Genomic DNA, 115343 nt, shown 5'->3' on the forward strand with positions numbered 1-115343 from the left:
TCGAGTTCTTTCAGCGCATTGATGGTGTCGACGATGTAGTCGCAGGTGCGGTCGAACTCTTTTTCCGAGTCCTTGAGGTTCTTGCCGATCTCCCACATCAGCAGTTTCACCACGGCGTCGCGTTGCTGGCGCATGCGCCCGAGGAAAGCTTCGACGTGTTGGATGCGTTCGGCCACGCGCAGGGTTGGCCACAGGCCCTGGCCTCGATCGTAAGCGCGCACGGCCGCATCCAAAGCGGTGAGGGCGGTGTCGGCGTCCAGCAGCGGTGTGCTGCCGAGGATCACTTGTTCGTCGCCGTTATCGCCGTGCAGATAGACCGGGCTGCGCACGGTGGCGAGCGGGCCGTCCCAGCGGCGCAACTGGCCATCGACCAGGTATTCGCGTTGCTCGACCTGACCGTCGAGGCGGTATTTTTCCGGGATGTCGCTGACAGAAGGGAACAGGTTGCCAAGGATGTTTGCTGTGGTCATGTCGCTACCCCGCGTCATTGAAAAAGTCTGTAACGGTTATACGCCTGAATGCGCCGAAATTTAAACCCGCAAATGTCACGCGAATGTCACCCAAAGGCGCAGGGCAGAGGGGATGACACCGCGGCTCCCACAGGTTTTCAGGAATACCCGATTCTTCAGGGAACCCGACTGGCCCCGGATGCCCCCCTCACTGTCCCGCAATGCCCTCAACCCGCCGCCGTTGCTGCCTTAAGGTGGGATCACAACAATAAGCGGCACCTCACGCGAGGATCTTTATGCGGGCATCCCGATTCACCTGGCTGCTGATGCTGGCCGTTGCACTGGCCGGTTGCGGCGAAGACGCCAAACCCCCGACCTCATCCGGCATCGCCCCTGGTGCCATGCCCTCCGACCCGGCGCTGGCGCAGATCTACGCCAACAGCTGCCAGCTCTGCCACGCCAACCCCGCCGCCAATGCGCCGCTGACCGGCGACCGCAAGGCCTGGGAACCGCGCATCCAGCAGGGCGCCGACACGCTGCTCGACCACGCCATCAATGGCTACAACGGCATGCCGCCGATGGGCCAGTGCGTCGAGTGCTCGGAAGAACAATTCCTTCAGCTGATCGGCTTCATGGCCGATCAGCCGCTCCCAAAATAAGGATCCTGGCATGCCGATAGATCTGACACGCCGGCAGTTATTGCAACGGGCAAGCATCGTCGGCGCGTTCAGCGCGCTGGCCTGCAATCCGGCGCTGGGCCAGTTGATGCGCGCACCTCGGCTGATTCCCTGGCGCAACTGGTCGGGCGGGCAGAGTTGCCTGCCGGCGGCGCGAGTGGCACCGAAAAATCTGGATGAACTGACCGCAGTGATTCAGCAGGCACCGGGCAAGATTCGCCCGGTCGGTTCGGCGCATTCCTTCAGTGCTTTGGTGCCCACCGACGGCACGTTGCTGTCGCTGAGCTACTTCAACGGTCTGCTCGATCACGACCCGAAAACCCTGCAAGCCGAATTCGCTGCCGGCACGCCGATGTCACGCATGGGCACGCCGCTCAAGGACGTCGGCCAGGCCCTGCAGAACATGGCCGACATCGATTACCAGACCCTCGCCGGGGCCATTTCCACCTCCACCCATGGCACCGGCAAAACCTTCCAGTCCTACTCGGCCCACGTCTGCGGGATGCAACTGGTGACCGCCCGTGGCGAGGTGCTGGATTGCGACAGCCAGCGACATCCCGAAGTATTCAACGCCGCCCGGGTATCCCTCGGCGCGTTGGGCGTAGCCACCAAAATCCGCCTGCAAAACCGTCCGGCCTATCGCCTGCGGGAGCGCCAGTGGATCGCCAAAACCGAAGAACTGCTGGAAGACCTGGACAAGAACACCCGCGAAAACCAGCACTGGGAGATGCTCGTCGTCACCCATTCCGACTACGCCTTGTCGATTGCCCTCAACGAAACCACCGACCCGCCCACGCTGCCGATTCCGCCCGAAGAGGAGGGCGGCAACGAGTTCGTGACCCTGATCGAGAAGATCGACAAGTACGGCAGCGATTTCCCGAACCTGCGCAGTTCGCTGCTCAACAGCCTGCGGCATCTGGCGAGTTTCGACGACCGGGTCGGCGACTCGTTCGAGATCTACGCCAACGTGCGCACCGTGCGTTTCAACGAAATGGAATATTCGGTGCCCGCCGAACACGGCCCGGCCTGCCTGCGGGAGATTCTCAAACTGATTCGCGACAAGGACCTGCGCACCTGGTTTCCCATCGAGTACCGCTACGTCAAGGCCGACGACATTCCGCTGAGCATGTTCGAAGGCCGTGACAGCTGTTCGATCTCGGTCCACCAGCATTACCAGATGGACCACCACAACTTCTTCGCCGCCGTCGAGCCGATCTTCTGGAAGTACAACGGCCGCCCGCACTGGGGCAAATTGCACACGCTCAATGCCCGTACGTTGCAAACGCTCTATCCGCGCTGGCAGGAATTCATTCAGGTACGCCAGGCGGTGGACCCGAGCGGCAAGTTTCTCAACGGGCATCTGTCGTCGATTCTGGGGGTGAGCTGATGGCGGTCAATCGACGTAATTTCGTGCTCGGAACTTTGGGTGTTGGCGCTTTGCTGGTGGGCGTGGGTGCGTTGTTAAGGCCGGGGGATCGCGGCGGGCCTTACAGTGACTATTTTCGGGCGCTGAACAACGAACTCAAGACCAAAGGCCCGATGCGCCCGGTGTTGCTGATCGATCTGGATCGGCTGGATCACAACATCGACGTGGTGATGCGCTCGGTCAAACGCGCGGGCAAGCAGTTGCGGCTGGTAGAGAAGTCATTGCCATCGCCGGGCTTGCTCCGCTACATCGGCCAACGGGCGGGGACGCAGCGGCTGATGTCGTTCCATCAGCCGTTTCTCAATCACGATGCGGTGACGTTTCCGCAGTCCGACATTCTGCTCGGCAAACCGCTGCCGGTGCGCTCGGCCGAGATTTTCTACCAGACTCACAAAGGCCCCTTCGACCCGACGAAACAACTGCAATGGCTGATCGACAACCCCGAACGCTTGCAGCAATACCTCGCACTGGCCCAGGGATTTGGCACGCGGATGCGGATCAACATCGAGCTGGACGTCGGCCTGCATCGAGGCGGCGTCAGTGACGTGAACGTGCTCGGGCAGATGCTCGCGCTGATCGCCGCCAACCCGCAGCATCTGGCGTTCGCCGGCTTCATGGGCTACGACCCGTTCGTGGGCATGGGCGTGCCGGGGATTCTCGGTTCGCCCGAGGAACTGTTCGCCAAGGTGATGGTGATTTATCAGCGCTGCGTCGACTTCACCCGGCAGCAATATCCGGCGCTGTGGCATGACGGCTTGTGCCTGAATACGGCCGGCAGCCCGAGTTATCGCATGCATGAAAACGAACACCTGAGCAGTGAGGTGTCGGTGGGGACGGCGATGCTCAAGCCGACTCATTACGATCTGCCGTCGCTGGTCGAACATGAACCTGCCGCGTACATCGCCACGCCGGTGTTGAAAAGCACGGGTGCGGTGAACATCCCGGCGCTGGATGACAAGTCGAAACTGTTTTCGTGGTGGGACACCAACCAGCGCCAGACCTTCTTCATCTACGGTGGCAACTGGATGGCCGAATTCGAATCGCCGCCCGGATTGCAGAGCAATGGTGTTTACGGCCGTAGCTCGAATCAGGAGATGGTCAATGGCTCGAATGCCGTGGGGCTGACGGTGGAGGATCAGGTGTTCTTGCGCCCGACCCAGACCGAAGCCGTCCTTCTGCAATTCGGCGACTTGCTGGCGGTGCGTGGCGGCAAGATCGTCGATACCTGGCCGGTGTATACCTGATCTGCTGACTTCTTCAACACAACGCAAAACCTTCAGCAATTTCCGTAATGAAGCTTTTATGACAAAAGTTCGGTAGCACATCGCCAGTCCGGTCATGCCTATGTAACGCGCTTGAGGGGCCCTGAGGGGCGCTTTTCACAAGCCGAGGCGGGACGCCGGGAGTGAGGCAATGGGGACTATGGAACGCTACTCGAAAGTGGGCATGCAGGAACTCGATCAACGCCTGTCGAAGATCGTCGAAGCCGCGCGCAAGAAGCCGGTTTCGGTGTATCGCTACGGCGCGCCGTGGGTCTGGATCGTCTCGCAGGATGACTGGCAGGGCGCCTTGAAGGAGGTCTCCAGCTACATTCCGCCGGGGCATTCGCTGGTGCTGCTGCGCCCGCAGATCGATGACTTGCTCGACGCCCACCGCGATCTCCTGCACGACCTCAATGCCCAACCCGGCATGCTGATCGCCCCGCAGACGGTCATGCACATCCTGCTGCTGCAACTGCTGTATTCGGTGCCCAGCGAGCAGCAGCTCTACGAACAGCTCAATTACAACCTGCTGTTTCGCTGGTTCGTCGGCCTTGGCCTGAACCAGAAAGTCTGGAGCTTCAACGTCCTCAGTCGCGACATCGCCACGCTGCTCAACGAGCCGCGTGCGGTGCAGCTCATCCAGAAAATCATCGGTGAAGTGTTCTGCGGCGCGCTGCTGCAAATGCCCGAGTTCTCCTTGAACTTCGCGCTGCTGCACACCTGGCTGGGCAAGCACACCGGGGCCTGCACTTCAGCAATCAAGAACGCCAGTAACTGACGCACACGCAAGGCGCATGAGCGCCAACAGGTCATCGCGAAATTCAGGGGGTAGTGTGGAGCAGATTTTCACGTCACGGCTGGCGCTGTGGGGCTGGCTGCTGGTGACGGCCGGCGCGCAGCCGGCGTTCGCCGATGAGGCCGGGAACGCAGCGGCGCAGCGTCTGGTGGACGTCAACGAATACTTCGTGCGCGGCAACACCGTGCTCGATGCGCGGGCGATCGAAGAAGCGGTGTACCCGTTCCTCGGCCCGCAAAAAGCCTTGAGCGATATCGAAGGCGCGCGGGATGCCCTGCAAAAGGCCTATCAGGAGCGCGGTTATCAATCGGTGTTCGTCGAACTGCCGGAGCAGGCGGTGGCCGACGGCATCGTCTACCTGCAAGTCAGCGAAACCAAGGTCGGCCGGGTGCGTGTGGTTGGCGCCAAACACTATTCGCCGCTGGATATTCGCGACAACGTCCCAGCTCTCAAAGAAGGCGAGGTGCCGGACTTCGCCAAGGTCCAGGGCGAACTGGCCCAACTCAACAAGACCCCGGGCCGCCAAGTGATGCCGCTGGTGCGTGAAGGTCAGCGCCCCGGCACCATGGACGTGGACCTGCAGGTCGAAGACCAGAACCCGTGGACCGCCAGCGTCGGGCTGAACAACGACTACAGCGCCGACACCGAAAAACTGCGCACCGTCACCAGCCTCGGCTACAACAATCTTTGGCAGTTGGGGCACAGCGTCAACCTGACGTTCTTCACCGCACCCCAGGAGACTGACAACGCCAAGGTCTGGTCCGGCTCGTACACCGCGCCATTGACCGAGCGCTGGAGTGTGCAGTTCTCCGGTTACCAGTCCGACAGCAACGTCGCCACCATCGGCGGCAGCAACGTGCTCGGCAAGGGCCACTCCTACGGCGTAGCGGCGATCTACACGATCCCGTCCAGCGGCAACTGGTCGAACTCGCTGTCGGTGGGCATCGATTTCAAGGACTTCGACGAACGCCTGACCCTGTCCGGTGAGAGCGACAAGGTGCCGCTCAAGTACGCGCCGTTCACCTTCGCCTACAACGGCTATCGCTACAGCGAAAAGAGCCAGCTCGGCCTCGGCCTGAGCCTGGTCGCGGCCACTCGCAGCATCTTCGGCTACGGCAGTTCCGACGAAGACTTCGACTACAAACGCTACCGCGCCAACCCGAGTTTCGCCGTGCTCAAGGGCGATACCAACTTCACCTGGACCTTCGACAGCGACTGGCAGAGCGCAAGCAAAGCCGCGTTCCAGCTGGCATCGGGACCGCTGGTTTCCAACGAGCAATTCTCCGCCGGCGGCGCGACTTCGGTGCGCGGTTATCTGGCCGCCGAACGCACCGCCGATGACGGCTTCCTGCTGAGCGAAGAACTGCGCACACCGTCACTGGCCAAGTACGCCGGCACCTGGATGCAGGACTGGCGCTTCTACGCCTTCGCCGAAGGTGCGCAACTCTATCTGCGCGACGAACTGCCGGACCAGGACGCCAATTACGCCCTGGCCAGCGTCGGCCTCGGCACCCGCGCCAGCCTGAGCAAATGGCTGTCCGGCAGCCTCGACTGGGGCTACCCGCTACTCGAAGGGCCGAACACCTCGAAACAGGAATCGCGCCTGCACTTCAACCTTCAGGCCACTTTCTAACAGGAGCACTTTTCATGCAGCGCCTATTCCTTTCGTTGTTGATCTGCCTGGGCTTCGTGCTCCCGGCCACGGCTCAAGCCTGGTGGCAGGACGACTGGCATTACCGCAAACAGATCGCCGTCGACACCACGCCGCAAGGCGCCGCGATCAATCAGGCCCTGGGCCGCACCGCGCTGCTGGTGCGCCTGCACACCGGCAACTTCACCTTCGACGGCGTGAAAGAGGACGGCTCGGACCTGCGCTTCGTCGCCGCGGATGACAAGACCGTGCTCAACCATCAGATCGAAAGCTTCGACGCGCTGATGGGCATGGCGCAGATCTGGGTCGATGTGCCGAATGTCGAGGGCGGTCAGCGTCAGGACATCTGGATGTACTACGGCAACCAGAAGGCCCCGGCGACCGGCAACGGCCAACTGACGTTCGATCCGAATTACACCGCGCTCTATCACTTCGACGGCGCCACCGGTACTCCGGCCAAAGACACCACCGCTTACGGCAACACCGCGCAGAGCGCGACCGGCGCCGCGATTGACGGCGTAGTCGGGCGTGCCTTGCAGTTCAGCGGCCAGCCGCTGCTGCTACCGGCCAGTCCGTCGTTGCAGCACAACGCTGGCAGCGCGTTCACCTTCAGTGCCTGGCTGCGACTGGATCAGGCCAATGGCGAGCAACTGATCCTGGCTCGCCGCGAAGGCGCCAACAGCCTGCTGGTCGGTGTGAATCAGGGCGTACCGTTCGTGGAAATCGACGGCCAGCGTGCCGTCGCCACGCAGCCGTTGAATCCCGGCCAATGGCAGCACATCGCGCTGACCGCTGAAGGCGCGAAAGTGACGCTGTACATCAACGGTCGCGAAAGTGCGGCACTGGCCCAGGCGATGCCGGCGTTCAACTCGGTCATGGCCATTGGTGCTGATCTTTCCCCGAGCGCGTTCCAGCCATTCGTGGGCGCCATTGATGAACTGCGCCTGTCGAAAGTCGCCCGTCCGGCACCGCTGTTGCTGGCCGATGCCACTTCCCAAGGCGCCGAGTCGAAACTGGTCGCCTATGGCGTTGATGAAGAACAGTCCGGTTTCGGTTTCGGCAGCCTCGGCTTCCTGCTCAACGCGGTGCCGGTGGACGCCTGGGTGATCATCGCGGTGCTGGTGCTGATGATGTTCCAGTCGTGGATCATCATGCTGCGCAAGAACCGCACCCTCAGCCGCGTCACCGCCGCCAACGAAGACTTCCGCGTGCAATTCGCCAAGGTTGGCACTCGCCTGGAAATGTTCGCCGACGACACCCAGCTCGCCCAGCGTTTGCAGCATTCGCCGCTGTGGCGCCTGTATCTGGTGGCCGTGAAAGAAATCCGCACCCGCCGCGAGCAGGGCGCCGATACCTCGTCGGTTTCCGCCGCAACCATCGAAGCGATCCGCTGCTCCATGGACGGCGTCCGCACCCGTGAAAACCAGCAACTGAGCTCGAAACTCTCGACCCTGTCCAACGCCATCGCCGGCGGCCCGTACATCGGCCTGCTCGGCACGGTGCTGGGGATCATGGTGGTGTTCCTCGGCACCGCCATGGCCGGCGACGTCAACATCAACGCCATCGCGCCGGGCATGGCGGCCGCGTTGCTGGCCACGGCCATGGGTCTGTTCGTCGCGATCCCGGCGCTGTTTGGCTACAACCGCCTGATCACCCGCAACAAGGAAGTCAGCGCCGACATGCGCGTGTTCGTCGACGAGTTCATCACCCGTCTGGCGGAGATGCATGGCGAAGGCCAGTCCAGTGAAGCGGCGCATCAGCGCGGCCATCACGCCAACCACTCCGTACCGGCCTGAGGAGCACTGACATGGCGTCCGTAAATGCCTCCCACGACGATGATGAAGATGCAGCGGTAGACAGCATCAACATCACGCCACTGGTGGACGTGCTGATGGTGGTGCTGGTGATGTTCATCCTCACCGCCACCGCGCAGGTCTCCGGGATCCAGATCAACCTGCCCAAGGCCAGCGCCGCGGTGTCGTTGTCCGAAGCCAAGACCAAGGCGATTTCGGTCAACGACGGCGGCCAGGTGTTCCTCGACGCCTATCCGGTGACCCTGCCGGAGCTGGAAGAACGCCTGCGGATCGAGAAGGCGCAGAACCCGGACTTCCCGGTGATCGTGCGCGGCGACGCCACGGTGCAGTACCAGAAGGTCATCGAAGTGCTGGACCTGCTGCGCCGGCTCGAACTGTCCCAGGTCGGTCTCGTTACCGGCAAACCGACGCAGGGCTGAGTGATGACTGCACAACTGCCAATCGAGCCTTTGCCGGTGAAGAAGTCGCCACTGCGTTACGTGAAGTGGGGCGCCGGGCTGCTGCTGGGTGCCGTCGCGGCATTCCTGTTGTGGCAGTGGGCCAACGACATGAGCGGCATCCGCCGGGAAGCGCCGAAGGTGCCGACGATCATTCCGTTGCCGCCACCGCCACCTCCGCCGCCGGAAAAACCGCCGGAGCCGGAAACCCCGGTGGAAGAAAAAATCGTCGAGCCCGAGCCGACGCCCGAGCCGCAGGAAGTGAAACCCGAGGAAGAGGCGCCGCCATCGCCGGCGGACGATCTGGCCAACCCGATGCAAATCGACGGCGACGCGCAGAGCGGCAGCGACGCGTTCAACATCGGCGCGGGGAAGGGCGGCGGCATGGCCGGATCCGGCGGTGGGCGACTGGGCAACGGCACCTATAGCCAGTTCCTCGCGTTCACTTTCCAGAAGCTGCTGCGCGAGAACCCCGACCTGCGCAACCTCGCGTTTTCGCTGCAGGCCGATGTGTGGCTGAGCAGCGTCGGCGAGATCACCCGGGTCGAGCTGATCAAGTCCAGCGGCAACCCCGAAATCGATACGCAAGTGCTCGCCGCGCTGCGCAATGCGCCTGCTTTAAGCGAGCGGCCACCGGCCTCCATCACCTTGCCTGTGCGCATGTCCCTGCAAGGGCGGCGTCCGGGTTAACCGAATTCATAAAGCTGTATGAAAAGGAGTTGTGTGCAGATGATTTCCAACGTGAATCGATTGTCCCTGGCGGTCGGCATGGTCATCGCGACCCTGGTCGGTCAGGCCGCGGCAGCGCCTGCGCCCTCGGAGAACGCCACGATCAATCTGATCCGCTTGCTGGTCGAGCAGGGCATTCTGAAACAGGACAAGGCCGACGCGCTGATCGCCCAGGCCCAGAACGAAGCGGCCCAGGCCAAGCAGGCTGCGGCGTCCACTGCCGTGACGGCCGGGCCGGTCACCGCACCGGGCGATGTGCGGGTGCAATACGTGCCGGCCGCGGTGCGCGACCAGATCCGCGATCAGGTCAAGGCTGAAGTCATGGCCACCGCCAAGCAGGAAAACTGGGCCGCGCCCAACACCTTCCCGGACTGGGCGTCGCGCATCAGCTTCGACGGCGACATCCGTCTGCGTGACGAATCACGCTACTACTCGGGCAGCAACAGCAACGAAATCGTCGACTTCGCCAAACTCAACAACAACGGCCCGTACGACGTGAACCCCAACAGCAGCACCGCGTTGCCGCCGTTGCTCAACACCCGCGAAGACCGCGAAAACCTGTTCCGCCTGCGCGCCCGCCTGGGCATGAAAGCGGAGATTTCGCCGCAATGGACCGCCGGCATCCGCATCGGCACCGGCTCGGACAACAACCCGGTGTCGACCACCCAGAACCTCGGCGGCGGTTTCTCGAAAAAGGACATCTGGCTCGATCAGGGTTACCTGACCTGGAAGCCGTCGGAGGAGCTGACGCTGACCGGTGGCCGCTTCGCCAACCCGTTCATGTCCACCGACATGCTGTATTCCAACGACCTGAACTTCGACGGCGTGGCGGCGATTTTCGACCACAAGCTCAGCCGCGACTGGGGCGTGTTCGGCACTGTCGGCGCGTTCCCGGTGGACTACACCAACGACACCACCACCAGCAACGGCTTCGACAAGGAAGAAAGCGACAACAAATGGCTGTACGGCGCGCAGATCGGCGCCAAATGGGCGATCAACAGCAACAACCGCTTGAAAGGCGCGCTGGCCTACTACCGCTTCGACGACATCGAAGGCCAGCGCTCCAGCCCTTGCGAACCGTGGGCCGGCGCGCCGGGCTGCGACAGCGACGGCACCCGCGCAGCATTCATGCAGAAGGGCAACAGCGTGTTCCTGCTGCGTGACATCACGCCGAACCCGCTCAACCCGACCACCACGCCGCAACCGCAATTCGTTGGCCTGGCGTCCGAATTCAACCTGTTGGACCTCAACGTGGTGTGGGACGCCGACCTGCCGGAAGACTTCAAACTGCGCAGCCAGGGCAACTACATCCACAACCTCGGTTACGACGAAGGCGACATGCGCAAGCGTTCGGCCGGACAACTGGTCAACAACCTCGACAGCAACGGCAACATCGAAAGCGGCGCCAATGCGTGGATGGTCCAGTTCACCCTCGGCAACGCGCTGGAGCTGAAGAAGCAGGGCGACTGGAACCTGTTCGCCGGCTACAAGTACATCCAGCCGGATGCCTTGCCGGACGGCTTCAACGATTCGTCGTTCCACCTCGGCGGCACCAACGCCAAGGGTTACTTTCTGGGGGGCAATTACGGTCTTGCGAAGAACGTCTACGCCACCGGCCGCTGGCTGAGTTCGGAGGCGGTGTATGGCGCGCCGTTCGACATCGACGTCATGCAGCTTGAGATCAACACGCGCTTCTAAGGCGCCGGGAGAGGGTTATGAAAATCCGCTGTTTATGGCTTGGGCTCGGCATGTTGATCGCCACCGGGGCGAGCGCCGAAGGCATGGAGGAACGCCTGCGCACCCAGTTGCGCAGCACCACCCAGCAACTGCAAACCCTGCAAAGCCAGCAGGCCCAGGCCAGCGCCGCGCAACTGGCGGCGCAGAACGAAGCCAAGGCTGCGCAGGCACAAATCAAGCAATTGACCGCCGAACTGGCCAAGGCCAAAGGCCTCGCCGAGCAACTGGCCGGGCAGCAGCAAGCCCTGCACAGCCAGGCCCAGGCGCAAGTCGCGGCCAGCAACGAGCAGACCGGCAAATTCAAGAAAGCCTATGACGAGTTGTTGGTCATGGCCCGTGCCAAAGAGGCAGAACGGTCTAAGCTTCAAGCGCAATTGACTGAACGTGACACACAAGTGCAGCAATGTTCGGTCAAGAATCAGCAGATGTACGGCGTGGCCAAGCAGATTCTCACCGCCTACGAAAACATCGATGTGGCCGAGGTGATGAAAATCCGCCAGCCCTTCGCCGGCAGCGCCCGGGTCAAGTTTGATGAACTGGCTCAGGGCTTTGGCGACGAACTGTACAAGACTCAATTCGATGCGCCGCAAGCTGCGATCGCGCACTGATTAAAAGACTCATGGACAAGGAAGAAGTAATGACTCAATTGATCTCCCACGTATCCCCGCAATCCCTGACCGACGTTCTGCAAGCCGCCGGTTACCGCGTCAACCAGACCGAACAGAACGGCATTGTCCAGTTGCTCAGCGCCAGCCAGGGCATCGGTTATGCCGTGCGTTTCGGCAACCCGGCGGTGGCGGAGCAGGGCAGCTACGTCGACTTCACCTTCAGCTGCGCCTTGCGCGTGCAGGGCGAGTTGCCGGCCGGTGTGGCCGAGCAGTGGAACGCAACCCGCCGGTTTGCCCGGTTGTCGTTGCAGGGCGAATTTCTGGTGATGGAAATGGACGTGGTGGTGGCCGCTGGCGTGAGCAGCGATTACCTGCGCGGCAACCTGGAGCTGTGGGATCGCCTGCTTCAGGAGTTCATCGTGTACCTGCGTGATTTCACCCAGAACGCTGCCGCCGCCCAGGCTCCAAAGGTTGAGCAAGAGGAAGTCGCGCTGTGACAAAACCTGCCATGGTAATCAGCGCCGCTGCGGTGGCGCTGTTGGTGGTGGCCGTGGCGCTGGTGGTGCGGCCGGGCAATGACCCGGTCGCCGCCCAGCAACCGGCGCCGGTCATTGCGGCGAACAGTGGGCCTGCGGTGGCGCGGTTGGGCAATCAGCAGGTTTCACCGGAGGAGTTGCAGGCGTTGCTGGCGGCTGTTCCACCGCAAACCCGCGAGCAACTGCGCGGTAATCGTGAGGCGCTGGAGCGCTGGATTCGTTCACGCCTGGCTGAAAAAGCCGTGTTGGAGCAGGCCGACGCCCAGGGTTGGGCGCAGCGTCCGGACGTGGTTCGGCAAACCCGTGCCGCCACCGAACAGATCGTGTTCCGCGACTATTTGCAGTCGGTGAGCCAAGTGCCGGCCGATTATCCGAGCGCTGCAGAGTTGCAGCAGGCGTATGACGCGGGCAAGGCCAATTGGCAGACGCCGGCGCTGTATCGGGTCAGTCAGATTTTCCTCGGGGTCAACGAACCACAGAATCTTGAGGCGGTGCGCAAGCAGGCGACGGAGTTGAGCAAGAAAGCCCAGGCAACCTCGGCGGACTTTGCAGGCCTGGCCAAAGAGTTTTCCCAGGATCGGCTCACCGCTGAGCGCGGCGGCGACACCGGCCTGCAACCGTTGCAGCAACTGGTGCCGGAAGTGCGTGGTGTCGTGGCGCGGCTCAAGGTTGGCGCGGTTTCCGATCCCGTTCAAAGCAGCGGCGGCTTCCACGTGATCAAACTCACTGAGCAACAACCGGCCCGCACCGCGACCCTCGACGAATTGCGTGACCAACTGACCCAGGCCTTGCGGGCACAGCGTCAGGAACAGATCGCCCAGGCCTATCTGGACGGCATGCTCAACACCGCAACGCTGAGTATCGACGGGGCCGAGCTCAATAAGGTGCTGGAGACCAAACCCTAAGCGCGGCACACCAAAACAAAGATCGACAGGGAGTCATCGATGTCATTCACCGAACCCGCAGCACGACCGAGCAGCGCCGATTTCCGCTGGCCCCGGGACAAGGAAGAATCCTGGCTGGCGCAAGCGGCGACCCTCGACGGCGACGTCGCGCAATATTTTCTGGTCAGCGCCCGTTGCGGCTGCTTCATGCAAGCCGCCCGCAGCCTCAACGTGCGCTCGACCCTGCTGCGCAAACAACTGGCGCAACTCGAACAGCAACTGCAATGTGCGCTGTTCAGCTTTCAGGGCAGCGCCTTGAGCCTGACCCGTGAAGGCCAGCAATTGCAGGCGCAACTGATCGCCCTGGCTCACGAGCGCAAACTCCCGGTGATCGAGCAACCCCTGATAAGGCTGGCCGTCGCCGAATCGATCCTGCATGACATCCTCGGACGCGACCTCATCGCACTGTTGCGCCGCAACGCCAGCGTGCGCCTCGAGATCATCGCCCTCGACAGCGAACTGGCCCTGCGCGCCGTCAGCGCCGACATCGTGCTGTGGCTCGCCCACGGCGATACCCCGCACCCCGGCCCGACCTTCGCCACCAGCGAACCGCAACGCCTCGCGCAACTGGAATACCAGCCACACATTGCCAAGCGTTACTCCCGCGTGACTGCACGCCCGGAAAGCCCCGACGACCTCGCCGATTTCATGCTGGTGCAATGGCAGCATGACCGGCAGATCGACAGCTTTCGACCGTGGAATGAACTGGTCGCACAGCGGTTGGCCGGGGTAGTGCAGATGCAGTCTTATGAACTGATGCTGGAGATGATCCGGTGCAGCGCGTGTATTGGTTTGCTGCCGATGTACATGAGCCGGTTTGATCGCGGGTTGGTGGCGTTGCCGGGGTTGTTTGACGAGGCGATGCGGTTGCAGGCCTGGTTGGCGGTGAACAGTGAATCGCAGGAGGCTGGCGAGGTGCGGACGTTGGTTGAGTTGATTCAACGCACTTTCAATGAGCGGCAGGAGTGGTTCGAGTAATTTTTCTTAGATCGTTCCCACGTCGAAAGCGTCCGCGTGGGAATGCCTCAAGGGACGCTCCGCGTTCCAGCTCCGGGAGGGACGCGGAGCGTCCCGGGCTGCATTCCCACGCGGACGGTTCGACGCCTCGACGTGGGAACGATCAGGCGATCAGGCTATAGCGGCGCCTCGGCCTTCAACTCCAGATTATCCAGCGCCCGATTTACCGCCAGTTCACCCAGCATGATCAGTTGCGCAATGCCCAGCAGCACATGCCGATGCGAGCCGTCCACCAGCCCGGCGAAGTCGGTGGCCATGGTTTTGGCCGAAGTCAGGGTTTCGCAGGCGTCGGCCAGCAGTTCTTCGCTGTCGATGCCGGGAGCGATGAGGTAGCGGGTGTTGGGTTTGAGCAGGGGTTTTCTGGGGAGTAGAGGATTGAAGTAGTGATCGAGGGCGCGTTCGGCGGCTTCGTGGAAGGTCTTTGAATCGAGGGATTCGTAGGGCGAGGTGGTGTCGGTTTCGGGTGGGTTGGGTGTTGGTTTGATCATGGTGAAGCTCCTTGAGAAATGGAGCCGTCATCCACCGCTGCTAAACGAATGGGGTGGCGGCTGTACGCGGGTTAGCAGACCAGGCTCAAGGATCCCGGCGCACCGAAGTGCCCCACGCAAGCCGCCATAAAACAGAAATGGCGAAACCAGCGTGCCTTGAGAATTGCCGAGCTGCTAAACCCGATCGCTGATTCATCAGCGACCCGGAAACGATAGAGCCCGCCCTCAAGGCGCACAAGCCGGCGGATTCTGGCGGATGCGTAGGCAATGGCGCAAGCCGTTGTGGCTTGCCGGACGTTTCGGTCAACGGCTTTAAACAGTCATGGCGAATCCGTGAAGAAGCGGTTTACAGTGACCGGCCACGCACTGATCCAGGAGGGATCTTTCATGCCTGAGCACAACCCCGCCATTCACCTCGAACGCTTCAGCGAGTCCCACGTCGAAAGCGTCACCGCGCTTTACAACGACCCGGCCGTGACCCGGCAGGTGCTGCAGATGCCGTTTCAGTCTGCCGAGATCTGGCGCCAGCGGCTGATGCCCGAAAACGAACGGATGGTGAAACTGGTGGCGCTGCATCAAGGTGCGGTGATCGGGCATCTCGGGCTGGAGGCTTTTTCGCGAATTCGCCGTAGCCACGCCGGCAGTGTCGGCATGGCTGTTGCGGTGGCGTGGCAGGGCAAGGGTGTGGGTTCGAAGCTGTTGTCGGCGGCGCTGGACGTCGCCGACAACTGGATGAACCTGCACCGGGTCGAGCTTTCGGTGTATGCCGATAACGAGGCGGCCATCGGTCTTTACCGCAAGTTCGGCTTCGAGACTGAAGGCCTGTTCCGGGATTACGCCGTGCGTGACGGGCAATGGGTCGACACCCTGAGCATGGCGCGGCTGCGTCGGGTTACGGCTTGACCAGTTGGTCCGCATCGACGTACTGGAACGTTGCCTCGGTGGCAGGTGTGGCCGGCGGAAACAGGCGGATCACTGGCACCCAGATCTTCGGGTTTGTGGAGTCGTAAAAATCCTTTTGATTGCCCTGTGCTTCGGCAAGACCAGTATTGGTGCCGCCGGCCACGAAAAAGAACGCCATGAGCGGGAGTGTGTTTTGCAGGTTCTGTGGCCAGGTCTTGATCACGATTTCATTCTGCTCGGAGAAATGCGCGGGCATCTGGCTCAGCATTCCCCTTGCTCGTACAGATTGATAGAAGGGCACTCCCGCCGGTTTGCCGGTGGCTTCGGAAACGTCAAATCCGCATTGTCGAATGTGATGACTGTCGGGTGAGGTGTCCCATACGTTTTTCCATTGTTCGGCGGTGGAAACCCCGGCACTCTGGCAGCGCTGGCTTGTTGCGGGAAACGAGGCATGAGCACCGCAGGGTGTCGTCCGGTTCCAGGTCCAGCCATCAATCGGGAAGGAGCACAGTACATCAAGGTCGATCTTGTCGATGGGAGCGCCAAAGATGGGGTACAGCATGAAGCCGTTGCCTTTTCCCCATGCCAGGCGGCCGAATTTTGAGTCGGCCCTGAGATAGGAAAACGAAACACCGCCGTTTTTCACTGAGGTCGGGCTTGGGTTCCAGACATGGTGCGTGTCGCCGGGGTTCTTGTCAGTGACTCGAAAGATGATCCCGGAACAAAGAAAAGCAGGTCGATTGTTGTTTTGATCGCAGTTCGGAAATTTACGGTTGTAGAGCGTGTTCAACAACTCGATCACCTTAGGTCCGCTCATTTCGGCGTGAGGGTTGTTGCTCACGACCGGCAACGGTGGATTGGTGTCGACTTGAGTACAACCCAGAAGCGTTGCAAACAAAATCCCAAGGAAGATGTTTTTTGTATTCATTGCGCCCTTACTGTTCATGGCCCCGTTGCCTGCGCTCAGGGCGCGTCTTCAAGTAACGGCGTTTCGTGGTTACAGCCTTCTGCCACTGTTTTTGAAAGTCCAACGTCAGGGCGCCAGGGCTCCAGGTACCACTCAGGTTTGTTCCGGGCAACCATCAGATGACAGATCAACTGGTGGCGCAGGCCATGAGTGTTTGTCCAGTAACGGCTGTTGGAATAATCACGGGTGAGTTCATCCCATAAATAGGCCGTGCCTTCCGGTGGCGTTTGTCTGGCGCAGTCGGTCGGCTTGATGGAAAGTGCCCACTCGTAGTTCCGGTAGATCCATTGCGCGCTCGCGATGTAACTCTTACAGCGCTCCACTTTCTGGATGTAGCTGTCTGCGTTTGCGAGCTCGGATGCGCGCACGTCGTCCGGCGGAGTTGCCGCTTGCGCGCAAACAGCCGGCAGAGTCACCAACATTGCGCCAATTATTCTGTGCATGATGTGTACTCAGGTTTTTTACAGGCAAGTTGTGGAATTGTTGTGGCCAACAATGGTGTCCTTAAAAGGGTAAGTCTCAAAAACCAGGGAAAGATGATTTGATCTCCACTGTGCTTGTTGAAGAGAAACCAGAGTCCTTTCGACGTCTCGCTCGCAGTGGGGCCGATCCGGGTGACCTGCACTTTGATTTCATTGGGGCCATTCATTTCAGAACTCCAGAGTTCCATGTCGTGCAACTTGAAAAACGACTGCACTTATCAAAGCTCATGGAGTGGACGCTGCCTACTGTCAGATCTGACAGGTGAATACCGAAAAAAGCAGCCTTTCGTCGAATTTCATGAAGAGTCGTCGAGCAACTCGTCCGAGCTTGGTCGTACGTCCTGAGGCTGAACCTGCCATGATCGTCCTTCGCGGTATCGCTACTCTACGAGGGCAATCAGATGGACGACGTACAGCAACTGGGCGAAATGCTTCGCCACTATGCCGACAGCGAAGCGCACAAGAAGCAATTGTTCGAGACGCAGTCAGCGACCTGGGCCACCCGGATTACCGAGTTGTTCGGGCGGATCCAGCAATGGCTGGAACCGGTGCAGGCGTCGGGTTTGCTGGAGGTCAGTCGCGAGGCTTATGTGGCGTTCGGGCCGAGCATTCCGGTTGAGACCTCAACCTTCAAGACTGAAAAATTGAGCATCGTGATTGCCGGCAAACCGGTGGAGTTTGTACCGGATGTGATGGGCAGTGGCGGGCAGATTTCGCTGGCGGTGATGGGGTTGACGGCGGCGCGGTACGGGAGTGTTTCGTTGGTGGGGCTGCCCGATGGTGATTGGCAGTGGCGCAAGACCAATGGGTTGAAGGATCCGGATACCTTTGCCTTCGATGCGAATTTTCTCGCGCAGCAGTTACAGAGTTTGATTCCGCGTGACCGCACCTAAGATCAAGAGCAACCCCCTCACCCCAGCCCTCTCCCCCAAGGGGGCGAGGGGGAAAGGGAGCAGATTTGTGTCGTTTTCAATATTGAGTTCGACGGAAAGGGAGCAGATCGGGGGCTTTTCAATTTTTGAGTTCGGCTCGATATTTCAGGTCGGCGTAACTCGAAAAAACAACCCGGTCAGTTCCCTCTCCCTATGGGCGGTCCGACGTTTCGGGAGGGCTAGGGTGAGGGGCCGCTCGGCTGACACACCTCACATCTCAAGATTGACCCACCCCGGCTTCGCCACCTCCGGCGCCACCGCTTTCACGGTTTTACCAGTAGCCATCTCAACTCGCCGCGCCACTTCCGGATCATCGGCAAACGGCGTCAGACTCGCCTCATCCAGGCTCTCGCTCGTCTCATGGCGCAAGCAATACTCCACCGCCAGCCACAGAAACAGCACACCCAACACATTCAACAAAACATCGAACATGGCCAAGCTCCCTTGATCAGGCGATCTGCGCTTCACGGTGGGCGAGTGCAACGTCGGCAATCCGCACGGTGCGCCACACGTTATAGGCCATCAGCAACATGCCGCTGAGGAAGAACACCCCGCCGGCAAACCGCACGACAAACCCTGGATGACTGGCCTGTAGCGCCTCGACGAACGAGTAGGTCAGCGTGCCGTCCTCGTTGATCGCCCGCCACATCAAGCCTTGGGTAATCCCGTTGACCCACATCGAGGCGATATACAACACCGTGCCGATGGTCGCCAGCCAGAAGTGCAGGTTGATCAGCGGCGTGCTGTGCATCCGCTCGCGGCCGAAGACCTTGGGCACCATGTGATAGGTCGCGCCGAAGGTGATCATTGCCACCCAGCCGAGTGCGCCGGCGTGTACGTGGCCGATGGTCCAGTCGGTGTAGTGGGAGAGGGCATTGACGGTCTTGATCGCCATCATCGGCCCTTCGAACGTCGACATGCCGTAGAACGCCAGCGACAGAACCAGGAAGCGCAGGATCGGGTCGGTGCGCAATTTATGCCAGGCGCCCGACAGGGTCATCATCCCGTTGATCATCCCGCCCCAGCTCGGTGCCAGCAGGATCAGCGACATCGCCATGCCCAGCGACTGCGCCCAGTCCGGTAGCGCGGTGTAATGCAAATGGTGCGGGCCGGCCCAGATGTACAGGGTGATCAGCGCCCAGAAGTGCACGATCGACAACCGGTACGAATACACCGGCCGATTCACTTGCTTGGGCACGAAGTAATACATCATCCCGAGGAACCCGGTGGTCAGGAAGAACCCCACCGCGTTGTGCCCGTACCACCACTGCACCATGGCGTCGGTGGCGCCGGAGTACACCGGATAAGACTTGAACCAGTCCACCGGGATCGACAGGTGATTGACCACGTGGAGCATGGCGATCACCAGAATGAACGCGCCGAAGAACCAGTTGCCGACATAGATGTGCTTGGTTTTGCGCTGCACCACGGTGGTGAAGAACACGATGGCGTACGCGACCCAGACCACCGCCATCCAAACGGCGCCGGAGAATTCGATCTCGGCGTATTCCTTGGTGGTGGTGTAGCCCATCGGCAGGGTGACCAGCATGATCACGATCACCGATTGCCAGCCCCAGAAGGTGAAGGCGGCGAGCTTGTCCGAGTACAGCCGCACCTGGCAGGTACGCTGCACGGCGTAGTAACTGGCGGCGAATTGCGCGCTGCCGGCGAAACCGAAAATCACCAGGCTGGTGTGCAACGGTCGCAAGCGGCCGAAGGTGGTCCACGGCAAGTCCAGATTCATCTCCGGCCATACCAGTTGCGAGGCGATCCATACCCCCATCGCCATGCCCACGACACCCCAGAAAACAGTCGCGATGACGAATTGGCGGACGACCTTGTAGTTATAAGCCTGTCCGATTGTTGCTGTGCTCATGGTCAGTTCATCCACGGTTGCAAAGTCTTGCCAGGCCACCCGGTCTGGCACGAGCTGCACTGTAGAAACCCCACCGGAAACAAAACAGGCTCAGGAATTGTTCATTTATGCGGATCAGATTCAGGCGCTGCCTGCGGCCATCTGCCGCGCCCTGATACGGTTTTTATGCGTTCAGGTGAATCTGTTGCGTGCTGCGCCGCTCGTCCATAGTCGTAAAAAAATCCTGTGGGAGCGGGCTTGCTCGCGAATGCGGTGTGTCAGGCAACTGAATTGTTGGCTGACACACCGCATTCGCGAGCAAGCCCGCTCCCACAGTTTTGACCGTGATCAAAACTGATGAGGTAGCCGCTGCATGTATCAATACGATGATTACGACCGGGCGCTGGTGTTCGAGCGCGTTGCGCAATTTCGCGATCAGGTCGAGCGCTTCATGGCCGGGGAGTTGAGCGAAGAGGAATTCCTGCCGTTGCGCCTGCAAAACGGCCTGTACATGCAAAAGCACGCTTACATGCTGCGGGTGGCCATTCCTTACGGCACGCTGAGCGCCGAACAAATACGCACACTGGCAAGCATTGCCCGGGACTACGACCGTGGCTACGGCCACTTCACCACCCGGCAGAACATGCAGTTCAACTGGATCGAGCTGCACGAGGTGCCGGACATTCTCGAACGCCTGGCGCAGGTCAACATGCATGCGATCCAGACCTCGGGCAACTGCGTGCGCAACATCACCACCGAAGCCTTTGCCGGGGTCGCGGCAGACGAGCTGATCGATCCGCGTCCGCTGGCCGAAATCCTGCGGCAATGGTCAACGATCAACCCGGAATTCCTGTTCCTGCCGCGCAAGTTCAAGATCGCCATCTGCTCGGCGACGCAGGATCGCGCGGCGATCATGATGCATGACATCGGCCTCTACCTTTATCCCGGACGTGACGGCCAGATGCTGCTGCGGGTGATCGTCGGCGGCGGTCTGGGGCGCACGCCGATTCTCGGTCTGCAAATTCGCGATGGCCTGCCGTGGCAGCATTTGCTGTCCTATGTCGAGGCGGTGTTGCGGGTCTACAATCGCCACGGCCGGCGCGACAACAAGTACAAGGCGCGGATCAAGATTCTGGTCAAGGCGCTGGGCATCGAAGCGTTCGCCAAGGAAGTCGAGGAGGAATGGCAACACCTCAAGGACGGCCCGGCGCAATTGACCGAGGATGAATACCAGCGCGTCGCCAGTGCCTTCGTGCCGCCGAGCTATCGCACATTGGCGGGCACCGATCTGGATTTCGGCACGCATCTGGCGGAGAACCCGGCGTTCGCCCGCTGGGTTGCGCGCAACGTTCAGCCGCACAAGGTGCCGGGCTACACCAGCGTGGTGCTGTCGACCAAACCGGGCCTGGCCGCGCCGCCGGGGGACGTCACCGATGCGCAGATGCAGGCCGTGGCCGACTGGTCCGAGCGTTTCGGTTTCGGCGAAATCCGCATCGCCCACGAGCAGAACATCGTCCTGCCCGACGTGCCCAAGTCCGAGCTGTTTGCGCTGTGGCAGCAGGCGAAAGAGCAGGGGCTGGGCGCCGCCAATGTCGGCCTGCTGACCGACATCATTGCCTGCCCCGGCGGTGATTTCTGTGCGCTGGCCAATGCCAAATCGATCCCGATTGCCCAGGCGATTCAGGCGCGTTTCGACAACCTCGATTACCTGCATGATCTGGGCGACATCAGCCTGAACATCTCCGGCTGCATGAACGCCTGCGGCCACCATCACATTGGCAATATCGGGATTCTCGGCGTCGATAAAAACGGCAGCGAGTGGTACCAGATCACCCTCGGCGGCGCGCAGGGCAAAAACAGCGCACTGGGCAAGGTCATCGGCCCGTCGTTCAGCGCCGCCGAAGTGCCGCAGGTGATCGAGCGGATCATCGGCACCTTCGTCCGTTATCGCGAGGCCGAAGAACAGTTCGTCGAGACCGTGGCGCGCATCGGACTGGAGCCGTTCAAGGAGCGGGTCTACCCGAAAGCGCTGGAGGTGTCGGCATGAACAATCTGTTGCGCATTGAGGCGAGTGGGGCGCGGATCGTGCTCGATGATCCGTGGACGCTGATCCGCACGCCCGAAACGGCTGACAGCACTGAAATGTTGATTCTGCCGCTGGCCCACTGGCTCGAATCACCCTCGACTCACGCGGTCTGGCTGGGTCCGGACGACGGCGTCGAAAGCCTGCTGCCATGGCTGGCCTCGCTGCCCCTGATCGCCCTCGACTTCCCGAGCTTTCGCGACGGCCGCGCCTACAGCCAGGCCTATCTGCTGCGCAGTCGTTTCGGCTGGAAAGGCGAGTTGCGCGCCATCGGCGATGTGCTGCGCGACCAGCTCAGCCACATGCGCCAGTGCGGTTTCGACAGCTTCGCCGTGCGCGAGGACAAATCCGCCGAGGATGCGCTCAAGGGCCTGGCGGGGATGAGCGTGTTGTACGGGCGCTCGGTGATCGAGCCGCGACCGTTGTTCCGGCGCCGGTGATGCAGGGGAAACCCTTAGAACCCTGATGAATCGGGGATTTTTCCTTGGGTCGATGGTGGCCTTTTGGTAGAGTCCCCGTCGCCAGCGGGTTTTCGGCTGGACGACGGAACGAAGAAGGGAGTCTGATCAGTGAGTCCGGGAAAAAAAATTCTGGGCATCACCGCGTTGCTGTTGATGGTGACGCTGTGGGCCGGTTACATCTATGTGTTCAACGAAAACCGTGGCGGTCAGCTCGGCGGTGTCGGCGAAAGCACCGCGTGGTGCGGCACGCCGCCGAACACCGAAGCGGCGCTGCTGGGCAAGGATCAACTGACCCTGCGCATCACCAACAACCTGCGCGGCGAGTTCATGCTCAGCGGCGCGGTAGTGGTCTCCGAACGCACCTTCAACCGCTATGACCTGGGCCGCAACGAACTGCGTCTGCGCCTGGAACCGTTGCAGTGGTCGTTCGGCGTCACGCCGATCTTCCTCGAACAGGTGAAAGTCCTGCCCCTGAGCCGCAACCTCGCCTCGACCGACAAGAGCGCCTTTGCCGAACTTGAATCGCGGCCGATCAGCGTCCAGGGCCGGGTCACCGAATTTCCTTTCGACACCTATCGCTACGGCTACAAGCCAGTCCTGTATTACCTCAAGGGCAGCGAGCGCATCGACCTGCGCTTCAAGAACATCACCACGCTGATGGAGATGTCCAACACCTTCACGCCGATCCAGAAATACAACCGCGCCGACTACATCAACGAGAAAAACTCGATGATCCGCGACGAGGACTACAAGGCCTACGGCCCCCACGAATGTGCATTCAGCGTCGAGCGCAAAGGCTCGTTCAAGGTCGTGGTGCTGTTGATGCTGCTGGTGCTGTGCCTGCCGTTGCTGCTGGTGTTCTACCGCGATGAACCGGGGATCGACTTCCTCGCCACGCTGGTGGGAATCGGCGTGGTGCGCACGGTGCTGGTGGGGCCGGTGCAGGATTTCCAGCTGTACAACATTGATTTTCTGTTCGGTGCGGCGATTCTGCTGGTGGGGACGGTGTCGCTGATCAAGGCGATGCGGGCCAACAGCCGGCGGGAGATGGCGTTGAGAAGTGGCGAGACTTCGAGCTGGTAGAAGAAAGCCTTGAGCACCGGTGATGGTCCGGACCTTTCAAAGGTCCGGACCCGACGTTGTGCAATGTTCGGGTTTCTGATCGCAAACGGCGCGAATTTAGCTATACCTGTAACTCCCCCGACGCAATAAATTCGGCCTTCCGACAGGAGTTACAGCATGAAGCTAGCCGTAATGATGAGCACCCTGTGCATTGCCACGCTGGGCGTGGTGGGTTGCTCCAGCAAAACCGTCGCACCCGACGAGTACTCAGGCTTCCTCAAGGACTACAGCCAGCTGAGGGAGGCCAAATCCCCGTCGGGGGCCGAAGTGATGCGCTGGATCGACCCGAAAGTCGACATCGGCAAATTCACCAGCTTTTACGTCGAACCGACCCAGCTCTATCCCAAACCGCAACCCACCGTGAAGATTCCACAGCAGACCCTCAACGGCATCACCAGCTACTACGATCAGGCGCTCAAGCGTGAACTGGGCAAATCCCTGCCGCTGGCCTCGGGCCCCGGGCCGGGCGTGATTGTGGTGCGCGCGGCCATCACTGCCGTCAGCAGCAAGACCGAAGGCCTGCATGCTTATGAGGTGATTCCGGTGGCGTTGGTGGCGGCAGCGGTCAGCACCGCCAGCGGTATTCGCGATCAGGAAACCACGCTGGCGACCGAAGCGGTGTTCCTCGATGGCGGCACCAACAAGGTGGCGGCGCAGGTGGTGCGCAAGGGCACTGGCAAACCGCTGGAAAATGATTCGCAGGTGATGAAGGCCGATGACGTGAAAGGCGTGATCGACGGCTGGGCCTCGGATCTGCATCAGTCCTACCTCAAGCTCAAGGCCAAGTAAGACCGACACGCCGGGTCGTCCCTGAGGGCGATCCGGCGTGCGCACGGCGTCAGAAGCTGGCGCGCGCCAGTCGGTTGTAATGGCTGAGCAAACCGTCGTAACGGCGGGTCACGGCGTAGTAGTCCTCGCTCAAACGTTCGGGCTTGGCGTGGTTGTGCCAGTCGGCTTGCAGAGTGTTCAATGCCTCAAGATAGTTTTGCCCCGGCTCGCCAATACGCAGCCACAGGTCCCGTGCGGCATCGGTCTTGTTCTGGAATCCACCCGTACGTGGTGCGAGCCAGGGTTCGCGACGGTTCCACGTCTGTTGCAGCTTTGCGGTGGTGTCGGCCAGCAACTTCGGGGTCAGGGTGCGGTTTTTCATCGCTTCGTCGAGCATGTCGATGGTCTCCCGCGCCTGAATCATGTACGCCAGCAAGTCCCAGTGAATGTCCCTGCCCAGACGCGCTTCGATCAGCTTGAGCTGTTCGGCACGTTGCGTGGTGTCGATGGGCAGCAGGCTTTGCCGGAGAGCTGTCGAGGCGCCGATGTACTCCTGTGAAACGCGCTCGATCGCCGCCAGCTCTCCAGGGGAGGGCTGTTGCGAGCTGGAGACGAAACTCGCCTCTCGGTAAAACCGCGTGGGTGCAATGGTGGTCGTGACGTGAGTCAGTGCCTGGACATACTCGTTGGCCTGTCGCGCCAGTTCAGGCTGCCAGGCCAACAGTTCGAGTTTTTCCGTGAGGCCCTGACCGCAGACATCGCGCTGAATGTCTCGCACATTGAATGCGTCGCTGTCGTCGAAATCATTGAGGCTCTTCAACCAGCGCTGGTCGCGGGGCAAGGGCGGTTGAGGGTTCTGGTAGCGGTCGTAGGCCACTCGCCATTGCACGTCGATCCGGTTGATGCAGGCAATCACCGGGCTCATCGCATTGGCCTGGGCGGTGACCGGCGCATCGCGCCCGTCCAGCCAGAGATCGAGTTGCAGGAAAGGACGGGTCGCACTCGTCAGCGCCATTATCACCAGCGCGAAGAAAATACCGAGGCAAAACATCATTCTCGAGCTCATGGGCGGGCCTCCTTGCCGTACCACTGTTCGACGGTGGCCGGTGCGCTGCATTCGGCGGTGGTGGCCGGCAAGCGACTGCACAGGCGTTCGGTCCAGGGTTGCAGGCCCTGATTGCGATTGACCGTGCCTTGGCTGGCGACCACTTTGAATACGCCGAGCACGAGGGCCAGCACCAGAATGCCGAAGATCGTCACGCCGACCTTCATGGCCGGACGGCTCTCTTCCCAGGACACCCGGGGCCTGGACTGCCAGCGGCGCACCAGTCCGAAGGTCGCCAGGGTCGCGGCGTACACCACGCCGGCAATCGGGCCGAAAAACCAGCCGAGCCCGGCCACCATCAGCGCGCCGGGCATGAAGTCGCGCAGTACGCCGAATGGCGGCGAGTCTTTGAGGAAGCGCGGGCAGAGGCCAGCGCTGAGCCGGTCATCCAGCCGCCATACGCGATGGGCAACGTTGTGCACCAGCCAATTGAGCCCGGCCACAATCACGCCGAACACCACGGTCGAGATCATGACGATATTGATCAGCCCGCTGAGGCGAATGCCCAGCGGAATGTAATGGGTGAACGCGCCGATCAGGCAGGCCAGCACCACGCCCACGTAGGTCGGCCAGTCATTGAAGCTCAGTTCCCAGTCACGCCAGAAAAACGCTGTGCCGCCGGGCATCTGCGCGCAGATCTTGGGGTGATTGGCGTACAACTCCGAACTCAACTTGCGGCATTGAGCCCAGTCGTCCTCGCGCAGGCGCCGGGCCAGCGCGCGGCGGGCGCTGAACGAGCCGGTGCCGAGCAGCAGGCGGGCGGCGCGGTGTTCGGAGGTGACGGCGGGCTCCGTAGCCAGTTGTTGCTGGTGAGCCAGGAAAAGCGGCGCATTTTGTCGAGCCAGCAGGCGTTGCCATTCGCCGTCAGGGCAGAGATTCCCCGTGCTGCCGTGCCAGCCTTGACCAGTGCGCACCCGTTCGAAAATCTCGGGAGACCAGACTGGCGCATCCAGCAGCAAATGGCTCAGGGCACGGTTGAACCATTGCCGATGTTGTTCAATCGTCAGCCAATTGAAATCGGCACAACGGGCGTAGGCCTGGAAAAATCCGTCGACGTCTTCCCGTTCGAGGGCATCGCGCATCGGTTGCGCAATGCGCGCGCGTTGCTGATCCAGCAACAGGTCAATCGATATCTCGTCCAGCTCCAGGCGTTGCCAGGCGCTGAACCAGAAGAAGGTCGGTATGGCCCAGTCCACCAGCGTCTGCGAAGTCTCAGGGTGTTCAATGCAATGATGCAGCACCGTGTCTTCGAAGAAATGCGCGCAACCCTGTTTGAGGGTGACGGCATGGCGATGATTCAGCTCTTCAACGCTGAGCCCGTCCAGCGAGCGGGTCGCCAGTTGCAGGGCATCGACCTCAACCACTGTCAGGCCACTCAGATCCCAGGATTCTTCAATGCCCGGATCCTGCGCTTGTTCTTCATCCTGCTCGTGATACTGCTGCCATTCCTTGTACGCCAGCGCCTGCTCATAGGCATCGCGCAGCCGCTGGAAGCCCTCGGGGTCATCGTCGGGGCGGGTTTGTTTGAGCAGGACGGCATATTGGCGTTTGATAGCGCGCACATCGGCGTCGGCCGACAGGCCAAGGACGGTCCAGCAACTCATTGCGATGACAACTCCATGAAAACCGCGACGCGATCCAGTGGTGGCATTGTGATGTTGCGCACCCTACCTGTTTCGCGTCGAAAAGTCCTCGTGTCTCGCTCAGTCGTCACCGGCCTTACGGAAAATGCTGACGTGCTCGATTCGGGGCTTCAGTGTTTTTTGGCTTGCTCGCGTATGCGTTCTTCCTGCTCACGCAGTTCCGGGGTGAACTCGGTGCCGAAATCTTCCGCGCTGAACACCTGGCGAATCTCGATTTCCGATTCAGTGCCCGGCATGGGATTCGGGCAGCGCTTGACCCATTCGATGGCCTCTTCTTTGGATTTCACGTCCCAGATCCAGTAACCGGCGATCAGCTCTTTGGTCTCGGCAAACGGGCCGTCGATCACGCTGCGGTTTTCGCCACTGAAGCGTACGCGGGCGCCTTTGCTGCTGGGATGCAGGCCGTCGGCAGAAACCAGGATGCCGGCCTTGGCCAGTTGTTCGTTGTAGTTACCCATGTCGGTCAGCAACTGTTCGCTGGGCATCACGCCGGCTTCGGAGTCGTGGCTGGCTTTGACAATGATCATGAAGCGCATGGTGTTTCTCCGCAGGTGAGTGAGGGATTCATGGCCTAGTCGAACGGCCGGGATCTGAATCGACAGGTCGTTAAAGAAAAGATGCAGACTCGCGTTTTAACAAGCATCACCCTCTTTTAGAGCGGGGATGTGTGGGGGTACTGGAGAATGTGTATCCAGTTTTGCGTGCCAGAACATGACAATTTCAGTCCAGGCATAGGTCGTCGGACAATTTCGTGGTTAACTTCCGCCTCTTGCATGCTTTCCCAACAACGTTAAGAAGGACTCCGTTCATGGCTCAAGTCACGCTCAAAGGCAACCCGGTTCAAGTCAACGGCCAACTGCCACAAGCCGGTTCCAAGGCGCCAGCCTTTTCCCTGGTAGCCGGCAATCTGTCCGACGTCACCCTGAAAGACTTCGCCGGCAAGCGCAAAGTGCTGAACATCTTCCCAAGCGTCGACACCCCGACCTGCGCCACTTCCGTGCGCAAGTTCAACGCTCAGGCCAACGACATCAGCAACACCGTGGTGCTGTGCATCTCGGCTGACCTGCCGTTCGCCCAGGCTCGCTTCTGCGGCGCCGAAGGCCTGGAAAACGTACAAAACCTGTCGACCCTGCGCGGCACCGAGTTCCTCGAGAACTACGGCGTGGCCATCGCTGACGGCCCGCTGAAAGGCCTGACCGCCCGTGCGGTGGTTGTTCTGGACGAAAACGACAACGTCCTGCACAGCGAACTGGTCAAGGAAATTGCAGAAGAGCCTAACTACGAAGCGGCACTGTCCGTTCTGAAATAAGCGCTTTTACAATTGTTAACGGCCTGGCCCTGTCCAGGCCGTTTTCATTTGTGTATCAGTGTTTTGCCTCACACCTTGAAACGTAAGTGGAAGGTAAATTGCCGGTAAAGCTGCTTTGCTAAATCCCCACCAGTGCTTATCGTTCAGCCTCCCGTAAAAGAAGCCCACGCGCCCAATGGTTAATCAGTCCATGCAATCGTCTTCCCGAAACTCCCGTCGCTGGCTGTTGAGCCTGCTTGTCCTGCTGGTCATTGCCGGTCTGTGCTGGAAATTCTGGCCGTCCGGTTCGACCCACAAGGAGGGCGGCGAGAAGGCGCAGGCCGGCCACACCGGTCGTTCGGGGATGATGCGTCCGGGCTTCGGCGGCGCTGCAGGGCCGATTCCGGTGCGCGTGGCGCCGGCAGTCACCGGGGACTTCCCGCTGTACTACAAGGCCCTGGGCACGGTGACGGCGCTCAACACCATCAATGTGCGCAGTCGGGTTGGTGGCGAACTGGTGAAGATTTATTTCGAGGAAGGGCAAATGGTCAAGGCCGGTGACCTGCTGGCGGAGATCGATCCGCGTCCGTACCAGAACGCCTTGCTCCAGGCGGAAGGCACCTTGCTGCAGAATCAGGCGCAGTTGAAGAACGCCCAGGTCGATGTCGAGCGCTATCGCGGCCTGTACAAGGAAGACAGCATCGCCAAGCAGACGCTGGACACCGCTGAAGCGCTGGTCGGCCAATACCTCGGCACCGTGAAAACCAATCAGGCGGCAGTCAACGACGCCAAGCTCAATCTCGAATTCACCAAGATCCGTGCACCGATCGCCGGTCGCGTCGGCCTGCGTCAGCTCGACGTCGGCAACCTCGTGGCGGCCAACGACACGACCTCCCTGGCGGTGATCACCCAGACCCAACCGATCAGTGTCGCCTTCACCCTGCCGGAAAACAGTCTGGACACCGTGCTCGCCCGCTATCGCAGCGGCGCCAAACTGCCGGCCGAAGCCTGGGATCGCGGCGACACCAAACTGCAGGCCACTGGCGTGCTGCAAAGCCTCGACAACCAGATCGACGTGACCACCGGCACCCTGAAATTCAAGGCGCGCTACGAGAACCGCGATCAGTCGCTGTTCCCCAACCAGTTCGTCAACGTTCACTTGCTGGCTGACACCTTGAAAGGTGTAGTGCTGGCGCCGTCGGCGGCCATTCAGTTCGGCACCAACGGCACCTTCGTTTACGCGCTGGACGGCGACAAGAAAGTCACCATCCGCCAGTTGAAGATCGGTGCCAGCGACGGCGAAAACACGGTGGTCACCGAAGGCCTGGCCGCCGGCGACCGGGTGGTGCTGGAAGGCACCGACCGTCTGAAGGAAGGCAGTGAAGTGGAAGTGGTCAACGACAGCAAGGATGTGCCGACCACCCCGACCGAACACCTGCAAGGCAAGTCCGCCGCCACCGCGCCTGACGCCGCCGTCACCGACAAGGCCAAGAAGGGCGCATGAACATTTCGCGTCTGTTCATCCTCCGTCCGGTCGCCACCACGCTGAGCATGCTGGCCATCGTGTTGGCCGGTCTGATCGCCTATCGCCTGCTGCCGGTTTCGGCGTTGCCGCAGGTCGATTACCCGACCATCCGGGTCATGACCCTGTATCCGGGCGCCAGTCCGGACGTGATGACCAGCGCCGTCACCGCGCCGCTGGAACGCCAGTTCGGGCAGATGCCGGGCCTCACGCAAATGGCCTCGACCAGTTCCGGCGGCGCGTCGGTGCTGACCCTGCGGTTCAGTCTCGACATCAACATGGACGTCGCCGAACAGCAGGTGCAGGCCGCGATCAACGCCGCGACCAACCTGTTGCCGACCGACTTGCCCGCGCCGCCGGTGTACAACAAGGTCAACCCGGCGGACACCCCGGTGCTGACCCTGGCCATCACCTCGAAAACCATGTTGCTGCCCAAGCTCAATGATCTGGTCGATACGCGCATGGCGCAGAAAATCGCCCAGATCAGCGGCGTCGGCATGGTCAGCATCGCCGGCGGCCAGCGTCAGGCGGTGAGGATCAAGGTCAATCCGGAGGCGCTTGCGGCCAACGGCCTGAACCTGTCGGACGTGCGCACGCTGATCAGCGCGTCCAACGTCAATCAGCCCAAGGGTAACTTCGACGGCCCGACCCGGGTGTCGATGCTCGACGCCAACGACCAGCTGACGTCGCCCAAGGATTACGCCAACCTGATCCTGGCCTACGCCAACGGCGCGCCGCTGCGGCTCAAGGATGTCGCGCAGATCGTCGACGGCGCCGAGAACGAGCGTCTGGCGGCGTGGGCCAACCAGAATCAGGCCGTGCTGCTGAACATCCAGCGTCAACCGGGCGCCAACGTGATCGAAGTGGTCGACCGGATCAAGGCGCTGCTGCCAAGCATCACCGACAACCTGCCGGCCGGTCTCGACGTGGTCGTGCTGACCGACCGCACCCAGACCATCCGCGCTTCCGTCACCGACGTGCAACATGAACTGTTGATCGCCATCGCGCTGGTGGTGATGGTGACGTTCCTGTTCCTGCGCCGCGCCAGTGCCACGATCATTCCGTCGGTGGCCGTGCCGCTGTCGCTGATCGGTACGTTCGGCGTGATGTACCTCGCCGGCTTCTCGGTCAACAACCTGACGCTGATGGCATTGACCATCGCCACCGGTTTCGTGGTCGACGATGCGATCGTGATGCTGGAGAACATCGCGCGTTTCATCGAGGAGGGCGACAGTCCGATGCAGGCCGCGCTCAAGGGCGCGAAGCAGATCGGTTTCACCCTGATTTCCCTGACCCTGTCGCTGATTGCGGTTCTGATTCCGCTGCTGTTCATGGCCGACGTAGTGGGGCGGTTGTTCCGTGAGTTTGCCATCACCCTGGCGGTGGCGATCCTGATTTCCCTGGTGGTCTCGCTGACCCTGACGCCGATGATGTGCGCGCGTCTGCTCAAGCGTGAACCAGAGCCGCATGAACAGGGCCGCTTCTACCGCGCCAGTGGTGCGTTCATTGACTGGATGATTGCCGCTTACGGGCGCAAGTTGCAGTGGGTGCTCAGGCATCAGCCGCTGACCCTGCTGGTGGCCATCGGCACACTGGCCCTGACCGTGTTCCTTTATATGGTGGTGCCCAAGGGCTTCTTCCCGGTGCAGGACACCGGGGTGATCCAGGGCATTTCCGAAGCGCCGCAGTCGATTTCCTTTGCTGCAATGGGCGAGCGTCAGCAGGCGCTGGCCAAGGTGATTCTGGAAGATCCGGCGGTGGAAAGTCTGTCGTCCTACATCGGGGTCGACGGCGACAACGCCACGCTCAACAGCGGTCGGCTGCTGATCAACCTCAAGCCCCATGGCCAGCGTGACCTGACGGCGACCGAAGTGATTGCTCGCCTGCAACCACAACTGGACAAGCTTGTCGGCATCCGTCTGTTCATGCAGCCGGTGCAGGACTTGACCATCGAAGACCGCGTCAGCCGTACCCAGTACCAGTTCAGCATGTCGTCGCCGGATTCTGAATTACTCAGCCTGTGGAGTGGCCGACTGGTCGAGGCGCTGGCCCAGCGTCCGGAACTGACTGACGTCGCCAGCGACTTGCAGGACAAGGGTTTGCAGGTGTTCCTGGTGATCGACCGCGACGCTGCTTCACGGCTGGGTGTGTCGGTGTCGAACATCACCGATGCGCTGTATGACGCGTTCGGCCAGCGGCAGATTTCGACCATCTACACCCAGGCCAGCCAGTACCGCGTGGTGCTGCAGGCTCAGGCCGGAGAGAAGATCGGCCCGCAGGCGCTGGATCAGATTCACGTCAAGACCACCGATGGTGGTCAGGTGCGGTTGTCGAGCCTGGCCCATGTCGAGGAACGGCAGGCGCAACTGGCGATCACCCACATCGGCCAGTTCCCGGCGGTGATGATGTCATTCAACCTCGCACCGGGCGTGGCGCTGGGGCATGCGGTGGACATCATCGAGCAGGTGCAAAAGGACATCGGCATGCCGATCGGCGTGCAGACCCAGTTCCAGGGCGCCGCCGAAGCGTTCCAGGCGTCGTTGTCGAGCACCTTGCTGCTGATTCTGGCGGCGGTGGTGACCATGTACATCGTGCTCGGCGTGCTTTACGAGAGCTACATTCACCCGATCACCATTCTCTCGACCTTGCCGTCGGCGGCGGTGGGGGCCTTGTTGGCGTTGCTGCTCAGTGGCAATGACCTGGGGATGATCGCGATCATCGGCATCATTCTGCTGATCGGTATCGTGAAGAAGAACGCGATCATGATGATCGACTTCGCCCTCGACGCCGAACGCACTCAGGGCATGGCGCCGGAGCAGGCGATCTATCAGGCGGCGCTGTTGCGTTTCCGGCCGATTCTGATGACGACGCTGGCGGCGCTGTTTGGCGCGGTGCCGTTGATGCTGGCCACCGGCTCCGGCGCTGAATTGCGTCAGCCGCTGGGTCTGGTGATGGTTGGCGGGTTGCTGGTGAGTCAGGTGCTGACGCTGTTCACCACCCCGGTGATCTACCTGTACTTCGATCGTCTCGGCCGGCGCTGGGGCCGTGCTCCTTCGGCCGTGGAGCCGGTGGAACAGCCATGAACCTGTCCGGTCCTTTCATCAAGCGCCCGGTGGCGACCATGCTCCTGAGCCTGGCGATCATGCTGCTGGGCGGTGTGAGCTTCGGCCTGCTGCCGGTATCGCCGCTGCCGCAAATGGATTTCCCGGTGATCGTGGTGCAGGCCAGCCTGCCCGGCGCCAGTCCGGAAGTCATGGCGTCCACCGTGGCCACGCCGCTGGAGCGCTCGTTCGGCGCCATTGCCGGCGTCAACACCATGAGCAGCCGCTCCAGCCAGGGCTCGACCCGGGTCATCCTGCAATTCGACCTTGATCGCGACATCAACGGCGCGGCGCGGGAAGTGCAGGCGGCGATCAACGCCTCGCGCAACCTGCTGCCGAGCGGGATGCGCAGCATGCCGACCTACAAGAAGGTCAACCCGTCGCAGGCACCGATCATGGTGTTGTCGCTGACCTCGGATGTGCTGGAAAAAGGCCAGCTCTATGACCTGGCCTCGACCATCCTGTCCCAAAGCCTGTCCCAGGTGCAGGGCGTCGGTGAAGTGCAGATCGGCGGCAGCTCGCTGCCGGCGGTGCGTATCGAACTCGAACCTCAGGCGCTGAACCAGTACGGCGTGGCGCTGGACGATGTGCGCAAGACCATCGCCGAAGCCAACGTGCGTCGGCCCAAGGGCTCGGTCGAGGACGACCAGCGACTGTGGCAGATCCAGGCCAACGATCAACTGGAGAAAGCCAAGGATTACGAATCGCTGATCATCCACTACAACGGTGGCGCGGCCCTGCGCCTGAAAGACGTGGCCAAGGTCAGCGACGGCGTGGAAGACCGGTACAACAGTGGTTTTTTCAACGATGACGCGGCGGTGCTGCTGGTGATCAACCGCCAGGCCGGCGCCAACATCATCGAGACGGTCAACGAGATCAAGGCCCAGTTGCCGGCGTTGCAGGCGGTGTTGCCGGCCAGTGTCAAACTGAACCTGGCGATGGATCGCTCGCCGGTGATCAAGGCCACCCTGCACGAAGCGGAAATGACCCTGCTGATCGCCGTGGCGCTGGTGATTCTGGTGGTGTTCCTGTTCCTCGGTAATTTCCGCGCGTCCCTGATTCCGACGTTGGCGGTACCGGTTTCACTGGTCGGCACTTTTGCGGTGATGTACCTCTACGGATTCTCGCTGAACAACTTGTCGCTGATGGCGCTGATCCTCGCCACCGGGCTGGTGGTGGACGACGCCATCGTGGTGCTGGAGAACATTTCCCGGCACATCGACGAAGGCGTCAAGCCGATGAAGGCCGCGTACCTCGGGGCCAAGGAAGTCGGGTTTACCCTGCTGTCGATGAACGTCTCGCTGGTGGCGGTGTTCCTGTCGATCCTGTTCATGGGCGGGATCATCGAAAGCCTGTTCCGCGAATTTTCCATCACCCTGGCGGCGGCCATCGTGGTGTCGCTGTTGGTTTCCCTGACGCTGACACCGATGCTCTGCGCGCGCTGGCTCAAACCCCATAAGCCGGGTGAGGAAAACCGCCTGCAACGCTGGAGCCGCCGCACCAACGACTGGATGGTCGGCAAGTACGCCACCAGCCTCGACTGGGTATTGCGCCACCGTCGCCTGACCTTGCTCAGCCTGATCATCACCGTCGGAGTGAACGTCGCCCTCTATGTGGTGGTGCCGAAAACCTTCATGCCGCAGCAGGACACCGGCCAGTTGATCGGTTTCGTGCGCGGTGACGACGGCCTGTCGTTCAGTGTGATGCAGCCGAAAATGGAGACCTTCCGCCGCGCCGTGCTCAAGGACGCAGCGGTCGAGAGTGTGGCCGGGTTCATTGGTGGCACCAACGGCACCAACAACGCCTTCATGCTGGTGCGCCTGAAACCGATCAAGGAGCGCAATATCTCGGCACAGAAGGTCATCGAGCGTCTGCGCAAGGAAATGCCCAAGGTGGCCGGCGCTCAACTGATGCTGATGGCCGACCAGGACCTGCAGTTCGGAGGCGGTCGCGAGCAGACCACTTCGCAGTACAGCTACATCCTGCAAAGCGGTGATCTGGGTGAGTTGCGCGAGTGGTATCCGAAAGTGGTCACCGCGCTCAGGGCCTTGCCCGAGCTGACGGCCATCGACGCCCGGGAAGGCGCGGGCGCGCAGCAGGTGACATTGATTGTCGACCGCGATCAGGCCAAACGCCTGGGCGTGGACATGGAAATGGTCACGGCGGTGCTCAACAACGCCTACAGCCAGCGGCAGATTTCCACGATCTACGACAGCCTCAACCAGTATCAGGTGGTGATGGAGGTCAATCCGAAATACGCCCAGGATCCGGTGACACTCAAACAGGTTCAGGTGATTACCGCCGACGGTGCGCGGATTCCGCTGTCGACCTTCGCTCACTATGAAAACAGCCTGGAAGACGACCGGGTCAGCCACGAAGGCCAGTTCGCCTCCGAGAGCATTTCCTTCGACATGGCCGAAGGTGTGACGGTGGAGCAGGGCAGCGCCGCCATCGAGCGGGCGATTGCCAGGCTCGGCCTGCCGGAAGACGTGATCGTGAAAATGGCCGGCACCGCCGATGCGTTCGCCGCCACCCAGAAGAGCCAGCCGTTCATGATCCTCGGTGCGCTGCTGGCGGTGTATCTGGTGCTGGGCGTGCTGTATGAAAGCTACATTCACCCGCTGACGATCCTGTCGACGCTGCCGTCGGCCGGGGTCGGCGCTTTGCTGTCGATCTATGTGCTGGGCGGCGAGTTCAGCCTGATCTCGCTGCTCGGGCTGTTCCTGTTGATCGGCGTGGTGAAGAAGAACGCAATCCTGATGATCGACCTGGCGCTGCAACTGGAACGCCATCAAGGCATGGCGCCGCTGGAATCGATTCGCAGCGCCTGTCTGCAACGCCTGCGGCCGATCCTGATGACCACGCTGGCGGCGATCCTCGGCGCCTTGCCGTTATTGCTCGGCCGGGCCGAAGGCGCGGAAATGCGCCAGCCTCTGGGCCTGACCATCATCGGCGGTCTGATTTTCAGTCAGGTGCTGACCCTTTACACCACGCCTGTGGTTTACCTCTATCTCGACAAGCTGCGCCATCGTTTCAACAAATGGCGTGGCGTGCGCACTGATGCCGCTCTGGAAACTCCGCTATGACTGACCGTTCGCTTATCAATCTGGCTACCGTTCGCGGCTCGCGTCTGCTGAGCCTGTCGCTGTGCGTGGCGATGCTCAGTGCCTGCGCCGTCGGCCCGGACTACCAGCGCCCGCAGACCGCCGAAATCGCCCAGTACAAGGAAGCCGAAGGCTGGCGTCAGGCCAATCCGAGCGATTCCCTGGCGCGTGGTGCCTGGTGGGAGCTGTATGGCGATCGTCAGCTCAACCAGCTGATCGAGAAACTCAACAGTTCGAACCAGACCGTCGCCCAGTCCGAGGCCCAGTACCGTCAGGCCCAGGCGTTGGTACGCAGTGCACGCGGGGCGTTTTATCCGAGCGTCGATCTGAGTGCCGGCAAGACCCGCTCCAGCCAGGGCACCGGCAGCAGCAGTTCGAGTCTGAGCAGTTCCTCCAGCGGCATTCGTGACACGTACAACGCGCAACTGGGCGTGAGTTGGGAAGCGGATGTCTGGGGCAAGTTGCGTCGGGGCCTGGAAGCCAATGAAGCCAGTGCCCAGGCGAGCTACGCCGATCTGGCGGCGATGCGTCTGAGCCAGCAGTCGGAACTGGTGCAGAACTACCTGCAACTGCGAGTGATTGATCAGCAGAAACGCCTGCTCGAATCGACAGTGGCGGCGTACGAGCGCTCGCTGAAGATGACCATGAACCAGTACAACGCCGGGGTTTCCGGACGTGATGCGGTGGCGCAGGCGCAGACCCAGCTGAAAACCACCCAGGGCGATCTGGTGGACCTGATCTGGCAACGGGCGCAGTTCGAAAACGCCATCGCGGTACTGACCGGCCAGCCGCCCGCTGAATTCAACATTGCCGAAACTCAGGACATTCCCAAGCTGCCGCAGATTCCACTGAGCCTGCCGTCGCAGTTGCTCGAGCGCCGTCCGGACATCGCCTCGGCCGAGCGCTCGGTGATCGCCGCCAACGCCAACATCGGCGTGGCCAAGGCTGCGTATTACCCGGATTTCAGCCTGAGCATGAGCGGCGGTTACAGCAGCAGTACCTCGCAGAACCTGATCAGCCTGCCGAACCGCTTCTGGTCGGTGGGGCCGAAAATGACCCTGCCGCTGTTTGACGGCGGCATTCGTTCGGCCGAAGTCGACCGCACCGAAGCCGTGTACGACCAGACCGTGGCCAAATACCGCCAGACTGTGCTCGATGGTTTCCGCGAAGTGGAAAACTATCTGGTGCAGTTGAAGGTTTACGAAGATGAAGCGGCCGTGCGCCAGGAAGCCCTCGACGCGGCACGGGATTCGTTGCGTCTGACCGAGAACCAGTACAAGGCCGGGGTGATTGCTTATCTCGATGTAGTGACGGTGCAGGCGACGGCGCTGAGCAATGAACGCACGGTGCTGAATATCCTGCAGAGCCGTTTGATTGCCAGTGTGCAGCTGATTGCGGCGCTGGGTGGTGGCTGGGACGGGCAGCTGGAAACCACTGATAACCGCTGAAACAGAGCCGGGAGCGATCTGCTCAAGACACCGAAATTGAGCCTTGTCAGACGATCAAACAAGCGTTTCATCGGCTTGATGGCCATTTGATTACTTTGTCAGTGCGTTCTTCCGCGCAATCAGTACAATCGGCGCCTTTGGCCCCGCTGAGAACGGACGCAGTACGGCGGGGTGGTCACGAGAATCCTCATGCTCATCGGTAGCTATTCCTTCACGCTGGTTTTCATTTCGCTGTGTGTGGCGATCCTCGCTTCCTACACCGCGCTCGATCTCACCGGGCGCATTGCCACTGCCAAGGGCCGCGCCGTGCATTTATGGACGGCCGGCGGCGCGTTTGCCATGGGCATCGGCGTCTGGTCGATGCACTTCATTGGCATGCTGGCGTTCAAGCTGCCGATCAGCCTCGGTTACGACATTTCAATCACCGCGCTCTCATTGCTGATCGCCGTGCTGTCCTGCGGTTTTGCCCTGTGGCTGGTCAGTCAGCCGAAACTGCCGGCCTGGCAACTGGCCTTTGGCGCGTTGATCATGGGCGCCGGCATCAGCGCCATGCATTACACCGGCATGGCCGCGATGCGCATGCAGCCGGGCATCGACTACGATCCGACGCTGTTTGGCGCCTCGCTGTTGATCGCCGTTGGCGCCTCGGCAGCAGCGTTGTGGATTGCCTTCCGTCTGCGTCAGCATTCGCCTTACGTGCGGCTGTTCCGTGCCGGGGCGGCGATTGTCATGGGCGTGGCGATTGTCGGCATGCACTACACCGGGATGGCGGCGGCGCGGTTTCCCGACGGCAGTTTCTGTGGTGCGGCGCTCAGTGGCCTGAACGGCAACGGCCTCGACAATCTGGTGCTGATCACCACGCTGGCGGTGCTGGCCATCGCGCTGCTGACCTCGATTCTCGATGCGCGTCTGGAAGCCCGCACGGCTGATCTGGCCCATTCGTTGACCGTGGCCAACCGCGAACTCACCCAACTGGCCCTGCACGACCCCTTGACCGGCCTGCCGAACCGGATGTTGCTGGACGACCGGATCAATCAGGCGATGAAAAAGGTCAATGAGCAGGGCGGCTGCTTTGCGCTGATGTTTATCGATCTGGACGGCTTCAAACCGGTCAATGACGCTTTCGGTCACCACATGGGGGACCAGTTGCTGCGCGAAGTGGCGGTGCGCTTGCGTGAAGATTTGCGCAGCCTCGACACGCTGGCGCGGATCGGCGGCGACGAGTTTGTCCTGCTGGTGCGCCTGGCCGAACCCAACGATGCACTGGGCCTGGCGGCACGTCAGGTCGGCCTGATCGCACAGTCGTTCCGGGTCGCCGAACATGACCTGCAGATTTCTGCCAGCGTCGGCATCGCCCTGTACCCCGGCAACGGGGAGAGCGCCCAGGAACTGTTGATGAACGCCGACGCCGCGATGTACCACGCCAAGGGCGGCGGCAAGAATGGTTACAGCTTCTTCGACGTTTCGATGAACAGTAACGCGCGCAAGCAATTGCAACTGTTGCAGGACCTGCGGGCAGCACTGGAGCACAGCGAGTTTTGTCTGCATTACCAACCCAAATTCCACGCCGCTGACGGTCACCCGGTCGGTGCCGAAGCGTTGTTGCGCTGGGAGCATCCAGTTCACGGCATGCTGATGCCGGACACGTTCATCGATCTGGCAGAGAAAACCGGTCTGATCATTCCGATTGGCGAGTGGGTGCTCAACGAAGCCTGCCGGCAGATGCGCGAGTGGTATGTACTGGGCCACACCGAATGGCGGATCGCGGTGAACCTGTCAGCGTTGCAGTTCTGCCACGCCGGACTGGTGCGCAGCGTAGCCAAGGCCCTGGCCACCCACCATTTGCCGGCCAACAGCCTGACCCTGGAAATCACCGAAACCACCGCCATGAGCGACGCCGATGCGAGCATGACGGTGTTGCAGGAGCTGTCCGACATGGGCGTCGATCTGTCCATCGACGATTTTGGCACGGGCTATTCCAGCCTGATGTATCTCAAGCGCCTGCCGGCCAACGAGCTGAAGATTGATCGCGGTTTCGTCCGTGATCTGGAACATGACAGCGACGATGCGGCGATCGTTTCGGCAATCGTCGCCCTGGGTCAGGCGCTCGGTCTGCGCATCGTGGCTGAAGGAGTGGAGACCGACTCGCAACAGGACTTCCTCACGCAACTGGGCTGCGATTCGCTGCAAGGTTATCTGCTCGGTCACCCGATGCCGGCGGATCGCTTTCTGCAGAATGTCGCGCGCGGCAAACCATTGGCGGTGAGCTGAGCCGCTAATCGCAGGTCATGCAAAACCCTGCAATGACGGTTATTCTTGCCCCGACTGTTACGTGTGTATCGGGGGAAAGGCCAGCATGGATAAAGTCATTGTGATCACCGGCGGTGGTCGTGGAATTGGCGCCGCCACCGCGCTGTTGGCTGCCGAGCAAGGCTATCGGATCTGCATCAATTACCAGACGGACGAACAGGCCGCTCACCACGTGCTCGACCAGGTCCGTGAACGCGGCGCCACGGCCATCGCCGTGCGCGCCGATGTCAGTATCGAAGACGAAGTGATCGCGCTGTTCAACCGAGTCGACAGCGAACTGGGCCGCGTCACCGCCTTGGTGAACAACGCCGGCACCGTCGGGCACAAGTCGCGGGTCGACGAAATGTCCGAATTCCGCATCCTCAAAATCATGAAAACCAACGTCCTGGCGCCGATCCTCTGCGCCAAGCACGCGATCCTGCGCATGTCGCCCAAACACGGCGGGCAGGGCGGCAGCATCGTCAACGTTTCTTCGGTCGCTGCGCGGCTGGGATCGCCCAATGAATACGTTGATTACGCGGCCTCAAAAGGTGCGCTGGATACGTTCACCATCGGTCTGTCCAAGGAAGTGGCGGGCGAAGGGATTCGGGTGAACGCGGTGCGTCCGGGCTACATCTATACCGATTTCCACGCCTTGAGCGGCGATCCGGATCGGGTCAGCAAGCTGGAGTCGGCGATCCCGATGGCCCGAGGCGGACGGCCGGATGAGGTGGCGGAGGCAATTGTCTGGTTGCTGTCGGACAAGGCCTCGTATGCCACCGGGACTTTTGTCGATCTCGGCGGCGGACGTTAGACCGGACCACGTGAAACCACCTGTTTTATCGTTGTCAACCTGTTGGTTCTGACAGTTTACGCGGCTTGCCGCCGCGCCTAGATTAGGCGCGGCGGACTTAGGCGACTCAATTCCTGTATCGCGCTGTCCGTTTCTGGCGAAGCGGGGTAGCGTGATGCAAACAATCAAAAGCGGGACCTTCAAACCGACATCGCCGATGATGGCGCCACGTGCATTTCATACGGCGACCTTGCTTGCGAACGGCGATGTGCTGGTGGTCGGTGGCCTTAACGCGGACGTGGCAACTGCAGTGTCCCCTCAGTCTGTACGTGTTGAGGCGTTGCTTCCTGGCGGGATGAGCCTTGATCAGCAAGTGTACGCATCAAGCGTTGAGCGCTATGACCCGAACCAGCAAAAATGGTCATCGGCCGCACCACTTCACGGCGCACGTTGGTCTCACACTGCGCTTCTTCTTCGTTCCGGCCTGGTCATGGTCACGGGTGGCAGCGATGGAACAACGCTGCGAAGCAGCGAGTTATACGACGTCCCGAGCAATCGATGGTTTGCATCCGCTGACCTGAAGATTCCGCGCTTTGGTCATACCGCCACGTTATTGCCTTCCGGCGAAGTGTTGGTGGTAGGTGGGAACAATCTGCAGCCGAGTGGCGGTGAGGTGCTTGACAGTGTCGAGAGGTTTGCCCCGGCAACCGGCCAATGGGCTGATATGCCCAGTCTGCCTGTCGCACGAATGAATCACACCGCGACATTGCTCGATACAGGCGAGCTTCTGGTTGCTGGTGGCTACTCGGCAACCGACAACGCCGCATTGCGCAGCGCCTGTATTTTCGACCCCCAGCGCCGCCTGTGGAGAGAAATCAAACCACTGCCGGCGCCTCGAATGCTGCAAACCGCGACGCTGCTGGAAGATGGGCGCGTTCTGCTGGTCGGGGGGGATGACGAACCTTTCGGCTTACCGTTGAACAGTGGCGTACTTTATTGTCCGAATGACGAAACCTGGCAGCCGACGACTGCGCTGCAGGTTACTCGCAGTCGGCATACCGCGACTAGATTGAAGAGTGGTGAGGTGCTTGTGGCGGGGAGTACCGGGATTATCGACATAGGCGATGCGTGGTCTGACGAAATCTATAATCCCGCCTCCAATGAGTGGGTCCCGGTCGGTGACTTGAGCGACGGGCGGCATTCGCACATCGCTACTCTGCTCAAATCCGGCGCAGTGCTGATTGCAGGAGGACAGATCCCGACACCCGACCCGGGATATACAGATAGCGCTGAACTGTTCAGTTGAGTGGCTGTTCAGAACGATCGCACAATCCGCCCCAGCGTCTCCATGGCCTTTTCCGCATCCTCGGTCCACGGGCTGCCGTAGTTCAACCGGATGCAATTTCTGAAGCGCTGGGTCGGCGAAAAAATCGGCCCCGGCGCGATGCTGATCCCCTGCGCCAGCGCCATCTGAAACAACTTCAACGAATCCATCTGCGGTGGCAGTTCCAGCCACAGGAAGTAGCCGCCGGCCGGTTGGCTCACGCGCGTCTGCGCCGGGAAGTAACGGGCGATGGCCGCGAGCATCGCGCTTTGCTGTTCTTCGAGGGCGTAGCGCAATTTGCGCAGGTGGCGGTCGTAGCCACCGTGTTGCAGGTAGTCGGCGATGGCCGCTTGGGCCGGCATCGAGGCACAGAGTGAGGTCATCAGTTTCAGTCGTTCGATCTTTTGCGCGTAGCGCCCGGCGGCGACCCAGCCGATGCGATAGCCGGGGGCCAGACTCTTGGCGAACGAGCCGCAATGCATCACCAGACCTTCGGTGTCGAAGGCCTTGGCCGGTTTCGGCGCCTGCTGGCCGTAATAGAGTTCGGCGTAGACGTCGTCTTCGATCAATGGCACCTGGTGCTGTTTCAGCAGTTCCACCAGTTCCTGTTTCTTGGCCTCGGGCATGGTCGCGCCCATCGGGTTCTGGAAACTGGTCATGCACCAGCAGGCCTTGATCGGGTGTCGTTCCAGTGTCTGGGCGAGCACGCCGAGGTCGATGCCGTCGCGCGGGTGAACGGGGATTTCCACGGCTTTGAGTTTCAGGCGTTCGAGCACTTGCAGGCTGGCGTAAAACGCCGGGGCTTCGATGGCCACCAGATCGCCGGGTTCGGTCACCGCTTGCAGGCACAGGTTGAGCGCTTCGAGGGCGCCGTTGGTGATCAGCAGTTCTTCCATCGGCAGCATCAGGCCGCCGACCATGTAGCGCAGGGCGATCTGCCGACGCAGTTGCGGGTTGCCCGGCGACATGTCGGTGACCACCATGCGCGGGTCCATCTCCCGTGCGGCGCTGGCCAGCGAGCGGGACAGGCGTTGCAGGGGGAACAGGGTCGGGCTGGGGAATGCCGAGCCGAACGGCACGGTGCTCGGATCTTTGATCGACTCGAGTACCGAGAACACCAGCTCGCTGACGTCGACCTTGGTGGACTCGTTGACCTGACTGCTGATCACCGGCTCCGAGAACGGGCTCGGTGCGTGGGTGTTGACGAAATAGCCGGAACGCGGGCGGGCACGGATCAGGCCGCGACGTTCCAGCAGGTAGTAGGCCTGGAATACCGTGGACGGGCTGACGCCGTAGGTCTGGCTTGCGTAGCGCACCGACGGCACCCGTTGACCGGGGCCGAGGACGCCGGAGCGGATCAGTTCAGCGATGTCGTCGGCGAATTTTTCGTAGCGTTTCATCGGGGGCCTTGGTGCTGGTTGAATGTGTAGAGTGTCAGGGAAAAGCCCCCTCACCCTAGCCCTCTCCCGGAGGGAGAGGGGACTGAACGAGTTGTTTGTTCGAGTTACGCCGACTTGAAAGTCCGGAGTCGAACTCGGGTTTGCAAGCAACTGAGATATGCTCCCTTTCCCCCTCGCCCCCTCGGGGAGAGGGCTGGGGTGAGGGGGCGATTCTAAGGGATCAGCGATTCATCGGCGCAACAAACCGGCTCTTCGCCACGCTATAAACCTCAGGCTCATCACTGTCGGCAATCTTGAAGCTCAAGGTCTGCGAACTGCTGGCCGCGCGTTCCGTGGTCATTGCCACCGACACCGGCACATCGACGATCTCACCCGGCGCCAGGCTCAGTTCGGTCTTGCCATGCAACTGGAAGCCGTCGCCGTCCACCAACGTCAGGTTGTAGTTCTGGCGCTGCTGGGTTTTGTTGATGACCTTGAGGGTGTAGATGTTTTCGATCTGGCCCTGACCGTTCTCGCGGAACAGGCCACGGTCCTTGGTCACGTCCAGCGACACCATTGGCCGTTCAACCAGCGCTAAGGCTAGGGCGCCGATCATGACCACCAGCACCGCCACGTAGCCGATCAGACGCGGGCGCAGCAGATGCGTCTTGCCACCCTGCAACTCACGCTCGGAGGTATAGCGAATCAAACCACGGGGGTAATTCATCTTGTCCATGATCGAGTCGCAGGCGTCGATGCACGCCGCGCAGCCGATGCATTCCATTTGCAGGCCGTCGCGGATGTCGATGCCGGTCGGGCAGACCTGCACGCACAACTGGCAATCGATGCAATCGCCGAGTCCGGCTTCGGCCGGTTTCACCTCGCGTTTGCGCGGGCCACGGTTTTCGCCACGGGCCACGTCGTAGGAAATCGCCAGGGTGTCCTTGTCGAACATCACGCTCTGGAACCGCGCATACGGGCACATGTGCATGCACACCGCTTCACGCAGCCAACCGGCATTGATGTAGGTGGCGGCGGTGAAAAACAGCACCCAGAACAAGCTGACGCCGCCGATCTGCAAGGTCAGCAGTTCTTCGGCCAGCGGCCGGATCGGGGTGAAGTAACCGACGAAGGTCAGACCGGTCAGCACGCTGATCGCCAGCCACAGCGTGTGCTTGGCCGCACGCCGCGCCAGTTTGTTCAGGCTCCACGGCGCTGCTTGCAGCTTGATCCGCTGGTTGCGCTCGCCCTCGGTGATCTTCTCGCACCACATGAAGATCCACGTCCACGAACTCTGCGGGCAGGTGTAACCACACCAGACCCGGCCGGCGAACACGGTAATCGCGAACAGGCCGAACGCGGCGATGATCAGCAGCGCCGACAGCAGAATGAAATCCTGCGGCCAGAAGGTCGCGCCAAAGATGTGGAATTTGCTTTCGGAAAGGTCCCAAAGCACCGCCTGACGACCGCCCCAGTTCAGCCACACTGTGCCGAAAAACAGCAGGAACAGAAAACCCGCGCCACTCATGCGCAGGGTGCGGAACAGGCCGGTGAAGCTGCGGGTGAAAATCTGGTTGTCGCTGGTGGCGTGTTTCGCCTTCATTGGGCGCGCCGGTACTTTTTTTATCCGGGGAGATGCTTCTACGGTTCGGACGGGGATTCGTTCGCTCATGGTCGTTCGCTCATCAGCCTCCATCAGGCCAGGGAACTATGAGCGCCGATCTGTTTGCATAACAGACTCAGGTATTCCAATAAAAAGCGTATCAGATGAGTTTTGCAGCCACGCCTGCGACAACTTGAAGCAGCCCGCAGGCCAAGGCGCAGATGCCTATCCCAGACGCCTGCGCCGGTTGTTGACCGAGGTCAGTCAAATCACCGAATCACTGTCGTCGGCCTTCAGGTGTTTGCGTCCGTCCCGGGCGCCTGCGACGGTCAATGCATCAGCTTCGGCTTCGGTGACGTAGATGCGCCGTCCTTCCACTTCGACGAACGACATGGCTTTTTCGCTATCTGTTCTGACTTCCAGCGTGTCACAGATCCGGATTTCCTCACCGTTTTCAACGGTGAAAAAACAGACTTTCGAGTCCGGATTGCTTTCATCGATACGAAGGGGCATGGGCTTGTCCTTTTTTCACGGGAGTCTTAGACGTTAGGGTGCGCGGATCTGCAGATCGTTCTACGCAACCGATTAATGGTCGGCGCTGTCCATCCTTTATCAACTCATTACAAGGACTGGACGATGAACGCCTGGTGGCATGAAGTGTGGGAAACCCTGCAAGCGGAATTCGCCGACATCGGCGACGCCTCGCAGCTGACCCGGATCACCGTGCGCCTGCTGATGGCGGCAATATTGGGCGGCATTCTCGGCTTCGAGCGCGAACACAAGGGCAAGGCCGCCGGGGTGCGAACGCACATGCTGGTGGCACTCGGGGCGGCGCTGTTTGTACTGGTGCCGCAATTATCCGGTTCCCAGGCCGATGCGATGAGCCGGGTGGTGCAGGGGGTGATTGCCGGGATCGGCTTTCTCGGTGCCGGCACCATCCTCAAAAACCACGAAGGCGACGAAGGCCACGTCAAGGGCCTGACCACCGCCGCCGGTTTGTGGATGACCGCCGCCATTGGCGTCGCGGCCGGGCTGGGCCGCGAGGCGACGGCGCTGCTCAGTACGTTGCTCGCTTTGGGGATCTTCAGTGTCATGCCACGGATCGTCAGAGTCTTCGAAAAGGATCACATTGAGAAAGACCGCATCGAGAAAGACCACAACGACCCGCGTTGATCAGACGATTACCGGCGGCATGGTCGTCGGCGGTTCCTCCTTGGGCGGTGGCGTGGTGCCCGGCGGTTCCTGTTCAGGGATCGGTTGCGGTTCGGTCTCGGGCAAGACCGGTTTGTCGATGTTCGGATCGGGTGTTTCGGCCGGAATCGGGATAGTCATCGGGTGAACCTCCGTGTGGCACTTGGCGTGGGAAGTGCTTAAGTGGATTGACCACTTCACTGCGAAATCGATCCGATTTTGTGGCGGGGCAAATCCCTGTGAACTTTTCCCGGCGTCAGTCGCTCGGAACCTGAGAGAGTTCATCATCGGGCGCAGGCCCGGCCGTGACCGCCAAACAGGCAAACGAGCGTCCTTGGGGCGTTAAGGAGAGATGCTCAATGACTGCTGAAAAACCCTCGGAACAGAGCTACAACCCGCATATACCGCTGTCGCAGGCCCTGCTGCTGCCGCGCATCGTCATAGAAAACACTGCGCCGACCCTCGACGGCGGACAGTTTGCCGTCAAGGCAATCGCAGGCCGGGAGATCGTGGTCACCAGCAAGGTGTTCGCTGACGGTCACGACAAACTGGCGGTGCGCATCCGCTGGCGCGAAGAGGGCGATGAGACCTGGCAGACCGAAGTCATGAGCGATCAGGGCAACAACGGCTGGCGCGGTGTGTTTCAGCCACAGCGCATGGGCCGCTACCTGTTCCTGATCGAGGCGTGGATCGACCAGTTCGCCAGTTTTCAGTACGAACTGGAGAAAAAGCACACCGCCGCCGTCCCGGTCAGCCTCGAGCTGCAAGAAGGACGCAACATGGTGCAGCAAGCTGCCGAGCGCAGCGAAGGTCAGCTGAGCGAACAACTGGCAGCCTTGCACCACGAATTGTCCGGCCTGCTCGAAACCGAGCAGGTCGCGTTGTTCCTGCACTCGCGCAGTGCGCAGCTGATGGCCGAGGCCGATCATCGCGCCTACTTGAGCATCAGTCCGGAATTCCCGGTGGACGTCGAGCGCGAATTGGCGGAATTCGCCAGTTGGTACGAACTGTTTCCCCGCTCGATCACCGACGATCCCGCCCGCCACGGCACCTTCAATGACGTGCACGCGCGCCTGCCGATGATTCAGGACATGGGCTTCGACGTGTTGTATTTCACGCCGATCCACCCGATTGGTCGCAGCCATCGCAAGGGTCGCAACAATTCCCTGACCGCCGGCCCGGACGATCCCGGCAGCCCGTATGCGATCGGCAGCGAGGAGGGTGGGCACGAAGCGATTCACTCGCAACTCGGCACCCGTGAGGACTTCCGCCGGCTGGTGGCCGCAGCCGCTGACCATGGGCTGGAAATCGCCCTCGACTTCGCCATCCAGTGTTCCCAGGATCACCCGTGGCTCAAGCAGCATCCGGGCTGGTTCAACTGGCGGCCGGACGGCACGATCAAATACGCGGAGAACCCGCCGAAGAAATACCAGGACATCGTCAACGTCGACTTCTACGCGCCGGAAGCGATTCCGAGCCTGTGGGTCGAGTTGCGCGACATCGTGGTCGGCTGGGTGCAGGAGGGCGTGAAGATCTTTCGCGTCGACAACCCGCACACCAAGCCGCTGCCGTTCTGGCAATGGTTGATCGCCGATGTCCGTACGTTGTACCCGGAAGTGATCTTCCTCGCTGAAGCTTTCACTACGCCGGCGATGATGGCGCGGCTGGGCAAGGTCGGTTACACCCAGAGCTACACCTATTTCACCTGGCGTAACACCAAGGTCGAACTGGCGACCTACTTCAGCGAACTCAATGAATCACCGTGGCGCGAATGCTACCGGCCGAATTTCTTCGTCAACACCCCGGACATCAACCCGGCGTTCCTGCATGAATCGGGACGTCCCGGATTTCTCATCCGCGCCGCGCTGGCGACCATGGGCTCGGGCCTGTGGGGCATGTATTCGGGATTCGAGCTGTGTGAATCGGCGCCGGTGCCGGGCAAGGAGGAATATCTTGATTCGGAGAAGTACGAGATCCGCGTCCGCGACTTCAACCAGCCCGGCAACATCATTGCCGAGATCGCCCAGCTCAACCGCATTCGCCGCCAGAACCCGGCGCTGCACAGTCATCTTGGCCTGAAGATCTACAACGCCTGGAACGACAACATTCTGTATTTCGGCAAGCGCAGCGCGGACGGCAGCAACTTCATTCTGGTGGCCGTCAGCCTCGATCCGCATAACGTTCAGGAAGCGAATTTCGAGCTGCCGCTGTGGGAAATGGGCCTGCCGGATGATGCCACGACCCACGGCGAAGACCTGATGAACGGCCATCGCTGGGACTGGCACGGCAAGTACCAGTTCATGCGGATCGACCCGGCTTACCAGCCGTTCGGAATCTGGCGGATCACCGCCTGAACACAGATCCCACAGGTTGCTCATCGTTTGCGAGCCAAGTGATCGGCTCACCGTGTCTATAGAATTCAACAGGAGTTTCACATGGCGAAGAAACCCAAGGCAGCCACCTTCATCAAGGATCCGCTCTGGTACAAGGACGCGGTCATCTATCAAGTTCACGTCAAATCCTTTTTCGACTCCAACAACGACGGGATCGGCGACTTTCCCGGCCTGATCGCCAAACTCGATTACATCGCCGATCTTGGCGTCAACACCATCTGGCTGTTGCCGTTCTACCCCTCGCCACGCCGCGACGATGGTTACGACATCGCCGAATATCGAGGCGTGCACAGCGATTACGGGACGATGGCCGATGCCAAGCGGTTCATTGCCGAAGCGCATAAACGCGGGTTGCGGGTGATCACCGAACTGGTCATCAACCACACCTCTGATCAGCACCCGTGGTTCCAGCGGGCGCGCAAGGCCAAGCCCGGTTCGGCGGCGCGCGACTTCTATGTGTGGTCGGATGACGACCAGAAATACGACGGTACGCGGATCATTTTTCTCGACACCGAAAAGTCCAACTGGACCTGGGATCCGGTGGCCGGTCAGTACTTCTGGCACCGCTTCTATTCGCACCAGCCGGATCTCAACTTCGATAACCCGCAAGTCATGAAAGCCGTGCTCTCGGTGATGCGCTACTGGCTGGACATGGGCATCGACGGCCTGCGCCTGGATGCGATTCCATACCTGATCGAACGCGACGGCACCAACAACGAAAACCTCCCGGAAACCCATGACGTCCTCAAGCAGATCCGTGCTGAAATCGACGCCAACTACCCCGATCGCATGCTGCTGGCCGAAGCCAATCAATGGCCGGAAGACACCCAGCTGTACTTCGGCGACACCGACGCCGAGGGCGTGAACGGTGACGAGTGTCACATGGCGTTCCACTTCCCGTTGATGCCGCGCATGTACATGGCGCTGGCCCAGGAAGATCGCTTCCCGATCACCGACATCCTGCGTCAGACCCCGGAAATCCCGGCCAACTGTCAATGGGCGATCTTCCTGCGCAACCACGATGAGCTGACGCTGGAAATGGTCACCGACAAGGAGCGCGACTACCTCTGGAATTACTACGCCGCCGACCGTCGTGCGCGGATCAACCTTGGCATCCGCCGGCGTCTGGCGCCGTTGATGGAGCGTGACCGCCGCCGCATCGAACTGCTCAACAGTCTGCTGCTGTCGATGCCCGGCACGCCGACCCTGTATTACGGCGATGAAATCGGCATGGGCGACAACATCTACCTCGGCGACCGCGACGGTGTACGCACACCGATGCAATGGTCGATCGACCGCAACGGCGGCTTCTCCCGCGCCGACCCGGCCAGTCTGGTATTGCCGCCGATCATGGACCCGCAATACGGCTACCAGTCGGTCAACGTCGAAACCCAGGCTGGTGACCCGCATTCGCTGCTGAACTGGACCCGACGCCTGCTGACCGTGCGCAAGCAATCCAAGGCGTTCGGCCGCGGTACTTTGAAGATGCTGTCGCCGGCCAACCGTCGCGTGCTGGCCTACACCCGCGAATACACCGGGCCGGACGGCAAGCATGAAATCATTCTGTGCGTGGCCAACGTATCGCGCAGCGCACAAGCGGTGGAGCTCGACCTGTCGGCCTACGTCGGCATGGTGCCGGTGGAAATGCTCGGCGGTAACGCGTTTCCGCCCATTGGCCAGTTGAATTTCCTGCTGACCCTGCCGCCCTACGGTTTCTACTGGTTCGGTCTGGCGGCGGAAAACCAGATGCCGAGCTGGCACGTCGAGCCGGCGCAGAGCCTGCCGGACTTCACTACACTGGTGCTGAAAAAGCGTATGGAGGAACTGCTCGAGGCGCCGTCCCGGGCAACCCTCGAACAGGCGATCCTGCCGAACTGGCTGCAGAACCGCCGCTGGTTCGCCGGCAAGGACGCCGCCATCGATCAAGTGAAACTGGCCTACGGCGTGCGCTTCGGCGACGCACAGCATCCGGTGTTGCTCAGCGAAATCGAAGTGCAGAGCGGCGGACAGACCAGCCGTTATCAATTGCCGTTCGGCTTTATTTCGGAAGATCAGGTCGGGCCGGCATTGCCGCAGCAACTGGCTTTGGCGCGGGTACGCCGGGTGCGTCAGGTCGGGTTGATTACCGATGCCTTCAGTCTTGAAGCGTTTATTCGCGCGGTGCTGCAAGGCATGCAGGGCGGCACGGTGCTCGAATCCATTGAGGGCGAGATCCGTTTCGAGGCAACGCCGCAACTGGAAAAACTTGGCCTGGGCGCAGAGTCCGAAGTGCGCTATCTGTCCGCCGAGCAATCCAACAGTTCGGTGGTGATCGGCAACAGTCTGGTGCTCAAGCTGATCCGCAAAGTCGCGTCCGGCGTACACCCGGAACTGGAGATGAGCGCTTACCTGACCGCTGCTGGATTTGCCAATATCTCTCCGCTGCTGGGCTCGGTGATTCGCCGCGACGGGAAGGGCGAGGACAACTTGCTGATGATTGCGCAGGGCTATCTGAGCAATCAGGGCGACGCCTGGGAATGGACGCAGAACAACCTCGAACGGGCGCTGCGCGACGAGCTGGCCGACGCCGTGTCCGAGCAGGCGCAGCACTACAACGCCTTGGGTGAACTGAAGGATTTCGCCGGGATGCTCGGCCAGCGTCTGGGGGAAATGCATCAGGTGCTGGCAGCGCCGAGCGACAACCAGGACTTCGCGCCGCAAGTCAGTTCGGCCAAGGATGCGCAGGCGACGGGTAAGGATGTCGCGGCGCAGGTCGAGCATGCCCTGAAGCTGCTCAAACAGCATCAGGGCGAGCTCGATGCGGCGGATCAGAAGCTGGTCGGTCGGCTACTCGACCACAAGAAAGCCATCCTTGCCCACGTGCAGGAACTGGCCAAGCAATCCGCCGGCGGTCTACGGATTCGTGTGCACGGCGACCTGCATTTGGGACAGGTGCTGGTAATCAAGGGCGATGCCTACCTGATCGACTTCGAGGGCGAACCGGCGCGGCCACTGGCCGAGCGCCGTGGCAAGCACAGTCCGTACAAGGACGTCAGCGGAGTGCTGCGCTCCTTCGACTATGCCGCCGCGATGGCGCTGAATGTACACAACGTCGACAACAGCCCCGAGGCCGAAGCCGCGCGTCGGCGGGTCACGGAGCGTTACCTGCGTGAAGCCCGGGAAGCATTTCTCCAGGCATATCGCCAAGCGGCAGCTAGTCTTGATCATGCCTGGCAAGATCCTGAAGGTGCCGACGCCGCACTGGCGTTGTTCGGTCTGGAGAAAGCGGCCTACGAAGTGGCCTATGAAGCCGAAAATCGCCCCACCTGGCTGCCCGTGCCGCTGCACGGTCTGTATGGGTTATTGACGGGGCTCAAACCCTTTTCCGATCTTGGTGGAGAGTAGTCATGAGTTTCTCGAACAGGGAACAGGGTCACGCTAAAGAAAGATTGCTGCCCACTGCAAAAGACATTGATGCTTTAGTGCGCGCAGAACACCACGACCCGTTTTCCATTCTTGGCCCCCACGGCGATGGTGCCGGCGGGCAATTTATCCGGGCGTATCTGCCCGGCGCATTGAGTGTTTCTGTCGTCGATAAAAACAGTGGCGAAGAGCTCGGTCCGCTGGAGGCCACCGAAACGCCGGGGCTGTTTGTCGGGCATTTCGAAGGCTCACGGCCGTACCTGTTGCGCACCCGCTGGGCCGGTGGTGAACAGGTCGCGGAAGATCCTTACAGCTTTGGTCAGTTGCTCGGTGAAATGGATTTGTATCTGTTCGCCGAAGGCAACCATCGCGATCTCAGCAGTTGCCTTGGCGCGCAGCTGAAAACCGTCGATGGCGTCGACGGTGTGCGCTTTGCCGTGTGGGCACCGAATGCCCGGCGGGTGTCGGTGGTCGGCGATTTCAACGTCTGGGACGGGCGGCGGCATCCGATGCGCTTGCGGCATCCATCCGGGGTCTGGGAGCTGTTCATTCCACGCTTGCAGGCGGGCGAGCTGTACAAATACGAAATCCTCGGCGCCCACGGCATCCTCCCGCTCAAAGCCGACCCGATGGCGCTGGCCACCAGCCTGCCGCCGGACACGGCCTCGAAAGTCGCCTCGCCGTTGCAGATCGACTGGCAGGATCAGGACTGGATGAGCGGCCGTCGCGAACGCCAGCAACACAACGCGCCGTTGTCGATCTATGAATTGCACGCCGGATCCTGGCAATGCGAACTCGACGATCTGGGCGAAGTGGCGCGCCAGTACACCTGGCCGGAGCTCGCCGAGCGGCTGATTCCCTACGTGAAGGAACTGGGTTTCACCCACATCGAACTGATGCCGATCATGGAGCACCCGTTCGGCGGTTCATGGGGCTATCAGTTGCTGTCGCAGTTCGCTCCGAGTGCGCGATACGGCACACCCGAGCAGTTCGGCGAGTTCGTCAATGCCTGTCACCAGGCCGGCATCGGTGTGATTCTCGACTGGGTGCCGGCGCATTTCCCGACCGATACCCATGGCCTTGCGCAATTCGACGGCACCGCGCTCTACGAATACGGTAATCCACTGGAAGGCTTCCACCAGGATTGGGACACGCTGATCTACAACCTTGGCCGCACCGAAGTGCACGGCTACATGCTGGCGTCGGCGTTGCACTGGCTCAAGCATTTCCATATCGACGGGCTGCGGGTCGATGCGGTGGCGTCGATGCTCTATCGTGATTATTCGCGCAAGGCCGGCGAGTGGGTGCCGAACCGTCATGGCGGTCGCGAGAACCTGGAAGCCATCGATTTCCTGCGGCACTTGAACGACGTGGTGGCACTGGAAGCACCGGGCGCACTGGTGATTGCCGAGGAGTCCACGGCGTGGCCGGGCGTCAGCCAGAGCACCCAACAGGGCGGTCTCGGTTTCGCCTACAAATGGAACATGGGCTGGATGCACGACTCGCTGCACTACATTCAGCAGGATCCGGTGTACCGCGCCCATCACCACAACGAGTTGAGTTTCGGCCTGGTCTACGCCTGGTCCGAGCGCTTCATCCTGCCGATTTCCCACGACGAAGTGGTGCACGGCAAGCATTCGCTGATCGACAAGATGCCTGGCGATCGCTGGCAGAAATTTGCCAACCTGCGGGCTTACCTGAGTTTCATGTGGACCCATCCGGGCAAGAAGCTGTTGTTCATGGGTTGCGAGTTCGGCCAGTGGCGCGAGTGGAATCATGATCAGCAGCTGGACTGGTATCTGCTGCAGTATTCCGAGCACAAAGGCGTACAGAAACTGGTCGGCGACCTCAACCGGCTCTACCGCGAAGAGCCGGCGCTGCATGAGCAGGACGATGCGCCGCAAGGGTTTCAGTGGTTGATCGGCGACGATGCGATCAACAGCGTCTATGCGTGGCTGCGCTGGAGCAAGGACGGCACGCCAGTGCTGGTGGTGGCCAACTTCACCCCGGTGCCGCGTCAGTCTTACCGCGTGGGCGTGCCGTTTGCCGGGCGCTGGAAGGAATTGCTCAACAGTGACGCCGACACCTACGCCGGTTCCAACTACGGCAACGGGGGCGGGGCGTTCACCGAAGAGGTCGCGAGCCATGGCCAGGCGTTGTCGCTGGAGCTGAACCTGCCGCCGCTGGCGGTGTTGATCCTCAAACCCGAAGTCTGATCCATAACCGAGTCGCTGCTTTCGCCAGCAGGCTGGCTGCCACAGAAAATCAGTCGACGCTGACAATCTAACGTGGGAGCTAGCCTGCAAGCGATAGCGCCTTCACCACCGCATCCGGACCCCCAGGCTGCCAATCAACCCGTTCAGGTCGTTGTCGTCCACATCACTGCTGTAGTCGGCACTGACGTACAGGCTCACTGTCGGCGTCATTCTGGCCACCAGTCCCAGTCCGACTTCCACCGTCGAGGACTTGCGGCTGCTGCTGATCTTGTCCACCTGATCCAGCGTCACCGTATCGCCGGTGTACACCGTGTGCCACAGGTTCGTGCGCACGTAGGGCTCAACGGGCAACCCGTTCAGATCGTAGCTGCCTTTCAAGCGCGCACCGACCCGGCCGCTCCACGATGTAATGTCACTGGAAGAGGCGTTGCCCGAGCCTGCGTACGGCGTATCCAGAGTGATGCGCTGGTTGATCAATTGCGCTTGCGGTTCAACCACCCAGTTTTCACCCAGACCGATCGGGAAGCCACCTTCCACCGACAGCGTCATCGCGCTGCCTTCGGTGGCCAGGCGCGCGCCTTGCTCGTTGCGACTGAAACCGCTGACCCGACCGCCACTGGCCGACAAGTCAACGTGCCAGCCCTGTGGGCCAATCAAGCTGTAGTAGGCGCCCAGGCTCTGACCTTGCAGGTTGAGGGTGTCGGTGGTCGGATCGGCGAGAGCGCGGCTGGTGATCAGGCCATTGCCATTGCCCTTGATCTGATTGACCCCGCCGATCAGGCCGACCTGCTGGGTGTGGCCGCTGCTGCTTTTCAGGGTCAGCACGGCGGGGCCCTTGAAGTCGCCGGTGCCGGGTGTGGCGAAGCCCGGGCTGAGGACGTCGGTTTGCGCCTGACGGGACGTCGGACCGTAAAGTTGTTCCCAGGCCGAGGGCGCGAGGTCTTCGGTAATCAGGTTTGTCCCGCGCAGATCCGGCTGTGGGCTCAAACGTTGCGGCCCCGGGGTCACGACCGTGGCGGGGAGGGTCATGACGGGAATGTCCTGGCGATACCAAGGCGTCGCCTCGTCCGCCACAGGACCCGCCTGTGCCTCCATGGACGAGCACAGCAAGATAGAACTTGAAACAGTGCAAAAAGTTGTTTTGATCTCTTGTGAGGTGAGTGAGGTTTTCATGGAGGTCTACCTTGCTAGCGCATGTGGTATCTCGCCTTGGCGTCTCTCCTACCCCGAACGAGGGGCGACCGAATGGAGCGTGGCGAGCCCGTCGCCCCCCGTTTTGGCGGGAGACCTGAGGCTCGCCCCGAGTAGTATTTCCGGGGGTAGTAAGGTAGAGCTAAGAAGACATGAGTCGTTGCGTCAAGAAATTGAACGATGAGCGGTCGAGTCAAATCGGGTGATGCAAGCTTATGTTTTTGCGCATTTATCTAAGTTCTTGTTTGTAGGCCTAATCGCTGCGCAAGCCGCGAGGCAGAGACGTTTTATAGCCGACAGCCGGTCTGCGAAACCGGGCCTGGCGACCAATTTCGCATCGTTGCGTATGTAAGGTCAGCTGTCAGTATCGCGCTACAAATGCACTTCAACCGCCAGCGGCAAATGATCCGAGAGATGCGTCCACGGCTTGTTGCCGAGGATCTGCGGGTTATGACTGCTGGCATTGCGCAGATAAACCCGGTCGAGTCGCAGCAACGGGAACCGCGCGGGGTAGGTCTTGGCCGGGCGGCCGTGATGGCGTTCGAAAGCTTCGTGCAGGTAGTCGCGGCGGGCGAGGGCGATGTTGCCCTGCAACTGCCAGTCATTGAAGTCGCCGGCAATGATCACCGGGGCATTGTCGGGCAGGGATTCGAGCAACTGGCAGAGCAGCTGCAACTGCAATTGCCGATGGCTTTCGAGCAGGCTCAGGTGTACGCAGATGGCATGTACTTCGGCATGCCCCGGCACATCCAGGACGCAGTGCAACAGCCCGCGCCGTTCGGGACCTGTGATCGAAACATCGAGGTTGCGGTACTCGCGGATCGGGTATTTCGACAGCAGGGCGTTGCCGTGATGGCCATCGGGATACACCGCATTGCGACCGTAGGCAAAATCACTCCACATGCTGTCGGCGAGGAATTCGTACTGCGAGGTTTGCGGCCATTCGTGGTAGCGACTGGAATGGCGCTCGTGTTCGCCCACCACTTCCTGCAGAAACACCAGATCCGCCGAGGTGCTGCGCACCGCTTCACGCAGTTCCGGAAGGATGAAACGTCGATTGAGCGCGGTGAAACCCTTGTGCGTATTGACCGTCAATACCCGCAGGCGGTGAATGACTGGCGCGTCGACGACGTGACGCTTGGGATCGCTGGACACGTTCACTCCTCTGAATCATGACTGCCTGTTCATGCGACTGATCCGGGCGCGGGCAGTTCACTTTGAGTGGCTGCCCTCGGCCGACGGATCGTCAATCGAGGAAGATGATCTCGTAGGGCAGGCGCATGCGTTCCAGAATCGACTTGGGCAGCAGCGGCGCGATACCGATCGCCGGTTCGCCATTAAGCTGGCTGGCGTAGGCGTGGGTGGCGTGGCTCTTGCGCGCGACGGTCCAGGTGTCGAGGCGCAGCTTGCGCGCGCGATGCCATGGGATCTGCGTCTGATCCCGTTCCGGCCAGTGCCAGGCCCAGACCGGCACATCGTGGTAGGTGGCGCCGACTTGTCGTGCCGCTTTGGCGCTGGCCCGGCCGACCACTTCATGATCGGCGGTGCCGTCCTGGCACCAGGTGCTGAAGACCACGTCGCCGGGGCGCAGGTAGCGGGCGATGAAATCGGTGAGTTGGGATTCCTGATCGTGCAGGGCATTGTCGGTGAAACCGCCGCGCACCCATTTCAGGCTGTGCATTGGCAATCCCAGACGGCGCAGGGCTTCGACACTCTCCTGCGGGCGAAACACGCTCAGGCGTTTCTCCGACCACTGGCGCGAGCCCGGATGACTGGCGCTGCCATCGGTGATCGACAGCAGTTGCAAGGGATGGCCGAGGCTGGAAAGCAGTTGCAGCAGGCCGCCGCAGGTCACCACTTCATCGCCGGGGTGCGGGGCGATGACCACGGCGCGGGCACCGGGTGGGACCAATGTGTGGGTGTTGATGACGGGAATGTTGTCGAGCTGCGCGGCACTGTTCCAGATCTGCGCCGGCAGGCCGCTCTCGCTGAGGGATAACGGTTTCATGAGTGATACGTCCTTGTTGTGTCTCGCCCTCAATCGCCCAGACGCTGGTGATACCAGGCGTGTGCGACCCGTGAAGGCTGGTGGATAGCCCGACAGCGCTCCGAACCCTGGATTGCTGCGCAGCAGAGTATTGCTCAAGACGGGCGGTTCGTCGCGTCACAGATCAACCTGATCCGCTTTTTTTTATTCAGTCTGTGCCAACTGTCGCAGATAGTCGCCAAAACCGCCGCGCGCGCGACTGTCCAGACGAGCGCTGGTAATGACTTGTGGACGATGACTCCAGGCGATGCTGGCCCCTGAACGCTCGAGTTGGCGCACCAGCTGCACGTCCTCATCACAGGACAACGGTTCGAAGCCGCCGGCGCGGACGTAGGCTTGTGCGCTGACGCCCAGGTTGGCGCCATGGATGTGCCGGTGACCTTCGCAGGCCCGGTAGTCACGGTGATAGCGGATCTGCGCCGCTTCATCGAACGTGTCATGCCACTGCTCGACCGTCACCGTGCCGCACACCGCATCGGTGCCCAGCCCCAGTTGCGCCACCAGCCAGTCTTCGGCAACGCGGCTGTCGGCGTCCGAGCAGGAAATCCAGCGCGCACCGCGCTCAAGCAGTTGTTGTGCGCCAATCGCGCGAGCCTGGCCGACATTGCGCGCTTCGATGCTCAAGGCTTGCACCGGGTATTGGCTGACGATGTGCGCCGAACGATCGGTGCAGCTGTCCAGCACCACCAGAATTTCCACCGGTTCACCCGCCAACATGGGATGTCCGCCAGCCCGCAAGGCAGCGTGCAAGCAGTCATCTAGCCATTCTTCTTCGTTGTGCGCAGGAATCAGGATGCCAATCATCGCAAGCCCTCCAGTGCGGCCACCGAACGCGGTTCGCGACTCCAGACTTCCAGCAGAAAATCCGCTTCCTGATGCAGGACCAGTCGCGGCAGGTGCAACTGTTCGTGAATCAGGTCGTGAACCTGTCGTGTATTGAGCGGGCAGCCTTCGATGGGCGGGCGCCAGTGACAGGCCAGTAATTGACCGTCCGCCGCCAACGAATCGCTGATGGAACGGATGACCTCCGTCAGATCTTGCCGGTCGAGGTAGTAGCCGATTTCGCTGAAGACGATCAGGTCGAATTTTTCCTCAGGCCAGTCGCCCGGCAAGCGACCTTGCCGCACCTCGGCGTGGTCGAACAGGCTCAGCCGGGTACGCGCCAGATTGGCTGCGGCGGCGCTGGTGTCGCAGCACAACAGCCGATCGCAGCGTTCGGCCAGCGCCGCACTCAGTTCACCGTTGGCACAGCCCGGTTCGAAGATGGCCCGGTAGTGCGGGCGGGGCAGGGCCGCCAGGGTCACGAGGCGTTTGCGCTGCTCGTACCAGCGCTGGCGAAATCCCCAGGGGTCGTTATTGCCGGCGAACAGGCCTTCGAAGTAGCGATCCTCGACACTCATAGAAAGACCACCTCGAACGGTTGCAGCAGTCGATCGATGACATAGGGTTTGAGCACCGGGGCCAGGCCCGCTTCGGGATCGCCTTCCAGCTGGCTGGCGAAGGCGTGCACCGCGTGACGCTTGCGTGCGATTTGCTCCGGGCTGAGCAGAATCTTGCGCGCCCGCTCCCAGGGCACGAGGGCGTCTTCCGGGGTTGCCCAGTGCCAGGTCCAGACCGGCAGCTCATGGCAAATCGCGCCCACGCGCCGCGCCGCTTCGACGCTGGCGCGGCCGACAGCCTCGTGGTCGCTGTGGCCGTCTTCGCGCCAGGTGGTGAAGATCACGTCGTCGGGTTGCAGGTAGCGGGTCAGGTATTGGCACAGCATCGACTCGCGCGCGGCGACCTGAGTGTCGGGGAAGCCGCCGCGCAGCCACTGCAACTGGTGCATGGGCAGGCCGAGGCGGCGCAGGGCTTCAGCGGATTCCTGCGGGCGCACGACGCTCAGACGTTCCACCGGCCAGCGCTCCGAACCTGGATGACTGGCGCTGCCATCGGTGACCGAGATCAATTGCAGGGTGCGTCCCGCCGCTGCGAGCGCTTGCAACAGTCCGCCGCAACCGAGCACTTCATCGTCCGGATGCGGCGCGATCACCACCGCCCTGGATCCCGGTGGTACCAAATCGAGAATGTCGATGCTGTCCACCGCTGCCAGATGGCGTGAGCCCTGCCATTCGTGGAGGGAGGTTCCTTCACCGACAATCGGATTGCGCTTCATAGGGCCCAACCCTCGCGCGATTGCTGTGCAATCAGTTGGCCCAGTGCTGCCAGATCGCGTTCAGCGTGGCTCTGGCGCAGGTAAACCGGCAAGTCGGCCGCCAGACGGGCAAAGTGCGGATCCTTGCAGAACGGCCCGGCCCCAAGTGCCCGACCGGTCTCGCGGATTACCTGTTCAGCGGCGTCCTCGACCACGGCCCGTACGCGGCGGGCCAGCAACTCGGCGTTGGCCCGCGGCTCGCTGTCGATGTCCAGGGCACTGACACGCAGCACTTGGGCGGCGGCGTGCAAGGCACTGTCGACGGCGCCGAGACTGGCCAGTGCGTGGGGTTCTTCACGCCGCGCACAGTGCAGGCGCAAGCGTTCGCCAATCTCCCTGGCGGCGCCGTACCAGCACGCGGCGATTCCGATCCCGCCCTGCCAGAATCCCGGCCGTTGCAGGTAGTCGCCAGGCTCACCGATCGCCTGAGCCTCGACTTCATCGAACAGCACCTCGACGCTGCCGGTGGCCGCCATGCCGACCGCTTGCCAGCCTTGATCGGTCACGGTGACGCCCGGTTGATTGAGGGCCACCGCGACCAGTTGCTGACGATCGTCCTCATCCCACGCCGTCAGCAGGGCATGACTGAGCACCGCCGCCCCGGAGCACCAGGCCTTGCGCCCGTTCAACCGCACCAGTTGCCCCGAACGGCTGACCCGAACCCGCGCCTGCGGTGGTTCGGCCGCCCACATGCCCCACGTACTGCCGGGCGTCGGCGAGCCACCGAGTTGCTCGATGATCGCCAAGGCATCGGTATGGCCTTCGTAGAGTTTGCACAACCCCAGATCATGCCCGCCGACCTCGGACAGCCGTTGCCAGCGCTCCAGCGTACGACCGCTGCCGGGCAGTGGCAGACGGTCGAGGCCGGCTTCGACCATTTGCCGCAGACACAGACCAAGAGCAGCCGTGTCGCGGTAGTCCCTGGCGTGCCGTGAGAGATAGGCGGACAAGTCCATGTCAGTCCTCTTCTTCACGTTGCAGTTCAAACAGCAGCAGCGAGCGTCCGGTGACCGAGTACTCGTGACCGAACTCGAAACGCTCCTGGCCACGGATCGATGGCTGGTTGGTATCGATCATGCACGTCCAGAAACTGCCCTCGGGTACTTCCGGCAAGGTGAAGTTGACGATGTCGTGATGGGCGTTGACCACCAGCAGCAACGTGGCGTCGCCACCTTTGCGGCGGATCCCGGTTTCCTGAGCGCGACCGTCAAGCAACATGCCCATGCAGCGATTCTGCGCGTCATGCCAGTGCTCGGTGGTCATTTCCGTGGCGTCCGGCGCAAGCCAGGTCACGTCCTTGACGCCGATGTCCTCGTTGTATTCGCCGACCAGGAAACGCCCGCGTCGCAGGATCGGATACGCCAGGCGCAACTTGATCAGGCGTTTGACGAATTTCAGCAGCGCCTTGCCGTCCTCGCTCAGGTCCCAGTTGACCCAGCCGATTTCGCTGTCCTGGCAGTAGGCATTGTTGTTGCCGTCCTGGGTGCGGGCGAATTCGTCGCCGGCCACCAGCATCGGCGTGCCTTGGGACAGCAGCAGGGTGGCGAAGAAGTTGCGCATCTGCCGGTGGCGCAGCGCGTTGATTTCCGGGTCGTCGGTGGGGCCTTCGACGCCGTGGTTCCAGGACAGGTTGTTGTTGCTGCCGTCCTGATTGTTTTCGTCGTTGGCCTCGTTGTGCTTGTCGTTGTAGGACACCAGGTCGTTGAGGGTAAAACCGTCGTGAGCAGTGACGAAATTCACCGACGAATAGGGCCGGCGGCCACGCTGATTGAACATCTCGCCGGACGCGGTCATGCGGCTGGCGAAGTCGGCGAGCTGGCCGTCATCGCCTTTCCAGAAGGCGCGCACGGTGTCGCGGAATTTGTCGTTCCACTCGACCCAGCCCGGCGGGAAGTTGCCGACCTGATAACCGCCGGGGCCGCAGTCCCAAGGCTCGGCGATCATTTTCACCTGACGCAGCACCGGGTCCTGGCGGCAGGCCACGAGGAAACTGTGGCGTTCATCGAATCCGTCGTGATAGCGGCCGAGGATGGTCGCCAGGTCGAAGCGGAAGCCGTCGACGTGCATTTCGCTGGCCCAGTAGCGCAGCGAGTCAGTGACCATTTGCAGCACGCACGGATGGCTCAGGTCGAGGGTGTTGCCGGTGCCGGAATCGTTGATGTAGAAGCGCTTGTCGTCCGGCATCAAGCGGTAGTACGAGGCGTTGTCGATCCCGCGCATCGACAGGGTCGGGCCTTGCTCGTTGCCTTCGGCGGTGTGGTTGTAGACCACGTCGAGAATCACTTCGAGATTGGCGTCGTGCAGGTGCGCGACCATCTCCTTGAACTCGGCGATCTTGCCGCTGGCCAGATAGCGCGGATCCGGGGCGAAGAACGCGATGCTGTTGTAACCCCAGTAATTGGTCATGCCCTTGTGCAGCAGGTGCTGATCGTTGACGAAGGCATGGATCGGCAACAGCTCGACGGTCGACACACCCAGCTTGCGGATGTGTTCGAGCACGTCGTCGACCATCAGCCCGGCGAACGTCCCGCGCACGTTCTCGGGCACTGAAGGGTGGCGCATGCTGATGCCGCGCACGTGGGTCTCGTAAATGATGGTCTTGTCCCACGGCACGCTGACGCGGTGGTCGTGGCCCCAGGTGTGGGCCGGGTCGATGACCTTGCACTTGGGAACGAAAGGCGCGCTGTCGCGCTCGTCGAAGCTGAGATCGGCGTCCGGATGGCCGATGGTGTAGCCGAACAGCGCTTCGGACCATTTCAACTCGCCCACTAACTGCTTGGCGTAGGGGTCGATCAGCAACTTGTTGTGATTGAAGCGGTGGCCGTTGGCCGGGTCGTACGGGCCGTAGACCCGGTAGCCGTAGATCAGGCCTGGATGTGCATCGGGCAGATAGCCGTGGTAGATCTCGTCGGTGTATTCCGGCAGCTCGATGCGCTCGAGTTCGACTTCGCCGGCATCGTCGAAAATGCACAATTCAACGCGGGTGGCGTTGGCGGAAAACAGCGCGAAGTTCACCCCCAGACCATCCCAGGTCGCGCCGAGCGGGAAGGGCAGGCCTTCACGGATGCGCGAGGGTTCGGCGTGCGCGGCGGGCTCGGCTTTCTTTGGACGGGTCATAGGTGCTCCTGCAAAAAATCGGGGGGTAGATGTTTTTCGAGGACGAGTAAGCCCTCGGTGGCGAGCGAACCCGCCACACGGTTATTCAAATCAATGGTTCGGGGAGCGTCAGACCGCAGGCGGCTTGCGCGGCGCGCGGGGCTTTTTCTCGGTGGCTTTTTCGCCCGGGGGAATCACTTTCGCGGCACTGGCTGGCTTGGCCTTGGCCGTCGTGGCCTTGGGCTTGGCGGCGGGCGTCTTGCCATCGACGGCTTTGCCGGTGGCGGTCTTGCCGGCGGTTTTACTGCCGGCAGCCTTTGGCGATTTTTTCGGCGCCAGCGCCTCGGCTTCGGCCAGCTTGCGCGCCATCTCCCAGTGGCGCGATTCCTGGCCTTCGGGCTTACCTTCGGATTCCCAGATCTGATAGGCGAATTCGCGGATGCGTTTATCGTCGGTACTCATCGCAATGCTCCTGAACTGAACTCATGCTGCTAGACGTGTTGGATAAGCAGATTGACCGGGAAATCCCCCAGCGCGGCGCTGACCTGCAGCTCCCTGTTTTTTGTGACTGCGGTGCTCGAAAAAAGTCCCTTCAGATTTTCGTCAGAGGCGTCGAACGGTAAAACCACCCGTGTATCGCCCCAGCGCAGCGCATCAACCATCGGCACAGCACTGTTTTCCATCAATGTTGCGCAACGGATCGGCACGATCACGATGATCCGTCGCTCCCCATGCTCGCGGGCAAACGCGAGCACGTTGTGCGCCTGGCTGCCCAGTACCTCGAGGGCCTGGTACGAACCACGGCGAAACAACTCGGTGTCGTCGGCGCGCAGGCGCAGCACCTCGGCGATCAATGCTTGCTTGATTCGCCCGTCGCGCCAGTTCTCCAATAGCTCCTGAACCGGCCCTGGTGCCTCCAGCGCCTGCTGCCTGGCGGCATAGTCGACGGGCCGCCGATTGTCCGGATCGACCAGACTGAAATCCCAGAACTCGTTGCCCTGATACAGATCCGGCACCCCCGGCACGGTCATGCGCAGCAAGGTTTGCGCCAGACCGTTGAGGGCGCCGGCCGCCGCGATGCTGTTGACGGTCTTGGCCAGCGCCCCGCGCAGCAGTTCACCTTCGGGGGCCAGCAGCAATTGTTCGGTGAACGCTTGAGCGGCGTTTTCGTAAGCCTCGTTCGGCGCACTCCAGCTGCTTTGCAGCTTGGCTTCGCGCAGGGCTTTCTGCTGCCACTGCCAGATACGTTTGGCGTACTCGGCGAAACCGGCCTGATCGTCGTCGCGCAGGTCAAGCGGCCAACTGCCGAGCAGCGCTTGATAGAGGATCAATTCGTCCGACGACGACGGCAGCTGATCGTCATGGCGCAGCGGTCGGGCGAGGGCGCGCCACAGCTCGATCTGCTCGGCGTACCAGTGGCTGCGTTCGCTGAGTACGGCCAGTCGCGCGCGGGTGTCTTCGCCGCGTTTGTGGTCGTGGGTGGCGGTGGCCAGCAGGTTGTCCGGGAAGCTCGCCAGACGTTGCTGGTTCACCGCGTGAAAGTCGCTGACCGGTGCGCTGAACTGCTCGGTGTTGTAACCGACATCATTGCGCGACAGCAGCACCGCCGAGCGATACAGCGCGGTGTCTTCCACCGCTTTGGCGGCGGCCGGTGAAGTGAGTTGCTGAAAGCGCACGCAGGCATGCTTGAGGATTTTGCGCGAACGGCCACGGGGTTTGCGCCGCCACGGCTGGCCGCCAAGCCAACCGGCTACGGAGTCCAGCACTGGCCAATCGGCTTCGCTCAAAGTCTGCCGCGCACCGTCCATGGCCTGCTGGAAAAACACCTCGTCGCGCGCCGAGCGGCCCATCGGGGTGATGTAGGTGCGATACACCGGGAAGTGCACGATCAACGCCTGCAACACTCGGCGGATCGAGCCGAGCGTGAGGTCGCGGGTCATCAGGTCGTCGCGCGCCACTTGCAGCAGGGCCTGAGCAACGCTTTCGCAATCGCTGGCCAGCGAACCATTGAGGATCTGCTGGCGCGCCAGTTGCGCCTCTTCGATAAACGCCGAAGGGCGTTCGGTGCGGCGTTTCCACAAATCACCGAGGACATGTTCGCCGTCGGGATCGTGTTGCAGCAGCGACAGCTGGTTCATGAACTCGTAACCGGTGCTGCCGTCCACGGACCAGTCGGTGGGCAGGGTTTCACCGTCGCCGAGAATCTTCTCGACGTAAATTGGCAAGTGCCGGCCCGGCGCCAGATGGTCAAGACGACGGCGCAGCTTGCGGCAGTAGCCGCGCGGGTCGGCGAGGCCGTCGATGTGGTCGATGCGCAGGCCGTCGATCAGGCCTTCGCCGATCAACTGGAAGATCTTGCCGTGGGTGGCCTCGAACACTGCCGGACGCTCGACCCGTAAACCGCCGAGTTCGTTGATGTCGAAGAAGCGCCGCCAGTTGATGTCATCCGCCGCTGTGCGCCAGCTCGCCAAGCGATAGCTTTGCCGTTCCAGCAATTGGTGCAGGCGCTGAAAACCTTCTTCGGTTTTCGAATCGTAGTGCGTCAGATTGCGCTCAATGGCTTGCAGAATGTGCGGGTCGCTGGCCAGTTGCTGGAGCTCCTCCTTGAGCGGGAGGGCCAGTGAGCGGGCGTCGGTCTGATAGCCGAGCGCGCTGAAACGGTCGGCGAGGGCCTTGAGCGCGTCGTTCGGGCTGTCATCGGATCTGAGCAGTTCGCCGTAATCGGTAGGGCAGATCGGGAAGTGATGCTCGTAATGCTCGACATGGAAAGTGCCGCTCTCGGCATTGAACAGCGGCGGCAGAGTCGCGTCCTGCAATGCGACACCGTAGTCGCTGCCGAGAAACGGCAGCAGCAACTGGCCTTCCATCAGCGGATCGGGCGAGTGCCACTGAATGTCGAAGAACTCGCCGTAGGGGCTCAGTCGGCCCCATTCCAGCAAGTCGAGCCACCACGGGTTGTCACCGCCACCGACCGCCATGTGATTGGAGACGATGTCGAGGATCAGCCCCATGCCGTGCTCGCGCAGGCTGGCGACCAGACGACGCAAGGCTGGTTCGCCGCCGAGTTCCGGATTGACCCGGGTCGGATCGACCACATCGTAGCCATGCATGGAGCCGGCGCGTGCGGCCAGCAGCGGCGAGGCATAAATGTGGCTGATGCCGAGTCGAGAGAAATACGGCACCAGCGGTACCGCCTGATCGAGGGTGAAGCCTCGGTGAAATTGCAGGCGAACCGTGGCGCGCAGGGTCTGGATAGGCAATGCACTCATTGGTCACGCTCGGCTGCCTGAAGGCGGGCACACGCCAATAGTTCCAGGCGTCTTGCGGCGTCGACACCGTCGAGCAGCGTCTCACTGGTGGCCGGCAAGCGGCGCGACCAGTTGGGGTGGGTGTCGATGGTGCCGGGCAGGTTGGCCTGCTCGTCGAGCCCCAGCGCATCTTCCAACGGCAGCAGAACCAACGGCGCACGGGTGTGGCCGAGGAAACGCACCGCGGCGTCGACCACCTGATCGGCCTCGTGGGATTCCTCGCGAAAGTTCTGCGGGTCCTGGCTCAGGGCATTGCGCAGGCCTTCACGCTCGCGTTCGCGGTAACGGCGCCAGTCGATTTCGCCGTTGGCGTCGATCAGTCCCAGTCGCGCATTCCAGTCGATGTCGCGACCATGCCACCAACCGTTGAGGGTCGGCAGATCGTGGGTGCTGGTGGTGGCCAGCGCGTTGTCCGGCCAGTCGAGGATCGGTTTGAAAAAGGTGTTGTCCTGTTCGAACAACAGCACGCGCATGCCGAGCATGGCGCGGGCGATGAGTTTTTCCCGCAGGCCATCGGGCACGGTGCCGAGGTCTTCGCCGAGCACGATCGCTTGATGGCGATGGGATTCGAGAGTCAACAGACGCAACAGGTCATCCACCGGGTAATACAGGTAGGCGCCGTCCGCCGGAACCGCGCCGTTGGGAATCACCCACAACCGTTGCAGGCCCATGACATGGTCGATGCGCAGCCCGCCGGCGTGGGCGAAGTTGGCGCGCAGCATGTCGATGAACGCACGAAAGCCGTTGCGCACCAGACCTTCCGGGGAAAACGCGGAAATGCCCCAGCCCTGGCCTGAGCGATTGAGGATGTCCGGTGGCGCGCCGACGGTCAGCGAGGCCAGCAGTTCGTCCTGAAAGCTCCAGGCCTGACTGCCGGCGCCGTCGGCACCCACGGCCAGGTCGGCGATCAGGCCGATGCCCATGCCGGCGCTGCGGGCGGCGGTCTGGGCGCGTTCCAGGCAACGGTGGATCAACCATTGGCAGAACGCGAAGTAGCTGATGCGCTCGGCGTATTCCTCGGCAAATGCGCCGAGGGCGGCGCCGCGCGGGTCGTGCCAGTGCTCCGGCCATTGGCGCCAGTCGAGGCTCTCACCACGGGCGGCGCGCATTTCCTGGATGGCTTCGAAGCGGCAGTGGTTTTCCAGCGCTTCGCCGCCGGCATCGCGAAAACTGGAAAAGTCGGCGTGCAACGGGTGTTCGCCGCTGATGAAGCCGTCGTACAAGGCTTGCAGCAGTTTCAGTTTGGCCTCGGCTGCTTTCGGCCAGTCGATCAGTTTCAGGTTTTCCAGTTGCTCGAACTGCTCGGTCAGCCCGGCCGCGTCAATCGCATCGCGCAGGGCGCGTTCGCCGAGGATCGCGCCGGGTGCGGCATACAGCGGATTGAGAAACAGCCGACTGGACGGCGAGTAGGGGCTGTAGCGCCCGGTGTCGGCGCTGAACATCGCGTGCAGCGGGCTGATCGCCAAGGCATCGGCCCCGCGCTCACCGGCCACACGGGCCAGTTCTTCCAAGGCCTGGGTGTCGCCGAAACCGCCATCGCCGGGGCGGCGCAGGCCATAAAGCTGCACGCTCAGGCCCCACGCGCGCGGGATCGGGCTGTCCACCGCGTCACCCACGCTGAAGCAGCGTTCCGGTGCCACGGCCAGGGTGAATTGCTGATCGGCGATGTGCACTTGCTGATAGCCGACCGGAATTTCGCCGGGCAACACGGCCTCGGCATCCAGCTTGAGACTCAGGCGCGAGCCGTCTTCCAGGTGAATCTCGCAAGGGGTCTCGGGTTCGAAATAGCGGGCCAGGTCCACGCCCACGCCAACATCGGCAGTGAGCAGTGGCGGTAGATGGCGATTTTCCTGTACCTGTTGAAGTTCAAGCAGGCTGGCGTCGATTTCCTGAGCCGTTCCGGCCGGGTGACCGAGGCCGATCAGCACATTGCGCAGCACCGCCGGGGCGACTTTTTGCGCTCGCCCGTTGGCGTCGATCCAGTCGACGGCAAGGCCGGCTCGGCTGGCGAGAATTTCCAGTTGCGCATCACTCATAGGCGCTCTCCATCCAAGGGGGGCAAAGGGGTTGCGGCCGTGAGGCTGACGAGCGCGCAATACGGGGGCAGTTGCCCCTCATCCGACAGGCCAGCGTCGGATGGCTGACGAAACAGCCACGCCGAATCAGCCTGTGGAAGGTTGACCACTGGCGTATCGCTGAGGTTCAGGTCGATTCGCAGCTCGCTGCCATCGCCCAGCCGCCAGCGCGCACTGACGGCGCCAGGCCCCAGCACCTGGGCGCCGAGGGCTTGAGTGCCGGACAGGTTGGGAATGATGTATTGATGGCGCAGTTGCAGAAGCTGGCGATACAACGCCAGCGTCGCCTGTTGCCGAGGCGTGCCGTTACCCGTCAGGCGAGGTTGTGAGGCGTGAAAGGTCTGCTCGGCGTTGGGGTCGGGAATTTGTTCACGCTTGTGCGGATCCGAGAAGGCACTGAACGCCGCGAACTCATTGCGCCGACCTTCGCGCACCAGTTTCGCCAGTTCGCCATGGTGGCTGGTGAAGAACAGGAATGGCTGTTGGGCCGCGTATTCATCGCCCATGAATATCAGGGGAATCATCGGCGACAGCAACAACAACGCTGTCGCAGCGTCCACCGCGCGCGGCTCGGCTAATTGATGCAGGCGCTCGCCGAAGGCGCGATTGCCGATCTGGTCGTGATTCTGCAGGAACAGCACGAAGGCGGTGGATGGCAGATGCTCGCTTGGCTCGCCACGGGGCTCCCCGTGGCGGGTGATATGACCCTGAAACACGAAACCCTGGCTCAGACAGCGGGCCAGTTGTTCGGTGGGTTGCAGTGCATAGTCCGCGTAGTAGGCGTCGGTTTCACCGGTCAGTAATACATGCAGGGCGTTGTGGCCATCGTCGTTCCACTGCGCGTCGTAATTTTCCTCAAGCAGGCTGGATTGGTTGAGTTCGTTTTCGATGGTCAGCCACACATGCCGGGACGGGTCGATCTGCTGACGTATGCGACGGGCAAGTTCAGGCAGAAAATCCGGGCTTTGAATGGCGTGCACCGCATCCAGGCGCAGGCCGTCGAAACGGTATTCCAGTAGCCACATCAACGCGTTTTCGACGAAGAAGTCCCGCACTTCGCGACGACGGAAGTCGATGGCCGCGCCCCACGGCGTGTGTTTGTCTTCGCGGAAAAAGCCCTTGGCGTAGCGGTGCAGGTAATTGCCGTCGGGGCCGAAGTGGTTGTAGACCACATCAAGAATCACCGCCAGACCATAACCGTGGGCGCTGTCGATCAGATGTTTGAGTTGTTCCGGCGTGCCGTAGCTGGCTTGTGGCGCGTAATGCAACACGCCGTCGTAGCCCCAGTTGCGATCGCCGGGAAACTGCGCGATCGGCATCAGTTCGATGGCGGTGATGCCGAGCTCCGCGAGGCGTGAGAGATGCTGCTCGACTTCGGCAAATCCGCCGAGCGCGCCGACATGCAGTTCATAAATGACCGCTTCATTCCAGGGGCGCCCTTGCCAGGTCGTGTTGCGCCAGGAATAGAGGTGCGGATCGACCACCACGCTGTGGCGGTCGAGGTCACCGTCCTGCGCCCTGGAGGCCGGGTCGGGCACCTCCAGTTCGCCATCGATGTTGAAACGGTAGCGGCTGCCGGCAGGGCAGCGGGTCTTGATGACAAACCAGCCATCGCCCTGCGGCAGCATCGGCAGGGACTGGCCGTTGTCCAGCTCGACGCTGACGTAAAACGCATCCGGCGCCCACAACGCGAATTGGGTGTGCTCGGCATCCAGCATGATCGCGCCGTGGGGCCAGCTCTCAGGTGTCCGTGACGGCATCGTTGAAAACCTCCCTGGTTATTTGTGGTGCGTTTTACCCAGCGCCTTGGCCACCAGTCGTTCGTAGAGTTCGGCGTAAGGTTCGACCGCCTTGCACCAGTTGAAGGGTGCGGCCATCGCCCGGCAACGCATTGCATTGAGCAGTTCGGGGAAGGCAAACACCTTGAACGCGCGGCTCAGGGCTTCGCGGTAGCTGTCGGCGGTGGATTCGTTGAACAGGAAACCGGTGACGCCGTTTTCAATGGTGTCGGCCAGCCCACCAGTGTTGCGCGCCACCGGCAGCGAGCCGAAACGCTGGGCGTACATCTGGCTCAGACCGCAGGGCTCATAACGCGATGGCATCAACAGGAAATCGCTGCCGGCGAACATGCGGCGGGCGTCGGTTTCGTTGAAGCCGATGCGCACACCGATCTGGCCGGGGAAGCGCAGCGCCAGTTCGCGCATGGCTTGTTCTTCTTCCGGTTCGCCACGGCCGATGATCGCGATCTGGCCACCGTTCTGGACGATGTATTCCGACACCGCCTCGGTCAGGTCCAAACCTTTTTGATAAACCAGACGCGAGACCACGGCAAACAGCGGGCCCTCGGAGTCATGCAGACCGAACAGTTCGCGCACGTGGGCGGCGTTCACGGCTTTGCCTTCCCAGTCGCCAATGGCAAATGGTGCAAACAGGTGCGGGTCGGTGGCGGCATCCCAGCTTTCATCGATGCCGTTGGGAATGCCGCTGAGCAAACCTTGCTGGGTCTTGGCGGCGAGAAAACCGTCGAGACCGCAGCCGAAATCCGGGGTGGTGATTTCCTGCGCGTAGGTGGCGCTGACCGTGGTGATGTGGCTCGAATAAGCCATGCCGGCCTTGAGGAACGACATCTTGCCGTAGAACTCCATGCCTTCCTGTTGCAGGGCATGAGCGGGGATCCCGAGTTCCGGGCACGAACCGAGGCTGGTCACGCCTTGATAAGCGAGGTTGTGAATGGTGAACAGGGTCGGTGTGCGTTGCCCGCGCCAGTGCATATAGGCAGGCGCCAACCCGGCCGGCCAGTCGTGGGCGTGCACCAGATCCGGGCACCAGTGGATTTGTGCGAGGTTGGCCGCGATATCGGCGGCGGCCAGGCCCAGACGGGCGAAGCGAATGTGGTTGTCCGGCCAGTCGCGACCGTTGTTGGCGCCATACGGGCCGCCGTCGCGAGCGTAGAGTTCAGGGCAGATCAACACGTAAATAACCAGACCATCGGGCATGTCCATGCGCCCGATCTTGCAGGGCGGCAGCGCGGCGTGACCGCCCAGTTCGCCGATGATGTGGATCGGATTCTCGCTGTTCATCACTTGCGGGTAACCGGGGATCAACACCCGGACGTCATGCAGGTGCGCCATGGCGCGGGGCAGGGCGGCTGAAACGTCTCCCAGACCGCCGGTCTTCACCAGATCGGCAATTTCCGAGGTGACGAACAAGACTTTCTTCTTGTTGGGGTTCTGACTGGCCACCGGGGTCAGCGTCTTGGTGCTCGGGACGTTGATCGACCGGCTGCCGGGAACACTTACGGTGCTCGATTCACCCATCGGCTGATGAGCCCGTTCTCCCTGAATATCCAATGCCGCACTGATCATATGAATCTCCCGTCTCTTTGATCTGATTCTTGTCTTGAACAAGCGATGTCCGTGGCCAGGTCCTGTGGCCGGGCGCAAACGCGCCACGCATCGGTGAGCAAACGCTACCCAACACGCGCAAGCAGAATGGGTGAGGGGGCCATTGCAAGAGTTGAACCAGTCGCTTTGGCCCTGCCTATCAGATGACCCGTCGCGATCTGCAAAAGTTTCGACGAATTTTTGACTTTGTGACCGGCCGGTTTTACCCCGCGAAAATCAGTCTAGGCCAGATCCTAGAGCGGGCCAGGGTCATCGGATGAATTGTTCGACAATCTGTTGCAGACTCACGAAATACGTGGCCTTGAGAGAGGGCGCGCCCCGACGAAGTGCACGTTTGGCGGGTTCTATGATGCGAAATGGTGACCGGGCGGTCACGATTTCGGGCGCCGGGAATGTGCGGGCGCACTGTTGCGGTGCGGACAGTTGTGTCGGCGGGCGGACAGCGGGTGCTGCTTCGCGGGCAGGGGGTGCCCGCGAAGGCGAGGGTTTCAGTTGAGCAGGCGGACGGGTTCCCCGGTTGACCAGGCTTGAATGTCTTCGATTATCTGCGAAAAGAACAGCTCATAGTTCTGGCGGCTGACGTAGCCGACATGGGGCGTGGCCAGCACGTTGTCGAGGGTGCGAAACGGGTGCAGCGCCGGCAGCGGTTCCTGATCGAACACGTCGAGGGCCGCACCGCCGATGCGCTGTTTCTGCAAGGCCTTGATCAGTGCCGTTTCGTCGACAATCGGTCCGCGCGCGGTGTTGACCAGCAGTGCGGTCGGTTTCATCCAGGCCAGTGCCTGGGCATCGACCAGACCCCGGCTGCGGTCGCTGAGTACCAGGTGCACCGACAGCACGTCAGCCTGTTCGAACAATTGCTGCTTGCTGACATAGGTGACGCCGGCCTGTTCAGCGCGCTCGGCGGTGAGGTTTTCACTCCAGGCGATCACACGCATGCCGAACACCTGACCGAATTGCGCCACCCGCTGGCCGATGCTGCCAAGGCCAAGAATGCCGAGGGTCTTGCCGTGCAGGTCGCTGCCCAGACCTTGCTGCCACTGACCGGCGCGCAGAGCGTTGGCCTCGTTCACCAGATTGCGGGTGGCAGCCATGATCAGCGTCCAGGTCAGTTCCGGTGCCGCGTGTTTATAGCTGTCGGTCCCGCAGACCTTGATCCCGAGACGGGCGGCGGCCGGCATGTCCAGCGCTGCGTTGCGCATGCCACCGGTGACCAGCAGCTTCAGGTTCGGCAAGCGTTTGAGCAGGTCTTCGTCGAAGCGCGTGCGTTCGCGCATCACGCAGATCACTTCAAACCGGCCCAGACGCTCGGCCAGCGTGGCGTTGTCCGCCGGGTACTCATGGACGAAGGTGACTTCGCCGAGACTGTCGAGCACCGACCAGTCGACTACGCCCCGCGCGACGTCCTGCCAGTCATCGATCACCGCAATCTGCACCGCCATCAGCGTTACCTCTTCAACGAACGGGATTGGTTTTGTCCAGCCAGCCCAGCAGCGCCTCGTGGAACTTCGCCGGCTCTTCCATCTGGGGGGCGTGGCCCATGCCGGGGAATTCCACCAGCGTGGACTGAGGAATCAGTTTCGCCACCTGCTTGCCCAGCACCTCGTAGTGACCGATTTTCGCCTTCACTTCGGGCGGCGCGATGTCCTTGCCGATGGCGGTGGTGTCGGAGGTGCCGATCAGCAGCAGGGTCGGCATCTTCAGGTCCTTGAACTCGTAGTACACCGGCTGAGTGAAGATCATGTCGTAGATCAGCGCCGAGTTCCATGCGACCTGAGTCTTGCCCGGGCCGTTGCTCAGGCCGGCGAGCATGTCCACCCAACGGTCGAATTCGGGTTTCCAGCGACCGTCGTAATAGGTCGTGCGTTCATAGTCGCGGATGCCCTGCGCGGTGACTTTCAGTTCGCGCTGATACCACTGGTCGACACTGCGATACGGCACGCCGAGGGCTTTCCAGTCTTCCAGGCCGATCGGATTGACCAGCGCCAGTTGCTCGACCTGATCCGGATATTGCAGCGCATAACGGGTGGCGAGCATACCGCCGGTGGAGTGGCCGAGCAGGGTCGCTTTCTGGATGCCCAGCGCCTTGAGCAGCTGCTGAGTGTTGGCCGCCAATTGCTGGAAGGTGTACTGGTAGTGATCGGGTTTGCTGGAGGTACAGAAACCGATCTGATCCGGGGCGACCACCCGGTAACCGGCTTCGCTGAGGGCCTTGATCGAACTGTCCCAGGTCGCGCCGCAGAAATTCTTGCCGTGCATCAGCACCACGGTGCGCCCGTTGGCCTTGCCGTGGGCGGCGACGTCCATGTAACCCATCTGCAGCGACTTGCCCTGAGACTGAAAGGCAAAGTGCTTGAGGGTGTAGGGATACTCGAAACCCTGCAATTGCGGGCCGTATTGCGGGCCTTCGGCGTGAGCGAGCAGGGGCAGGGCGGCGGTCAGCAGCAGGCCGGGCAGCCAGCGGGTCAGCGATACGGACATAGGACAACTCCACAAGAAATCGGCCGATGCTGGAACGGCCGGATTAGGGCGACGTTAAACACAGGCAATCCCCGGGCCCGATCGTTCAACCGAGCCAGCCGAGGGTGAGCATCGCCAGCACCCCGTAGCGGGCGCCTTTGGCGAGAGTGACGATCAACAGAAAACGCCCGAGAGGTTCGCGCATGACCCCGGCGATCAGCGTCAGCGGATCGCCGATGACCGGCAACCAGCTGAGCAGCAACGACCAGTGACCGTAACGCTGATAGTGAACGCGGGCTCGCTCCATATGCCTGGGGCTGACCGGAAACCAGCGCCGGTCCTGAAAGCGTTCCAGCCCGCGCCCCAGCCACCAGTTCACCAGTGAACCGAGAACATTGCCCAGCGTCGCCACGGCCAACAGCCCCCACAGCCAGTAACGATCGCTGACCAGCAGCCCGACCAGTACGGCTTCCGATTGCAGCGGCAACAGGGTCGCCGCGCCAAATGCGGCCAGGAACAGCCCGAGATAACCCGCCGTCATCAATGGGCCGGGTAATCCGCCACCACCACATCGGCACCGTCTTTCTTCAGGCCGATCACTTGATACGCATCGCTCATGCCGTCCATTTCCATGCCCGGCGAGCCCATCGGCATGCCCGGTGCGGCAACGCCAAGCAGGTCATCGCGCTTGCTCAGGGCCAGCACCTGTTCCGCCGGAACGTGGCCTTCGACGAATTTGCCGTTGATGATTGCCGTGTGGCAGGACGCCAGACGTGGCGGCACGCCGTGTTGTTGCTTGAAGCTGCTCATGTCGCTTTCGACGTGGTCTTCAACCTTGAAGCCGTTGGCTTCCAGGTGGCTGATCCACTTTTTGCAGCAGCCACAGTTGGCGTCGCGGTGGACTTCGATCGGGATAAGGTCGGCGGCTTGCGCCAGGGAGGAAATGAACAGCGCGCTCAGGGTGGCCAGACGCAGATGGTTTAGCATGGAGGGCTCTCGGCTTAGAGGAGAAACGGTCAAAAAAGGAGGGCATTTTGACCGGTTTTTCCTGCCTGGCATCAACGGAGTGTTTCCAAGTGATACGAGGCAGGCCTGCCAACATGATCGTAGATCAAAGCTGACAGGCCACTGAGCGCAAGATGACAAAACGGTCAGCGAACCTTGAAGCGGCCCATGATCGCGCTCACCCGGCTGTTGGCTTCCAGCAGCTGGCGGGTGTTGAGTTCGCTGGCCTGACCGCTTTCCACCAGCTCATCAACCATGTGGCGGATCTGCACCATGCTGCGGTTGATCTCTTCGGTGACTGCGCTTTGCTGTTCCGCGGCGGTGGCGATCTGGGTGCTGAGGCTGTTGATGTGGCTGACCGAACCGGCCATTTCGTCGAGGCCACTGTTGACTCGCGCCGTGGCATCGGCGGCTGACTGACAACTGGCCTGAGTGTTTTCCATGGCGCTGACCGAGGAAGTCACACCTTGGGTCAGACGGCTCAACATTTCGTTGATTTCCGAGGTGCTGGCCTGGGTGCGGGCAGCGAGGGCACGCACTTCGTCCGCCACCACTGCAAAACCGCGACCCTGTTCACCGGCGCGTGCCGCTTCGATCGCCGCGTTGAGTGCCAGCAGATTGGTCTGGCCGGCAATGGCGCCGATCACGCCGAGGATTTCGGTGATGCGCTGGGCGTCCTGCTGCATGCTTTCGACCTTGTGGGTGGCGCTGGCCACTTCGTCGATCAACGCCACTACGCTGCCTGACGCTTCACCGACCACGATGCGGGAACGGTCGGCGTTTTCGTTGGCGCGCTGGGTGAAGGCAGCGGTTTCGGCAGCGTTCTGCGCGACGCTTTCGGCGGTCGAGCTCATTTCGTTGATCGCGGTAACGGTTTGGTCGGTTTCCGAAGCGTGGCGCAGCAGAATCTGGCTGGTGTGCGCCGAGGTGCGTTGCAGGCTGTCGAGGCTCGAGGCCATCGCGCCGGTGGCCTGGGTCACTTCGCCGATCATGTTCTGCAGGTAGGCGATGAAGGTGTTGACTGAATGCCCGATGGCACCGAGTTCGTCTTCAGCGCGGATGGTGATGCGCCGGGTCAGGTCGGCATCGCCGCTGGACAGCGAATCGATGTTGGCCTTCAGCGCTTTCATGCGCGAGACCAGTTGGCGGATCGCGTAGACCTGCAACAGCACCAGCAGGAGCACCAGCGGAATCTGCAGCAGACTCAGGCTGCTGAGTACGTCGTCACGCTGGGCGGTGAGCATCTTGGTCGGCAGCGCGGTGGCGAGGAACCACGGGGTGCCTTCGATCGGGCGCATGAAGAAGGTGCTGGCTTCACCGTGGTTGTCGAACTCGACACGCTGTGCCTGCTCGCGGTTTTGCAGCCCGGCTTTGATCTGGCTGGCGAAGGTCGAGCCGCCGGCCAGTTCGCTGATGTTCTTCAGCACGATCGGCCCGTTGATACGCGAGCTGTTGCTGATGATCTTGCCGTCAGCCTCGACGATCAGCATTTCGGCGTTGAGGTCTTTTTCCTTGCGTGCCACCAGATCGTTGAAGAAGCCCAGGGTCACGTCGATGGTCGAGACGCCCCAGGCGCTGCCGTTTTTCTGGATGGCCATGGCGCAGTTGGTGCGCGGTTCGGCGCTGGCGTCATCTTTATAGGCAGCGGCCCACGCGCATTGGCCGCGCGGGGTCTGCATGCCGCCCTTGTACCAGCTCTGGTCGTAATAGTTGGGGGCCGCGTCGCTGTTCCAGAACGTGTTCACCGCCAGTTTGCCGGAGGCATCCCGGTGCCAGAACGTACTGAACTTGTTGCGTCCGGCCTCACGCTGACCGGGCAATGGCCAGATGCCGCCGCCGAACACTTTCAGTTCGCCATATTGATCGACCAGCCCCGGCAACACGCTGTCGATGGCCGCGCTGTCGAGCAGCGGGATGGTCTGGGTGATGCTGCGCTGTTGCGCCTGGACCTTGTTCAATTCGCCCTGGATCTGCTCGGCCACTTCCGCAATGCGGTTGAGCACGACTTGTTCTTCGGTATGGCGCAGCTTGGGCGCGACCAGCTGGCTGATGCCGACCACGGTCAGCACCGACAGCAACAAAATGAACAGAACCAGAAACAGCGTGTAGCGAGCCTGAATGGTGCGGAATGCGGGCATGGAAACCGGTCCTTGAGCAGGGATTCTTATTGTGGGCAGGGGAAAAACAGCGCGGGTTTCCTAACGTATCGTCGGGTCTTCGGGAAGCTTTAGGTACTTTCGTCCTAAAACGTGCGATCCCGATCAATGGAACGTATCCGGCCTGATACATGCGAACTAACCGTCCCGAACATTAGAGCAACAAACCCACTTTCATCTGATTGTCATGAACCCTCTTATCCAGCATTTCCGGGGCTGTTGCGGGTTTGTATCGTGAATGTACAAAAATTGTAAAAAATGCAGAAAGGAGTTGGTGCCACTGGTTTGCAGGCCGATACTCCGGGCAACTAAAAAGTCGTTCAACAAGGAATTTTTCATGTTTTCCTCGCAAGGAGCTTGCTCATGACTATCGGATATACCGGTGCCTGGCAACCCAAGGCGGGTTTGCTGGTTCGAGATACAGGAAGCTCGAGCAAACCGGTTTCTCAAAGCGTGAAGGTCAAGCAGATGCTGGCCCTGGTCGGCAATGACCCTACCGTACTCAATACGGCGGAAATGGATAAGCAGGGGCTGCACAAGAACATCAAGGGATTCGATCCGACCAACGTTTCGGCGAAGCAACTGGGCAGCCTGAGTGCGTTCCTGCGTAGCCGGGGTCTGATTTCCGAAATCACGTCGATGACCCTGCTCAATGCCGGCGACAAGTTTGATCGCTTCGGCATACAGAAAGACCCGGAGGCAAGGTTCAATGCGCTGGAGTATTTCGCCACGCAACTGGAAACCATCCAGAACAACAATCTCAAGGGCAACAAGTACGCCAATACGTTGATTCCCGAGTACAAGAAAGCCATCTATGTCTTGCAGAACCTGAAGACCTACGGACAGGGCGGCGAGCGCAAGCCGCCGACCGACAAAGGCGTCGACGCCAAGGCATGATCAGAAGGCCCGCACCGGGAACGGAGCGGGCCCTTTCGTTTATGGGCGGTTGCCGCCAACCTGCAGTCCCGTCAGCGGTGCGATTTGTTGCTGCATGTCGTCATGCAATCGCTGCATTCGCGGGCACTGCAGTGCCAGGGATCTGGGCTGGAACCCGCGATGAAACAACGCCAGCCAGCCTGCACCTCTGTCATCGGGCGCCAGTCCGCTGAACACGAAACCCATCGACGACAACCGGCGCCAGGCATTGTCGAAACCCTGCGCCAGCCTGAGCCTGATCGATATCAGCCAATGTTCGGGCAGTTGTTGCAGCTGTTTGAGCAAACTGTCGTCCACCTCGTTGAATACCCCGTCATATCGCCCCCAGCGCTGTTCGAGCTGCGCCGGTGCGCCAACCCACGGCGACACGCTCAACCGTGTTCCGAACACGTCGCACATCTGTTGCATGAATTCACGGCATTCGTCGGGCCAGGGCAAGGCCGGCAGCGGGCGCTGATAGCCATCGACAGGGGTGTAACCCAGTACAAGCGATTCCGTCACCGCGTTGCCAAAGGGCGACGGTGCATGATCGGGCAGCAATCCGGTGTTGTGAAAACCAAGGCCGGCGGCCATCTTCTGGGTGTAGGGGTGATGGGTCATCTGCTTGATCGTGACGCCCTGATAACCAAGCGCCTGTGCATGGATCAGCAAGTGTCGGCCCAGTTGCGTGGCGACGTTCTGGCCACGGATCTGCGGATCCACCACGCTCAGCGCCAATTCGACGATGGATGTTCCCTTGTCGAGAATCAACGCGGAGTGGCCCGCCACCTGATCGTTGGACACCGCCACCAGCGAATGCCAGCGGCCGACGGCATGGTTCTGCTTGATCATGCGGGGCAGATAGACATGCGGCTGAGCGTAATGGTCGCCGTAGATCTTTCTGAACAGGCGACTGACCGCCGGGGCGTCGCTGGTGCGAAAACTGCGCAGGGTGATGGATGTCATCAGCAACGCTCCTGGCCGCAGCCGCTGTAGACGCGCCGGTCCAGCACGCGCTGACGTTTGCCGGAGCGTGGATGGCGTGACAGTTCCTGAACCGTACAACAGCGAATCCGCAACGCCAGCAGGTGATCGGTGCTCAGTTGTTCGATCAACGGATAGTCTTCGATCAAGGCGCTGTGCAGCGTCTGGTCGGCTTCAGCGTTGGCCGGTGACAGGGCGTCCGGTGCCCAGTGCAGGCGAAGGATATCCATGACGCCGTCCTGCTCGATCACCAGTTGCCAATCGTCGCTGCCGGTGATGCGCCGCACGGTTTCGCCGATCGATTGCGGCAGCAGAGTCAGAATGCCCACGCGCACCCGCTGGCTGTCGGCGCAGCGGCCCATCAGCGCAAACTTGCGCCTGGGGGTGTCAGGCGGCTCTCGCCAGCACGCACGGTCGCCGACGGGGTAGCGGATCAACGGCATCAACCGGCGCGTGAGGTTGGTCATCACCAGGCGTCCGACCCGGTCGCATTCATCGATCACTTCACCGGTCTGCTCGTCGAGAATTTCCAGCACTGCGTGACATTCGGGAACCCGGTGTTCGCCGATGGCGCAGTCACCATGGCTGGCACCGATGAATCCGGCGTCCACGCTGGCGTAGCCGATCGAGGCCACGCGGGCGTTGGGGAACACCCGCGCCAGCCGTTGCAACTGGGCGTCAAACAGGCTTTCACCGGCGTAGAGCAGGGCGGTGACGCCAGTGAGGACCCGGTCATGTTGCTCAAGCCACGCCGCGAAGCTCAGCAGATGGGCCGGCAGACCCGCCAGCACGTTGATCCGGTGGCGGGCAATCGCATCGGCCAGGTTGTCCGAGTCGACATGGCCGGTGAAGGGAAACTCGACGACCTCGGTTTGCACATGCGCCAGCGCATCGTGGGTGAAGATGAAGCTGGCATACAGATCACCGACAAAAAACAGGTTGGCGACCCGGTCTCCGGCGCTCAACCGGGCGCCGAGACTGCGACCGAAGTCTGTGACCAGCGTCTGCCATTCCTCACGCCGGAACAGTGAAAACTTGCCGGCGCTGGTGGTGCCTCCGGTCTTGAAAACCAGTGCGTCATTCAGCGGTGCCGTCAGGACAGGCCACCGATCGAGGTCATGACTGCCTTTCCAGTATTCCACGGGGTCAATCACCGGCAGTTGTTCCAGGGCTGTGATCGGTTGGGGAAGTGCAGCGAAGTGACGCGTATAAAACCCGGAATGCTGTCGCGCAAACGTGATCAGCTCTTGCAGTTCAAACCGTGTGTTCATGATTGGCTCCTTGCCTGTCTGCGCAGGGGCCAATGCCCCGGTTGTCGATCAGCAGCGGCGTCTTGCCGCTGTGTTTGTTGCGGGTAAAGCCGTCGCTGCCGCAGACCTCTACCTCAACGGTCAGCAGCCCTGTCTGGATAAGAGTGGTCAAGGTCGGATAGTCCAGCAGGCGACGCTGAACATCATCGGGTTGCCGTGGGCTGCGAAAGCGCATGCGCTCCAGGCCGTCCGGGGCGTGTTCGAGGATCAGCTGGAAGTCGGTCTGCAGGTGCTCCGCCAGTAGCGCTAGGCAGATGAAGTCGGTGCCGATGCGCATCAACCTGCCGTGACGTTGCAGCAGCTCGAAACGCGGCGTGGGCAGCCCGCAGTCACACGCACCGGGCAGCCAGCGACCGCTGTCGCCGACGTCGTAGCGCTGCACGTCCTGTCCTTCGCGCTCGATGGAAGTGAACACAAGACGCCCGGTTTCACCGTCGGTCACCGGTCGATCAGACTCGAAATCCACAATCTCCAGGTGCTGGATATCGCTCATCAGATGAAACACGCCATCGCCTGTAGCGGGGCAGGCATGGCCGAGCGGCCCGGCGTCGACACTGCCGTAAATGGCCGAGCGGATCAGCCTGACGCCGCAGTCGCGCATCAGTGCAAGGCTTTGTTCTCCGGGGTGTTCGCCGCCGAGGAAGACTTTTTCGATCCCGCCATATTCGCGCAGCCGTGCCTGTTCGTTGAGGAACAAGCGGTGCAGGGTGCTGGGCATGCCGACCAGCACGGTGACCCGCTGATCGATGATGATCTGCGCGATCTCGCGGTAATCGTCATCGGCCGGTGCCCCCATCGGCAGGTGCGTGGCACCCAGCAGTTCCAGCACTTTGGAAAAACTGAAGAAACCGCCATACAACCCGCCGCTGAAGAACAGGTTCATCACCCGGTCGCGGCTCGGGTCGAGACCCGCCGCGAACAAACCGTCGGCACTGGCACGCATCTGCCGATCGAAGTCGCGGTAGCTGAAGCCGGACAACGCCGGGATGCCGCTGCTGCCGCCGGAGCGGAAGTACAAGCGGGCCGCCGGGTGGATCGGGCGGGTGACAAAGGCGTCTTTGCTCATGATCGGCAGATTGGCCACGCAGGGTGGCGTCGGCAGAGGATCGAGCGTGGCGCGGGTTGCCAGCGCCATGGCCGGCAGGCTGACCGATACGCGCCGGCTCAGGCGCTGCAATGCATATACGCCGTCGTGGGGTTCGCCTTCGTAGCCATCGTGAATCGCTTGCACCGGGGTGATCCTCGTGACACCCGCGGCGATCAGTGTTTGAGCCAGTTCAGCCGTTTCGTGTTCTGCACACATCAGCCCGGCGCTTTGCAGTACGTTGCGCCAGGGCAACAGCGACTCGCTGATCCGTGCGCGCGGCAGGGGTTGGAGCAGCAGGCTGCGAAACAGCGGCGAGGGCGCGAGCTGCCGGTCGTGGGCCCAGATGATGCGCCAGTCCGAGGATTGCCAGACCTGGCCGCCGGTCCCGCCAAAACTGTGAGCCAGGCGTGCCATCGCCGTGCGGGTGGTGATTTCAGAGGCCTCCTGAATCGAAGGCAGCAGAACCGGCCAGTGTCGGGATCGACGCTCGAACGCCTCGGCCAGGTCATTGCCGATGGCGCGCAGGATGCTTTCGTCGTCACTGTCCACCAGCAGCCATTGCGGACTGGAACAGGCCTGCTGGTCCAGACGGCAGACTTCATCGGCCACGGCGTCCAGCGCTTCTGGCGTGGCCGCTGCCGGAGTCAGGTAGATGAAGCTGATGCGATGACCCCAGTCGATCCAGCGACATCCGGGCGCCAGTTGCTGACGGATGGCTTGCAGCGCCGATTCACCGCCCCACGCCGACACGCCGTTGGCTCGTTGGCACAATTGGCCGACCTGGGCGGTGCTGGCAGGAACGACCGCGATATGCCCGGCGATCTGGCCGGTCGCATCGCACTGCGCCAAGCCATGAAGCAATTGAGCCGTCAGCCCCTGATCGCTGCTGCTGGGACGCAACCAGTTGACGTTGCCCGCCAGCAGGCCTTCGATCACCGCGCAGAAGGCCAGCAACGGTGCATTGCCGGGGGTGATGTGAACCACCAGGCCCAGCGGGCTCCAGCGTTCAAAGCGTGACTGGCGATAGTCGAGGCGACGCAGGCTGCTCGGTTGCTCGCCGAGTTCGCGCTCAAGCTTGCGCCGCAGGGCGTCCGGCTGGCAGAAACCGATCAGTGCCTGGCGTTGCTCGGGTTCGATGGGCATTGCCATGTCCGGGTCTTGCAGACGTTCGGCAAAAATGGCTGCTGCGCCAAGCACAGTCGCTGTATCGAGCGCCCTGGCCAGTCGTTGTGGCAAATCCAGGTCCAGCTGTTGCAGCGCGACGTCGAGGGTGCAGTCATCGTGAAGTTGTCCGTTGATCAGGTACATATCAGTGCTTCTCCAATAGTTCAGAAGCGGCCATCGCGCAGCTTCGGCCGGCCGTGGTGGCCGCACGGCCATGCAGTTCGAACCAGTCGGTGGATAGACCGCAGCCGCAGCTGACGCCCGGATGCAGGGTGGCCAGATCGCTCATGACCACCGCGTGCGCGGGGCTCGATGAAATGTAAGGCGAGACAAAACTCAGCAAGCCCTGACGGCCGTAAGGCTGAACCGTAAAGTCGGCGGGATGGCGCACGAAAACCTTCGAATAGACCGGTACATGGAAATGATGGTGAGCACACTCGAGGTAAGGCACCGCATGCTCGACCGCACCGTAGCCGTCACGGCAGCGGGACATCTTGATGCCCAATTGGCGGTGAATGCGCTCGTACAGTTGCTGGCGGGGAATCTCCTGCGCCGCATGGGTTTTCCAACCGCCGCCAAACAGCGTCAGCGAGCCTTCTGCGAGTTGCAGGTCAGCCACGCCGGTGGCCTGCATGCGTTGCAGGGTCTGCCAGAGAAACGCGGGGAAGCCGAAGATCCGCACCGGCAGGCCTTCTTCGGCGAAGGATTGCAAGGCGGCAATCACGCCGAAGCCGTCGAATTCATGGCCGCCGCCTGTGCGGCGCAGTGCGTAGGCCACGCGATTGACGGGAGCGAACTGGCACAGGAATTGATCGGTGAAGGATGTGCCCAGGCTGATGCAGCCTTCGGGTTCATAGCCCAACAGCAGGTAGTTGCACGGTGTGTTCGGGGTGTTCCAGTCGTAGTGCTGAAAGATCTGCGCGACCATGTTACGGGCCGCTCCCAGGCTGCGTTCGTCGTAACGCATGCGGCTTTTCTGACCGCTGGTACCTGAGGACGTCAGTTCCCGCGCGTCGATGCCGGCGGGGCTGAGCAACTGTTGCTGCTTGAAAAAACTGGCGAAAATCGGCGGTAGACGCGACCAGTCATCAAGACTGTCCAGGTCGTTCACGCTCAAACCATTGGCGTTCAGCCAGTGTTCGTAGCCCGGAGTGTGCCGGCTGTGAAACCGGCTGATTTCGGCCATGGCCTGGTCAAACAGGCCGTCCGGCACGGAATCCGGGCAATAGGGTTGCGTCAGCGCGCAAAGCGCGTCGCTGTGGGGGAAGTGACTCATCAGGGGTCCTTATCGTTATGTTGAAGAAGCGGAGTCTGCCGGGACGTGTGGCAGGAACCGGTACAGCAGGGGCAGGCTGAGCAGACCGCCCAGCGCCGCCCACATGGCGAAGGATTCGAGACGGGTACCGCCGCCGATGGCAGCGATCAGCGAGCCGCCGACACCCATCACGGCAATCGAAATCATGCCGATCGTGGCGGAGACCAGACCTTTGCTGTCATCGCTGGAAAACAGCGCGAGCCGGTACAGTGCAGCGTTGCTCATGCCCAGCCCCACGGCGTACAGCGCAAGGCCAGTCATCAACCCTGCAAGGGACAGGCTGGACAGTGCGGTGGCGATCAGGGTCAGCAGACCCAGGCAGAACGGCCAAAGTGCCAGACGAATCAGTTGCGGCAGTTCCCGTGACGCGAGCAGTCTGTCGAGGATCAGATTGCCGACGATGACCGCCGAAAAAACCGGAATCTGCCATAGCGCATATTCGCGAGTAGTCAGGCCGAGCGACTGGACGAGCAGCAGCGGCGACATTCCGATCCAGGCAATCAGCGGCAGGCTCATCAGCCCCAGGGCAAGACAGATGCCGACGAAGCGGTGATTGCGCAGCAGTAACAGGTAGCGGCTGCTGATCTGGCGAAAGGAGAAGGGGATCGGCGCTTGCTGACCGCCATCGTGGCGCACAACGCCGATCGTCTCCGGCATACAGGCATACAGTCCGATCCAGGTCAGTGTCGCGATCAGGCCCAGACCGAGGAACAGCTCGCGCCAGCTCAACCATTCCAGCAACAGACTGCCAAGCAGCGGACCGAGCAGAGGTGAAAGCAACGCGACATTGCTCAGCAGCGCCATCAGACGCACCGCATCAGCTTCGCAGAAAACTTCCTGCAGCGCGGGGTAGCTGACTGCCACGACAAACCCCAAACCCATGCCTTGCATCAGTCGCAGGGCGTTGAACACTTCGATGCCGGGCGTGGCGACAGCCGCCGCACAGGTCACGCCGAACAGCGCGCAACCGCCGAGTAATAGCGGGCGCCGACCAAACCGGTCGGACAGAGGCCCGATCAGCCATTGCAGGCAGACGCCGCCGATCAGATACAGATTGAACGCGTTGGGGATGTGAGCCGCATCGGCTTCCAGATCCCGGGTGACGGTCAGCATGGCCGGCATGACCATGTCACTGGCCATGTAGGTCAGCCATTCGAACAGCGTGATGGCGAGACAGAAACCGAGCGCCTGGAGTGACGGGAGGGGGATGAGAGTTCTTTGCATGCGCTTTCACGATCGTCGAGAGGGAGCGCAAAGGGTAGGGAGGAGCAGGGAATGTTCCTACGCCATTGGTGTGACGGTCTATGACGCGGTTATGCGTGATGTTGCGGAGGGCGTCATTCCCGCTTAAACAGGCGAAATCCCCTACATCAGAAATCGCCGATCCATAAAAAAAGCCCACATTCCTGTGGGCAATTTTCCTGACGCTAAAATCCGTTGTTGCATTTGAACGGATGGACGCTGGCATCCTTTCCGCGAGATGACTTAACGATGGTAGTAATAGCCAGGGCCAGGCGCGTAGTGGCGATGATCGCCATGCCAGCCGCCGTGGGGAAAGATGATGCAGCCGCTCAGGGTAAGCAGTGCAAGGACAGGAATCAGCCAGGTGATTCGACGCAGCATTTCAAAGATCCTCATGGTTGACGCCGTTTGAAGCCAAAGCTCTTCATCGGCTGTAACATGAGACCCCGTTTACCGCGGCGCATCCCCGTCAAACGGTATGCGCATGGCATCAACGCCGATACAAACCCGATACATTCCAACGGTTCAGGAACCTGTAATGACCCATAAGCAACGCTTGATATATTCGATTCTGATCGCCGTCGCCGTACTGCTGATCATGCTCGGCCTGTCCTGGCTGCAAAACGCCGGCAAGCTCAGCGAGCAAACCTTCCAGTACATCGCCATCGGCGTGGCAGTGGTGGTCGTGGTGATCAACGGCGTGATGCGCCGCAAGGTCAAGCCCTGACGGCGTCGGCCGCGCGCCTCAATCGTGGTTGAGCACGGCGGCAGCCTGGGGATGGAGACTGTAGCTCTTGTCGTCGTTGAACGTGATCACGCCTTCGGCGCACAGGCGCTTGAGCACTTCGCGAACGCTGAGGAAGGACAAGGGAATGTCCAGATCCAGCAACTGGCTGTGAACGCCACGCACACCCAGACGACGATCGTCTTCGGCGGCGACCAGCAGGGTGTCGATGACTTTGAGGCGAATCAGACTGGTGCGCAGGCCAAAGCTTTTTAGCAGCAAGCGGATGCGTTCATTGCCGTGACGCTCGATCCGTTGCCCGAATACGTCGACGTGCGAACCCATGGGCGCTCCTTGTAGGGTCTGGCTACCTTCCGATGGTAGGGGTGGGTTGTACATGCGAATACTCCTTTCAGAGCCTGATCAGGAAAGGTTTTTTGTGCTCTCTCTAAACAAGACGTTTCAGCCCGACAAATCATGAAGCGAAAAATGTAGAAAATTTGTCGTCGTTTCGTCTTTTCCCCGTGATGGCGGCACGATATGGGTGGGTGACCCACTAAATTTTTTTTCCACGGCTTCGTTTTCTGGACAGGCTCATTGCGCGTGACGCGTGGGTGATTTCAGAGCGAGCCGGGCCCGACGTGTTCACGGTGGCGGGCGGTTCGCTCTTCGGCATATCGATCAGGAGCGAGCGTGACTATTTCCAGGCAATTCACCGGACTGACCCTTGCCGGCCTGTTTCTCGGGCTGAGTCTGTCGGCGCAGGCGTTCAGCCCGTCCGTTCAGACCGGCGCGGATATCCGTCGCACAGGCTTTGGGGTACCGCACATTCGCGCGGAAAACGAACGAGGCCTCGGATTCGGCATCGGTTACGCCTATGCGCAGGACAACCTGTGCCTGCTGGCCAACGAAATCGTGACAGTCAATGGCGAGCGGTCGCGGTACTTCGGGCCGGAGCAATTGACGGTCGAAGAACGCGAGAACCGCATCAGCGATGTGTTCTTCCAGTGGCTCAACACCCCGCAGGCGGTGAATGCCTTCTGGCAGGCGCAGCCGGCCGAGGTGCGTGACCTGGTGGAAGGTTATGCCGCCGGCTACAACCGTTACCTGGCCGAGCGCCGTCAGCAGGGACTGCCGCAACAGTGCCAGGGTGAATGGGTGCGCGATATCGCCGCCGAAGACCTGGTGAAGCTGACCCGTCGACTGTTGGTCGAGGGCGGTGTCGGTCAGTTCGCCGAAGCGCTGGCGGGTGCGACGCCGCCGCAGGTCACTGCGCAAATTGAAAACGATGCGCGGGACTACCAACTGGCGGACACACGCCTGCAACGCTTCGCACTCGACCGTGGCAGCAACGCGGTGGCGGTGGGCAGTGAGCGCTCGTTCAATGGTCGCGGCATGCTGTTGGCCAACCCGCATTTTCCGTGGGTCGGCGGCATGCGCTTCTATCAGATGCACCTGACCATTCCGGGCAAGCTCGATGTGATGGGCGCGGCGCTGCCGGGTCTGCCGATGATCAACATCGGTTTCAACCAGCACCTGGCCTGGACCCACACCGTCGACTCGTCCAAGCATTTCACCCTGTATCGCCTGCAACTCGATCCGAAGGATCCGACCCGTTACCTGCTCGACGGCCAGTCGTTGCCGATGAACAAGCAGACCGTCACGGTGCAGGTCAAACAGGCGGACGGCCAGGTCGTGCCGGTTTCCCGTGACGTCTACAGCTCACAGTTCGGCCCGATCGTGCAGTGGCCCGGCAAGCTCGACTGGAACAATCAGTTCGCCTATAGCCTGCGCGATGCCAACCTCGACAATGACCGGGTGCTGAAGCAGTGGTACGCCATGAACCGCGCCGGCAATCTCAAGGATCTGCAGGATTCGGTGCACACGGTCCAGGGCATCCCGTGGGTCAACACCCTGGCGGTGGATGACAAGGGCCAGACGCTGTACATGAACCTGTCAGTGGTGCCGAACGTCAGTACCGACAAACTGGCCAGGTGCAGCGACCCGCGCGCCGGTCTGAAAATGATCGTGCTCGACGGTTCCAACAGCGCTTGCGCCTGGGACAATGATCCGCAAGCCGCACAGAAGGGCATCTACGCCTCCAGCCAACTGCCGCAGCTGTTGCGCAAGGACTTCGTCCAGCACTCCAACGATTCGGCCTGGCTGGCCAACCCGGCGCAACCGCTGACCGGCTTCTCGCCGCTGATCAGCCAGGATGGCCAGCCGCTGGGCCTGCGCTCGCGCTTTGCGCTGGACCGACTGGCAACCCTGAGCAAAAAAGGCCCGGTGTCAGTACAGGACCTGCAACACATGGTGATGGACGATCAGGTGTTCCTGGCAACGCAGGTGGTGCCGGATCTGTTGAAGTTCTGTGCTAACCAGTCTGTTGCAGCGTTGAAAACGGTGTGCAGCAGCCTGAAAGCGTGGGACGGCCGGGCGAATCTGGAGTCGGGCGTTGGCCTGGTGCATTTCCAGAGCATCATGCAAGCGATGCAGGAATCGCCGCAGGCCTGGCGCGTGGCATTCGATCCGAAGGATGCGCAACACACACCGCGCGGGCTGGCTATTGAAAAGCCGGAAGTGGCCAAGGCACTGCGCGAGGCCATGCTGGCGTCGGCCGAAATTGCCGCCAAAATGGGCCTGACCGAGAAAACCCGTTGGGGTGATGTGCAGGTGGTCAGCAGTGGCGGCCAGCAAACGCCGATTCACGGTGGCCCGGGTACGCTGGGCATCTACAACGCTATCCAGAGCGTGCCCCGTGAAGATGGCAAGCTGGAGGTGGTCAGCGGCACCAGTTACCTGCAAGTCGTCACGTTCGACGACAAGGGGCCGCATGCTCAGGGCCTGCTGGCGTTCTCGCTGTCCAGCGATCCGGCGTCGAAGTATTCCCGCGACCAGACCGAGGCGTTCTCGAAGAAACAATGGAGCGTGTTGCCGTTCACCGAGCAGCAGATCAAGGCTGATCCGCAGTATCAGGTGCAGACCGTACGCGATGATCTGGAAAAAACGGGGAAAGTGGCGGCGCAGTAATCAGCTGTTCAACCCGTCTACAACCGCTAAAGCAGAAGGCCGCTCCCTCACGGGAACGGCCTTCAGTTTTTTGGCGGCTGTTGCGGCATCGGATTGATGACCGGGTTGCCGTCCTTGTTGCGGGTCAGGAAGACCGGCAAGACTTTGGGCAGGGTACTGGCGAAGCTGTTCAGTTCCTTGATGTTGTAGATCCCGCCAATCCGGATCGAGCCGGTCGAGTTGTCGGCGAGCATCAGGGGTTTGTCCAGATAGCGGTTGATCTGCGGCAACGCTTCGTTCAGCGACAGGTTGTCGAGCACCAGCCTGCCGCTGCGCCAGGCCAGCGAATGGTCGTTGGCGTAGGTCTGACTGATTTGCGGCATGTCGTCGCCGTGCTTGTAGCGAGCCTGCATCGAGGGGCCCAGGCGCAAGCCGTCGCCGCTCAGGCGGGCGTTGCTGGTGACCAGCACGGAGCCCTCAATCAGGTTCACCTTGACCTGGTCCTCATACATCCAGACGTTGAAGCGCGTGCCGGTGACGCGAATCCTGCCTTCGGCCGCCCTGACGATGAAGGGGTGGCCAAGGTCATGGCTGACTTCGAAGAACGCCTCACCCTTTTTCAGCGTGACGCGACGCTCGTCCTTGTAATTGCTGTAGGTCAGCTCGGTGTTGAGGTTCAGCTCGACCTGACTGCCATCGCCCAGCGTGACATGGCGGACATTGTCGGTCGCTGCAAAATGCTGATAGCTGTTGGGGAGCCAGCCGAGGTTCCATCCGGCCCAGGCGGCCAGCGGCAATGCCAGGGCACAGACCGAAGCCGCCACTGCGTACCGGCGCCATGAGCTGGCGGGTTGGCGAATCGGCACGACCGGCGCGGGTTCCGGGCGCGGCAAGTGCTCAGCCACCTCCCAGATTTCCAGCATGGCCTCATACTCGAACGCGTGAAGCGGGTGCGCATCACGCCATTGTTCGAACGCCTGGCGCTCTTCAGCAGTGCAGTCGACGGCATGCAGACGCATGCACCAATGCGCGGCGGCATCGGTGATCGCATCGTATTCGGCTTCCGAGAGGGTGTTCTGGGTCATTGACTCATCCTGATTTCCCGCATTCTAACCTTTGGGGGAAGGTGCCGAGAACATCCGTCATGGCATTTACCCATCAAACTTTGAACTTTTTTTCCCCAAAACGCCCCAAAAACCAGGACGTCCTGTGAACGCTATCCCCCAAATGGAGTGAAAAAATGATCAAAAGAACCTTGGCCGCTTTCGTCGCAACCGCCAGTCTCCTGAGCGCCGGCGTGGCGCTGGCCGACCGCCCGGGCGCTGGATGGATCACTATCGAAAAGGCCATCGAAATCGTTAAAACCAAGGCCGGTTATGTCGAGGTCTACGAGATCGAGGCCGACAACAACGGCTACTGGAAAGGAGAAGGGCGCAAGGCCGATGGCGTGGTGTACGAATTCCGAATCGATGGGGCTTCGGGCAATGTGCTGCGGGATCAGAAGGACTGATTCGGCTTCCAAAGGCATTAAATGCGCAGGTGTTGCACCTGCGCTTTTTTTTCGTCTGCTTCAGGGCGATTGCATGGGGTCGAGTTGCCGCCCGATTTCGCAGATCAGCCGGGTGACGGAGTCGGCATTGCGCAGGATCACCTTGATGCGAACGTCGGGATTTTGTCGATCAAGGAAGGCGTTGCGCGCTTCAAGAAGGTTTTTGGCGCCGGTCAGTTGCAGGACTTCATCGTAGATCAGTTGCATGTCCGCAATCTTGTCGATCCCCATCCAGGTTTTGAGGGTGGTGTTCCATTCGGCAAACAGTTGCTCTCGTGGCGTACGCAGTGACAAGGCAGAGCTCTGATCGAACTCCAGATCCTCGTACAACCTCAAGCCATCCGGAGTGAGGGTCGATATCAGGTCACAGAACGGCTCACGTGCACGCAATGTTGCGATATCCATCGTCTTGCTGAATTGATGGGAAAACTCGTGAATCAAGGTGGATGCCTGGGCATGCCCGTCGACATCGAATGGCACCTGCATAAAAGGTTTGAATGCATCCAGTTGCTGGTCGAAAAAGTGTTCGGTGAAGTGCACCAATCGCTTCTGGTCGCCATCCAGGACAAACGCGATCACATCGGGCAGATACTTGTTGGAACCGACGACGAAGCGCTCTGTTTCCAACAACTCATCAGCGGGGTCCACCAGGGCTTTGCAGATGGGGATGATGGCGGTGCCGATTTTTTTAAGCATTTCGGCGGTAATCTTCGGCGCATCAAAAAAGCCTTCGAGAAAAAGGCTGACCCGGGGGTTGGCTATACCCTTGGTGAGCGGAACCAGATTATGCAGGCAATAAAAGGCATAGCGTCGGGCGAGGTCGATTGCATGCACCAACTCCTGGGCTTTTTGCGGGTATTTGAGGCGAATCTCATTCATACCGTGGGCTTCGATGTTCAACATGTTGCGGCGCAAGCGGGTAATGGTCGTGCGTTCGGCGAGTTTCCTGATGGCCTGGCCGTAGTGAACGGTCTGACCAGGTGAAATGATGACCTGGCGTGATTCGCTGATCTGGATCATCGGGCCGGATTGATCCGGGCTGCGCAGTTGCCAGGCTTCACCCTTCTGAACGACCGGGTAGACCTTGCCTTCAATCACGGCGTAATGGCGGTTGTTCGACACATCCCGGTAGGTGCCCAGCCTGGGGCTGAAGACGAGATCCTCCAGCGCAACCTCCCTCGCCTCGAAAGGACCCAGCTGCGTGCGTCGAGGCGAAGTGGGTTCGATGTCGGCCCTATCCGGCGTGATTGTTTCTTCCATGTTTTTCGCCATGGTTTCGGCTGCGTCTGTGCTTTGCTGCTCGACGGCATCACTGGCGATGGAGGTTTCGGCCGACATCTGCGGCAAAAGCCCCATCATCACCATTTGCGCGGCCCCTCCGATAAAAGACCGCAGCGCGCGTTTCCAGTGGTGATCCTGCAGTGCTTCGGCCGAGTCCTTGAACTCGTCGTACGCTTTCCAGAGAAAGGGGATGACGGCAAGCTTGCCCGGCAGCAAACCGGGAACCTGTTTGATTTCATCGCTGAGCAGAACTTTTGCTGTCTCCCAGTCAGTCTGCGCTTCGCTCTGTTTCTGGGTCCCCAGCAGTTGGGTGAGCAACTTGAGATTGTCGGTGTACAGGTACTCCAGCAGGTTGCCGGTGATTGCTCGCAAGTCCAGGCTCATTTCACTGGTCTGACCCAGTGTGGATTCCAGCAGGCTGCGAAACAGCGCGCGCTCGGCTTCTGGCAGGCGGCGCAGCAAGAGGTTCTGCAAATGTCCGGGGATGTTCAACGCCGCTATCAGCGATTTTTCGTCATCGAATTCGTGAAAGACCTGTTCGTCATAGGGGGCGTAGAGCACCAGTGGCTCTCTGTTTTCGCCGCCGGCCGTGAACACATGCATTCCGGGAACGATGACCGCTGGCGTGCCTTCGGTCTTGATCAGCGAAAGCGGGCAGGCAATGGCCGGCACCTCTGCGGCGGCCCGGGCAATACCGTCGGGCATGTCCAGCACCTGACGTACGTAATCGAAGGCGGTGTCACACAGCCGTTGCTGCAGTTTCAGGGCATGGGCCTGTTGCATCAGTTGCCAGGGCAACTGACGTAAAAAGCGCTGCTTGCGCTCACGACCTTCGGCCGTGTCGATCGACAGTGAACCGGCCACTTTTGCGCTGAAGCTTGTCGGTATCGCCAGTGAAAGCAGCAATTGCGTCACCGCTCCCTGATCCAGCCCGGCCGGCATCGTCTGCCGGTTTTTCGATGACACCCGAAAGCCCGTTCCCTGGGCGACGTTGATGTGGTTCAGGGCGAATTCCACCAGCGTCTGCGGGGGGCCGGCCAACGCCAGGTGAGGGGTGATTTCCATTTCGCGCGGATCGAGCCGATGCCCCGGAAAGCGCTGGCCGAGCAAGGTCGCGAGCGTCTGTTCGACGTGGCTGACCAAAGTCGGCACGCCCGTCAGGTAATCCTGATCGTTCGAAACACTCTGGTACCACTGTTCCAGCAATTCAACGTGCCTTTTCTGTTCCATTACCGGCGCCATTCCCAGCCAGGCGGGCAATGTCTGTGCGGTGGCGATGGCTTGCGCATGGCTGGCTGCCAGAGGCAGGTTGGTGTTGATCGTCGTCCCGCGCAGTTGTTCCAGAGCCCTTTCCAGGCGGGTCTGGTCCGTGATCCGTGAGCGCACCTGTTCGCATCGATCCAGGTAATGCTCGATGCTCGACTCCATGCGATCAAGCAGCACGTTGCCGCCAATGAAAAGCAGCGGCCCCAGGGTATATCGCTGATGGGCCTGGAACTGTGATGCAAGGATGTTTTCCAGCAAAGAAAGGCGTTGTGTACCGTCGAGGAGTCGCCGGTTCAACTGCCTGCGGACACTGGCCACGCTGTCGAAAACTTCCAGCCCCTGTGAAGGCGTCCATAGCACTGCAAACCCCGAGTGTTGTTCGTCGAGGCCTCCACGTTCGGTTAACAGGATGCAATTTGCCAGGCGCACCAGATGGCGTTCACCGGGACTTTCGAGTGTGAGCGAATAGGCATCCGGGCGGAAACCGTTGAGCGCCTCACGCTGCATGCGGGTGGGGCGATCGGCGCTGATCACGGTATTGACGATCGCTTCAGCCCAGGCCGGCAGGGTTGCATTCAATCGGCGGAGCCTGGCCTCACCGTTAATGCCGACAAACCAGGCGTGTGCCAGATCCGGCTTCATGGTTTCCAGCCAGTAACGCTGGATGGCCCGATTCTTCATGGGTTGACTGGCAAGCCGGTTGACCAGCGGACCCTCAACCGAACGGAAGGTCTTCACCGCCGCAAGGGCCTTCTCCGCGAGCACAGCAGAGGGTTGCCGGTCGCCGGCGATCACCGGGTGTGTGCTCCAGCGTCCCCTCGTGTCCAGCTGCAACAACCGTTCATGGATCATCGAGCGGATATCCAGACTTTTGTCGAACAGCGCGTGAAGGTTCACGGCACCGTCGCTGTGTCGAAACACCTGCAACGCGTATTCGATGTTCTGTCGTTGCTTGGTGATGATCGATTCGAACAGGATTTTGAAGATTTCCCCGACGATCCGTTCTCCCGATACCTTGGGTTGATCGAAACCGAGAAAGCGATTTTGCTCATCCAGGTTCAACAATCCGAAGAGCTCGTCTTCGTGACCCCTGGCGAGAAATTTGTCCTGCAGCGTCTGCTTGAGATCTTCGTAATCCTCGAGCAATTGCAGGCCTTGGGCGGGCGTATAAAGAAACGCGTGAGGTTCGCTGATCATCAGCGAACCCGCCAGTTCCACGTAATTGGCGGCGTGTTCCCACAGCCGTACGCTTTCCACCACAGGAAAACGGACGGCGGACGAAACCGGATCTATCAGTTGATGCACGGTGTTGAACTGCTCGCGATCGAGGATCCCGGCTTCGCGCTTGAGCATCCATTCGCAGCGTGCCTGGTCTTCCAGCACTTGAGCGAAGAAGACACGCCGGGTGGTGCCAACGGCGGAGGGGGCGTCCCAGAAACCTTCCAGTTCGCGAAACAGCAGCACCGGCAACCGCCCCGAAGTGTTCTTGACGACATCCTCCCAGACAGCCTGATCGTCAATTGCCGGTTTTCTGCCCGGATTGGAAAACGCCGGTTGCCGGCCCGCCGGCCAGTGCTGATGTCGGTAATACGCCAGTACTGCCTCACTCAGGCTCATGGATTCGGGCCAGTGCCTGTCGGTCAATTCCATGGGGCGGGCGCTGTCACTGGCAAGCGGACGGAATCTGACGCGTGTATTTTTTTGCCGCAATGTCCCGAAATGTGGCTTGAGCGCGTTATCCAGTATCGCCTCCAGCATGTCCGTGAGCGTGGCGATGGCTTGCAGTTCGGCGCACAGGGCTTCGGTGTTCAATGCCTGTCCTTGCTCGAGGCTTGCACGCTGTTCTTCGAATATATCCCCGTCGATAATGCTGAAGGTCACTGAAACGGGCCCGGCGTCGAGTAGTCGCTTGCGTTGGGGCTCGGCCAGAAATGCCAAAAGAGGGTCCTGCTCATCGGCGTCGTTGAGGCGTTGTTCGAGTTGCACCTTCAGGGATTGCCGACTGTGATGTTTTCTGATGCCGTCATACGGGGTGTAGAGAATCAGACCCTTGTCATCCGGCATCTCCCCGAGAACAAAGGCGCCGGGCAGCGGCAGGGGAATCTGGTTGCCGACGTTCAGCAATACGCGTTCGGCACGCAGGGGGGGAGTCTGCTGTCCGCGCAAGGTGGCCGACGCCAGCCGGGCATGGGCGAGCCAGCGAAAATCCTTTTCGCGCAGGCCGTGTGCCTTGCCCAGTTCGGGCCAGAGTCCCGGTGAATCAATGGCTTCGGGGAATAACAAGGGAGGTGTTGGGGCTGACATCGTGGAGTCTCGCTGAGGGCGTTTGCACGCGCTGATGGTTTGAGGCTCAAGATTAAGAATCGGCCGGGATCGGCAGGTGGTACATGGATATTGCGCCAGGTGCGATCCGCATCACGGGGTTGACAGGCTACCGGCTGCATGTGGTTAATCCGGTTGCGGGTTGTTCGTTCGCTGTTGTTCCCTCCAATAATTACTCTGGAGCTTCAGATGTCTGCGCCACACGATCATGCGATCTCGTCCTCGGTGTCTCTGGACGAGCTGATTCAACTGCTGGAAACGATTTTCACCCGTCACGGCACCTCGGCCGAAGTCGCCAGAACCCTGGCCACCAATTGCGCCAATGCCGAGCGGGACGGTGCGCACAGTCACGGCGTATTCCGGATTCCCGGTTATGTCTCGACGCTCAACAGTGGCTGGGTCAACGGCAAGGCCGTGCCGAAAGTCGAGGACGTGGCTTCAGGGTTTGTCAGTGTCGATGCCGGCAACGGTTTTGCCCAGCCTGCGCTGGCGGCGGCGCGTCCACTGTTGGTGGAGAAGGCCCGCAGCGCCGGGATTGCGGTGTTGGCGATCCGAAATTCCCATCACTTTGCCGCACTGTGGCCGGACGTCGAGCCGTTCGCCGACGAAGGCCTGGTAGCGCTGAGCGTGGTCAACAGCATGACCTGCGTGGTGCCGCACGGCGCCGACCGGCCATTGTTTGGCACCAACCCGATCGCCTTCGCCGCGCCACGGGCCGACGGTGCGCCGATCGTGTTCGACCTGGCCACCAGCGCCATCGCTCATGGCGACGTGCAGATCGCCGCGCGCAAGGGCGAAAAACTGCCGGCAGGCATGGGCGTCGACAGTCTCGGCCAGCCGACCTGCGACCCGAAAGCGATTCTGGAAGGCGGCGCATTGCTGCCGTTTGGCGGGCACAAAGGCTCGGCGCTGTCGATGATGGTGGAGCTGCTCGCCGCCGCGCTGACTGGCGGCAATTTCTCGTTCGAATTCGACTGGAAAAACCATCCGGGGGCCAAGACACCGTGGACCGGTCAGCTGCTGATCGTGATCGACCCGAGCAAGACCGCCGGGCAAAGCTTTGCCGAACGCAGTCAGGAACTCGTGCGGCAGATGCACGGGGTAGGGCTCAAGCGCTTGCCGGGGGATCGGCGGCATTTGCAGCGGGCCAAGTCATTGGCCAAAGGGATCGAACTGGATCAACTGACCCTGTCGCAGCTGCGTGAACTGGCCGGCGAATGAGTGTTTGCCGGGCATGAAAAAGGCGAGCCCGAGGGACTCGCCTTTTTTGTTCGCGCTCAGCGGCGACCGAGCAGCAATCCGACCACCAGACCGAACCCGGCGGATATCGCCACGGTCTGCCACGGGTGCCCGCCGATGTAGCTCTCGGTGGCGTCCACCGCCGGTTTGGTGCGGTCACGCACGCTGGTGACCGAATCCAGCGCCTGCTGCAATTTCTGGGCGATTTGCCCGCGCAGGGTCTCCGCTTCCTCGCCGACCAGCGAGGCACTGCTTTTGAGCAGTTTTTCCGACTCTTCGATCAGCGCCTGAAGTTCGCTGAAGGCCTGGTCCTTGATTTGGTCTTCGGCGGCTTGAACGGCGGTTTTCCGGGCCATTGGGTGACTCCTTGCAGGTGAATGGACAGTGAACAATGGAGTGTGGCGCGCCTTGAAAAGTTGCAGCGATTTTCCATCCGGAGCAAAAACCAGCGTCAGAGGTTTCCGTCCAGCGTGTAAGATGTCGCCATTTCATGCAGCAGGTAATTCCCGATGAGTTTCAATCTCGCCGACAAATCCCTCGCAGAGCGCGCCGCGCTGGAAGACGAGAAATCCCGACTGTTCGAACTCTGGCAGAACAATCTGGGCAAAGCCAAGGGTGAAGCCGCACGATTGTTTGGCGAGCGCTCCAAGCGCAAGGGTAAATGGGCCGAATTCGTGCGCGCCGAACTGGACGGCATGTCGCCGCCGGAGTTCGCCAACATGGTGCGCAGTGAAGTCAATCGCCTGATGGCGGCCAACAAGTAATCATTCGGTTCTGAAACTGGCGCCTATCGCTTCGCGCACCGTCAGTACCACCGGATCGATCTGGGTGCTGGTGCGCCAGCCCAGTTCGATCGGGTAACGCGGCAGCGCCAGCGGGCAGGGCAGCAGCGCCAGCCCGCTCATTGAAGCAATGGCCTGCGCGGCGTGGGTCGGGATGGTCGCCACCGCTTCGCTGCCCTTGAGCAGGTGTGGCAACGCCGCGAAATGCGTGGTCGAGGCGCAGACCCGGCGAGTCCTGCCCAGCGCCGCCAGCCCTTCATCGGTGATCCCGATAAAACCGCCCGACGACACCAGCAGGTGCTCGCGAGTGACAAACTCCTCCAGATCGATCTGCTGCTGGCCTGGCGCCAGGCTCGCCGGATCCACCAGACACGCATAACCCCCTTCACCCAACACCTGACGGCTGAGCAGCCGTTCGGCGAACCCGCCGGCGGTGATCGCCAGATCGATGCTGCGCTCCATCAGCGCCCGGGCGACGATCTGACTGTGGGTCTGGCGAAAGATCAGCCGCAGTTTCGGCGCGCGGCGGGCGATTTCCTCGATCAGCAGCCGCCCGTAAGCGATCTCGAAGTCGTCCGAGAGGCCCACAGTGACCGAGCGTCCGTCGTAGTGATTGGCAGTCGGGTCGACCATGGCCAGGCTTTGCCGACATTTGTTCAGCGCATCGCTGACCACCGGTTTCAACTGGTTGGCCTTGAGCGTCGGGGCCAAACCCCGTCCGGTACGCACGAACAATTGATCGCCATACACCTCGCGCAACCGGCGCAAGGCTGCGCTGACTGCCGACTGAGTCACGCCCAGACGCAACGCCGCGCGGCTGGCACTGGACTCTTCATGCAGCGCTTCGAAGACTTTCAGCAGGTTGAGGTCAACGGTTGCGATATTCATCTGGCTCATATCATTCAGCAGTGGATCGGTCTTTATTCATGATCCCGTGGCGTCGGAGAATCAGCAACACCTGAACTTCACGGAGTGACCGCCATGCCCAAATCAATCGTTGCCGCCCTGCAGATCGGCGCCTTGCCCGGTGGCAAGGCTGAAACCCTGGAACAGATCCTGAGCTGGGAAACCGCGATCATCGAATCCGGCGCCGCGCTGGTGGTAATGCCCGAAGCCTTGCTCGGTGGTTACCCGAAAGGCGAGGGCTTCGGCACGCAGCTGGGTTATCGCTTGCCGGAAGGCCGCGAGGCCTACGCCCGTTACTTCGCCAACGCTATCGACGTGCCGGGGGCGGAAACCGAAGCGCTGGCCGGTCTGTCGGCACGTACCGGGGCCAATCTGGTGATCGGCGTGATCGAACGGGCCGGCAGCACTTTGCATTGCACCGCGCTGTATTTCGACCCGCAGGCCGGCCTAGTGGCCAAGCACCGCAAGTTGATGCCGACCGGCACCGAGCGGCTGATCTGGGGCAAGGGCGACGGTTCAACGTTGCCGGTGCTCGACACGCAGGTCGGCAAGCTCGGCGCAGTGATCTGCTGGGAAAACATGATGCCGCTGCTGCGCACGGCGATGTACGCCAAGGGCATTGAAGTGTGGTGTGCGCCGACTGTGGATGAGCGCGAGATGTGGCAGGTCAGCATGCGTCACATCGCCCATGAAGGGCGCTGCTTCGTGGTCAGCGCCTGTCAGGTCCAGGCCTCGCCGAATGATCTGGGCGTGGAAATTGACAACTGGCCGGGAGATCGACCGCTGATCGCCGGCGGCAGCGTGATCGTCGGGCCGATGGGCGACGTATTGGCCGGGCCGTTGCGCGGCGAGGCCGGCTTGCTCACCGCCGAGATCGACACCGCCGAACTGGTGCGTGCCCGCTATGACTACGACGTGGTCGGCCACTATGCGCGACCGGATGTGTTCGAGTTGAGCGTTGACGAGCGGGCCAAGCCAGGCGTGCGTTTCACGGTTTGATGGTTTGTCGGCGCCGCCATTCTTCGCGGGTGATTTCCCAGATTTCCCGTGGGAAGCGGCCGCCGACGAAGTCGTCCTCATCGGTGCGAATCAAACGCATGCCGCTGCGCTCCGAGAGCTTTCGCGAGCCAAGGTTCGGTGCGGCTTTCGGTACGCGCATCAACGGTTGATCGAGGGTTTCGAACCAGTACCGGGTCACGGCTTCGCTGGCTTCGGTCATCAGGCCCTGGCCCTGCCAGGTCGGGGCGAGCCAGAACCCACGGTGGTTGTCCGGCTCGTCCATCAGGCTGATGTTGCCGATCAATTGTTCCGGCGCCGATTTGAGGCGAATCGTCCAGTGCCACTCTTTGCCTGCCGCAATGGAAGGCAGCGCAATGTCACGCAGATAGGTGAGGGCGCCGTCGTCCGGATACGGCCAGGGCACGAAAACGTTCAGATACCGCACCACTTCCCAGTGGGGAAATTGCTGCTGTATAGCCTCGGCATCCGCCAGTTCAAGCGGACGCAAAATCAGCCGTTCGGTGTACAGCGTGGGCGTGTCTTGCATAAACCACGACTTCCATGTTCTGACAGTGGGCCGTGCAGACTACCGCATCTTTACCAGGTTGCGGCACTTGCCCTGGGCAGACTGAGCTTGCCGGTATCGACAAAGCGCATCGTGCCAAACAACCCGCCCGCCAGTTTGCCGCGCAGTACATAGGGCAGGTTGTCGAGGGTTTGCGTCTGGCTCAGGCCCAATGTCTGGCGCAGCACCGAGAACGCGGAAATGCTCACCGGGACGCTGACGATGGTTTCGGAGAACCGTGGGATCGAGCCGGTCTGATCGCTCACACCCGACGCCAGCGAATGGCCGTTGACCTCCAGATCCAGCGCGATGCCGTTGTAGTCGATGGGCGTTTCGTTGGGGTTCTGCACGCGCAGCTTGATCGCGAAGCGCACTTCCAGATCCTGGCTCGGCAGCGGTTCGAGGCCGACCACGTTGATGTTCACCGGGTCGCGGTTGGGGAACAGCGCGCAGGCGCTGAGGGAGAGCAGAAGCAGGGACAGGATGACGGCTTGGATACGGCGCATTGATGCTCTCTCATTGAAAAAGGGCTGAACCGTCGCCGGTATCAGCCCTTTTTTCATCGAGCGGACAGGATCAACGGTTCAACTGTGCGACAGCGGCCTTGGTTGCGGGTTCAGCTTTGGTCGGCAGGTCGGGGTTTTCCATGACCTGAAGGATAGAGGCTTCCGGGTCGAAGTCATCTTCTTCCAGTTCGATGAATTCTTCCGGCAGGAAGATATTCAGCACGATGGCGCACAGCGCACCGACGGTGATCGGCGATTCGAAGATGTTGCGCAGCGCCTGCGGCAGTTCACGCAGCACTTCCGGCACGGCGGCGATGCCCAGGCCCATGCCCACGGAAATCGCCACGATGAGCATGTTGCGCCGATGCAGGCCGGCCTCGGCGAGGATCTTGATCCCGGCGACGGCCACGGTGCCGAACATCACCAGCTCTGCGCCGCCGAGTACCGGTTTCGGCATCAGTTGCAGCACCGCGCCGATCATCGGGAACAGCCCCAGCAGCACCAGCAGGCCGGCGATGAAGAACGCCACGTAGCGGCTGGCCACGCCGGTGAGCTGTATCACCCCGTTGTTCTGGGCGAAAGTCACCATCGGCATGCTGTTGAACACGGCGGCCATGGCCGAGTTGAGACCATCGGCGAGCAGCCCGGACTTGATCCGGCGGATGTACAGCGGGCCTTTCACCGGTTGCCGGGAAATCATCGAGTTGGCGGTCAGGTCACCGGCAGCCTCCAGCGGCGACACCAGGAAAATCACCGCTACCGGCACGAACGCCACCCAATCAAAGTTGAAACCGTATTTGAACGGCACCGGCACGCTGACCACCGGCACTTCGGGCAGGTTGGCGAAATCAACGGTGCCCATCAGCCACGCCACCACGTAGCCGAGGGTCAGGCCGATGACAATCGCCCCCAGGCGCAGGAACGGCACGTCAACCCGGTTCAACACCACAATGGTGCCCAGCACCAGCGCCGCCAGGAACACATGGCTGGCCGCGCCCAGATCCGCCGCGCCGAAGCCGCCGGCAATGTCGGTCATCGCCACTTTGATCAGCGACAGGCCCATCAGGGTGATGATGGTGCCGGTCACCACCGGGGTGATCAGCATGCGCAACTTGCCGATGAACTGGCTCAACACCACTTCGATGAAAGCAGCGAAGAAGCACACGCCGAAGATCGTCGAGAGGATTTCATCGGTGCCGCCGCCCCGGGCCTTGACCATGAAGCCGGCGCTGAGAATCACGCTGATAAAGGAAAAACTGGTGCCTTGCAGGCACAGCAGCCCGGAACCGACCGGGCCGAAGCGCTTGGCCTGAACGAAGGTGCCGAGACCCGAGACGAACAGCGCCATGCTGATCAGGTACGGAATTTCGCTTTGCAGGCCGAGGGCGCCGCCCATGATCAGGGTCGGGGTGATGATGCCGACGAAGCTGGCCAGCACGTGTTGCAGGGCGGCAAACACCGTTGCGGTGAAGTGCGGACGGTCGTTGAGGCCGTAGATCAGATCGTTGTTGCGCGGGGCTTTTTCAGAGACGGTCATGGTGGTTTGCGTGCCGCAATGCGGGGCCGGGTCGGAAAATGGGTGCGCAGGATGCCGTAAGCGAGGGGCGAGGGCAACGCATTAAAACTGCCCAAAAGGTCAGGTTCGACCAAAGGCTGACAGCAGATCTTCTTCAAAAGCCTTCTGTGCATCGCCGGGCACCTGCGCCCGATGGCGGGCCAGATGGAACGCCACTTCAAAGCTCAACTCGCCTTCGCGCACCGGCCGCAACAGGCCCTTGTCCTGCCATTGGCGGGCGTAATGGTTGGGCAGATAACCGACGTGTTTGCCTGACAGAATGAAGGCGAGGGTGCCTTCGACCTGTTCCGAGCGTGCCGAACAGACCTTGCCCTGAAACGGCTCGTCACTGCGCAGGAACCGATAGGGGTGATCGACCCGGTCGCAGGCCTGCAACGCCGCATCATCGGGCTCCTCGTCGGTAAACAGCGGATGGCCGGGCGCGCAATAAAGATGTTGGGTTTCGCTGAATAGCTCGCGGTAGTCGAACGCGCTCTGCACCTGGGAGAAGTAACCGATGGCCAGGTCCAGCCGCTGTTGCAGCAACAGACGCTCCATTTCGCCGGGCATGGCGCTGATCAACTCGATGCGCACCGATTCGTCCCGCTCGCGAAACCGCCGGATCGCATCGGCGACCCGTTGCAGCACCGACTGATCGACCGCTTCGGACAGACCCAGCCGCACTTCACCGATCAAACGTCCGGCGACGCCGTTGGATTGATGGCGGAAGGTTTCGATCGAATCGAACAGCGCCCGTGCGGCAATCAACAGTTGCTCGCCCTTGGGCGTCAGGCTGAAACCGCCCTTGCCCCGGTTGCACACCCGGTAGCCAAGGCGGGTTTCAAGCTTGGCCATTTGCTGGCTGATGCTCGACTGGCTCAGGCCCAGTTCACCCTGCGCCGCGCTGAAGCCATTGGATTCAACCACGCCGAGAAACAGCCGCAGGAGCTGAAGATCCACATCGTGAATTTGACCGAGCATCACATTACTCCTGAATAAAGTCAGGTTAACAAACTTGATATTTCTCGAATGTATCCGACGGCGCATCCTGCCACCACTTCCTTCGGTCAGGTGTTCGTCATGGCTCCCGTCTTCAAGCTGTGTTTGCCCGCTTTATTACTTACCGTCTCCATCGCCGCCCAGGCCGAAGAGAAAACCCTCAACCTCTACAGCTGGGCCGATTACGTGGCGCCTGAAACCCTGCAGCGCTTCGAAAAGGAAACCGGCATTCACGTGCGCTACGACACCTTCGATACGTCCGAGGTGCTGGAAACCAAGCTGCTCACCGGCGGCAGCGGTTACGACGTAGTGGTGCCTTCGTCCAGCGTGCTGGCCCGTGGCCTGGCCGCAGGAGCGCTCAAGGAAATTTCCCACGACGGGCTCAAGGGTTACGCCAATCTCGATCCCGATCTGCTGGAAAAACTGGCGGCGGTCGATCCCGGCAACCGCTACGGCGTGCCGTACACCTGGGGCACCCTCGGCCTGGGCATGAACGTCGAGGCAGTCAAACAGCGGCTGCCGGACGTGCCGCTCAACAGTCTCGATCTGCTGTTCAAGCCCGAATACGCCAGCAAACTCAAGGATTGCGGGATCGCGATTCTCGATTCGCCGCAGGAAGTGATTGGCCTGGCGCTGCACTATCTCGGTAAAGATCCCTACAGCACCGACAAGAACGATCTGGCCGCCGCCGAAGCGTTGTTGCAGCAGTTGCAGCCCTCGGTGCTCTACGTCGCCACGGGCCGGCAGATCAATGATCTGGCCAACGGCAGCGTGTGCCTGGCGCTGACCTACAACGGCGATGCGAGCATGGCCGCCGATCAGGCACGCAAGGCCAACAAGCCGTTTGAAGTGGCTTACCGGATTCCCAAGGAAGGCACGCTGGTATGGCAGGACAACCTCGCCATCCCCAAAGACGCGCCGCATCCGGAAGCCGCACGCGCCTTCATCGAGTTCATGTTGCGCCCCGAATCCGTGGCGGCGTTGACCAATACGCTGTTCTTCGCCACCGCCAACCAGGCCGCCACGCCGCTGGTGGACGAAGCAGTGCGCAACGACCCGGACATCTACCCGAAACCCGAGGTGCGCGAGCGTCTGTACGCCGACCGCAGCATGAGCCTCAAGGACATGCGCCAGCGCACACGCCTGTGGACCACTTTCCGTAGCCGCCAATAGCCTTCCCTAACAACAGGAGCACACCGATGGACGTGCCAACGCAAAACGATCAGGCCCTGACCCGTAACAGCCTCTACGGCACCGCTGCCGAAAGTACCTACGCCGGGATAACCAGTTTCATGCGCCGGCGCTACAGCCGCGACCTGCGCGGCGTGGACGTGGCGGTCAGCGGTGTGCCGTTCGACACCGCCACCAGCAACCGTCCCGGCGCGCGTTTCGGACCGCGCGGGATTCGTGCGGCGTCCACCGGGATTGCCTGGGAACGGCACTGGCCATGGGCGTTCGACCCGTTCGATCATCTGGCGGTGATCGACTACGGCGATTGCGACTTCGATTACGGCTCGCCGCACACCATCCCGGACAGCATCGAGGCCCACGCCGAGCATATTCTCAGCTCCGGCAGCGCCATGCTCACCTTCGGCGGCGATCACTTCATCAGCTATCCGCTGCTCAAGGCCCATGCGCGCAAGCACGGCACGCTGTCGCTGATCCACTTCGATGCGCACAGCGATACCTGGCCGGACGAGGGTGGCAAGCGGGTCGATCACGGCACCATGTTCTGGCACGCGGCGCGGGAAGGGCTGGTGGATCCGGCGCGTTCGGTGCAGATCGGCTTGCGCACCACCAATGACGATCATCAGGGCTTTCAGGTGCTGGACGCGCGGCAGGTGCATCGGTGTGGATGCGAGGCGATCATCGAGGCGATTCGTGCGCGGGTCGGGGATAACCCGGTGTACCTGACGTTCGACATCGATTGCCTCGATCCGGCTTTCGCACCGGGCACCGGGACCCCGGTGTGCGGCGGGTTGAGCACGGTGCAGGCGCTGGAGATCCTTGGCGGCTTGCGCGGGATCAACCTGGTGGGCATGGACGTAGTGGAAGTGGCCCCGGCCTACGACCATGCGGACGTGACGTCGCTGGCGGCGGCGACGCTGGCCATGGAGATGCTTTGCCTGTACGCGGCCCGGCACAAAGTCGACGCGTGATCCCCTCCGAGCCTGGTGGAAGCTCCTGACAATTTCTGACACCAGGCTCTGCTAAGCTCCGGCAAATTTTTCTCCGGAGCCTCACACCGTGTCGCGAACCACTCGCCTGTTGACCCTGCTGCAAGTGCTGCGTGGCAAGAAGCGCCCGGTGACCGCCGCGACGCTGGCCTCCGAGCTGGAAATTTCCGAGCGCACCCTCTATCGCGACATCGCCGAACTGACCGCACTCGGTGCGCCGATCCATGGCGAGGCGGGCATCGGGTATGTGCTGCGCAGCGGCCTGTTTCTGCCGCCGCTGATGCTCAACGCCGACGAGACCGAAGCCATCGTGCTGGGCCTGCGTTATGTTGATCAGCGTGGCGACGAGGTGCTGAGCAAAGCCGCCGCCGACGCGCTGGCGAAAATCGCTGCCGTGCTGGACCCCCAGGCCCAGGAGGCGCTGCGCAATCCAACCGTCATGCCCGGGCCGCCGGGCTACGGCTTTCCGCAAAACGCGGTGCCGTTGAATGTGTTCCGCCATGCGATCCGCGATCAGGCCAAGCTGCACATCGATTACGCCGATGCGCAGCAGGTGCAGAGCCAGCGCTTGATCTGGCCGCTGGCGCTGGGCTTTCTCAACGAGGTGCGGATCATCGTCGCGTGGTGCGAGTTGCGCGGCGCCTATCGCACCTTTCGCACCGACCGGATTGCCGCCGCCAGTCTCGGGGGCGAGCGCTATCCGGGGCGGCGCAGCGACCTGTTGCGCACCTGGCAGCGGCTGATGCAACTGGACGAAAACGGCCGTTTCACTCCTGACAGGAATTGACGCAGGGCTGTTCTAGGATGGCGACAGAACCCGAAAAAAGGAGCTGTAATCATGTTCCACCCCACCTCGATCCTCGCCCCGGCCATCGTTGAATACATCAACGCCGCCAATGCTCGCGATACGTCCCGGGTCGGCAGTTTTTTTGCCGAGGATGCCCACGTGTTCGATGAAGGCCATCATCAGGTCGGCCCGCAGGCCATCGCCAACTGGATGCAAGACACCGCCCAGCGCTATCAGCCGCGGGTCGAAGTGCTGGGCGTCCAGCAGCGCACCGGCAAGGTGCTGGTGCAAGGGCTGATCTCCGGAACGTTCCCCGGCAGCCCGCTGGAGTTGCGCTACACGTTCCGGCTCAACGAACAGGGCAAAATCGCTCGGCTGGATATTTCCCTGTAGCCATCGTGGCATACTGCCGCGCATGACTTTCGACTCCCCTTTGAGCGCCTGGCAATACGCCGTCGACCACAAGGGCTTCATCCAGGATGAAGCCCAGGAACACGCGGTCTGGGCCTTGCAAAAATGCCATGAAGCCCTGCACGCCGGTGCCCGTTCGGTCACCGGCGTTTACCTGTGGGGCCCGGTCGGGCGCGGCAAGACCTGGCTGATGGATCAATTCCACCAAAGCCTGCGGGTGCCGGCGCGGCGGCAGCACTTTCATCACTTCATGGGCTGGGTGCATCAGCGCTCCTTTCAGTTGACCGGGATCGCCGATCCATTGCGGGCGCTGGCCCGTGAGCTGGCGGCCGAGGTGCGGGTGCTGTGTTTCGATGAGCTGTTCGTCAATGACATCGGTGACGCGATCATTCTCGGGCGCCTGTTTCAGGTGATGTTCGACGCAGGCGTGGTGGTGGTCTGCACCTCCAATCTGCCGCCGGATCAGCTGTATGCCGACGGCTTCAACCGCGACCGCTTCCTGCCGGCGATCACCGCGATCAAACAGCACATGCAAGTGGTCGCGGTGAATGGCGCGGAAGATCATCGCTTGCATCCCGGCGCCATCGAGCAGCGTTACTGGGTCGCTCTGCCGGAGCAGGGTAGCGCGTTGAGCCAGGTGTTCGACGCGTTGGCCGCCGGGCAAACCGTCAGTGCCGAACCGGTGCCGGTGGGTTACCGCGCCTTGAGCGTGGTGCAGGCCAGCGATTCGGTGCTGTGGTGCCGTTACGCCGACCTGTGCGAGCAACCCTTCGCCGCCATGGATTTCATCGCGCTGTGCGACACCTACCGGGCTATCCTGTTGAGCGAGGTGCCGAACCTCAGTGCGAAAAAACGCGAAGGGCGGATTGCCCGTGGCACCGAGGACGGCGCGGAGCGGGTGGTGGCCGGCGATCGCGAACTGCCGCAACTGTCCGTGCACGACGACGGCGTGCGCCGCTTCATCGCACTGGTCGACGAGTGCTACGACCGGAAAGTGCCGCTGTACATCGAGGCCGAAGTGCCGATGGACGCGCTGTACACCGAGGGCTATCTGGAATTCCCGTTCCGCCGGACCCTCAGCCGCTTGCAGGAGATGCAGCTGCAACGCTTTGCCGAGAGCTGAAACACGGAGGGCGCGACATGACTCAGCCACTGTCCCACCATTTGCTGACCATGGCCTATCAGAATGCCTGGGCCAACCATCGACTGGCCAAGGCCTGGAGCCAGCTTGATGACGCGGAGCTGGCGGCGCCACGGGTCAGTTTCTTCCCGAGCATCCGCCTGACCCTCAATCACATCCTCACCTGCGACTGGTTCTACGTCGACGCGCTGGAACGTGAGTTGCGCGGTGACGAACCGCATCCCGATTGCTATGTGTTCTTCAACGCTGACGAGCCCTTCACCGAGGTGCAGGCCTTGCGCCGTGAGCAGGCCCATGTCGACCGTCGACTGATCGCCTACTGCGAGCAACTGCGCGATGCCGATCTGGGGCGCATTGTCACCATCGCCCGCGACACGCCACAGCACGACAGTCGTCTGCGGATGATCTCGCACCTGTTCGAACATCAGATTCACCATCGTGGCCAGGTCCACGCCATGCTCAGCGGCACCTCGGTGAAGCCACCTCAACTGGACGAGTTTTTCTGTGTCGGCGAGTCCGGTCTGCGAGCCGAGGATTTCGCCGAACTGGGCTGGACCGAAGAGCTTGTCTGGGGGCACTGAAAACGCCGGGTTGTCGCCGGGGCCTGCCTCGCGCTAAGGTCGCCGAGCCTATCAGTGCGTATCAAACGCGCCGGGGCCCCGTGCGATCGAGGAAGGAAATGGATTCCGCAGAAATTCTTGTGCTTCAAGCCAGTTACACCAACCCGGTGCATGCCGAGGCCATCGGTGTGGTGCTCAATCATTACGCCGAAGACCCGATGGGTGGCGGCCATCCCATTGCCCCCGAACTGTTGCAGCAATTGCCCGCCGAACTGGCCAAGCGGCCCCACGCGTTCAGCGTCCTGGCGTTTGTCGGTGGCGAGCCGGCGGGGCTGGTGAACTGTTTTGAAGGGTTTTCCACGTTTGCCTGCAAACCTCTGGTCAACGTGCATGACGTGTCAGTGGTGACGAAGTTTCGCGGTCTGGGGCTGAGTCAGAAAATGCTGCGCAAGGTCGAGGACATTGCCCGTCAGCGTGGTTGCTGCAAGATCACTCTGGAAGTGCTTGAGGGCAACGCCGTGGCGCAAAATTCCTATGCCAAATTCGGCTTCGCGCCGGGCATGTTCGACCCGAGTCACGGGCGCATGCTGTTCTGGATCAAGGAGCTGCAGGCATAAAAAAAGGCGCCCGAACAGGGCGCCCAACTGTCATCTGCGGGGCCAGAGCGGTGCCATCGCAGGTCCATCGGTAAAGCGTTCGCTCAAGGGCGATAGGACTCGGTGACCTGAGCGGTCTGGTCGTCCGGAACCTTGAGTTCGTGGGTCTTCGCTTCAGCCTGTTGGCTCTGTGCGGAATGAACCGGGAAATTGGCCCAGTAATGTCTCATGCGCTCGGCGCCGCCTTCGGCGAATGCGCTGGCGGATGCCAATGTGAGTAGACCGGCAAGGATTGCAGTCGTGGTTTTCATGGTGCCTCCTACGAAAAATGTCGGAGCCGTTCGTCCATGAATCTGGTCCTCGGGGCGCAGTGTCCGTCGAGGGCATTAACAAGAGGTTAACGCTCGTTCAGTTTAGGTTTTACCGGGTGTTTCCACGGCGTATCGGACAAGCGCTGCACGCGTGAATGACGCGTGCAGATCGCAAGGGAAGGGCGTCAGAGTTTCCAGTCGAGGCCCAGCGTCACGGTTCGAGGATCGCCCCAGAACACGCCGTTGTAGAAGCCGACGTTGTCGTAATACTTCTTGTCGAACAGGTTGTCGACGTTGAGGGACGCCGACAGGTGTTTGTCGAACTCGTAGCGCGACATCAGCTTGACCACGGAGTAAGCGCCCTGACTGATCCGGGTCCGTTCGGTGATGACCCGCCCATTGGCACCGCGCCCGACCGGGCGATTGGAATTGCCATAGACGTCGCTCTGCCAGTTCACGGCGCCGCCCACGGTCAGGGCATTCCAGTTGCCGGGCAGGCGATAGGCCGTGGAGAGGCGCAACATGTTCAATGGCTGGTTGGTGTTGCTGCGTTGTTTCTCGCCGTTGGCCGAGTGGGTGTAGGTGTAGCCGGCGGTCATGTTCCAGCCATCCAGGATTTCACCCGAAACCTCGGCTTCGAAACCGTTGACCTTGTTGCCTTTGCCGCCCGACTTGTAGAACTCCTCACCGGTGACCGGATCCGGTAATACCGAATCATCAACTTCGGCGACATTGTCCTGTTTGCTCCAGAACACGGCCGTGGCCAGGTTCAGGCGCTCGTCGAGCAGGCTGCCCTTGAGGCCTATTTCATAGTTGCTGCCGACGACCGGCTCAAGGAATTTGCGATTGGCATCGCGGTAATCCTGAGGGTTGAAAATGTCGGTGTAGCTGGCGTACACGGTGTACTCGGGCGTCAGGTCGTAGAGCAGTCCCGCGTACGGCGTCCACATGTCGTTGTGTTGCTGGCGGCTCGCGTCGACAGCGCTCACTTGCAGCTTGTCGTCAAACGTATTGTCGGCTTTTGACGCTTTCCAGCTGCCGTAACGGCTGCCGAGTACCGCGTGCAAGTCGTCGGTGAAACTCAGGCGTGTGGCCAGGTAACCGGCTTTCTGGCGGGTGCTGGAGGTGGAGCCGGTCAAGCCTGTGACGGTGTCGGGGAATCTGGCGATATCGCCCATGTATTTCCAGTCGCGGATCCGTCCGTAACCCGGCGGCACCGGGCCGTCGATCGTATAAGGGGAGCGCTCGCTGCGCTCGGCTTCGCCATATCCGAACATCATTTCGTGTTCGCGACCGAACAGCGCATAGGGGCCCGACACGTTGAAGTCGTAAGTCTTCATCTTCTGCGTGCCGATCATATGCGACATGTAGGCTGCCATCCCGCTGCGGTCGTCCGCGGGGAAACCGGTTCCGCCGTAGTAGACCTTGCCGTCGGTATCGCTCTGGCGATGGGTGTAGGCCGCTTTCAGGTGCCAGCCGCCCGCCAGCGCCTGATCGAGGGTGGCGAATGCTGTCTTGTCCTTGATCGGCCAAGAGCTCCACGACGTCGCCATGTTGGTCGAGCGGCCGAGGCGCGCCTTGCCACCGTCGGCGTTCCAGTACGGCACAGTGCCCCAGGAGCTGCCTTGTACTTGCTTGTCCTGGTAGTCGTAGCCGACAGCCAGCACGGTCGACTCTGTCAGATCGGCCTCGAGGATGCCGTACCCGACTTCCCGTTGCAGCGCGTAGTGGTCGCGAATCGACTGGCTGTCGCGATAGGCCAGCACGCTGCGGCCGCGCAAACGGCCATCGAAGGCAAGCGGACCACCCACGTCCACGTAACTGTAGTAATCGTCATAACTGCCGCCGCTGACGCCGGCCAGCGCCTGCAACTGCGCGGTGGGGCGTTTGCGCACCATGTTGATGGTGGCAGAAGGATCACCTGCGCCGGTGGTCAGGCCGGTGGCGCCCCGAACCACTTCGATCCGGTCGTAGATGATCGTGTCGGAATCGGACTTCATTCGGCTGAAAGTGTTGAGCATCCCGTCAATCTGAAAGTTGTTGATCGAGTAGCCACGGGATGAATAGTTGACCCGATCCGAGTCGTAATGCTGCACCACGACGCCGGTGGTCTGGCTCATGGCCTGGGTCAATGTACCGAGCTTGAAATCATCCATCTGCTGACGAGTGACCACAGACACTGACTGCGGGGTTTCCTTGAACGACAGGTTCAACCGCGTTGCCGTGCTCATGGCACCGGTGGTGTAGGCGTGGGTGTTTTCAGTGGTGCTGCCCAGGCCTTGGGCGGTGATGTTCGTGGAGGCCAGTTCCAGCGCCGGTGTAGCGGGGGGTAACTGTTTTTCTGTGTCGGTTTCAGCCAGCAGATCCGGGCTCAATGCAACGCTGCACACGCCCAGGGTGAGGGTCATGGAACGGGTGATGGGCGCGAACATCGCAGCCGACTCCTTGTCTTTGAGGGAAAAATTCCGTTTGTTCAAAGACGAAGGTGAAGAGGGCGATTTAGTACCAAACGAGAAATATTATTATTTGAAGGTGTTTCAGTCAGACGAAAAAAAGGGCCGTTTCCGGCCCTTCTCGTTACTGCTGCAGCACCACTTCTGTGGCGGCGGGTTTTTTCGGCTTCATCAGGCTGAAGTCGATCAGGGCCCGCTGTTCGCGTTCGTAAGGATTGCCGATCAACAGCGGACGCGGCTTGAAGCTGTCGCTGACCAGGCTCTTGCTGCGATCCAGTTCATCGAAACTCAAACCGGCCAGATCCGCCCAGGTGTGGATCAGGTGCGAGCTGCTGTAAGGGCGGCTCAGATCCCCGGCGAAGCTCCAGTCATGGGTTTCACGCCATTTTGGCGAGGCCCAGGCCATGAACGGAATGGTGTACATCGGCGCTGTCGGCTTGTTTTCGTTGCGACCCAGAGTGCCGTGGCCCACCGAGTCGAACACGTCTTCACCGTGGTCGGAGAGGTACAACAAGAAGCCGTTCGGATCGGATTTGGCGTAGTCCTTGATCAGGCTCGAGACCACGAAATCGTTGTACAGCACCGCGTTGTCGTAGCTGTTGTAGGTCGGCACCTGATCGTCACGCACACCGGCCGGAACGCCGTTGCGATCCTGGAACTTGTCGAAGCTCGGCGGATAACGGTACTGGTAGCTCATGTGTGTACCGAGCAGATGCACGACGATCAACTTGCGCGGCGCCGCATCGGCCAGCGCCTTGTTGAACGGCTCGATCACGTCGCCGTCGTACTGCGCGGCGTTCTGGTTGCGGTTATTGTTCAGGTACACCTGCTCGTCGGCCTGTTCGGAGAACGTCGTGAGCATGGTGTTGCGCTTGGTCATGGTCTGCTGGTTGGTGATCCAGAACGTCTTGTAGCCGGCCTGTTTCATCATGCTGACCAGCGACGGCGTGGACAGGTACAGGTCCGGGTTCTCTTCGTCGGCGAAGGTCAGCACCTGCTGCAGCGCTTCGATGGTGTACGGGCGCGGGGTGATGACGTTGTCGAAGACCGCCAGCTGATCCTTGAGCTTGTCCAGTTCCGGCGTGGTTTTACGCGGGTAACCGTAGAGGCTCATGCGCTGGCGGTTGGTGGATTCGCCGATGACCAGCACCAGAGTCGCCGGCTGGTTGGCGCCCGAGTCCTTGAGGTTTTTCAGCGGTGGGATCTTGCTCGCGCTGTGCAGCATGCCCTGCATGTCGGCCAGGGTTTCCTGATAGCGGTGATAAGCCACGGCCATCTGCCACGGTACGGCCGGCTCGATGCGGGTTTCGAATTTCTCGAAGCCTTGGGCGAAGCTGCCGGTACGCATGGTCTGCTTGACCAGCGGATAACCGATCACGGCCACCAGAATCGCCATGGCGGCAACAAATGCCCGGCCACGGGGCAGGTAGACCGGACGCAGGCGGGTCCACAGGAAATACGCGAATGCGGTGTGCGCGAGGAACGCCGGGACCATCCACCAGGCAAAGTACTGGGTCATGTACTCGCCGGCTTCGGACACGTTCGACTCGAACATGATGAAAATCACGCTCTGGGAAAATTCCTGCTGGTAGATGAAGAAGTAACCCAGGCTGGCCATCGAGCAGGCCCACAGCACCACGCCGATCAGCGCGGCGAGCAGTCGGGTGCGTTTGGGTAACAGCAGCATCGGCGCGAGCCACACGGCGCTCATCACGAAAGCCTGGCGGAACCCGGTAAACCCTGAGGTGCCTGTCAACTGGATCAGTAGTTGGGTGATACCGGAGAAGTACCAGAAGAACACGAACAGCCAGATGAAACCGGCCCAGTCGAAACCTGTCGCAGTCGTTTTGCTGCGTTTGAACACCGCCATTCAGCACTCCAGCTCAGTCGTCACACCCACCGCCGGGCGCCTCATGCAACGGCGCATGAGCCCGGCGAACGGAAGCCGTGCACACAGGCACGGCCAGAATGCGCCGGAGTATCAACAAGCGAATGTGAAAACTTTGTTAGTTGCCGATAAAGGCCAGAGGTGCAGCATGTCGGGAACGGCGAAGACCGCTCCCGAAGCGGGGGGAGATCAGGCGTGGGGCGAGCGCTGTACGCGCGGCAGAGGCTGTGGCTCGGCGCCCTGGGTCAGCAGGCGCAATTGCGCGAGTTCCTGCTTGAGCTGATCGCGTTCATCTTTCAACTGCCGCAATTCATCGCGACGGATGGTGACGTAGAGGGTTTGTGGCGGCATTGCTGTGTGTACTGTGCCCATTGCTCACCTCGCAAATGGCGTGTCTCAACTGCAAATCAGCCCCGGTTTCGGGCCTTGACCTGCTATCGGCGCCGATTTTGATTTCTTTTGCTCGTGAATGGAACTTTTTTATTTTTCATGGTCGTTGTGTCTTCGGCACGTTTCCAGACGTTATCAGTCTGGATCGGGCACAATGCACGGAAACTTCAACCCGACGCTCTGGACTAACCTCCATTAGTCGCGTTGGGCTATACCTTTGACACACTTTTATTTGTAGTAAGGAGCATCAGCACATGCAACTCGGGATTATTGGACTGGGCCGCATGGGCGGCAATATTGCGCGACGTCTGATGCTCAACGGTCACACCACCGTTGTTTACGACCGCAATACCGCCTTTGTCGATACCCTGGCCGCCGAGGGCTCTACCGGCGTCGCCGACCTGCCTGCACTGGTCGCAGGCCTGGCCAAACCGCGTGCGGTGTGGGTCATGCTGCCGGCCGGCGCACCGACTGAAGACACCATCGAAACCCTGAGCACGCTGCTCGAGGCGGGCGACACGATCATCGATGGCGGCAACACCAACTACAAGGACGACATCCGTCGGGCCAAGACCCTGGCCGAGAAGGGCCTGCACTACATCGATGTCGGCACCTCCGGCGGCGTCTGGGGCCTGGAGCGCGGCTACTGCATGATGATCGGCGGCGATGCCGAGACCGTTAAGCGTCTGGACCCGCTGTTCGCCGCGCTGGCGCCGGGCATGGGCGATATCCCGCGCACCAGGGACCGCAAGTCCGATGACCACCGTGCCGAGCACGGCTACATCCACGCCGGTCCCGCCGGTGCCGGTCACTTCGTGAAGATGATCCACAACGGGATCGAGTACGGGATGATGGCGGCTTTCGCCGAAGGCTTCGATATTCTCAAGACCAAGTCCAGCGAGCTTCTGCCGGAGGATCAGCGTTTCGACCTGAACGTGGCCGACATCGCCGAAGTCTGGCGTCGTGGCAGCGTGGTGTCGTCCTGGCTGCTCGACCTGACCGCCGATGCCCTGGCGGTCGACCCGAAACTCGACGGTTTCTCCGGCTCCGTGGCCGACAGCGGCGAAGGTCAATGGACCATTGAAGCGGCCATGGAACAAAAGGTGCCGGTACCGGTGCTGTCCAACTCGCTGTTTTCGCGCTACCGCTCGCGCGGCCAGGGCACTTTCGGCGACAAGATTCTTTCGGCCCAGCGCTTCGGCTTCGGTGGCCATGTGGAGACTCCGAAGAAATGACCCATACGATCCGCAGGAAATCCAAGGCAGAACCCGCGCCACCGACCACGCTGTTTCTGTTCGGCGCCCACGGAGATCTGGTCAAGCGCCTGCTCATGCCGGCGCTGTACAACCTGAGTCGCGACGGCCTGTTGGATGATGGCCTGCGGATCGTCGGCGTTGACCACAACGCCATTACCGATGAAGCCTTCGCGCAGAAGCTCGAAGACTTCATCCGTACCGAAGTGGCAGCCAAGGTCGGCAAGGGCGATCAGATGCTTGATCCGGCCTTGTGGGCCAAGCTCGCCAAAGGTATCAGCTACGTCCAGGGCGATTTCCTGGACGACAGCACGTATTCTGCGCTGGCGGCGAAAATCGCCGACAGCGGCACTGGCAATGCGGTGTTCTACCTGTCCACCGCGCCGCGTTTCTTCAGCGAAGTGGTGCGCCGTCTCGGCAGCGCCGGATTGCTCGAAGAAACCGCGGAAGCCTTCAGAAGGGTGGTGATCGAAAAACCGTTCGGCTCCGACCTGCAAACCGCCGAGGCGTTGAACGCCTGCCTGCTCAAGGTCATGTCGGAAAAGCAGATCTACCGGATCGATCACTATCTGGGCAAGGAAACCGTGCAGAACATTCTGGTCAGCCGGTTCTCCAACAGCCTGTTCGAAGCGTTCTGGAACAACCACTACATCGACCACGTGCAGATCACCGCTGCCGAAACCGTCGGCGTCGAAACCCGTGGCAGTTTTTACGAACACACCGGCGCCCTGCGGGACATGGTGCCCAATCACCTGTTTCAGTTGCTGGCCATGGTG

Annotated in this window: 98 protein-coding genes (2 of these 98 running past the window's edge); 48 read left to right on the forward strand and 50 right to left on the reverse strand. The window is 61.4% G+C overall.

Annotated elements, in window-relative coordinates; all coding sequences use genetic code 11:
* A protein-coding gene (locus QRN46_RS14815) for an NADP-dependent glyceraldehyde-3-phosphate dehydrogenase (RefSeq protein ID WP_011333912.1) crosses the window boundary here: on the reverse strand, positions 1 to 470 show its 5' portion. The gene continues 1156 nt to the left of window position 1, outside the view; the window shows 470 of its 1626 coding nt (coding positions 1-470); it begins with the start codon at positions 468 to 470; its stop codon lies off the left edge, out of view.
* A gap of 275 nt (positions 471 to 745) precedes the next feature.
* Between QRN46_RS14815 and QRN46_RS14820 the strand changes: the two genes are divergently transcribed.
* The 13 genes from QRN46_RS14820 to QRN46_RS14880 all read left to right on the forward strand — a co-directional run bounded on the left by QRN46_RS14820 (position 746) and on the right by QRN46_RS14880 (position 14044).
* Complete coding sequence (locus tag QRN46_RS14820; protein WP_011333913.1) at positions 746 to 1108, forward strand: c-type cytochrome; 363 nt, start codon at positions 746 to 748, stop codon at positions 1106 to 1108.
* A gap of 76 nt (positions 1109 to 1184) precedes the next feature.
* Positions 1185 to 2513, forward strand: coding sequence for a D-arabinono-1,4-lactone oxidase (locus QRN46_RS14825; protein ID WP_181457863.1), 1329 nt, complete (start codon positions 1185 to 1187; stop codon positions 2511 to 2513).
* Positions 2513 to 3796 carry a DSD1 family PLP-dependent enzyme gene (locus tag QRN46_RS14830; protein WP_011333915.1) on the forward strand — a complete coding sequence of 428 codons (1284 nt, stop codon included), beginning with the start codon at positions 2513 to 2515 and terminating at the stop codon, positions 3794 to 3796. Before QRN46_RS14825 ends, QRN46_RS14830 begins: the two co-directional genes overlap by 1 nt.
* A 169-nt stretch (positions 3797 to 3965) precedes the next feature.
* A complete protein-coding gene (locus QRN46_RS14835; protein ID WP_074690888.1) occupies positions 3966 to 4592 on the forward strand; it encodes a transposase in 627 nt (208 codons plus the stop codon).
* A gap of 55 nt (positions 4593 to 4647) precedes the next feature.
* On the forward strand, positions 4648 to 6243 hold the full coding sequence (locus QRN46_RS14840) for a ShlB/FhaC/HecB family hemolysin secretion/activation protein (RefSeq protein WP_285355504.1): 1596 nt from the start codon (positions 4648 to 4650) through the stop codon (positions 6241 to 6243).
* Positions 6244 to 6257: 14 nt separating this feature from the next.
* Complete coding sequence (locus QRN46_RS14845; RefSeq protein ID WP_285355506.1) at positions 6258 to 8057, forward strand: DUF2341 domain-containing protein; 1800 nt, start codon at positions 6258 to 6260, stop codon at positions 8055 to 8057.
* Positions 8058 to 8068: 11 nt separating this feature from the next.
* Positions 8069 to 8494, forward strand: a complete 426-nt coding sequence (locus tag QRN46_RS14850) for an ExbD/TolR family protein (protein WP_007955109.1) — start codon at positions 8069 to 8071, stop codon at positions 8492 to 8494.
* Positions 8495 to 8497: 3 nt separating this feature from the next.
* On the forward strand, positions 8498 to 9202 hold the full coding sequence (locus QRN46_RS14855; protein ID WP_011333919.1) for an energy transducer TonB family protein: 705 nt from the start codon (positions 8498 to 8500) through the stop codon (positions 9200 to 9202).
* A 39-nt stretch (positions 9203 to 9241) separates the two neighbouring features.
* The gene (locus tag QRN46_RS14860; RefSeq protein ID WP_285355523.1) at positions 9242 to 10939 is read left to right on the forward strand and encodes a putative porin; all 1698 of its coding nucleotides are present in this window, start codon (positions 9242 to 9244) and stop codon (positions 10937 to 10939) included.
* 17 nt (positions 10940 to 10956) lie between these two features.
* A complete protein-coding gene (locus tag QRN46_RS14865) occupies positions 10957 to 11586 on the forward strand; it encodes a hypothetical protein (protein ID WP_011333921.1) in 630 nt (209 codons plus the stop codon).
* A gap of 29 nt (positions 11587 to 11615) precedes the next feature.
* Complete coding sequence (locus QRN46_RS14870; protein WP_007955105.1) at positions 11616 to 12083, forward strand: YbjN domain-containing protein; 468 nt, start codon at positions 11616 to 11618, stop codon at positions 12081 to 12083.
* Entirely contained in the window at positions 12080 to 13027 is a 948-nt protein-coding gene (locus tag QRN46_RS14875) for a peptidylprolyl isomerase (protein WP_041475253.1), read from the forward strand. Before QRN46_RS14870 ends, QRN46_RS14875 begins: the two co-directional genes overlap by 4 nt.
* A gap of 39 nt (positions 13028 to 13066) precedes the next feature.
* Positions 13067 to 14044: a LysR family transcriptional regulator gene (locus QRN46_RS14880; protein WP_011333924.1), complete on the forward strand. Its 978-nt coding sequence runs from the start codon at positions 13067 to 13069 to the stop codon at positions 14042 to 14044.
* A gap of 155 nt (positions 14045 to 14199) precedes the next feature.
* Here QRN46_RS14880 and QRN46_RS14885 read toward each other — a convergent pair whose 3' ends face one another.
* Positions 14200 to 14571, reverse strand: a complete 372-nt coding sequence (locus QRN46_RS14885; RefSeq protein WP_039772362.1) for a DUF6124 family protein — start codon at positions 14569 to 14571, stop codon at positions 14200 to 14202.
* A gap of 387 nt (positions 14572 to 14958) precedes the next feature.
* On the opposite strand from QRN46_RS14885, the gene QRN46_RS14890 reads away from it, so the two are divergent.
* Positions 14959 to 15474: a GNAT family N-acetyltransferase gene (locus tag QRN46_RS14890; RefSeq protein WP_011333925.1), complete on the forward strand. Its 516-nt coding sequence runs from the start codon at positions 14959 to 14961 to the stop codon at positions 15472 to 15474.
* On the opposite strand, the gene QRN46_RS14895 is transcribed toward QRN46_RS14890, so the two are convergent.
* Positions 15464 to 16420, reverse strand: coding sequence for a halovibrin HvnC (locus QRN46_RS14895; protein WP_236676532.1), 957 nt, complete (start codon positions 16418 to 16420; stop codon positions 15464 to 15466). The two genes, QRN46_RS14890 and QRN46_RS14895, sit on opposite strands and share 11 nt — an antisense overlap.
* A gap of 17 nt (positions 16421 to 16437) precedes the next feature.
* Positions 16438 to 16863: a DUF2599 domain-containing protein gene (locus QRN46_RS14900; protein ID WP_285355532.1), complete on the reverse strand. Its 426-nt coding sequence runs from the start codon at positions 16861 to 16863 to the stop codon at positions 16438 to 16440.
* A gap of 461 nt (positions 16864 to 17324) precedes the next feature.
* Here QRN46_RS14900 and QRN46_RS14905 point away from each other — a divergent pair, with 461 nt between their 5' ends.
* Positions 17325 to 17816: a hypothetical protein gene (locus tag QRN46_RS14905; RefSeq protein WP_285355534.1), complete on the forward strand. Its 492-nt coding sequence runs from the start codon at positions 17325 to 17327 to the stop codon at positions 17814 to 17816.
* A 249-nt stretch (positions 17817 to 18065) separates the two neighbouring features.
* On the opposite strand, the gene QRN46_RS14910 is transcribed toward QRN46_RS14905, so the two are convergent.
* Entirely contained in the window at positions 18066 to 18287 is a 222-nt protein-coding gene (locus QRN46_RS14910; protein ID WP_221614745.1) for a cbb3-type cytochrome c oxidase subunit 3, read from the reverse strand.
* Positions 18288 to 18303: 16 nt separating this feature from the next.
* The gene (gene ccoN / locus QRN46_RS14915; RefSeq protein ID WP_201818293.1) at positions 18304 to 19731 is read right to left on the reverse strand and encodes a cytochrome-c oxidase, cbb3-type subunit I; all 1428 of its coding nucleotides are present in this window, start codon (positions 19729 to 19731) and stop codon (positions 18304 to 18306) included.
* A 352-nt stretch (positions 19732 to 20083) separates the two neighbouring features.
* On the opposite strand from ccoN, the gene nirA reads away from it, so the two are divergent.
* The 4 genes from nirA (at position 20084) to QRN46_RS14935 (ending at position 24165) form a co-directional block, all read left to right on the forward strand.
* The gene (gene nirA, locus QRN46_RS14920) at positions 20084 to 21757 is read left to right on the forward strand and encodes a nitrite reductase NirA (protein ID WP_285355536.1); all 1674 of its coding nucleotides are present in this window, start codon (positions 20084 to 20086) and stop codon (positions 21755 to 21757) included.
* Positions 21754 to 22233: a DUF934 domain-containing protein gene (locus QRN46_RS14925; RefSeq protein ID WP_221614744.1), complete on the forward strand. Its 480-nt coding sequence runs from the start codon at positions 21754 to 21756 to the stop codon at positions 22231 to 22233. The genes nirA and QRN46_RS14925 overlap by 4 nt, the downstream gene beginning before the upstream one ends.
* Positions 22234 to 22362: 129 nt before the next feature.
* Positions 22363 to 23337: a hypothetical protein gene (locus tag QRN46_RS14930; protein WP_064381826.1), complete on the forward strand. Its 975-nt coding sequence runs from the start codon at positions 22363 to 22365 to the stop codon at positions 23335 to 23337.
* Between the two features lie 156 nt (positions 23338 to 23493).
* Positions 23494 to 24165 (forward strand): DUF3313 domain-containing protein, encoded by a 672-nt coding sequence (locus QRN46_RS14935; protein ID WP_221614743.1) that lies wholly within the window; start codon positions 23494 to 23496, stop codon positions 24163 to 24165.
* Positions 24166 to 24214: 49 nt separating this feature from the next.
* On the opposite strand, the gene QRN46_RS14940 is transcribed toward QRN46_RS14935, so the two are convergent.
* The 3 genes from QRN46_RS14940 to QRN46_RS14950 all read right to left on the reverse strand — a co-directional run bounded on the left by QRN46_RS14940 (position 24215) and on the right by QRN46_RS14950 (position 27428).
* Entirely contained in the window at positions 24215 to 25210 is a 996-nt protein-coding gene (locus QRN46_RS14940; RefSeq protein WP_285355540.1) for a DUF3829 domain-containing protein, read from the reverse strand.
* Complete coding sequence (locus QRN46_RS14945) at positions 25207 to 26853, reverse strand: J domain-containing protein (protein ID WP_285355542.1); 1647 nt, start codon at positions 26851 to 26853, stop codon at positions 25207 to 25209. Before QRN46_RS14945 ends, QRN46_RS14940 begins: the two co-directional genes overlap by 4 nt.
* A 149-nt stretch (positions 26854 to 27002) precedes the next feature.
* Entirely contained in the window at positions 27003 to 27428 is a 426-nt protein-coding gene (locus QRN46_RS14950; protein ID WP_011333938.1) for a YciI family protein, read from the reverse strand.
* A gap of 272 nt (positions 27429 to 27700) precedes the next feature.
* Here QRN46_RS14950 and tpx point away from each other — a divergent pair, with 272 nt between their 5' ends.
* The 8 genes from tpx to QRN46_RS14990 all read left to right on the forward strand — a co-directional run bounded on the left by tpx (position 27701) and on the right by QRN46_RS14990 (position 41743).
* Complete coding sequence (tpx, locus tag QRN46_RS14955; RefSeq protein WP_011333939.1) at positions 27701 to 28201, forward strand: thiol peroxidase; 501 nt, start codon at positions 27701 to 27703, stop codon at positions 28199 to 28201.
* Positions 28202 to 28376: 175 nt separating this feature from the next.
* Positions 28377 to 29684, forward strand: a complete 1308-nt coding sequence (locus tag QRN46_RS14960; RefSeq protein ID WP_011333940.1) for an MdtA/MuxA family multidrug efflux RND transporter periplasmic adaptor subunit — start codon at positions 28377 to 28379, stop codon at positions 29682 to 29684.
* Positions 29681 to 32785: an MdtB/MuxB family multidrug efflux RND transporter permease subunit gene (locus QRN46_RS14965; protein ID WP_011333941.1), complete on the forward strand. Its 3105-nt coding sequence runs from the start codon at positions 29681 to 29683 to the stop codon at positions 32783 to 32785. Before QRN46_RS14960 ends, QRN46_RS14965 begins: the two co-directional genes overlap by 4 nt.
* Positions 32782 to 35889, forward strand: coding sequence for an efflux RND transporter permease subunit (locus QRN46_RS14970; protein WP_011333942.1), 3108 nt, complete (start codon positions 32782 to 32784; stop codon positions 35887 to 35889). The genes QRN46_RS14965 and QRN46_RS14970 overlap by 4 nt, the downstream gene beginning before the upstream one ends.
* Positions 35886 to 37355 carry an efflux transporter outer membrane subunit gene (locus tag QRN46_RS14975; RefSeq protein WP_011333943.1) on the forward strand — a complete coding sequence of 490 codons (1470 nt, stop codon included), beginning with the start codon at positions 35886 to 35888 and terminating at the stop codon, positions 37353 to 37355. The genes QRN46_RS14970 and QRN46_RS14975 overlap by 4 nt, the downstream gene beginning before the upstream one ends.
* 189 nt (positions 37356 to 37544) lie before the next feature.
* Positions 37545 to 39626 (forward strand): putative bifunctional diguanylate cyclase/phosphodiesterase, encoded by a 2082-nt coding sequence (locus tag QRN46_RS14980; protein ID WP_011333944.1) that lies wholly within the window; start codon positions 37545 to 37547, stop codon positions 39624 to 39626.
* An 85-nt stretch (positions 39627 to 39711) separates the two neighbouring features.
* On the forward strand, positions 39712 to 40458 hold the full coding sequence (locus tag QRN46_RS14985) for an SDR family oxidoreductase (RefSeq protein WP_011333945.1): 747 nt from the start codon (positions 39712 to 39714) through the stop codon (positions 40456 to 40458).
* A 154-nt stretch (positions 40459 to 40612) separates the two neighbouring features.
* Complete coding sequence (locus tag QRN46_RS14990) at positions 40613 to 41743, forward strand: Kelch repeat-containing protein (protein ID WP_285355550.1); 1131 nt, start codon at positions 40613 to 40615, stop codon at positions 41741 to 41743.
* A gap of 8 nt (positions 41744 to 41751) precedes the next feature.
* Here QRN46_RS14990 and mapR read toward each other — a convergent pair whose 3' ends face one another.
* From mapR to QRN46_RS15005, 3 genes are all read right to left on the reverse strand, one after another.
* Positions 41752 to 43161 carry a GntR family transcriptional regulator MpaR gene (gene mapR, locus QRN46_RS14995; protein ID WP_039772397.1) on the reverse strand — a complete coding sequence of 470 codons (1410 nt, stop codon included), beginning with the start codon at positions 43159 to 43161 and terminating at the stop codon, positions 41752 to 41754.
* Positions 43162 to 43381: 220 nt separating this feature from the next.
* Positions 43382 to 44812: a cytochrome c oxidase accessory protein CcoG gene (gene ccoG, locus QRN46_RS15000; RefSeq protein WP_285355553.1), complete on the reverse strand. Its 1431-nt coding sequence runs from the start codon at positions 44810 to 44812 to the stop codon at positions 43382 to 43384.
* Between the two features lie 195 nt (positions 44813 to 45007).
* Entirely contained in the window at positions 45008 to 45256 is a 249-nt protein-coding gene (locus QRN46_RS15005; protein WP_011333950.1) for a DUF3203 family protein, read from the reverse strand.
* Between the two features lie 123 nt (positions 45257 to 45379).
* Between QRN46_RS15005 and QRN46_RS15010 the strand changes: the two genes are divergently transcribed.
* Positions 45380 to 45916, forward strand: coding sequence for an MgtC/SapB family protein (locus tag QRN46_RS15010; RefSeq protein ID WP_041475257.1), 537 nt, complete (start codon positions 45380 to 45382; stop codon positions 45914 to 45916).
* Here QRN46_RS15010 and QRN46_RS15015 read toward each other — a convergent pair whose 3' ends face one another.
* Positions 45917 to 46075, reverse strand: a complete 159-nt coding sequence (locus tag QRN46_RS15015; RefSeq protein WP_007952133.1) for a hypothetical protein — start codon at positions 46073 to 46075, stop codon at positions 45917 to 45919.
* A gap of 218 nt (positions 46076 to 46293) precedes the next feature.
* Between QRN46_RS15015 and QRN46_RS15020 the strand changes: the two genes are divergently transcribed.
* From QRN46_RS15020 to glgB, 3 genes are all read left to right on the forward strand, one after another.
* Positions 46294 to 48288 carry an alpha-1,4-glucan--maltose-1-phosphate maltosyltransferase gene (locus QRN46_RS15020; protein WP_285355554.1) on the forward strand — a complete coding sequence of 665 codons (1995 nt, stop codon included), beginning with the start codon at positions 46294 to 46296 and terminating at the stop codon, positions 48286 to 48288.
* An 81-nt stretch (positions 48289 to 48369) separates the two neighbouring features.
* Entirely contained in the window at positions 48370 to 51711 is a 3342-nt protein-coding gene (treS, locus tag QRN46_RS15025) for a maltose alpha-D-glucosyltransferase (protein ID WP_285355556.1), read from the forward strand.
* A gap of 2 nt (positions 51712 to 51713) precedes the next feature.
* Positions 51714 to 53945, forward strand: a complete 2232-nt coding sequence (gene glgB / locus QRN46_RS15030; protein ID WP_285355558.1) for a 1,4-alpha-glucan branching protein GlgB — start codon at positions 51714 to 51716, stop codon at positions 53943 to 53945.
* A 102-nt stretch (positions 53946 to 54047) separates the two neighbouring features.
* On the opposite strand, the gene QRN46_RS15035 is transcribed toward glgB, so the two are convergent.
* The 18 genes from QRN46_RS15035 to QRN46_RS15120 all read right to left on the reverse strand — a co-directional run bounded on the left by QRN46_RS15035 (position 54048) and on the right by QRN46_RS15120 (position 76863).
* Positions 54048 to 55118 carry an autotransporter domain-containing protein gene (locus QRN46_RS15035; protein WP_285355559.1) on the reverse strand — a complete coding sequence of 357 codons (1071 nt, stop codon included), beginning with the start codon at positions 55116 to 55118 and terminating at the stop codon, positions 54048 to 54050.
* A 390-nt stretch (positions 55119 to 55508) separates the two neighbouring features.
* A complete protein-coding gene (locus QRN46_RS15040) occupies positions 55509 to 56291 on the reverse strand; it encodes an endonuclease/exonuclease/phosphatase family protein (RefSeq protein WP_221614735.1) in 783 nt (260 codons plus the stop codon).
* 91 nt (positions 56292 to 56382) lie between these two features.
* A complete protein-coding gene (locus QRN46_RS15045; protein WP_011333958.1) occupies positions 56383 to 57144 on the reverse strand; it encodes a PIG-L deacetylase family protein in 762 nt (253 codons plus the stop codon).
* Positions 57145 to 57327: 183 nt separating this feature from the next.
* Positions 57328 to 57987: a glycosyltransferase family 2 protein gene (locus QRN46_RS15050; protein ID WP_011333959.1), complete on the reverse strand. Its 660-nt coding sequence runs from the start codon at positions 57985 to 57987 to the stop codon at positions 57328 to 57330.
* Positions 57984 to 58583: an SAM-dependent methyltransferase gene (locus QRN46_RS15055; RefSeq protein ID WP_221614732.1), complete on the reverse strand. Its 600-nt coding sequence runs from the start codon at positions 58581 to 58583 to the stop codon at positions 57984 to 57986. The genes QRN46_RS15050 and QRN46_RS15055 overlap by 4 nt, the downstream gene beginning before the upstream one ends.
* Complete coding sequence (locus tag QRN46_RS15060) at positions 58580 to 59338, reverse strand: PIG-L deacetylase family protein (protein WP_285355564.1); 759 nt, start codon at positions 59336 to 59338, stop codon at positions 58580 to 58582. Before QRN46_RS15060 ends, QRN46_RS15055 begins: the two co-directional genes overlap by 4 nt.
* On the reverse strand, positions 59335 to 60333 hold the full coding sequence (locus QRN46_RS15065) for an acyl-CoA dehydrogenase family protein (RefSeq protein ID WP_285355567.1): 999 nt from the start codon (positions 60331 to 60333) through the stop codon (positions 59335 to 59337). Before QRN46_RS15065 ends, QRN46_RS15060 begins: the two co-directional genes overlap by 4 nt.
* A 1-nt stretch (position 60334) precedes the next feature.
* Complete coding sequence (gene glgX / locus QRN46_RS15070; protein WP_064596299.1) at positions 60335 to 62494, reverse strand: glycogen debranching protein GlgX; 2160 nt, start codon at positions 62492 to 62494, stop codon at positions 60335 to 60337.
* Between the two features lie 108 nt (positions 62495 to 62602).
* Positions 62603 to 62935, reverse strand: coding sequence for a DUF2934 domain-containing protein (locus tag QRN46_RS15075; RefSeq protein WP_285355571.1), 333 nt, complete (start codon positions 62933 to 62935; stop codon positions 62603 to 62605).
* A 29-nt stretch (positions 62936 to 62964) separates the two neighbouring features.
* Positions 62965 to 65742, reverse strand: coding sequence for a malto-oligosyltrehalose synthase (locus QRN46_RS15080; protein ID WP_285355573.1), 2778 nt, complete (start codon positions 65740 to 65742; stop codon positions 62965 to 62967).
* Positions 65739 to 67817 carry a 4-alpha-glucanotransferase gene (gene malQ / locus QRN46_RS15085; RefSeq protein WP_285355575.1) on the reverse strand — a complete coding sequence of 693 codons (2079 nt, stop codon included), beginning with the start codon at positions 67815 to 67817 and terminating at the stop codon, positions 65739 to 65741. The genes QRN46_RS15080 and malQ overlap by 4 nt, the downstream gene beginning before the upstream one ends.
* A complete protein-coding gene (treZ, locus tag QRN46_RS15090) occupies positions 67814 to 69616 on the reverse strand; it encodes a malto-oligosyltrehalose trehalohydrolase (RefSeq protein WP_285355576.1) in 1803 nt (600 codons plus the stop codon). Before treZ ends, malQ begins: the two co-directional genes overlap by 4 nt.
* An 18-nt stretch (positions 69617 to 69634) precedes the next feature.
* A complete protein-coding gene (gene glgA, locus QRN46_RS15095) occupies positions 69635 to 71221 on the reverse strand; it encodes a glycogen synthase GlgA (protein WP_221614727.1) in 1587 nt (528 codons plus the stop codon).
* Between the two features lie 527 nt (positions 71222 to 71748).
* Positions 71749 to 72702, reverse strand: a complete 954-nt coding sequence (locus QRN46_RS15100) for a D-2-hydroxyacid dehydrogenase family protein (protein WP_285355577.1) — start codon at positions 72700 to 72702, stop codon at positions 71749 to 71751.
* Positions 72703 to 72715: 13 nt separating this feature from the next.
* Positions 72716 to 73741, reverse strand: coding sequence for an alpha/beta fold hydrolase (locus QRN46_RS15105; protein WP_085611706.1), 1026 nt, complete (start codon positions 73739 to 73741; stop codon positions 72716 to 72718).
* 85 nt (positions 73742 to 73826) lie between these two features.
* Positions 73827 to 74261 carry a YqaA family protein gene (locus QRN46_RS15110; protein WP_085667105.1) on the reverse strand — a complete coding sequence of 145 codons (435 nt, stop codon included), beginning with the start codon at positions 74259 to 74261 and terminating at the stop codon, positions 73827 to 73829.
* On the reverse strand, positions 74261 to 74707 hold the full coding sequence (locus QRN46_RS15115) for a DUF411 domain-containing protein (RefSeq protein ID WP_285355578.1): 447 nt from the start codon (positions 74705 to 74707) through the stop codon (positions 74261 to 74263). The genes QRN46_RS15110 and QRN46_RS15115 overlap by 1 nt, the downstream gene beginning before the upstream one ends.
* A 164-nt stretch (positions 74708 to 74871) precedes the next feature.
* A complete protein-coding gene (locus QRN46_RS15120; RefSeq protein ID WP_285355579.1) occupies positions 74872 to 76863 on the reverse strand; it encodes a methyl-accepting chemotaxis protein in 1992 nt (663 codons plus the stop codon).
* A gap of 381 nt (positions 76864 to 77244) precedes the next feature.
* Between QRN46_RS15120 and QRN46_RS15125 the strand changes: the two genes are divergently transcribed.
* Positions 77245 to 77778 carry a hypothetical protein gene (locus tag QRN46_RS15125; protein ID WP_221614723.1) on the forward strand — a complete coding sequence of 178 codons (534 nt, stop codon included), beginning with the start codon at positions 77245 to 77247 and terminating at the stop codon, positions 77776 to 77778.
* A gap of 39 nt (positions 77779 to 77817) precedes the next feature.
* Here the strand turns inward: QRN46_RS15125 and QRN46_RS15130 are convergent, their stop codons facing one another.
* The 6 genes from QRN46_RS15130 to QRN46_RS15155 form a co-directional block, all read right to left on the reverse strand.
* Positions 77818 to 78762 carry a GNAT family N-acetyltransferase gene (locus QRN46_RS15130; RefSeq protein ID WP_221614722.1) on the reverse strand — a complete coding sequence of 315 codons (945 nt, stop codon included), beginning with the start codon at positions 78760 to 78762 and terminating at the stop codon, positions 77818 to 77820.
* Positions 78762 to 80051: a phenylacetate--CoA ligase family protein gene (locus tag QRN46_RS15135; RefSeq protein WP_221614721.1), complete on the reverse strand. Its 1290-nt coding sequence runs from the start codon at positions 80049 to 80051 to the stop codon at positions 78762 to 78764. Before QRN46_RS15135 ends, QRN46_RS15130 begins: the two co-directional genes overlap by 1 nt.
* Complete coding sequence (locus QRN46_RS15140; RefSeq protein ID WP_221614720.1) at positions 80035 to 82485, reverse strand: aldehyde dehydrogenase family protein; 2451 nt, start codon at positions 82483 to 82485, stop codon at positions 80035 to 80037. Before QRN46_RS15140 ends, QRN46_RS15135 begins: the two co-directional genes overlap by 17 nt.
* 1 nt (position 82486) lies before the next feature.
* A complete protein-coding gene (locus tag QRN46_RS15145) occupies positions 82487 to 83617 on the reverse strand; it encodes a LuxE/PaaK family acyltransferase (RefSeq protein ID WP_201818317.1) in 1131 nt (376 codons plus the stop codon).
* A gap of 15 nt (positions 83618 to 83632) precedes the next feature.
* Positions 83633 to 84880, reverse strand: a complete 1248-nt coding sequence (locus QRN46_RS15150; RefSeq protein ID WP_011333979.1) for an MFS transporter — start codon at positions 84878 to 84880, stop codon at positions 83633 to 83635.
* Between the two features lie 261 nt (positions 84881 to 85141).
* Complete coding sequence (locus QRN46_RS15155) at positions 85142 to 85279, reverse strand: hypothetical protein (RefSeq protein ID WP_181457857.1); 138 nt, start codon at positions 85277 to 85279, stop codon at positions 85142 to 85144.
* A 157-nt stretch (positions 85280 to 85436) separates the two neighbouring features.
* Between QRN46_RS15155 and QRN46_RS15160 the strand changes: the two genes are divergently transcribed.
* Complete coding sequence (locus tag QRN46_RS15160) at positions 85437 to 85625, forward strand: hypothetical protein (protein WP_007957552.1); 189 nt, start codon at positions 85437 to 85439, stop codon at positions 85623 to 85625.
* 18 nt (positions 85626 to 85643) lie between these two features.
* On the opposite strand, the gene QRN46_RS15165 is transcribed toward QRN46_RS15160, so the two are convergent.
* Positions 85644 to 86021 (reverse strand): hypothetical protein, encoded by a 378-nt coding sequence (locus tag QRN46_RS15165; RefSeq protein ID WP_011333980.1) that lies wholly within the window; start codon positions 86019 to 86021, stop codon positions 85644 to 85646.
* Positions 86022 to 86315: 294 nt separating this feature from the next.
* Between QRN46_RS15165 and pvdQ the strand changes: the two genes are divergently transcribed.
* Positions 86316 to 88652: a bifunctional acylase PvdQ gene (gene pvdQ / locus QRN46_RS15170; RefSeq protein ID WP_201818320.1), complete on the forward strand. Its 2337-nt coding sequence runs from the start codon at positions 86316 to 86318 to the stop codon at positions 88650 to 88652.
* 62 nt (positions 88653 to 88714) lie between these two features.
* Here the strand turns inward: pvdQ and QRN46_RS15175 are convergent, their stop codons facing one another.
* A complete protein-coding gene (locus tag QRN46_RS15175; protein ID WP_201818321.1) occupies positions 88715 to 89716 on the reverse strand; it encodes a FecR family protein in 1002 nt (333 codons plus the stop codon).
* 155 nt (positions 89717 to 89871) lie between these two features.
* Between QRN46_RS15175 and QRN46_RS15180 the strand changes: the two genes are divergently transcribed.
* Complete coding sequence (locus QRN46_RS15180; RefSeq protein ID WP_102621347.1) at positions 89872 to 90141, forward strand: PepSY domain-containing protein; 270 nt, start codon at positions 89872 to 89874, stop codon at positions 90139 to 90141.
* A gap of 60 nt (positions 90142 to 90201) precedes the next feature.
* Here QRN46_RS15180 and QRN46_RS15185 read toward each other — a convergent pair whose 3' ends face one another.
* Entirely contained in the window at positions 90202 to 93522 is a 3321-nt protein-coding gene (locus QRN46_RS15185; RefSeq protein WP_285355604.1) for a dermonecrotic toxin domain-containing protein, read from the reverse strand.
* A gap of 48 nt (positions 93523 to 93570) precedes the next feature.
* Here QRN46_RS15185 and QRN46_RS15190 point away from each other — a divergent pair, with 48 nt between their 5' ends.
* Both QRN46_RS15190 and QRN46_RS15195 read left to right on the forward strand, forming a co-directional pair.
* Positions 93571 to 94611 (forward strand): hypothetical protein, encoded by a 1041-nt coding sequence (locus QRN46_RS15190; RefSeq protein WP_285355606.1) that lies wholly within the window; start codon positions 93571 to 93573, stop codon positions 94609 to 94611.
* Positions 94612 to 95238: 627 nt separating this feature from the next.
* A complete protein-coding gene (locus tag QRN46_RS15195; protein WP_201818324.1) occupies positions 95239 to 96270 on the forward strand; it encodes an Ldh family oxidoreductase in 1032 nt (343 codons plus the stop codon).
* Between the two features lie 56 nt (positions 96271 to 96326).
* On the opposite strand, the gene QRN46_RS15200 is transcribed toward QRN46_RS15195, so the two are convergent.
* Positions 96327 to 96644 (reverse strand): ElaB/YgaM/YqjD family protein, encoded by a 318-nt coding sequence (locus tag QRN46_RS15200; protein WP_007957537.1) that lies wholly within the window; start codon positions 96642 to 96644, stop codon positions 96327 to 96329.
* A gap of 153 nt (positions 96645 to 96797) precedes the next feature.
* Between QRN46_RS15200 and QRN46_RS15205 the strand changes: the two genes are divergently transcribed.
* On the forward strand, positions 96798 to 97052 hold the full coding sequence (locus QRN46_RS15205) for a hypothetical protein (protein ID WP_007957535.1): 255 nt from the start codon (positions 96798 to 96800) through the stop codon (positions 97050 to 97052).
* Here QRN46_RS15205 and QRN46_RS15210 read toward each other — a convergent pair whose 3' ends face one another.
* Positions 97053 to 97967, reverse strand: a complete 915-nt coding sequence (locus QRN46_RS15210; protein ID WP_285355612.1) for a LysR family transcriptional regulator — start codon at positions 97965 to 97967, stop codon at positions 97053 to 97055.
* 84 nt (positions 97968 to 98051) lie between these two features.
* On the opposite strand from QRN46_RS15210, the gene QRN46_RS15215 reads away from it, so the two are divergent.
* Positions 98052 to 98975 (forward strand): carbon-nitrogen hydrolase family protein, encoded by a 924-nt coding sequence (locus QRN46_RS15215; RefSeq protein WP_285355614.1) that lies wholly within the window; start codon positions 98052 to 98054, stop codon positions 98973 to 98975.
* On the opposite strand, the gene QRN46_RS15220 is transcribed toward QRN46_RS15215, so the two are convergent.
* The 4 genes from QRN46_RS15220 to QRN46_RS15235 form a co-directional block, all read right to left on the reverse strand.
* A complete protein-coding gene (locus tag QRN46_RS15220; protein ID WP_285355616.1) occupies positions 98965 to 99522 on the reverse strand; it encodes a GNAT family N-acetyltransferase in 558 nt (185 codons plus the stop codon). The two genes, QRN46_RS15215 and QRN46_RS15220, sit on opposite strands and share 11 nt — an antisense overlap.
* Before the next feature lie 50 nt (positions 99523 to 99572).
* A complete protein-coding gene (locus QRN46_RS15225; protein WP_169430282.1) occupies positions 99573 to 100046 on the reverse strand; it encodes an LEA/WHy family protein in 474 nt (157 codons plus the stop codon).
* A gap of 70 nt (positions 100047 to 100116) precedes the next feature.
* Positions 100117 to 101583 (reverse strand): nucleobase:cation symporter-2 family protein, encoded by a 1467-nt coding sequence (locus tag QRN46_RS15230; protein ID WP_285355619.1) that lies wholly within the window; start codon positions 101581 to 101583, stop codon positions 100117 to 100119.
* 99 nt (positions 101584 to 101682) lie between these two features.
* Entirely contained in the window at positions 101683 to 102582 is a 900-nt protein-coding gene (locus QRN46_RS15235) for a LysR family transcriptional regulator (protein WP_221614713.1), read from the reverse strand.
* A gap of 99 nt (positions 102583 to 102681) precedes the next feature.
* Between QRN46_RS15235 and QRN46_RS15240 the strand changes: the two genes are divergently transcribed.
* The 7 genes from QRN46_RS15240 (at position 102682) to QRN46_RS15270 (ending at position 108293) form a co-directional block, all read left to right on the forward strand.
* A complete protein-coding gene (locus tag QRN46_RS15240) occupies positions 102682 to 103773 on the forward strand; it encodes a polyamine ABC transporter substrate-binding protein (protein WP_285355622.1) in 1092 nt (363 codons plus the stop codon).
* Between the two features lie 26 nt (positions 103774 to 103799).
* Positions 103800 to 104759 carry an agmatinase gene (speB, locus tag QRN46_RS15245; protein ID WP_285355624.1) on the forward strand — a complete coding sequence of 320 codons (960 nt, stop codon included), beginning with the start codon at positions 103800 to 103802 and terminating at the stop codon, positions 104757 to 104759.
* An 88-nt stretch (positions 104760 to 104847) separates the two neighbouring features.
* Positions 104848 to 105564, forward strand: coding sequence for a helix-turn-helix transcriptional regulator (locus tag QRN46_RS15250; RefSeq protein WP_285355625.1), 717 nt, complete (start codon positions 104848 to 104850; stop codon positions 105562 to 105564).
* Between the two features lie 51 nt (positions 105565 to 105615).
* Entirely contained in the window at positions 105616 to 105957 is a 342-nt protein-coding gene (locus QRN46_RS15255; RefSeq protein WP_007957516.1) for a nuclear transport factor 2 family protein, read from the forward strand.
* Positions 105958 to 105979: 22 nt separating this feature from the next.
* Positions 105980 to 107098 carry a cell division protein ZapE gene (gene zapE / locus QRN46_RS15260; protein ID WP_285355627.1) on the forward strand — a complete coding sequence of 373 codons (1119 nt, stop codon included), beginning with the start codon at positions 105980 to 105982 and terminating at the stop codon, positions 107096 to 107098.
* A gap of 17 nt (positions 107099 to 107115) precedes the next feature.
* Positions 107116 to 107697 carry a DinB family protein gene (locus tag QRN46_RS15265; protein ID WP_201818330.1) on the forward strand — a complete coding sequence of 194 codons (582 nt, stop codon included), beginning with the start codon at positions 107116 to 107118 and terminating at the stop codon, positions 107695 to 107697.
* Positions 107698 to 107795: 98 nt separating this feature from the next.
* Complete coding sequence (locus QRN46_RS15270; protein WP_197868189.1) at positions 107796 to 108293, forward strand: GNAT family N-acetyltransferase; 498 nt, start codon at positions 107796 to 107798, stop codon at positions 108291 to 108293.
* An 83-nt stretch (positions 108294 to 108376) separates the two neighbouring features.
* On the opposite strand, the gene QRN46_RS15275 is transcribed toward QRN46_RS15270, so the two are convergent.
* The 4 genes from QRN46_RS15275 to QRN46_RS15290 form a co-directional block, all read right to left on the reverse strand.
* Entirely contained in the window at positions 108377 to 108583 is a 207-nt protein-coding gene (locus tag QRN46_RS15275) for a hypothetical protein (protein ID WP_201818332.1), read from the reverse strand.
* A 185-nt stretch (positions 108584 to 108768) separates the two neighbouring features.
* The gene (locus QRN46_RS15280) at positions 108769 to 111015 is read right to left on the reverse strand and encodes a TonB-dependent siderophore receptor (protein WP_285355631.1); all 2247 of its coding nucleotides are present in this window, start codon (positions 111013 to 111015) and stop codon (positions 108769 to 108771) included.
* 145 nt (positions 111016 to 111160) lie between these two features.
* Positions 111161 to 112906, reverse strand: coding sequence for a phosphoethanolamine transferase CptA (locus tag QRN46_RS15285; RefSeq protein ID WP_285355633.1), 1746 nt, complete (start codon positions 112904 to 112906; stop codon positions 111161 to 111163).
* A gap of 207 nt (positions 112907 to 113113) precedes the next feature.
* Positions 113114 to 113296 (reverse strand): DUF6026 family protein, encoded by a 183-nt coding sequence (locus QRN46_RS15290; RefSeq protein ID WP_007957508.1) that lies wholly within the window; start codon positions 113294 to 113296, stop codon positions 113114 to 113116.
* A 272-nt stretch (positions 113297 to 113568) separates the two neighbouring features.
* Here QRN46_RS15290 and gnd point away from each other — a divergent pair, with 272 nt between their 5' ends.
* Positions 113569 to 114549: a phosphogluconate dehydrogenase (NAD(+)-dependent, decarboxylating) gene (gene gnd / locus QRN46_RS15295; RefSeq protein WP_064596363.1), complete on the forward strand. Its 981-nt coding sequence runs from the start codon at positions 113569 to 113571 to the stop codon at positions 114547 to 114549.
* On the forward strand, positions 114546 to 115343 hold the 5' portion of the coding sequence (zwf, locus tag QRN46_RS15300) for a glucose-6-phosphate dehydrogenase (RefSeq protein WP_285355635.1). Its footprint extends 726 nt past the window's final position; only the first 798 of its 1524 coding nucleotides appear in the window; it begins with the start codon at positions 114546 to 114548; its stop codon lies beyond the right edge, outside the window. Before gnd ends, zwf begins: the two co-directional genes overlap by 4 nt.

The organism is Pseudomonas sp. lyk4-R2A-10, assembly GCF_030209075.1.
GTDB lineage: Bacteria > Pseudomonadota > Gammaproteobacteria > Pseudomonadales > Pseudomonadaceae > Aquipseudomonas > Aquipseudomonas glycinae.

Coding starts and splice junctions, on each gene's coding strand:
- QRN46_RS14820 (WP_011333913.1), top strand. CDS start 746: ATGCGGGCATCCCGATTCACCTGGCTGCTGATGCTGGCCGTTGCACTG.
- QRN46_RS14830 (WP_011333915.1), top strand. CDS start 2,513: ATGGCGGTCAATCGACGTAATTTCGTGCTCGGAACTTTGGGTGTTGGC.
- QRN46_RS14835 (WP_074690888.1), top strand. CDS start 3,966: ATGGGGACTATGGAACGCTACTCGAAAGTGGGCATGCAGGAACTCGAT.
- QRN46_RS14845 (WP_285355506.1), top strand. CDS start 6,258: ATGCAGCGCCTATTCCTTTCGTTGTTGATCTGCCTGGGCTTCGTGCTC.
- QRN46_RS14850 (WP_007955109.1), top strand. CDS start 8,069: ATGGCGTCCGTAAATGCCTCCCACGACGATGATGAAGATGCAGCGGTA.
- QRN46_RS14855 (WP_011333919.1), top strand. CDS start 8,498: ATGACTGCACAACTGCCAATCGAGCCTTTGCCGGTGAAGAAGTCGCCA.
- QRN46_RS14860 (WP_285355523.1), top strand. CDS start 9,242: ATGATTTCCAACGTGAATCGATTGTCCCTGGCGGTCGGCATGGTCATC.
- QRN46_RS14865 (WP_011333921.1), top strand. CDS start 10,957: ATGAAAATCCGCTGTTTATGGCTTGGGCTCGGCATGTTGATCGCCACC.
- QRN46_RS14870 (WP_007955105.1), top strand. CDS start 11,616: ATGACTCAATTGATCTCCCACGTATCCCCGCAATCCCTGACCGACGTT.
- QRN46_RS14880 (WP_011333924.1), top strand. CDS start 13,067: ATGTCATTCACCGAACCCGCAGCACGACCGAGCAGCGCCGATTTCCGC.
- QRN46_RS14885 (WP_039772362.1), bottom strand. CDS start 14,571: ATGATCAAACCAACACCCAACCCACCCGAAACCGACACCACCTCGCCC.
- QRN46_RS14890 (WP_011333925.1), top strand. CDS start 14,959: ATGCCTGAGCACAACCCCGCCATTCACCTCGAACGCTTCAGCGAGTCC.
- QRN46_RS14895 (WP_236676532.1), bottom strand. CDS start 16,420: ATGAACAGTAAGGGCGCAATGAATACAAAAAACATCTTCCTTGGGATT.
- QRN46_RS14900 (WP_285355532.1), bottom strand. CDS start 16,863: ATGTTGGTGACTCTGCCGGCTGTTTGCGCGCAAGCGGCAACTCCGCCG.
- QRN46_RS14905 (WP_285355534.1), top strand. CDS start 17,325: ATGGACGACGTACAGCAACTGGGCGAAATGCTTCGCCACTATGCCGAC.
- QRN46_RS14910 (WP_221614745.1), bottom strand. CDS start 18,287: ATGTTCGATGTTTTGTTGAATGTGTTGGGTGTGCTGTTTCTGTGGCTG.
- ccoN (WP_201818293.1), bottom strand. CDS start 19,731: ATGAGCACAGCAACAATCGGACAGGCTTATAACTACAAGGTCGTCCGC.
- nirA (WP_285355536.1), top strand. CDS start 20,084: ATGTATCAATACGATGATTACGACCGGGCGCTGGTGTTCGAGCGCGTT.
- QRN46_RS14925 (WP_221614744.1), top strand. CDS start 21,754: ATGAACAATCTGTTGCGCATTGAGGCGAGTGGGGCGCGGATCGTGCTC.
- QRN46_RS14935 (WP_221614743.1), top strand. CDS start 23,494: ATGAAGCTAGCCGTAATGATGAGCACCCTGTGCATTGCCACGCTGGGC.
- QRN46_RS14940 (WP_285355540.1), bottom strand. CDS start 25,210: ATGAGCTCGAGAATGATGTTTTGCCTCGGTATTTTCTTCGCGCTGGTG.
- QRN46_RS14945 (WP_285355542.1), bottom strand. CDS start 26,853: ATGAGTTGCTGGACCGTCCTTGGCCTGTCGGCCGACGCCGATGTGCGC.
- QRN46_RS14950 (WP_011333938.1), bottom strand. CDS start 27,428: ATGCGCTTCATGATCATTGTCAAAGCCAGCCACGACTCCGAAGCCGGC.
- tpx (WP_011333939.1), top strand. CDS start 27,701: ATGGCTCAAGTCACGCTCAAAGGCAACCCGGTTCAAGTCAACGGCCAA.
- QRN46_RS14960 (WP_011333940.1), top strand. CDS start 28,377: ATGGTTAATCAGTCCATGCAATCGTCTTCCCGAAACTCCCGTCGCTGG.
- QRN46_RS14965 (WP_011333941.1), top strand. CDS start 29,681: ATGAACATTTCGCGTCTGTTCATCCTCCGTCCGGTCGCCACCACGCTG.
- QRN46_RS14970 (WP_011333942.1), top strand. CDS start 32,782: ATGAACCTGTCCGGTCCTTTCATCAAGCGCCCGGTGGCGACCATGCTC.
- QRN46_RS14975 (WP_011333943.1), top strand. CDS start 35,886: ATGACTGACCGTTCGCTTATCAATCTGGCTACCGTTCGCGGCTCGCGT.
- QRN46_RS14980 (WP_011333944.1), top strand. CDS start 37,545: ATGCTCATCGGTAGCTATTCCTTCACGCTGGTTTTCATTTCGCTGTGT.
- QRN46_RS14985 (WP_011333945.1), top strand. CDS start 39,712: ATGGATAAAGTCATTGTGATCACCGGCGGTGGTCGTGGAATTGGCGCC.
- QRN46_RS14990 (WP_285355550.1), top strand. CDS start 40,613: ATGCAAACAATCAAAAGCGGGACCTTCAAACCGACATCGCCGATGATG.
- mapR (WP_039772397.1), bottom strand. CDS start 43,161: ATGAAACGCTACGAAAAATTCGCCGACGACATCGCTGAACTGATCCGC.
- ccoG (WP_285355553.1), bottom strand. CDS start 44,812: ATGAGCGAACGAATCCCCGTCCGAACCGTAGAAGCATCTCCCCGGATA.
- QRN46_RS15005 (WP_011333950.1), bottom strand. CDS start 45,256: ATGCCCCTTCGTATCGATGAAAGCAATCCGGACTCGAAAGTCTGTTTT.
- QRN46_RS15010 (WP_041475257.1), top strand. CDS start 45,380: ATGAACGCCTGGTGGCATGAAGTGTGGGAAACCCTGCAAGCGGAATTC.
- QRN46_RS15015 (WP_007952133.1), bottom strand. CDS start 46,075: ATGACTATCCCGATTCCGGCCGAAACACCCGATCCGAACATCGACAAA.
- QRN46_RS15020 (WP_285355554.1), top strand. CDS start 46,294: ATGACTGCTGAAAAACCCTCGGAACAGAGCTACAACCCGCATATACCG.
- treS (WP_285355556.1), top strand. CDS start 48,370: ATGGCGAAGAAACCCAAGGCAGCCACCTTCATCAAGGATCCGCTCTGG.
- glgB (WP_285355558.1), top strand. CDS start 51,714: ATGAGTTTCTCGAACAGGGAACAGGGTCACGCTAAAGAAAGATTGCTG.
- QRN46_RS15035 (WP_285355559.1), bottom strand. CDS start 55,118: ATGAAAACCTCACTCACCTCACAAGAGATCAAAACAACTTTTTGCACT.
- QRN46_RS15045 (WP_011333958.1), bottom strand. CDS start 57,144: ATGAAACCGTTATCCCTCAGCGAGAGCGGCCTGCCGGCGCAGATCTGG.
- QRN46_RS15050 (WP_011333959.1), bottom strand. CDS start 57,987: ATGATTGGCATCCTGATTCCTGCGCACAACGAAGAAGAATGGCTAGAT.
- QRN46_RS15055 (WP_221614732.1), bottom strand. CDS start 58,583: ATGAGTGTCGAGGATCGCTACTTCGAAGGCCTGTTCGCCGGCAATAAC.
- QRN46_RS15060 (WP_285355564.1), bottom strand. CDS start 59,338: ATGAAGCGCAATCCGATTGTCGGTGAAGGAACCTCCCTCCACGAATGG.
- QRN46_RS15065 (WP_285355567.1), bottom strand. CDS start 60,333: ATGGACTTGTCCGCCTATCTCTCACGGCACGCCAGGGACTACCGCGAC.
- glgX (WP_064596299.1), bottom strand. CDS start 62,494: ATGACCCGTCCAAAGAAAGCCGAGCCCGCCGCGCACGCCGAACCCTCG.
- QRN46_RS15075 (WP_285355571.1), bottom strand. CDS start 62,935: ATGAGTACCGACGATAAACGCATCCGCGAATTCGCCTATCAGATCTGG.
- QRN46_RS15080 (WP_285355573.1), bottom strand. CDS start 65,742: ATGAGTGCATTGCCTATCCAGACCCTGCGCGCCACGGTTCGCCTGCAA.
- malQ (WP_285355575.1), bottom strand. CDS start 67,817: ATGAGTGATGCGCAACTGGAAATTCTCGCCAGCCGAGCCGGCCTTGCC.
- treZ (WP_285355576.1), bottom strand. CDS start 69,616: ATGCCGTCACGGACACCTGAGAGCTGGCCCCACGGCGCGATCATGCTG.
- glgA (WP_221614727.1), bottom strand. CDS start 71,221: ATGATCAGTGCGGCATTGGATATTCAGGGAGAACGGGCTCATCAGCCG.
- QRN46_RS15100 (WP_285355577.1), bottom strand. CDS start 72,702: ATGGCGGTGCAGATTGCGGTGATCGATGACTGGCAGGACGTCGCGCGG.
- QRN46_RS15105 (WP_085611706.1), bottom strand. CDS start 73,741: ATGTCCGTATCGCTGACCCGCTGGCTGCCCGGCCTGCTGCTGACCGCC.
- QRN46_RS15110 (WP_085667105.1), bottom strand. CDS start 74,261: ATGACGGCGGGTTATCTCGGGCTGTTCCTGGCCGCATTTGGCGCGGCG.
- QRN46_RS15115 (WP_285355578.1), bottom strand. CDS start 74,707: ATGCTAAACCATCTGCGTCTGGCCACCCTGAGCGCGCTGTTCATTTCC.
- QRN46_RS15120 (WP_285355579.1), bottom strand. CDS start 76,863: ATGCCCGCATTCCGCACCATTCAGGCTCGCTACACGCTGTTTCTGGTT.
- QRN46_RS15125 (WP_221614723.1), top strand. CDS start 77,245: ATGACTATCGGATATACCGGTGCCTGGCAACCCAAGGCGGGTTTGCTG.
- QRN46_RS15130 (WP_221614722.1), bottom strand. CDS start 78,762: ATGACATCCATCACCCTGCGCAGTTTTCGCACCAGCGACGCCCCGGCG.
- QRN46_RS15135 (WP_221614721.1), bottom strand. CDS start 80,051: ATGAACACACGGTTTGAACTGCAAGAGCTGATCACGTTTGCGCGACAG.
- QRN46_RS15140 (WP_221614720.1), bottom strand. CDS start 82,485: ATGTACCTGATCAACGGACAACTTCACGATGACTGCACCCTCGACGTC.
- QRN46_RS15145 (WP_201818317.1), bottom strand. CDS start 83,617: ATGAGTCACTTCCCCCACAGCGACGCGCTTTGCGCGCTGACGCAACCC.
- QRN46_RS15150 (WP_011333979.1), bottom strand. CDS start 84,880: ATGCAAAGAACTCTCATCCCCCTCCCGTCACTCCAGGCGCTCGGTTTC.
- QRN46_RS15155 (WP_181457857.1), bottom strand. CDS start 85,279: ATGCTGCGTCGAATCACCTGGCTGATTCCTGTCCTTGCACTGCTTACC.
- QRN46_RS15160 (WP_007957552.1), top strand. CDS start 85,437: ATGACCCATAAGCAACGCTTGATATATTCGATTCTGATCGCCGTCGCC.
- QRN46_RS15165 (WP_011333980.1), bottom strand. CDS start 86,021: ATGTACAACCCACCCCTACCATCGGAAGGTAGCCAGACCCTACAAGGA.
- QRN46_RS15175 (WP_201818321.1), bottom strand. CDS start 89,716: ATGACCCAGAACACCCTCTCGGAAGCCGAATACGATGCGATCACCGAT.
- QRN46_RS15180 (WP_102621347.1), top strand. CDS start 89,872: ATGATCAAAAGAACCTTGGCCGCTTTCGTCGCAACCGCCAGTCTCCTG.
- QRN46_RS15190 (WP_285355606.1), top strand. CDS start 93,571: ATGGATCATCGAGCGGATATCCAGACTTTTGTCGAACAGCGCGTGAAG.
- QRN46_RS15195 (WP_201818324.1), top strand. CDS start 95,239: ATGTCTGCGCCACACGATCATGCGATCTCGTCCTCGGTGTCTCTGGAC.
- QRN46_RS15200 (WP_007957537.1), bottom strand. CDS start 96,644: ATGGCCCGGAAAACCGCCGTTCAAGCCGCCGAAGACCAAATCAAGGAC.
- QRN46_RS15205 (WP_007957535.1), top strand. CDS start 96,798: ATGAGTTTCAATCTCGCCGACAAATCCCTCGCAGAGCGCGCCGCGCTG.
- QRN46_RS15210 (WP_285355612.1), bottom strand. CDS start 97,967: ATGAGCCAGATGAATATCGCAACCGTTGACCTCAACCTGCTGAAAGTC.
- QRN46_RS15215 (WP_285355614.1), top strand. CDS start 98,052: ATGCCCAAATCAATCGTTGCCGCCCTGCAGATCGGCGCCTTGCCCGGT.
- QRN46_RS15220 (WP_285355616.1), bottom strand. CDS start 99,522: ATGCAAGACACGCCCACGCTGTACACCGAACGGCTGATTTTGCGTCCG.
- QRN46_RS15225 (WP_169430282.1), bottom strand. CDS start 100,046: ATGCGCCGTATCCAAGCCGTCATCCTGTCCCTGCTTCTGCTCTCCCTC.
- QRN46_RS15230 (WP_285355619.1), bottom strand. CDS start 101,583: ATGACCGTCTCTGAAAAAGCCCCGCGCAACAACGATCTGATCTACGGC.
- QRN46_RS15235 (WP_221614713.1), bottom strand. CDS start 102,582: ATGCTCGGTCAAATTCACGATGTGGATCTTCAGCTCCTGCGGCTGTTT.
- QRN46_RS15240 (WP_285355622.1), top strand. CDS start 102,682: ATGGCTCCCGTCTTCAAGCTGTGTTTGCCCGCTTTATTACTTACCGTC.
- speB (WP_285355624.1), top strand. CDS start 103,800: ATGGACGTGCCAACGCAAAACGATCAGGCCCTGACCCGTAACAGCCTC.
- QRN46_RS15255 (WP_007957516.1), top strand. CDS start 105,616: ATGTTCCACCCCACCTCGATCCTCGCCCCGGCCATCGTTGAATACATC.
- zapE (WP_285355627.1), top strand. CDS start 105,980: ATGACTTTCGACTCCCCTTTGAGCGCCTGGCAATACGCCGTCGACCAC.
- QRN46_RS15265 (WP_201818330.1), top strand. CDS start 107,116: ATGACTCAGCCACTGTCCCACCATTTGCTGACCATGGCCTATCAGAAT.
- QRN46_RS15270 (WP_197868189.1), top strand. CDS start 107,796: ATGGATTCCGCAGAAATTCTTGTGCTTCAAGCCAGTTACACCAACCCG.
- QRN46_RS15275 (WP_201818332.1), bottom strand. CDS start 108,583: ATGAAAACCACGACTGCAATCCTTGCCGGTCTACTCACATTGGCATCC.
- QRN46_RS15280 (WP_285355631.1), bottom strand. CDS start 111,015: ATGTTCGCGCCCATCACCCGTTCCATGACCCTCACCCTGGGCGTGTGC.
- QRN46_RS15285 (WP_285355633.1), bottom strand. CDS start 112,906: ATGGCGGTGTTCAAACGCAGCAAAACGACTGCGACAGGTTTCGACTGG.
- QRN46_RS15290 (WP_007957508.1), bottom strand. CDS start 113,296: ATGGGCACAGTACACACAGCAATGCCGCCACAAACCCTCTACGTCACC.
- gnd (WP_064596363.1), top strand. CDS start 113,569: ATGCAACTCGGGATTATTGGACTGGGCCGCATGGGCGGCAATATTGCG.